This is a genomic window from Paenibacillus sp. J31R109, from assembly GCF_059692055.1.
Genome location: NZ_JCAUAR010000005.1, coordinates 173,015 through 288,357 on the forward strand (window position 1 = coordinate 173,015; position 115,343 = coordinate 288,357).

General features: G+C 45.1%; 95 protein-coding genes and 1 pseudogene (2 of these 96 running past the window's edge). 75 read left to right on the top strand and 21 right to left on the bottom strand.

Annotation, left to right across the window (positions count from 1 at the left end):
• Window positions 1-388, bottom strand: partial view of a helix-turn-helix domain-containing protein gene (locus AC58QT_RS15965; RefSeq protein WP_497409857.1) — the start only. Its footprint begins 434 nt before the window's first position; only the first 388 of its 822 coding nucleotides appear in the window; the start codon lies at window positions 386-388; the stop codon falls past the left edge of the window.
• Between the two features lie 132 nt (window positions 389-520).
• Between AC58QT_RS15965 and AC58QT_RS15970 the strand changes: the two genes are divergently transcribed.
• The 5 genes from AC58QT_RS15970 (at window position 521) to AC58QT_RS15990 (ending at window position 6,076) form a co-directional block, all read left to right on the top strand.
• Window positions 521-1,351 (top strand): phytanoyl-CoA dioxygenase family protein, encoded by an 831-nt coding sequence (locus tag AC58QT_RS15970; RefSeq protein WP_497409858.1) that lies wholly within the window; start codon window positions 521-523, stop codon window positions 1,349-1,351.
• A 13-nt stretch (window positions 1,352-1,364) separates the two neighbouring features.
• Complete coding sequence (locus AC58QT_RS15975) at window positions 1,365-2,165, top strand: sugar phosphate isomerase/epimerase family protein (RefSeq protein WP_497409859.1); 801 nt, start codon at window positions 1,365-1,367, stop codon at window positions 2,163-2,165.
• A gap of 185 nt (window positions 2,166-2,350) precedes the next feature.
• On the top strand, window positions 2,351-3,445 hold the full coding sequence (locus AC58QT_RS15980) for a GerAB/ArcD/ProY family transporter (protein WP_497409860.1): 1,095 nt from the start codon (window positions 2,351-2,353) through the stop codon (window positions 3,443-3,445).
• Window positions 3,442-4,935, top strand: a complete 1,494-nt coding sequence (locus tag AC58QT_RS15985; protein ID WP_497409861.1) for a spore germination protein — start codon at window positions 3,442-3,444, stop codon at window positions 4,933-4,935. Before AC58QT_RS15980 ends, AC58QT_RS15985 begins: the two co-directional genes overlap by 4 nt.
• The gene (locus AC58QT_RS15990) at window positions 4,919-6,076 is read left to right on the top strand and encodes a Ger(x)C family spore germination protein (protein ID WP_497409862.1); all 1,158 of its coding nucleotides are present in this window, start codon (window positions 4,919-4,921) and stop codon (window positions 6,074-6,076) included. Before AC58QT_RS15985 ends, AC58QT_RS15990 begins: the two co-directional genes overlap by 17 nt.
• A 7-nt stretch (window positions 6,077-6,083) precedes the next feature.
• Here AC58QT_RS15990 and AC58QT_RS15995 read toward each other — a convergent pair whose 3' ends face one another.
• Complete coding sequence (locus AC58QT_RS15995) at window positions 6,084-6,698, bottom strand: TetR/AcrR family transcriptional regulator (RefSeq protein WP_497409863.1); 615 nt, start codon at window positions 6,696-6,698, stop codon at window positions 6,084-6,086.
• A 174-nt stretch (window positions 6,699-6,872) separates the two neighbouring features.
• Between AC58QT_RS15995 and AC58QT_RS16000 the strand changes: the two genes are divergently transcribed.
• The 5 genes from AC58QT_RS16000 (at window position 6,873) to AC58QT_RS16020 (ending at window position 10,134) form a co-directional block, all read left to right on the top strand.
• Window positions 6,873-7,466: a sterol desaturase family protein gene (locus tag AC58QT_RS16000; protein WP_497409864.1), complete on the top strand. Its 594-nt coding sequence runs from the start codon at window positions 6,873-6,875 to the stop codon at window positions 7,464-7,466.
• A gap of 175 nt (window positions 7,467-7,641) precedes the next feature.
• Window positions 7,642-7,839 carry a hypothetical protein gene (locus tag AC58QT_RS16005; protein WP_497409865.1) on the top strand — a complete coding sequence of 66 codons (198 nt, stop codon included), beginning with the start codon at window positions 7,642-7,644 and terminating at the stop codon, window positions 7,837-7,839.
• A 154-nt stretch (window positions 7,840-7,993) separates the two neighbouring features.
• The gene (locus AC58QT_RS16010; protein WP_497409866.1) at window positions 7,994-8,584 is read left to right on the top strand and encodes a DUF1989 domain-containing protein; all 591 of its coding nucleotides are present in this window, start codon (window positions 7,994-7,996) and stop codon (window positions 8,582-8,584) included.
• Between the two features lie 69 nt (window positions 8,585-8,653).
• Window positions 8,654-9,280: a LysE family translocator gene (locus AC58QT_RS16015; RefSeq protein ID WP_310225635.1), complete on the top strand. Its 627-nt coding sequence runs from the start codon at window positions 8,654-8,656 to the stop codon at window positions 9,278-9,280.
• An 80-nt stretch (window positions 9,281-9,360) separates the two neighbouring features.
• The gene (locus tag AC58QT_RS16020) at window positions 9,361-10,134 is read left to right on the top strand and encodes a YqcI/YcgG family protein (protein ID WP_497409867.1); all 774 of its coding nucleotides are present in this window, start codon (window positions 9,361-9,363) and stop codon (window positions 10,132-10,134) included.
• A gap of 7 nt (window positions 10,135-10,141) precedes the next feature.
• Here AC58QT_RS16020 and AC58QT_RS16025 read toward each other — a convergent pair whose 3' ends face one another.
• Entirely contained in the window at window positions 10,142-11,476 is a 1,335-nt protein-coding gene (locus AC58QT_RS16025) for an amino acid permease (RefSeq protein WP_497409868.1), read from the bottom strand.
• Window positions 11,477-11,561: 85 nt separating this feature from the next.
• Window positions 11,562-12,200, bottom strand: coding sequence for a spore coat protein (locus AC58QT_RS16030; protein ID WP_497409869.1), 639 nt, complete (start codon window positions 12,198-12,200; stop codon window positions 11,562-11,564).
• A gap of 170 nt (window positions 12,201-12,370) precedes the next feature.
• Here AC58QT_RS16030 and AC58QT_RS16035 point away from each other — a divergent pair, with 170 nt between their 5' ends.
• The gene (locus AC58QT_RS16035) at window positions 12,371-12,988 is read left to right on the top strand and encodes a uridine kinase family protein (protein WP_497409870.1); all 618 of its coding nucleotides are present in this window, start codon (window positions 12,371-12,373) and stop codon (window positions 12,986-12,988) included.
• Window positions 12,989-13,079: 91 nt separating this feature from the next.
• Here AC58QT_RS16035 and AC58QT_RS16040 read toward each other — a convergent pair whose 3' ends face one another.
• From AC58QT_RS16040 to AC58QT_RS16055, 4 genes are all read right to left on the bottom strand, one after another.
• Window positions 13,080-13,793 carry a hypothetical protein gene (locus AC58QT_RS16040; RefSeq protein ID WP_497409871.1) on the bottom strand — a complete coding sequence of 238 codons (714 nt, stop codon included), beginning with the start codon at window positions 13,791-13,793 and terminating at the stop codon, window positions 13,080-13,082.
• Window positions 13,753-14,280: an RNA polymerase sigma factor gene (locus tag AC58QT_RS16045; RefSeq protein ID WP_497409872.1), complete on the bottom strand. Its 528-nt coding sequence runs from the start codon at window positions 14,278-14,280 to the stop codon at window positions 13,753-13,755. Before AC58QT_RS16045 ends, AC58QT_RS16040 begins: the two co-directional genes overlap by 41 nt.
• A gap of 169 nt (window positions 14,281-14,449) precedes the next feature.
• Window positions 14,450-15,064: a hypothetical protein gene (locus AC58QT_RS16050; RefSeq protein WP_497409873.1), complete on the bottom strand. Its 615-nt coding sequence runs from the start codon at window positions 15,062-15,064 to the stop codon at window positions 14,450-14,452.
• 182 nt (window positions 15,065-15,246) lie between these two features.
• Complete coding sequence (locus AC58QT_RS16055) at window positions 15,247-15,750, bottom strand: RrF2 family transcriptional regulator (protein ID WP_497409874.1); 504 nt, start codon at window positions 15,748-15,750, stop codon at window positions 15,247-15,249.
• 286 nt (window positions 15,751-16,036) lie between these two features.
• Here AC58QT_RS16055 and AC58QT_RS16060 point away from each other — a divergent pair, with 286 nt between their 5' ends.
• From AC58QT_RS16060 to AC58QT_RS16075, 4 genes are all read left to right on the top strand, one after another.
• Complete coding sequence (locus tag AC58QT_RS16060; RefSeq protein WP_497410037.1) at window positions 16,037-16,297, top strand: cupin domain-containing protein; 261 nt, start codon at window positions 16,037-16,039, stop codon at window positions 16,295-16,297.
• Window positions 16,298-16,367: 70 nt separating this feature from the next.
• Window positions 16,368-17,021: an FMN-dependent NADH-azoreductase gene (locus AC58QT_RS16065; protein ID WP_497409875.1), complete on the top strand. Its 654-nt coding sequence runs from the start codon at window positions 16,368-16,370 to the stop codon at window positions 17,019-17,021.
• 78 nt (window positions 17,022-17,099) lie between these two features.
• Window positions 17,100-17,525 (top strand): GNAT family N-acetyltransferase, encoded by a 426-nt coding sequence (locus AC58QT_RS16070; protein ID WP_497409876.1) that lies wholly within the window; start codon window positions 17,100-17,102, stop codon window positions 17,523-17,525.
• Between the two features lie 161 nt (window positions 17,526-17,686).
• Window positions 17,687-18,115: an organic hydroperoxide resistance protein gene (locus tag AC58QT_RS16075; RefSeq protein ID WP_310225620.1), complete on the top strand. Its 429-nt coding sequence runs from the start codon at window positions 17,687-17,689 to the stop codon at window positions 18,113-18,115.
• A 62-nt stretch (window positions 18,116-18,177) separates the two neighbouring features.
• On the opposite strand, the gene AC58QT_RS16080 is transcribed toward AC58QT_RS16075, so the two are convergent.
• Entirely contained in the window at window positions 18,178-18,759 is a 582-nt protein-coding gene (locus AC58QT_RS16080) for a helix-turn-helix transcriptional regulator (RefSeq protein ID WP_497409877.1), read from the bottom strand.
• Window positions 18,760-19,157: 398 nt separating this feature from the next.
• Here AC58QT_RS16080 and AC58QT_RS16085 point away from each other — a divergent pair, with 398 nt between their 5' ends.
• The 12 genes from AC58QT_RS16085 to AC58QT_RS16140 all read left to right on the top strand — a co-directional run bounded on the left by AC58QT_RS16085 (window position 19,158) and on the right by AC58QT_RS16140 (window position 36,884).
• Entirely contained in the window at window positions 19,158-19,745 is a 588-nt protein-coding gene (locus AC58QT_RS16085; RefSeq protein WP_497409878.1) for a TetR/AcrR family transcriptional regulator, read from the top strand.
• Window positions 19,746-19,769: 24 nt separating this feature from the next.
• The gene (locus AC58QT_RS16090) at window positions 19,770-21,068 is read left to right on the top strand and encodes an ABC transporter substrate-binding protein (protein WP_497409879.1); all 1,299 of its coding nucleotides are present in this window, start codon (window positions 19,770-19,772) and stop codon (window positions 21,066-21,068) included.
• 23 nt (window positions 21,069-21,091) lie between these two features.
• Complete coding sequence (locus AC58QT_RS16095; RefSeq protein ID WP_497409880.1) at window positions 21,092-22,906, top strand: sensor histidine kinase; 1,815 nt, start codon at window positions 21,092-21,094, stop codon at window positions 22,904-22,906.
• Complete coding sequence (locus tag AC58QT_RS16100) at window positions 22,906-24,447, top strand: response regulator (RefSeq protein ID WP_497409881.1); 1,542 nt, start codon at window positions 22,906-22,908, stop codon at window positions 24,445-24,447. The genes AC58QT_RS16095 and AC58QT_RS16100 overlap by 1 nt, the downstream gene beginning before the upstream one ends.
• Before the next feature lie 246 nt (window positions 24,448-24,693).
• Window positions 24,694-27,483, top strand: coding sequence for a beta-galactosidase (locus AC58QT_RS16105; RefSeq protein ID WP_497409882.1), 2,790 nt, complete (start codon window positions 24,694-24,696; stop codon window positions 27,481-27,483).
• 123 nt (window positions 27,484-27,606) lie between these two features.
• Window positions 27,607-28,476 carry an ABC transporter permease gene (locus AC58QT_RS16110; protein ID WP_497410038.1) on the top strand — a complete coding sequence of 290 codons (870 nt, stop codon included), beginning with the start codon at window positions 27,607-27,609 and terminating at the stop codon, window positions 28,474-28,476.
• A 44-nt stretch (window positions 28,477-28,520) separates the two neighbouring features.
• Complete coding sequence (locus AC58QT_RS16115; protein WP_497409883.1) at window positions 28,521-29,426, top strand: carbohydrate ABC transporter permease; 906 nt, start codon at window positions 28,521-28,523, stop codon at window positions 29,424-29,426.
• A gap of 36 nt (window positions 29,427-29,462) precedes the next feature.
• Entirely contained in the window at window positions 29,463-31,076 is a 1,614-nt protein-coding gene (locus AC58QT_RS16120; RefSeq protein ID WP_497409884.1) for an ABC transporter substrate-binding protein, read from the top strand.
• Between the two features lie 82 nt (window positions 31,077-31,158).
• A complete protein-coding gene (locus AC58QT_RS16125; protein WP_497409885.1) occupies window positions 31,159-32,178 on the top strand; it encodes a LacI family DNA-binding transcriptional regulator in 1,020 nt (339 codons plus the stop codon).
• A gap of 48 nt (window positions 32,179-32,226) precedes the next feature.
• The gene (locus AC58QT_RS16130) at window positions 32,227-33,618 is read left to right on the top strand and encodes a glycoside hydrolase family 32 protein (protein WP_497409886.1); all 1,392 of its coding nucleotides are present in this window, start codon (window positions 32,227-32,229) and stop codon (window positions 33,616-33,618) included.
• 28 nt (window positions 33,619-33,646) lie between these two features.
• On the top strand, window positions 33,647-35,530 hold the full coding sequence (locus AC58QT_RS16135) for a glucosidase family protein (RefSeq protein ID WP_497409887.1): 1,884 nt from the start codon (window positions 33,647-33,649) through the stop codon (window positions 35,528-35,530).
• Between the two features lie 157 nt (window positions 35,531-35,687).
• A complete protein-coding gene (locus AC58QT_RS16140; protein ID WP_497409888.1) occupies window positions 35,688-36,884 on the top strand; it encodes an S-layer homology domain-containing protein in 1,197 nt (398 codons plus the stop codon).
• Between the two features lie 45 nt (window positions 36,885-36,929).
• On the opposite strand, the gene AC58QT_RS16145 is transcribed toward AC58QT_RS16140, so the two are convergent.
• Window positions 36,930-37,805 carry an AraC family transcriptional regulator gene (locus tag AC58QT_RS16145; protein WP_497409889.1) on the bottom strand — a complete coding sequence of 292 codons (876 nt, stop codon included), beginning with the start codon at window positions 37,803-37,805 and terminating at the stop codon, window positions 36,930-36,932.
• Window positions 37,806-37,954: 149 nt separating this feature from the next.
• On the opposite strand from AC58QT_RS16145, the gene AC58QT_RS16150 reads away from it, so the two are divergent.
• The 9 genes from AC58QT_RS16150 to AC58QT_RS16190 all read left to right on the top strand — a co-directional run bounded on the left by AC58QT_RS16150 (window position 37,955) and on the right by AC58QT_RS16190 (window position 54,094).
• Window positions 37,955-40,183: a GH92 family glycosyl hydrolase gene (locus AC58QT_RS16150; protein WP_497409890.1), complete on the top strand. Its 2,229-nt coding sequence runs from the start codon at window positions 37,955-37,957 to the stop codon at window positions 40,181-40,183.
• A gap of 3 nt (window positions 40,184-40,186) precedes the next feature.
• Window positions 40,187-40,891, top strand: a complete 705-nt coding sequence (locus AC58QT_RS16155; protein ID WP_497409891.1) for a GDSL-type esterase/lipase family protein — start codon at window positions 40,187-40,189, stop codon at window positions 40,889-40,891.
• 211 nt (window positions 40,892-41,102) lie between these two features.
• Window positions 41,103-45,737 (top strand): polysaccharide lyase family 8 super-sandwich domain-containing protein, encoded by a 4,635-nt coding sequence (locus AC58QT_RS16160; protein ID WP_497409892.1) that lies wholly within the window; start codon window positions 41,103-41,105, stop codon window positions 45,735-45,737.
• Between the two features lie 101 nt (window positions 45,738-45,838).
• Complete coding sequence (locus AC58QT_RS16165) at window positions 45,839-47,548, top strand: extracellular solute-binding protein (protein WP_497409893.1); 1,710 nt, start codon at window positions 45,839-45,841, stop codon at window positions 47,546-47,548.
• 103 nt (window positions 47,549-47,651) lie between these two features.
• Complete coding sequence (locus AC58QT_RS16170; RefSeq protein WP_497409894.1) at window positions 47,652-48,608, top strand: ABC transporter permease; 957 nt, start codon at window positions 47,652-47,654, stop codon at window positions 48,606-48,608.
• Window positions 48,609-48,620: 12 nt separating this feature from the next.
• On the top strand, window positions 48,621-49,499 hold the full coding sequence (locus AC58QT_RS16175) for a carbohydrate ABC transporter permease (protein ID WP_310225571.1): 879 nt from the start codon (window positions 48,621-48,623) through the stop codon (window positions 49,497-49,499).
• A gap of 117 nt (window positions 49,500-49,616) precedes the next feature.
• A complete protein-coding gene (locus AC58QT_RS16180) occupies window positions 49,617-51,344 on the top strand; it encodes a sensor histidine kinase (RefSeq protein WP_497409895.1) in 1,728 nt (575 codons plus the stop codon).
• A gap of 8 nt (window positions 51,345-51,352) precedes the next feature.
• Entirely contained in the window at window positions 51,353-52,960 is a 1,608-nt protein-coding gene (locus tag AC58QT_RS16185; protein WP_497409896.1) for a response regulator, read from the top strand.
• 21 nt (window positions 52,961-52,981) lie between these two features.
• Window positions 52,982-54,094: a glycoside hydrolase family 88 protein gene (locus AC58QT_RS16190; RefSeq protein ID WP_497409897.1), complete on the top strand. Its 1,113-nt coding sequence runs from the start codon at window positions 52,982-52,984 to the stop codon at window positions 54,092-54,094.
• A gap of 143 nt (window positions 54,095-54,237) precedes the next feature.
• Here AC58QT_RS16190 and AC58QT_RS16195 read toward each other — a convergent pair whose 3' ends face one another.
• Window positions 54,238-54,525 (bottom strand): epoxide hydrolase N-terminal domain-containing protein, encoded by a 288-nt coding sequence (locus tag AC58QT_RS16195; RefSeq protein WP_497410039.1) that lies wholly within the window; start codon window positions 54,523-54,525, stop codon window positions 54,238-54,240.
• A 97-nt stretch (window positions 54,526-54,622) separates the two neighbouring features.
• Here AC58QT_RS16195 and AC58QT_RS16200 point away from each other — a divergent pair, with 97 nt between their 5' ends.
• Window positions 54,623-55,603, top strand: coding sequence for a helix-turn-helix transcriptional regulator (locus tag AC58QT_RS16200; RefSeq protein WP_497409898.1), 981 nt, complete (start codon window positions 54,623-54,625; stop codon window positions 55,601-55,603).
• Window positions 55,604-55,610: 7 nt separating this feature from the next.
• Here AC58QT_RS16200 and blaOXA read toward each other — a convergent pair whose 3' ends face one another.
• Window positions 55,611-56,414: a class D beta-lactamase gene (gene blaOXA / locus AC58QT_RS16205; protein ID WP_497409899.1), complete on the bottom strand. Its 804-nt coding sequence runs from the start codon at window positions 56,412-56,414 to the stop codon at window positions 55,611-55,613.
• A gap of 141 nt (window positions 56,415-56,555) precedes the next feature.
• On the opposite strand from blaOXA, the gene AC58QT_RS16210 reads away from it, so the two are divergent.
• Window positions 56,556-57,941 (top strand): aminotransferase-like domain-containing protein, encoded by a 1,386-nt coding sequence (locus AC58QT_RS16210; protein ID WP_497409900.1) that lies wholly within the window; start codon window positions 56,556-56,558, stop codon window positions 57,939-57,941.
• A gap of 75 nt (window positions 57,942-58,016) precedes the next feature.
• On the opposite strand, the gene AC58QT_RS16215 is transcribed toward AC58QT_RS16210, so the two are convergent.
• Entirely contained in the window at window positions 58,017-59,465 is a 1,449-nt protein-coding gene (locus tag AC58QT_RS16215; protein WP_497409901.1) for a PAS domain S-box protein, read from the bottom strand.
• Between the two features lie 239 nt (window positions 59,466-59,704).
• Here AC58QT_RS16215 and AC58QT_RS16220 point away from each other — a divergent pair, with 239 nt between their 5' ends.
• The 5 genes from AC58QT_RS16220 to AC58QT_RS16240 are packed head-to-tail and all read left to right on the top strand — an operon-like array spanning window position 59,705 to window position 67,589.
• Entirely contained in the window at window positions 59,705-61,144 is a 1,440-nt protein-coding gene (locus AC58QT_RS16220) for an SWIM zinc finger family protein (RefSeq protein WP_497409902.1), read from the top strand.
• Window positions 61,145-61,168: 24 nt separating this feature from the next.
• Window positions 61,169-62,980, top strand: coding sequence for a HEAT repeat domain-containing protein (locus tag AC58QT_RS16225; RefSeq protein ID WP_497409903.1), 1,812 nt, complete (start codon window positions 61,169-61,171; stop codon window positions 62,978-62,980).
• Window positions 62,956-64,047 carry an ATP-binding protein gene (locus AC58QT_RS16230; protein ID WP_497410040.1) on the top strand — a complete coding sequence of 364 codons (1,092 nt, stop codon included), beginning with the start codon at window positions 62,956-62,958 and terminating at the stop codon, window positions 64,045-64,047. Before AC58QT_RS16225 ends, AC58QT_RS16230 begins: the two co-directional genes overlap by 25 nt.
• Window positions 64,005-66,374 carry a DUF5682 family protein gene (locus AC58QT_RS16235; RefSeq protein ID WP_497409904.1) on the top strand — a complete coding sequence of 790 codons (2,370 nt, stop codon included), beginning with the start codon at window positions 64,005-64,007 and terminating at the stop codon, window positions 66,372-66,374. Before AC58QT_RS16230 ends, AC58QT_RS16235 begins: the two co-directional genes overlap by 43 nt.
• 3 nt (window positions 66,375-66,377) lie before the next feature.
• Window positions 66,378-67,589 (top strand): VWA domain-containing protein, encoded by a 1,212-nt coding sequence (locus tag AC58QT_RS16240; protein WP_497409905.1) that lies wholly within the window; start codon window positions 66,378-66,380, stop codon window positions 67,587-67,589.
• A gap of 447 nt (window positions 67,590-68,036) precedes the next feature.
• On the opposite strand, the gene AC58QT_RS16245 is transcribed toward AC58QT_RS16240, so the two are convergent.
• From AC58QT_RS16245 to AC58QT_RS16255, 3 genes are all read right to left on the bottom strand, one after another.
• The gene (locus AC58QT_RS16245) at window positions 68,037-68,894 is read right to left on the bottom strand and encodes a carbohydrate ABC transporter permease (protein WP_497409906.1); all 858 of its coding nucleotides are present in this window, start codon (window positions 68,892-68,894) and stop codon (window positions 68,037-68,039) included.
• Window position 68,895: 1 nt separating this feature from the next.
• Window positions 68,896-69,846 (bottom strand): ABC transporter permease, encoded by a 951-nt coding sequence (locus AC58QT_RS16250; RefSeq protein WP_497409907.1) that lies wholly within the window; start codon window positions 69,844-69,846, stop codon window positions 68,896-68,898.
• A gap of 79 nt (window positions 69,847-69,925) precedes the next feature.
• Window positions 69,926-71,491, bottom strand: coding sequence for an extracellular solute-binding protein (locus AC58QT_RS16255; RefSeq protein WP_497409908.1), 1,566 nt, complete (start codon window positions 71,489-71,491; stop codon window positions 69,926-69,928).
• Window positions 71,492-71,781: 290 nt separating this feature from the next.
• Between AC58QT_RS16255 and AC58QT_RS16260 the strand changes: the two genes are divergently transcribed.
• From AC58QT_RS16260 to AC58QT_RS16410, 31 genes and pseudogenes are all read left to right on the top strand, one after another.
• A complete protein-coding gene (locus AC58QT_RS16260) occupies window positions 71,782-74,079 on the top strand; it encodes an AraC family transcriptional regulator (RefSeq protein ID WP_497410041.1) in 2,298 nt (765 codons plus the stop codon).
• 173 nt (window positions 74,080-74,252) lie between these two features.
• Window positions 74,253-77,231 carry a polysaccharide lyase family 8 super-sandwich domain-containing protein gene (locus AC58QT_RS16265; protein WP_497409909.1) on the top strand — a complete coding sequence of 993 codons (2,979 nt, stop codon included), beginning with the start codon at window positions 74,253-74,255 and terminating at the stop codon, window positions 77,229-77,231.
• Window positions 77,232-77,259: 28 nt separating this feature from the next.
• Window positions 77,260-78,315, top strand: a complete 1,056-nt coding sequence (locus AC58QT_RS16270; protein WP_497409910.1) for an SGNH/GDSL hydrolase family protein — start codon at window positions 77,260-77,262, stop codon at window positions 78,313-78,315.
• Between the two features lie 230 nt (window positions 78,316-78,545).
• Window positions 78,546-79,460, top strand: a complete 915-nt coding sequence (locus AC58QT_RS16275; RefSeq protein WP_497410042.1) for an ABC transporter permease — start codon at window positions 78,546-78,548, stop codon at window positions 79,458-79,460.
• A gap of 15 nt (window positions 79,461-79,475) precedes the next feature.
• Window positions 79,476-80,351, top strand: coding sequence for a carbohydrate ABC transporter permease (locus AC58QT_RS16280; RefSeq protein WP_497409911.1), 876 nt, complete (start codon window positions 79,476-79,478; stop codon window positions 80,349-80,351).
• Between the two features lie 59 nt (window positions 80,352-80,410).
• Window positions 80,411-82,045: an extracellular solute-binding protein gene (locus AC58QT_RS16285; protein ID WP_497409912.1), complete on the top strand. Its 1,635-nt coding sequence runs from the start codon at window positions 80,411-80,413 to the stop codon at window positions 82,043-82,045.
• Window positions 82,046-82,089: 44 nt separating this feature from the next.
• Window positions 82,090-84,414 (top strand): helix-turn-helix domain-containing protein, encoded by a 2,325-nt coding sequence (locus AC58QT_RS16290; RefSeq protein ID WP_497409913.1) that lies wholly within the window; start codon window positions 82,090-82,092, stop codon window positions 84,412-84,414.
• 45 nt (window positions 84,415-84,459) lie between these two features.
• Window positions 84,460-85,242 carry an alpha/beta hydrolase gene (locus AC58QT_RS16295; RefSeq protein ID WP_497409914.1) on the top strand — a complete coding sequence of 261 codons (783 nt, stop codon included), beginning with the start codon at window positions 84,460-84,462 and terminating at the stop codon, window positions 85,240-85,242.
• A gap of 1,088 nt (window positions 85,243-86,330) precedes the next feature.
• A complete protein-coding gene (locus AC58QT_RS16300) occupies window positions 86,331-88,319 on the top strand; it encodes a hypothetical protein (protein WP_497409915.1) in 1,989 nt (662 codons plus the stop codon).
• Window positions 88,320-88,372: 53 nt separating this feature from the next.
• Window positions 88,373-89,422 (top strand): hypothetical protein, encoded by a 1,050-nt coding sequence (locus AC58QT_RS16305; RefSeq protein ID WP_497409916.1) that lies wholly within the window; start codon window positions 88,373-88,375, stop codon window positions 89,420-89,422.
• A 43-nt stretch (window positions 89,423-89,465) separates the two neighbouring features.
• Window positions 89,466-91,181, top strand: a complete 1,716-nt coding sequence (locus tag AC58QT_RS16310) for a sialate O-acetylesterase (RefSeq protein WP_497409917.1) — start codon at window positions 89,466-89,468, stop codon at window positions 91,179-91,181.
• A gap of 178 nt (window positions 91,182-91,359) precedes the next feature.
• Window positions 91,360-92,370 carry a zinc-dependent alcohol dehydrogenase gene (locus AC58QT_RS16315; RefSeq protein WP_497409918.1) on the top strand — a complete coding sequence of 337 codons (1,011 nt, stop codon included), beginning with the start codon at window positions 91,360-91,362 and terminating at the stop codon, window positions 92,368-92,370.
• Window positions 92,371-92,506: 136 nt separating this feature from the next.
• Window positions 92,507-93,391 (top strand): helix-turn-helix domain-containing protein, encoded by an 885-nt coding sequence (locus tag AC58QT_RS16320; RefSeq protein WP_497409919.1) that lies wholly within the window; start codon window positions 92,507-92,509, stop codon window positions 93,389-93,391.
• A 146-nt stretch (window positions 93,392-93,537) separates the two neighbouring features.
• Window positions 93,538-94,632, top strand: a complete 1,095-nt coding sequence (locus tag AC58QT_RS16325; protein WP_497409920.1) for a response regulator transcription factor — start codon at window positions 93,538-93,540, stop codon at window positions 94,630-94,632.
• Window positions 94,629-96,407, top strand: a complete 1,779-nt coding sequence (locus AC58QT_RS16330; RefSeq protein WP_497409921.1) for a sensor histidine kinase — start codon at window positions 94,629-94,631, stop codon at window positions 96,405-96,407. Before AC58QT_RS16325 ends, AC58QT_RS16330 begins: the two co-directional genes overlap by 4 nt.
• Before the next feature lie 99 nt (window positions 96,408-96,506).
• The gene (locus AC58QT_RS16335) at window positions 96,507-97,475 is read left to right on the top strand and encodes an ABC transporter permease (protein WP_310225504.1); all 969 of its coding nucleotides are present in this window, start codon (window positions 96,507-96,509) and stop codon (window positions 97,473-97,475) included.
• A gap of 27 nt (window positions 97,476-97,502) precedes the next feature.
• Window positions 97,503-98,378 (top strand): carbohydrate ABC transporter permease, encoded by an 876-nt coding sequence (locus AC58QT_RS16340; RefSeq protein WP_497409922.1) that lies wholly within the window; start codon window positions 97,503-97,505, stop codon window positions 98,376-98,378.
• Window positions 98,379-98,406: 28 nt separating this feature from the next.
• Window positions 98,407-100,041: an extracellular solute-binding protein gene (locus tag AC58QT_RS16345; protein WP_497409923.1), complete on the top strand. Its 1,635-nt coding sequence runs from the start codon at window positions 98,407-98,409 to the stop codon at window positions 100,039-100,041.
• A gap of 161 nt (window positions 100,042-100,202) precedes the next feature.
• Complete coding sequence (gene eutS / locus AC58QT_RS16350; RefSeq protein WP_310225497.1) at window positions 100,203-100,544, top strand: ethanolamine utilization microcompartment protein EutS; 342 nt, start codon at window positions 100,203-100,205, stop codon at window positions 100,542-100,544.
• A gap of 15 nt (window positions 100,545-100,559) precedes the next feature.
• Complete coding sequence (locus AC58QT_RS16355) at window positions 100,560-101,066, top strand: EutP/PduV family microcompartment system protein (protein WP_497409924.1); 507 nt, start codon at window positions 100,560-100,562, stop codon at window positions 101,064-101,066.
• A 17-nt stretch (window positions 101,067-101,083) separates the two neighbouring features.
• The gene (locus tag AC58QT_RS16360) at window positions 101,084-102,448 is read left to right on the top strand and encodes an ethanolamine ammonia-lyase subunit EutB (protein ID WP_497409925.1); all 1,365 of its coding nucleotides are present in this window, start codon (window positions 101,084-101,086) and stop codon (window positions 102,446-102,448) included.
• A 52-nt stretch (window positions 102,449-102,500) separates the two neighbouring features.
• Window positions 102,501-103,436: an ethanolamine ammonia-lyase subunit EutC gene (gene eutC, locus AC58QT_RS16365; protein ID WP_497409926.1), complete on the top strand. Its 936-nt coding sequence runs from the start codon at window positions 102,501-102,503 to the stop codon at window positions 103,434-103,436.
• Window positions 103,420-104,070 carry an ethanolamine utilization microcompartment protein EutL gene (gene eutL / locus AC58QT_RS16370; RefSeq protein WP_497409927.1) on the top strand — a complete coding sequence of 217 codons (651 nt, stop codon included), beginning with the start codon at window positions 103,420-103,422 and terminating at the stop codon, window positions 104,068-104,070. The genes eutC and eutL overlap by 17 nt, the downstream gene beginning before the upstream one ends.
• A 42-nt stretch (window positions 104,071-104,112) precedes the next feature.
• Window positions 104,113-105,642, top strand: a complete 1,530-nt coding sequence (locus AC58QT_RS16375) for an acetaldehyde dehydrogenase (acetylating) (protein WP_497409928.1) — start codon at window positions 104,113-104,115, stop codon at window positions 105,640-105,642.
• Window positions 105,643-105,669: 27 nt separating this feature from the next.
• Window positions 105,670-105,963: a BMC domain-containing protein gene (locus AC58QT_RS16380; RefSeq protein WP_497409929.1), complete on the top strand. Its 294-nt coding sequence runs from the start codon at window positions 105,670-105,672 to the stop codon at window positions 105,961-105,963.
• Window positions 105,964-106,003: 40 nt separating this feature from the next.
• Window positions 106,004-106,633: pseudogene (locus AC58QT_RS16385) on the top strand (phosphate propanoyltransferase); the annotation flags it as partial.
• A gap of 303 nt (window positions 106,634-106,936) precedes the next feature.
• Window positions 106,937-107,209 (top strand): EutN/CcmL family microcompartment protein, encoded by a 273-nt coding sequence (locus tag AC58QT_RS16390; RefSeq protein ID WP_497409930.1) that lies wholly within the window; start codon window positions 106,937-106,939, stop codon window positions 107,207-107,209.
• Between the two features lie 4 nt (window positions 107,210-107,213).
• A complete protein-coding gene (locus AC58QT_RS16395; RefSeq protein ID WP_497409931.1) occupies window positions 107,214-107,498 on the top strand; it encodes a BMC domain-containing protein in 285 nt (94 codons plus the stop codon).
• A gap of 18 nt (window positions 107,499-107,516) precedes the next feature.
• On the top strand, window positions 107,517-108,458 hold the full coding sequence (gene mdh, locus AC58QT_RS16400) for a malate dehydrogenase (protein WP_497409932.1): 942 nt from the start codon (window positions 107,517-107,519) through the stop codon (window positions 108,456-108,458).
• Between the two features lie 133 nt (window positions 108,459-108,591).
• Window positions 108,592-108,834 carry a hypothetical protein gene (locus AC58QT_RS16405; protein WP_497409933.1) on the top strand — a complete coding sequence of 81 codons (243 nt, stop codon included), beginning with the start codon at window positions 108,592-108,594 and terminating at the stop codon, window positions 108,832-108,834.
• Window positions 108,835-108,908: 74 nt separating this feature from the next.
• Window positions 108,909-109,583, top strand: coding sequence for an MBL fold metallo-hydrolase (locus tag AC58QT_RS16410; RefSeq protein WP_497409934.1), 675 nt, complete (start codon window positions 108,909-108,911; stop codon window positions 109,581-109,583).
• Window positions 109,584-109,640: 57 nt separating this feature from the next.
• Here the strand turns inward: AC58QT_RS16410 and AC58QT_RS16415 are convergent, their stop codons facing one another.
• From AC58QT_RS16415 to AC58QT_RS16430, 4 genes are read right to left on the bottom strand one after another with little or no spacing between them, the layout of a single operon-like run.
• Window positions 109,641-110,192, bottom strand: coding sequence for a D-glycero-alpha-D-manno-heptose-1,7-bisphosphate 7-phosphatase (locus AC58QT_RS16415; protein WP_497409935.1), 552 nt, complete (start codon window positions 110,190-110,192; stop codon window positions 109,641-109,643).
• Window positions 110,189-110,893: a nucleotidyltransferase family protein gene (locus AC58QT_RS16420; RefSeq protein ID WP_497409936.1), complete on the bottom strand. Its 705-nt coding sequence runs from the start codon at window positions 110,891-110,893 to the stop codon at window positions 110,189-110,191. Before AC58QT_RS16420 ends, AC58QT_RS16415 begins: the two co-directional genes overlap by 4 nt.
• A 4-nt stretch (window positions 110,894-110,897) precedes the next feature.
• The gene (locus tag AC58QT_RS16425; RefSeq protein ID WP_497409937.1) at window positions 110,898-111,482 is read right to left on the bottom strand and encodes a D-sedoheptulose-7-phosphate isomerase; all 585 of its coding nucleotides are present in this window, start codon (window positions 111,480-111,482) and stop codon (window positions 110,898-110,900) included.
• A 2-nt stretch (window positions 111,483-111,484) separates the two neighbouring features.
• Window positions 111,485-112,510 (bottom strand): GHMP family kinase ATP-binding protein, encoded by a 1,026-nt coding sequence (locus AC58QT_RS16430; protein ID WP_497409938.1) that lies wholly within the window; start codon window positions 112,508-112,510, stop codon window positions 111,485-111,487.
• A 425-nt stretch (window positions 112,511-112,935) separates the two neighbouring features.
• Here AC58QT_RS16430 and AC58QT_RS16435 point away from each other — a divergent pair, with 425 nt between their 5' ends.
• Complete coding sequence (locus tag AC58QT_RS16435) at window positions 112,936-114,867, top strand: glycosyltransferase (RefSeq protein ID WP_497409939.1); 1,932 nt, start codon at window positions 112,936-112,938, stop codon at window positions 114,865-114,867.
• 70 nt (window positions 114,868-114,937) lie between these two features.
• Here AC58QT_RS16435 and AC58QT_RS16440 read toward each other — a convergent pair whose 3' ends face one another.
• Window positions 114,938-115,343, bottom strand: partial view of a glycosyltransferase family 2 protein gene (locus AC58QT_RS16440; protein ID WP_497409940.1) — the 3' end only. The gene runs 572 nt beyond the window's last position; the window shows 406 of its 978 coding nt (coding positions 573-978); the start codon falls outside the window, past its right edge — the gene reads right to left on this strand; the stop codon is at window positions 114,938-114,940.

Consider the following 115,343-nt stretch of genomic DNA (forward strand, 5'->3'; position numbering starts at 1 on the left):
AGCCGTCAATCATCCGTTCGCACAATTGCATGGCTTCTGCCATTTTGCCGGTAGAGATAACTTCCATTACTGGAAGCTGTAGATGACGGGTCATGTTTAGTTGGCTAAAATCTAGAAAATAAAACTTCCAATCGTTATCCAGACATTTGTACATGGTGGGGATGCCGTGTTCCACGAAGAAAAAGGTGTTTTTCTCCAACTCATACGTATGATTATGCAGTGTAATGATTCCTTTTCCATCATAAGTAAGGAATAGACCTGGAACAATAAAGCCCTCCCGCTTCGATACTTCATAGCTATTATCGGCTTGAACCTTCCAAATGGAGTGAAATAGAGGAAGAGGAACGTCTGACTTCTCTAACTTATGGGGAATGTCTATTAAGGTCATGGTTTACTCCTCTCATTCATTCTTTGCTATTGTACGATTATACATGAAATGATAACGCTAATCCATGGTTGAAATCATTGGTGCACCCTATACTTAGACTATAAGCAAGAAAGAAATCACTAAGGAGTGTGGATGAAGATGTTGTTAAAAGTCGGCAACCGTGAATTAGAGATGGATGGACAGCATTTAGAGGAACTTAGAAGCTCTAATGATATTTTTCATGATATTGCAGCATTGCGTGATCGAATGGAAGAGGATGGGTACTTACTCATTCGTGGATTTCATGATCGGGACAAGGTACTAACCGCTCGTACAAGCATTTTGGAAAAAATGGCGCAAATGGGCAAATTAGATCGCGATACGCAGCTAGAGGATGGTGTGATGGCTGATGGCAGCAGAACCATTTTCTTTGGGGGAACGAACGAAGATTTGCCTGCCCTCTTGAATGTCTTGAATGGCGATCATATCATGCGCTTCTTTGATGAATTTTTAGGTGACCAATCGTTAACTTACCATTACAAATGGCTGAGGGCTGTGGGGAAAGGTGATTTCACAGGGGCGCATTATGATATTGTTTACATGGGCAGAGGTACTCAAAATGTGTATACCGTATGGTCCCCGCTGGGAGATGTTTCTTATGAAATGGGAGGTCTAGCCATCTGCCTTGGTTCACACCGTTTCGAGAAATTGAAAGCGTCCTATGGTTCCAAGGATGCTGATCGTGATGGGGTTAACCACTATACGGATGATCCGCTGTTCATTACGGAGAAGTTTGGCGGTAAGTGGGCAACAACGGAATTTCAGGCAGGAGATGTGCTCATCTTCGGCATGTTCTTGATGCATTGTTCCCTTGAAAATACGACGAACCAATACCGGATTAGTGTAGATGCCAGGTATCAGTCCGCAAATGAGAAGGTAGATGAAAGATGGAGCGGCAAAAAACCGAAGGGCCATTCTAAATAAGGGGAATGCAGCAATGGAGGAGATTCGAGTAATAAAATCATTGTGGGGAATGGAATCTTTTACCTACAAGGATGCTTTAGCTGCAATCGATGCTGCCGGATATGACGGTGTGGAAGGTCCTGTTCCATCGGAGAAAGATCGTGAGGAATTTAAGGCGCTTTTGCAAGCACACAACCTATCGTATATCGCACTCATTTCGACTTCTGGTGAGCATGAGGCCGCTTTTACAGCTGGCGTAAAAGCGGCCGCTGCGCTTGCGCCGGAGTTAATTATTTCCCACAGTGCGCGGGATTGCATGGATATTGAAAGGCAATTGCAATTTTTCGAACATGCAGTAGAGGTTGAAAATAAATACGGGATCCCTGTCGGGCATGAAACACATCGGCATCGCGCGATGTTTACGCCGTGGACGACCGCAAAATTGTTGCGGGCCCTCCCAGATTTGAAACTGACAGCGGACTTTAGTCACTGGTGCTGCGTGTGTGAATCGTTGCTTGAAGATCAGAACGAGCATCTGCAACTGGCCATGGAGCGAACGATTCACATTCATGCCCGTGTCGGCTATGCCCAAGGACCTCAAGTTCCACATCCCGGAGCACCAGAGTATGCCAATGAACTGCGAACACATGAGTCGTGGTGGAAGCAAATTGTTGCAACACGTGTAAGGAAAGGATTCGCTTATACGACAATCACCCCAGAGTTCGGTCCACCGGGCTACATGCCGACAATCCCTTTTACGAATGAACCGGTGAGTGATTTATGGAAGACATGTCTGTGGATGGCTGATCGGCTGCGTGAAACATATAAGGAATGAGATCTTCTCCCTAAAAGAATGGCTGCTAGTATAAGCAGACCATTCTTTTTTGTAGGATTATTTCCGGGGAAATCGAATGCTTCAGTATCCTGAGTTCACCTAAAACATTCCAATAATGTATAAAATGTGATCTTCAAGGAAATATAATGATGTTTCCTAATGATTGTTTTGGATGGGTGATGGGAATGGATAAGGCGATTGGTAAAATCAGTATTTTACAAATATGCATGATTTTTATGCTAATGAATGGACTTGTGAGTCATGTTATTATCAACCCAATGCTCCTTGATGCAGCAGGAAGAGATGCCTGGATCTCTATATTATTAACGGGGGTATTGTATCTTCCTTGGTGTGCCATCCTCGTTATGTTTATGAAGAGAACAGGCCAGCAGAAGCTGCAGCCGTGGTTAGCTAGCAAAACCAATAACATCGTATCGTGGATAATCGTACTTCCAATCTGCTTGTACTTGTTCCTGATGGGATTGTCCACTGTCTTCTATACTGCAATATGGACGAATATTGATTACTTGCCTAGTACACCTAAATTTACATTGCTTATTGTGTTATGCCTAACTTGCCACTTCTACGCGACTTCAGGAATACGGATGATAGCTAGCAGTGCGGGGATCCTGCTTCCCATTGTGGTTGCACTGGGCTTTTTTGTCGCATTCTCGAATGCCCCGCAGAAAGATTTCTCACTGCTAAAGCCTGTATTGGAGCATGGATGGCAGCCCGTCTTGCATGGCATGGTTTATGTCGGAAGCGGGTTTATTGAATTCATGATGATTATAGCTGTCCAACATCGGCTGAATACAGGTGTTCGGGTTTGGAAAATCGGCATATTGGCAGTGCTTATGGTCTATATTTCGTTAGGTCCTATCATTGGTGCTGTGACCGAATTCGGTCCTGTTGAAGCTGCAAAACAGTCTGAGCCGCCTTATGAGCAGTGGCGCTTGGTTAAATTGGGCAGCAATATTGAACATGTCGATTTCCTATCTGTCTTCCAGTGGATGTCTGGTGCGATTATTCGAGTCGGTTTCTCGCAATTTTTATTGGCCGAAATGGTCCCTTTTATTCATGCGAAAAAACGTAGTTGGTTTATCCTTGGTGTGACGATCAGCTATTTGCTGCTATCAATGATCCCCCTTGAGAAATATACGGTTTATTTATGGATGTATCGATTCTATTTCCCAACCTCCTTAGTTGTGGCCTTGTTCGTATCGATAGTTTGTATAGTGATCTCGTTGTTTTCTAAGAAATTCAAGGAGGGAACGGCATGACTGCAACTGAACTTGAACCCGTAGAGGGTTGGGACAAGCAGAAAATCAAAGCGCAATTTCTTCACTCAGCAGACGTAGAAATACAGCCATATCGATTTGAAGAGGGTAGCTCTTCTGAAGTTATTCTGATCTATAGCGGAGGATTAAGTGATGCCTCACAGATTGCAAAAGTCATACTTCCAGAGCTCGATAACTTGTACCGGCAACAAAGATTATGGGAATTGCAACTGAAACATATTTCCATTCCGTTGCCGTTGACAGCGATAGAACCCACAGCCTCGAAAGAGCAAATATCAGAGTGGATCTTTCAAGGAGATCTCATTCTGCTGTTCACACCGACGAATCTGCTTTTCAGAATGTGTATTGCTAATCGTCCAGAGCGTACTCCTGAGGAATCAAGCACGGAAATTTCCATCAATGGACCCAAAGATGGATTTGTTGAAGATATCAATATTAACGTGGCCTTAATACGAAAACGCATTCGTAACCACTCTCTTTGCTATGAAAGTTTTACATTGGGAAGAAGAACAAGAACCAAGGTAGGTTTGCTCTATTTTTCAGATATTATTGCTCCAAATGTGCTGAACGAAGTTCGAAAAAGAATAAATAAAATTGATGTGGATGGACTTCAAAGTGTTAATCAACTAGAGCAGAAGATTGCTGATAAACCGTTTACGCTAATGCCTTTATTTGATTATACCGGCAGACCGGACAAGGCAGTCACCAGTTTACTAAACGGAAGATTTGTCATTATCGTAGATGGGAATCCAATGGTTCTCATTGGGCCGGGCACCTTCTTACTATTACTAAAATCTCCTGAAGATATCTATTTTAGTTTCCAGTATATTTCGTTTGCGCGAATGATTCGTGCAATCAGTTTTTTCTTATCGATTTTATTACCAAGCGCATGGGTAGCACTCACTTCGTTCCATCCGGATCAGATTCCCTTTCGGTTGATGGCAACCATTGCCACGGCTCGGATTGGATTACCGTTCTCTGGACAAGTTGAAATGTTGATATTACTGATGTTGTTGGAGATCTTTCGAGAGGCTGGCCTTCGCCTGCCAAGTAATATTGGCCAGACCTTGACCGTTGTAGGTGGGTTAATTATTGGGGATGCCGCCATTCGAGCAGGTTTCGTTTCTCCGAGTGTCATCGTTGTTGGGGCCATCGTGGGAGTGACCGGTTCAACTTTAGTTAGTCAAAATTTGATCGGGGCCGTTATCGTCCTCCGCTTTGCGTTTTTTTTCATTTCTGCCGTATTTGGCATGTTTGGCTTAATCGTTAGTGTTGTGTTGTTTATAGGCTATTTGTGCAAACTAAGCTCCTTTGGGGTTCCGTATATGACGCCCCTGTCACCGCCGGTGTTTAAAGAAATAGCACGATCTATCCTACGACTTCCTTGGAGTCAATATACAAAGAGACCTAATGACTTAAACACTGTTGATACTGATAAGCAAGGGGAAGATCCGCATGAAAATAATCATTAAAACGTATATCGTGTTTACTATACTTTTAGTGGTATCAGGGTGTTGGGATTCCAAAACGATTCAAAATATGACGTATGTTACAGCACTGGGGCTTGATTATGAGGAGGGACATTTTATTGCTTATATTCAGGTGCTTAACTTTTCGAATGTGGCAAAGAGCGATAAATTAGAACTTGGTAAAAATGTCCCCGTATGGATTGGCAAGGGAGAGGGGAAGACGGTCATAGAGGCCTTATCATCCATTTATGCAACATCTCAAATAAGGGTATTCTGGGGGCACATTAAAGCAATTGTCTTAAAAGAAGGCGTTTTGAATAACAAATTGGCGCTTAGGCAAATCTACGATGCGATAGATCGCTATCATGAGGTTCGATATAATATCTTACTTTATACTACGAAGGATAGCTTTTCTGACATCTTAACGCAGAAATCAGTGCTTAATCTTTCGCCGCTGGACACGATCATGGATTCACCGGAGGAAACCTTTGCACAAAGATCCTTCATTCAGCCACAGTATGGTTACAAACAAATTGCCGAACTTAACGAAAAGGGCAGAACGGTCATCCTTCCAACACTGTCTATCACGAAAAAAGAATGGCAGGAAGATCAAAAAGAGAAGCCTATGTTTAAAATAAATGGCGCCTACGCCATGCAATCACATTTATTGATGGGGTGGTTTTCAGAAGACGATCTCAAAGGCGTGAGATGGTTTGATAAGAAATCGAATCGCGTATTTGTTCAAATACCCGATAATAAAAAACCGGAAGGATCGTTAGTACTATCCAAACCTCATCCTAAGATAGAAACACTGATTGATCAAGATGAAGCTCGCTTTAATCTAACCATAAAGGTTCGTGCGGTAGTGGAGGAAATGACCAAAAACGTTTCTATTAAGACGATGGAAGAACAAGCTGCACAAGTAGTTCGAGAAGAGATTCTTTCGACGTATCGAAAGGGCTTGTCCACACAGACAGACCTGTTGAATTTATTTGGAGAAATTTATAGAAATAAGCCTCAAGCATGGCATCGGTTACACGACGGAGGCCACTTGGTTTTGAAAGAGGACTCCATCAATCAGATTGAAGTCAAAGTGAAAATTACGCAAACTGGAAAATATAAAGGCAGAGTGCTTCCTGAGTAGTCTAGTCTTATTTAAGGACGGGTTCGCCCTTTAGACCGAAGGTTTGTAAGGGACCGTAGGTGGTCATGCGGGTTATCAGCAAGGCCATCTCTCGGGGAGAAAGTTGCATACCGCTTTCCAACCAATGCTGAATGACACCCAAATTTGCGGATGCCAAATAAGCAATAATGAACTCTCGCGGCACCGGTACGTGCTCAGACTGATGCAAAGACAGTTTATCAAAAAGATGTTTTTGCATGATCTGTTTTACTTGGCTGGGATAAGCAGCATCGCCTTTGGGGCCTAAGAGAACTCTGAAAAATACCGCATGCATGGTGAAAAAAACGAACAACTCCGTGAAAATCGGATGAGGCTCGTTACGTGCGGCATACTGGGTTATTTGAATAGGGTCAATGTTCTTGACGATTTCTAGTATGTTTTTGAGCATATCCTCTTTGCTCTGATCTAGGAGATCGTATTTATCACGGTAATGCAAATAGAAGGTTCCCCGATTCAAGCCGGCCTTCTGCATCAAGTCCCGGATGGTTGTGCCTTCGAAGCCTTTTTCTACGATTAAGTCAATTAAGGCATTTCTTAGCAACAGTTTCGTTCGTATGATTCTAGGATCCGTCTTGTCCTGCATGTTCCTCAGCCTCTCCTGAAACTTATTTTGTGAACTAATGAACATCCATTATGCAGGAGTCGGATAAGCGACTTTTGCTTGTATGTTGATCATTGAATTAATCCTCCAACTTATTATAATAAGCTGTGTAAGCAATAATCAACACGAAGTTCATTAAGTAGGAGGAGATCCTTTATGAGATCGGAAACGTCTTTTATGCATTATGTAAAAGAATTTATGAGTCAGCGACTTATTTTGTTTCTATTCTCTGTTAGTTTTCTTAGCTGTTGCGGAGTCATTGCGACGTACGGTAGTATCCGGACGGTGGCAGCAATATGTGTAGGTCCCATTATTGTTGTCTTTATCGAATATACAGTTCACCGTTACATTCTTCATGAATTTCCACGGATTGCTCCCTTTGCATATAAGGGGCATGTAGCACATCATGAATCTCCTAATGACATGAAATACTTGTTTGGACCCGTCTCGTTTGACGTATGTGCATATTTGGTCATTTTTGGGACGGCGTTTATGGTGACGGGGTTGGATTGGCATCTGTCTTTAGCCGTCGTGTTCGGCGCATCTGGCTTTCAAATCTATTATCAATGGAAGCATTATGTTTCCCATCGACCAATCAAACCATTGACCCCTTGGGGCAGATGGATGAAGAAAAGGCATCTGCTGCATCATCATATGGATGAGAAGGCTTTGTACAGTGTAACTAGTCCTGTGTTGGATATCGTCATGAGAACAAATCTGCCCAAAGCATCCAAAACGCGGTCATCCTAGTATTTGCCTAGTCATTATAATCAATCCTAGTCATCATACATTTTGTATTTAGCAGCCAGAAAAAGAAGTAAGCGTTACCATGATGTCACATACCTACCTTTTATGTTTTTGAAACTTTCTTTATCGAAAATACTGACTTGATATGACAAAATTAATTTGATGGGGGATGTTGAGTATGAAAACAATAACAGGAATATGGCTTGGCTGGATCGGTATCATTTTAGCAATTATCGGATTTTTTTATGCACCTGTGTGGATGGGCAGCATTGCCGTTCTTCTCGGACTTATTTGCTTGGCTACGCCTAAAAAGGGACTGGCTTGGTGGTCAGTCGGTCTTGGTATCGTGGCATTTATCATTCCATACTTTAACTAAGTAAGCTTGGTATAGAGAGAACCGATTTTGTAAGGTAGGTATGTGACATTATGGTAACCCTTGCTTCGTTGCAAGGGTTCTTTACTTTTTATCATAAATCCACCAATGATAAGCCATACTGTAAGGTAACTTATTTACAATTAGGAGGACCTGAATGAGTAAGCAGCATTGGCAAATCCCAGCTACAGAGGGTCTCGGTTTCCGGGTCAAACGGGACCAAGTGATTCGAATTACGGATGTGGAGGGGGAACAAGTGGCCGACTTTGTGGCCTATCGTGCGAATGATTTCAGCGAGCGACTGGACCCTACGGTTACAATGGACGCATTACATGCGATGAAAGTGAAGCCTGGGGATATGATTTACTCCAATAAATATACGCCTATGCTCACGATTATTAGGGATACGGTAGGACAGCACGACTTTATTAACTCGGCCTGTCGGCCTGAAATGTACGAGTTGCTGTATAAGAAGCGGGGCCACACCAGCTGCTATATGAACTTAAATGAAGCACTGGCACCATTTGATATCCCCGCCCCAGATCAACATTATCCCTTTAATATTTTCATGAACACCATCATTCAGCCATCGGGGCAAATCCTTGTAGAAAAGCCTTTATCGAAAGCAGGGGATTATATCGAACTTCGTGCTGAAATGGACCTGGTTGTGGCGATATCTGCTTGTCCCTGCGAAGAAAGTCTCTGCAATGGGTACAAATGTACACCTATTCGTGTTGACATCATTTAATCTTCTAATGAACTAGCACCTCTCATACAATAACTTGTACAAGTTATTTGATATTCAGGGGGCGAACTTATGCATGCTTTTGTCACGTATGTCATTCTAGGAATTTCATTATCGGCTCCCATCGGTCCTATTAACGCCGCTCAACTCGACAAAGGAGCCAGATACGGTTTTACTGCCGCGTGGTTGATCGGACTAGGCGCGATGTGTGCCGATTTGCTGTATATGCTGCTGATTTATTTTGGTTTAGCCCATTTCTTGACCACCCCGTTTATGAAAACATTTCTGTGGTTGTTTGGCTGTTTTGTACTTATCTACACCGGCGTAGATACGCTAAGAAACGTGAAGACAACCAAGGAAGCTAGCCCCCGCGAGGCCCAATCCAGCGTAAGTTCCTTCCGTTCTGGATTTATTATGGCGCTTACGAATCCGCTCAATATCTTATTTTGGCTCGGTATTTATGGCTCTATTTTAGCCGAAAGTGTGCAGAATTATGGACTTACCCAGGTGCTTTGGCATACCTCCGGTATCTTTGCAGGCATTCTATTGTGGGATGTTGCTATGGCCACGCTCGCTAGTTCCTTTCATAAGTTCGGGAGTCGCACTACCTTGCAAATCATTTCTGTTATAGCTGGCCTTTCTCTCATTGGTTTCGGGTTCTATTTCGGTTATCAAGCCTATAAGCAGCTAACGGGTTAGCAGAGTTCTAACCGAGATACTCACCCATATGACCTCCTTCGCATAGTATGCTTCGTACTTACGAAGGAGGTTATTACGACATGGCTGATCTATACGCCAAAGACTGGCTTGATACACATATGAACACCCTGGCAGCATGGAAACAGGATGCTTTCCGTCAATTCGGCAATATGATTGCAGATACAGGCAATACGTACCCTTGTATACCAGGCCGTCAAGGCTTCCTGACCAACAACCTGCGCTTTGGTTTTGCTGCTGATCCAAGATCAGAGCAGGCAGCCCTTGATACCATGGAGCTCTTGCAAGCTTATGGTCGTTGCTCGCGGGAAACAGGGAAATTTGCCTCGCTGGTTATCTTTTTCGAAACACCTGCAGACATGCTGAAAAGCTTCTCAGTAGAAGACTATGAGCAGCTTTTTTGGTCTGTTCTTAGTGGGGTTAGTGCCAAAGATGAGGCGCCATGGCCTGCGCATATTTCAAAGGATCCTGCCCACCATTCTTGGGAATTCTGTTGCGATGGGGAGCCCTATTTCTCCTTTTGCGGGACACCTGCCCACATGCTTAGAAAGAGCCGAATGTTTCCACATTTCCTCATTGCTTTCCAACCGCGCTGGGTGTTTGAAGAAATCAACGATTCTACTCCTTTTGGACGTAATATGAAGAAACGCATTCGCCAAAAATTAGAAGCATACGACAGTATCCCCGCACATCCATCTCTGAAATGGTACGGACAAGAGGATAACCAAGAATGGAAGCAATACTTTTTGCGTGATGACGAAAGCGTCCCTTCTAAATGTCCTTACACGTTTATGAAAAATAAACTAAAAGCTGTTGGTGTGCTTTTTCATAAATAAAATATCGTTACGCTGGCTCAGTTCGTTCCGAATGATGCTTCATCCACCAAGTAATTAGGATAATTACCAGCACGATAAGAAGGCTAGTCCAAAACCCAGGTCTACCGGTTTGCTCCAGAAGTGGTCCCGTTACGGCTACCATAATAAGTAGGATAGCGCTCCAAGATTTCAGATGGCCGCTAAGTGTTGGCCGAAGTAGTTTCAGATAGGATACGACGATAAGCAGCCACGTATATAAGAGCACCAATCCCCCGGCAGTCGTGATATGTTCAAAAATTTTGCTTGGCATGACTAGTGCAAGAACGATAGAAACACTGAGCCCGATCGTATTCACGCCTAGTGCATACAGCGGTAATTGTTTCTTGCCTTTCTTATTGGCCAGCCATGGAGGGGCATCGCCACCTTCTGCTAAAGCAACTAGCATCGTGGATACACCATATAGCGAGGCAACGAGGATAGAAAATCCTGCTATAATGAGAACCCCATTCATGATGTGTACGAGAATGGGTAATTCCATGATGCCAAGTGCGAGCAGCAGGGGGCTTTTTTCAGGCGTTACATGCTCTTTGGTAATAAAAAGAAGCGCTAAACTAATAGCTGCTATGTAGAGCACTGTGATCGCAAGCAGCATAAGTCTCCCAGCTTTAGTAGCCTCTTTAGGGTTTCGCAAATGGATGGCCATAAAGCCCATGACTTCTATGCCGCTAAATGCATAAAACGCATACAAAAGTCCTTTCCATGCACCTGTCCAACCGGAACCAAACCAATGAGCTGTACTGCCCTGAATCGTGTTTATCCCATGAGTTCCCCTGATGAAAATAATGACTGCGATTGCGATGAATAGAAGCACTGCCCCCATTTTTACGATAGCGCATATATTCTCGGTTTTGTTAATGCCTTTGGAACCAAGAATGATAACAAAAATGGCAAGGATCGAGTAACCAGCAGTCAGCACCCAGAGTGGCAGATTAGGAAACCAAAATTGTGTAAAAATACCAATGGCCGTTAAGGAACTGCCAAGAATGAGCATTTCCGAGGACCAATATAGCCATCCTACGCCAAACCCTGCCCAGCGGCCATAGGCTTCCCTCACATAATTTCGAAAAGAACCCTTTTCAGGGTTAGCGGCTGTCATCTGAGCTAGGGCTTCATATACAAATAAGGTAGCTAGTGCTGCCAATAAAAATATGGCGACGACCAGGAATCCACTCTTCTGAATGGCGATGCTGGATCCAAGGAAGAACCCTGTTCCGATCGTGCAGCCAATACCGAATAGGGCTAACTGCCACCAAGTTAGCTTGTTCGCGTTTTTGTCGTTGTTCGTATGCCGCAAAGTTGCCATAAGTGATGAACCTCTTCCCTGGCTAAAATGTGAGAAAGCCCAAACAGGGCATTTTGGGCCAATGTTGGGCTTCTCATGCTGCTAGCTAATGCACAGACATTCCTGCTCTGTTATTCGGCGGCATTTGTGGGGCCCCGGTTGCAGGGACGAATGCTGTCAGCATGCTTTGCATATCGGAAGGGGCTAATTGTGGCACTTGGTAGTAGGCAAGTCTATTTTGATAAAGGAAGATTTCATAAGCCATTTCTATGAAATTTTGTACTTGAGAAGCTAATACACGCCGAACGACGGGGTTCGTCACTTCCACGGCGGTCATCGTTAGTAAGGAAGCATGCGTTTTGACCAGACCTAGCATATGCCCGCTGATTCCCGCATCCTTCACATCAGCGAGGGATTGGTTTGGCTTTTTCGGTTGGGTTGGCTTAATCCCATAGATCGGCTCGGATAATTGCCTAATCATGTAGGTGGACGTTTCTTGGCTTGGTTTTTGCCCGGTTGTGAAACACTCTGCGGTTACATTGTACTGGGCAAGTGTGAACTGGTATTGACGATCCAGAATGTCCAGCAGCTCGCTATCTTGTACAAACTGCCTAAACATCATAAATTGGTCAAGCACATTGATGGTACAGGCCAACACCTCATGTAAATCGAAAAGCTCATGACCCCCGTGGTTTGTGCTCGGCATAGCTTGCATTTGATTATTAGGTTGCATTTGCTGTTGCATAACGAAGTCTCCTTTGGTGTAGAGGTTAACGTAACTTCGTTAATGTTGGTATTAGGTCTTTGGTTTATGCATGGATTTGAAGATCTCGTATAACTATAACTGTTTTATCCGTTTTCTTAATAGGCAAGAGAAGATATGATTAGGTAAACAGTTTGGATGGAGGTGAAGTTGTGCAGAATAACCATACAACAACCCAATTTCAGCATGCATTACAGACGATTGTGGCTGCTATTCATCCTTATATGAGTGGACGAACTGTTCCTTTGGTCGTGTCACTGGATGGGGGAAGCGGGGCTGGAAAATCTACGTTGGCTGCTGAGCTGGCTTCAGAATGGGATGCCACAATCATCCAATGCGACGACTTTTTTGATGCTACGATAACTGACAAGGAGTGGGATTCATTCACAGTGGATCAAAAATGCTTTCGTTGCATAGATTGGCAGCGTATGCGGAATGAAGTATTGTTACCACTATTGGCAGGTAGGATTGCTCAATATCACCCTTTTTCTTTTTCATCAGAAAATGCTTTGGCATCGAAAATGGTTACGTTACAACCTTCCAACCTAATCATCCTCGATGGGATTTATAGTGCTCTCCCTGAGATGTTCGATGTTGAGCACCTTACGGTTCTCGTGGATGTATTACCCGAACTTCGCCGCTATAGGCATAATACAAGAGAGGGTACTGAAGATGTAGATTGGCATCGCAGATGGGACCCAGTTGAGGATTATTATTTTTCAGTCTTGAGGCCGCCAGCATTCTATCATGTAATTGTGTTTAACACGTAGTACATATTGTGCTAGAGGTAACGATAGTTGAACCACAACAAAAGGCTGCCTCGTGGCAGCCTTTCATTTTGCTACAAAGATAAGGTCACTTTTAGTTTGCTGGTGCCTGTATATAAGCATCACCTATAGTCAAGAGGTCAGCTTCATTAGTAGCCCCAATAATCTGTATATGCGAGATTGTGTTATTTTTCTCTTTTATCATAATCAGAAGGGTGTACATCTTGCCCTCTTTATCAGCAATCAGCTGCGAGTAGATCCCGTGTTCATTAAAGATGGTATTTGTCTGGTTGTGTGCGTCAAGGTTACCACTTTGAGTTACTGTGATTTGTTGCCCCAGGGCGTTTGAATAAACAGCGATATATTGATCAACACCTGATGTTTTGGAAGTCTCTATGACGTGTTTAAAAAGAATTCCTTTACTCTCATCACGTTTCCAGCCGCCGATTGTTTCCGGTTCACGAATTGGAAACGCCGATACGGCTCGCGCTTCAGATAAACGATAAGTCTTTTGTACATGATTCGTATCGTCGGAGAATTTCTTCAATTGATCGATTTTTGCAACGTGATGCGCAGGCACCGATACTGTTTGTTTGTGTACATTCAGCATAGTACTCGCGTAGGCGACACTAGGAACTAGGATTGCTGCAGCGACAAGAGATATGGCTTTCCATTTGAAAGATTTACGTTTGGGGCGATCTTCTTGAGCAAGCCTATGAAATAGACGAGCTTCAAATTTATCCATATCTACCTGTAGGTTATGATGTCTAAATTGTTTTGCTATCTGAAGCTTCTCTTCTAAATTCAATGTGGTGTTCCTCCTTAAGCAATTTTTGTAAGCGCGCACGTGCTCGATGAAGTCTTATTTTCACACTTGCTTTGGTAATTCCAATTAATTCGGCAATCTCTTGCACCTGTAAATCTTCAAAATAATATAAAACGATGGGGACCTTGTACTTCTCTGGTAGGGACAACACGATATTATAAATATCTCCTCTATGTTTTTTATCCAGATACATATTCTCCGCGCTTTTAGCTACTTGTTCAGGAAAAACAGAAGTTACGATTTCACGCAAACTTCTTTTTTGATAGGTTCTACACTCGTTACTAACAATTCTATAGAGCCATGGAAATGGATTTTCAGGGTCTTTTAACTGTTTCATGGAATGATACGCTTTAATAAAGGCATCTTGAACACGATCTTCTGCTGTTGATTGGTCTTTTACATACATATAAGCCACTCTAACTAACCGTTCTGTGTACAAAGCTACCCAATTTTTAAATCTTTGCTCCATGGATATTTCACCTCACTGTTATCTTAATGACTAATGGAAACCCTTTTTGGTTACACATGTGAGTAAACTATTTTTTGGGATTTATGGTTTTATATAAAAAAAAGACTGCCGAGGCAGCCTTTTTCACATCTCCATGTTCTATTTTTTTTCTATTACAGAAGAGATTACATTAGTTTGTAGGAGCTTTTATATAAGTATCACCTATAGCCATGAGATCAGCCTCACTAGCATCTCCGATAATCTGGATATGTGTGATTGTGTTATTTTTTTCTTTGATCATAATCATAAGGGTATTCATCTTTCCTTCTTTATCTACAAACAGTTGCGAGTAGATCCCATCTTCATTAAACTTGGGGTCTGTCTCATATTGCGCGTCATGGTTACCACTCTGAGTTACTGTGATTTGTTTCCCCTGAGAATTTGAATAAACATCCATATATTGATCAATACCTGATGTTTTGGAAGTCTCTATGACATGTTTAAATAAGGTTCCTTTACTCTCATCACGATGCCAGCCGTCGATCGTTTCTGGTTCACGAATTGGAAACTCCGATAGGGCTCGGGCTTCAGATAACGGATAAGTTTTTTGCACATGATTCGTATCATCGGAGAGTTTCTTCAATTCATTGATTTTTGTAACGTGATGCGCAGGCACCGTGATTGTTTCTTTGTGTGCATTCAGCATGCTACTCGCGTAGGCAGCACTTGGAATTAGCATAGCGGCCGCTACAATCGTTACGGCTTGCCATTTAAAGTTCTTACGATTTTTCTTCACAATAGACATGTGATAATCCTCCCAAAAGTTAATGAACAGACGCTTTACGTCTATTTCACGAGAATGACTATTTTTATTCAGTTTTGGTTACATTTTTTAAAAAAGTAGGCAAAAACACAGCAAAAACACAGCCTTATGGGCTGTGTTTTGTTGGTTTTACATCGGGATGACATCATAATCGCGAAAAGAGATTATTCATTGTTACTTAGAGCGAAAAAGTCACGCGTATCTTGGCGGGCTTTAGGCATTAACACGCGATCTAACTCTTCATTCAGCCAAAGCAACGATTTATTGTGGAGATGCTTACGCATACTTTCCTCGGCATCGCGCATCGTCAAGTTAATAATACAGGGAGTGGCTCGGGTGCATGCCGCGATCTCCTCATCTCGGCACAGATAGCTGTTATCTTTAATATTTTTGCATTGAAAAATAGGAGATGAGCCTTCAACGGCTTCTACAACATCCCAAAACGAGATTTCCGCAGGAGGCTTGGCTAATCGATAACCGCCTTTCACCCCAGGAACGGAGATAACAATACCTGCCTTCGTTAGTTTACCGAAAATTTTCGAGAGATAGGTCTCCGAGATGCCTTGGAACGTAGATAGTTCTTTAATCCCTATAGTCGACTTAGACGGAATGTCGATCAAATAAACCAAGCAATGCAGCGCATATTCAACACCGATACTGTACTGCATGCAAACACCTGCTTTCTGGACAACCAAACTTGATATTAAATATCTTAAGTGGATAAATGGTCCTTGTCAAATCAAGGTTTGGCGGATTTTGCAGTAATTACACATGATCGAAGATTGACAATCAGGAGGGAAAGAGGTATTGTAGACAATGTCAATAGACGATATACATTGTCGACGATTAACTTGTGAAAAGGTAGATTGCGAAGGAACCTAAATTCAACGGCGTCACAATGGCGAAGAAAAAGAATTAACGGAGGTTAGACTTCATGAACAATCATCAAGTGTCATTGTAGGAACAGCTCGATTCCACTTGGATGGAAAAGAATTCGATGCGAAAGCAGGCGATATCGTTGTCGTCCCAAAAGGTACGCATCATACTTTCGCTAATTTTGACACTGACACGCCTCTGCTTATGCAGATTACATTTACTCCCGCGGGAGATGAGCTTGCTTTTCAGGATTGTGTTGGAAAGACAATTGAAGAAATCGTGGATCTGTCTAGAACCAAATACGAAGTTATCTTCACGGGGCCACCACTTGAAAAATAAATCGAGACATAGACTTGCAGATCATGAATAATAGACAATTTGGATTTCATTCATTAGGAGGAATTATACAATGAATAAAATGTTAATTATTAATGCCCACCCGAAAGTAGATTCAACATCTTCTTTCAGTTCGAATGTGCTTCATCATTTTCTGAAGACATATAAGGAATTAAACCCAAATGAGGCCATAGAACAAATCAATCTATACAGCGAAGAAATACCAGCAATCGATCAAGTGGTACTAAGTGCATGGGATAAGTTAGCGAAGGGTGAACCAATCAACGCTGAAGAACAGAAAGTGACCTCGCGGATGGCTGAAGTACTGCAACAATTTAAGAGCGCTAATAAATATGTCATTGCTATGCCGCTGCATAACTTCAACATTCCATCCAAACTAAAGGACTATATGGATAACATCATGATTCCTCGCGAGACATTCAAATATACCGAGAATGGTTCGGTAGGGTTGCTGAAGGACGGTCGAAGCCTACTCGTTATCCAAGGAAGCGGTGGCGTCTACACTAATAATGATTGGTATACGGAAGTAGAATATTCGCATAAATATCTCAAATCTATGTTTAATTTCTTCGGGGTTGAAGATTATCAAATTATCAGAGCTCAAGGGACAGCTGTCTTCAATCGGGATGAAATATTGGAGAAAGCTTACAAAGAAGCTGAGGCAGCCGCTTCACATGTATCCAAAGTGACGGTTCAAACAACCTAATTAAAGACGTAAAAAGAGGATAACCTACTATGGAAAGGATGATCCAAAATCTTAAACGCACAAATTTCTATTGAAATTATGCCACTGAGAGCAGAAGACCGTAACCGTTGGATCTTCTTATCTCAAGGCTATAAGACTTTTTACGAGACGCATCTTCCTGAATCCATCTATGATGAGGTCTGGCACCGATTGTTACATGGCGATCATATATATGGTTTTGGCGCACACTTAGATGGAAATTTGGTCGGGATAGCTCATTATCTATTTCATCAAACGATCTGGATGGAAAATTCTTGCTACCTGCAAGATTTATTTGTCGATGAGGCTGCTCGAGGGCATGGGGTTGCTCGTGCACTTATTGAACGGGTAGCGCAATCAGCACGTGAACATAACGCTCTTCGATTTTACTGGTTAACTCATCATGACAATACGGCAGCTCGTTTACTCTATGACAAAGTTGCCATGAACGAGGGATTTATTCGATATGAGTATCTGCTTAAATAAAATAAATGCACGACTACGTTTCGTTTGATCTCTAGTTATGAATATGGACATCACAATTAAGAAAGTATAAACCAGAGTGGCAGAGGAAAGTGTTCGCTTATCTAGATTGCCCTCGTGACAATATCGATAAATAATCCAGTCATAAAAGGAGAATTTCAGAAATGGTAAAAGTGGAAAAGAAGTTGTATACAGCTACTGTAAACGTTAAAGGTGGAAGAGACGGCAAAGCTGTTTCCAGTGATGGTAATCTTGACTTGGACTTGAGATATCCCAAGGAATTAGGAGGCAACGGAGCTGGAACCAACCCAGAGCAGTTGTTCGCTGCAGGATTCGCCGCGTGCTTTGAAGGTGCGATGGGCACTGTCCTTAGAAAAAAGAGTATTAAAGCAGAGGGTATATCTATCGTTTCTAATGTTACCCTAGGCAAGGACGCGAGCGACGGCTATGTACTAGCTGTGAATATGGACATCACAATAAGCGGAGTAGAAACCAGCGTGGCTGAGGAAGTTGTCGCGGAAGCTCATTTGGTTTGCCCATATGCTAGAGCAACCCAAGGTAATATCGAAGTCATAACGAACGTAGTTGGTTAATCAGCGAATGAAAAGACCGCCAAATGGCGGTCTTTTTTTATGTGCAAAATTGTAGGTTTTGTTTAAGTTTGATGCTTCCGATAATCTCCCGGTGTGATGCCTATATGCTTTTTGAACGTTCGATTGAAATGGCTAATGTGATTATAACCAACACGTGCGGCAATTTCAGTCACATTTAAATCTGTTTCTTTGAGCAACGTCATGGCTGACAAAATGCGAATGTCCGTTAATAGCTCGATATAGGTTTTTCCTCTAACAAGCTTCAACATATGACTGAAATAAGAAGGGGCCATCAACGCTTTGGCTGCGACATCTTCCAAATGAAGGTCATCATGGTAATGCGACTCCATATAATCAATAGCTTCATAGAAGGCTTTTCTATGCAAAGCTACTCTATGGCTATCCTGTTGGCTCTGCAGATGGACAAACCGCTTATACTGTCTGACGGTGATGACGAGAAGTCGGAGCAGTTCGGCTTTTATCGCCAAGCGGTAACCTTCTTCTTGAGACTCCCATTCGGCGAGAATAACATGGAGCAGGCTTTCAACCACCGTTTGCGTAGAAGGAGGAAGTGTCATTTTGGGAAGCAAGTCCGCGTCGGTAATCAGAGGTCTAATATAGGCAAAATCAACAAAGGTCTCCATATGCGCCAAATCTCGAAGGCTGTCATTAAGTGCATGAGGCATAAAAACATGGGGCTTGCGGCGCCAGGTGTTAAACTTTCACCAGATGAGATTCTAGACAGCCACTTTGTTTTGTTTGAGGGAATGCTGCGGTTTCAACACTAATTTTAAGACTAATAAGGCCAGGACTCCATGTAATATCGTGGAGCCTGGCTTCTTTTGTGTTAATTGAAGTTGCAGCAAATTGGCTCTCCGCGTCATTTTTAACTATGGTCTAGTTGAATAGAAGTGTGTATAATCGTAAACAAGTAAAAGAAAACTGGGAAAACGAAATGAGTTTTTCTAGTTTATATGTTTTTAAGAGCGCTTTCATTTTAAGGTAAAAGGATAATCTGTTCCTAAGGAAGTGAAGGGGAAGAATGGATTTCAAATCACGTGTTATGAAAGCTGCTATTGAGGAATTTGATGAGAAAGGAATCCGCTTTACGATGGATGATCTTTCCGCCAAGCTGGGCGTTTCCAAAAGGACACTATATGAGCAAATAGGGAACAAAGAAGACATTATTCGCTTGTTCATTCGAGAAGCGTTCACGAGCATTAAGGAACAGGAACAGCGCATTATGTCTGATGAATCGCTGGACGTTGTTACTAAGTTAATGGCGATTATTCAAATTATGCCCAACTTTTCTGCTGTACTAGACTACCGGCGAATCTATGAAATTGAAAAGTCATTTCCAGAGCTCTTCATCGAAATAGAAAACAATTTGCAAGCGGATTGGGAAACGACATTATTATTAATTGAGGAAGGAATCAGGCTCAAACGTCTCAAACCGATCAATCCTCTCATTTTCAAAGAAGTTCTCTTATCCACAATGGATCGCATGCTGAAAGATCGATTTTTAATGGAAACCAATTTGACGTACGAAGAAGCGTTGAGAGGGGCAATTGAGATTGTTTTTAACGGCATCGTGCACAATAAAGACTTAGCGATAGCAAGCCAAGCGTAGCGTTCGAATAAAAGGAGGTTTATCTTGAAAATATGTGCTCGTTTACTCCCTATAGGGGTATCACTCCTTCTACTAACAGCCTGCGAATCTCAGATTTCGACGACCATTCCTAAGCCAACACCGAAAGAGCAGACATTAACGTGGGTTCATCATTTTGATGAGGAAGGCGCACGCAAATGGTTGGAAACGGGTACACAGTTGTTCGATAAAAAGTATCCAGCCTATTCGTTTGCTCTAACGGGAGTAGATGCTGGAAATTACATGAGCTTGTTGCGGACGAAAGCGGTCTCTAACACGATGCCTGATATCTATATGGTAGATTCCATCTCGGCTGCGAAAGATCTCATTCAAAGTGGATATGCCCTAGACCTAACTGGGCAGCCGTTTCTTTCACAGATTGATGAACGGTACCTTCAAGGCGTCAAGTCGTCTGACGGTAAAATATGGGCGCTTCCCATTGACGTAAACGGTGTGGGTGTCATTTATAATAAGGACGCCTTTGCTAAAGCAGGAATCCTTAACCCACCTTCAACTTGGTCCGAATTCTTGCTGGATTGCCGCAAGCTGGAGAAAGCAGGAATTACCCCTATCGCGGCAGGTTATAAGGATAGCTGGACGATACTCTGGGATGTCGCTGCGGATCTCTTGGTCAGCCAATATGCCTTTGAGCCGAACTGGATCACCGATGTGGAAGCAGGCAGAACGACGTTTAAGGAGGATCATATTCATTTCAAAAATGTCCTTAAGCGATATGCCGACCGACTGGCTTATATCAACAGTAAACCGTTCGAAACAGATTGGAATCAAGCGTTAGACATGCTAGCTGATGGTAAAGCGGGCATGATCATTAATGGGACATGGACAGTAGATGGCGTTAAGTCTAAGAATCCATCGAGTAATCTTGGCCTATTCGCTTTTCCATATTCGGAGCATCCAGAGGATGCAAAGTTCCCCTTAAAATCAACGGGTGGCATTGTGATTAACCCGAAATCGTCCCATAAAGAAGCGGCCTTACAAGCGTTAGACATATTTGCATCTAAAGAAATGGGGCTTAATTTTCAGACGAATAAAAAAGCATTATCTGTGATAAAAGGACTGCCGACTGACTTCGATCCGACGTATGTGGAACTGGACAAAGCTTATATTCAAACTTCCAAAGTCTATGACTGGTCGAAGATGACGACTGATTTCGTTAACCAAGATCTTCAAAAAATATATGTGGATGCGCTTACGAGATTCGCTCTGGATAAGAATCGCAACACGGATGTCTTCCTAAGTGAGCTTGATCAAGCTTTCGATCGGATTCGTAAGCCTGTAAAATGACGTGCGAATAAGGAGTAATGCGCATGAGTAGTTTCCCCTGGATTTTCAAGCCTATCAAAGATTATCGTATCCGTATGAAAATTTTCTTGTCAAATATGATTATTATCCTATTTATCTCATCAGCCATCGGTGGCGTCGCGATTTATGTCTCTACAAAGTTCATTGAATCGAATACAAGGGATCTTTCCATGCAAGTCATTCATCAAGTTGCGGATAATATTGAGAACAGAGCAAAGGAGGCTTTAAATTCATCGGTTTACGTGTTAAGTGACAGTGGTATTCGCCAAATTGTCGCAGAACAGGGGGAGAAAGTAACGTCAGACAATTATCCTACCTTCCGAAGCCGCATGGAATTTCTCCTGGCACAGTATGGAAATAGTATTCCCTATTTAAATTCGATCATGATCCAAACACGAACGGGGCAAGTATATTGGTGGGAAAATAGAAAAGGCATCACGCATTCCTATCAGCAAGGGGATATTTCAGCAGAGACGAATCAGGCATCCGCCTATTTGAGATTGCATGGCGTGAATCTAGGCTGGTCTCCTTCCTTACGTCAGCAAAAAGAAGTTCATCTAATTCGAGACTTTGTCGACGTTAGTCAGCTGGATCAAAGCTTAGGCACGCTTGTTTTTAATTTGGATACGGAATATTTCTTATCACTAGGTAATAGCAGCTCCATTATTAAACAAAACAATATGGTTATTATGAATCCCTTCAATGAATTATTGGCTGGTGGCGGGACACCAGGGACGAATGAACTCATTGCCAAGAGTTTGAGCTATCAGCTCAAAGAAGGTGATTACTCCATGGCAACGATGGAGACGGTTCAAACAGGAAGTCACTTATTTCTGCAAGAACAAACCGCTACGCTGGGGTGGCGAGTGCTTTGCTTCATTCCTTTGTCCGAACTCTTGTCGAATACGCGTATTCTCGTTCTGCTTATAGTTCTCGTTATATGTATAGCTGTTGTCATATCAACTGGGATTGCGATTCAACTCTCGAAGTCAACGACGAGGAATATCAAAGTATTAGAACAAACCATGCGTAAAGTAGAAGATGGGAATTTTGATGTCCGAATTGTCCCGCAGGGGAATGATGAAGTTGGCATTTTATCTGTGCGATTCAATTTCATGTTGTCCCGGATTAATGATTTGATAAATACGGTTTATAAAGAGCGCATTGCTAAGCAGCAAGCAGAATTTACAGTCTTGATAAGTCAAATTAATCCCCATTTCCTGTACAATACATTAGGCACGGTGAAATGGTATGCGCATATGAATCAACAGTCTGAGATTGTAGGGATGGTTAGCGCAGTAATCGACATGCTGAAGTCTTCGGTTAGGCGTGTTGGTGAATTCCATCGGCTAGAACTGGAAGTCAATCTACTGAACAATTATATCTTCATTCAAAAGATGGGATATGGTGACGCCTTCCAGCTGAGAAACGAAATCGATGATAGCTTACTGGATTGTGAGGTTCCCTATTTCATTCTTCAACCGCTTGTCGAGAATGCGATTCTTCATGGCATTGAAATGTCTAAAGGGATAGGCCTGATCACACTAGGTGCTTTCATTGAAGGGGAGCAGCTTGTATTGATTGTGGAAGACAATGGAATGGGGATGGACGCTCATCAAGTAGACAACTTACTTAGCGGGGTGAACCAGAAAGAGACCGTTCCAGGCTTGAATGGCATAGGTATCCGCAATGTACATGAACGGATGCAACTGTACTATGGTGAGAGTTATGGGCTGAGTTACGAAAGCGTTCCAGGGTTAGGTACGAAGGCTATATTGCGAATGCCCTATAAAAAGCTGCCAATAGAGGAGGCCATATGATGTTGAATGCGATGATCGTTGAAGATAATGCGATTTACCGATATGCCATCAAGTCGATCATTCGATGGGAGGATTATGGGTTTCATATTGTAGGCGAGGCGTTGAATGGCGTTCATGCGCTCGATTTACTTCAACATCATCATGTTGATTTAATTGTCACGGATATTTCGATGCCAGAGATGAGTGGCATTGACCTTATTCAAAAGGTGAAACAGTTAGATGCGTCTATTAAAATGGTAGCGCTGAGCTCTTTCGATGATTTTAGGTACGTAAAAGAAGCATTGAAATTAGGCGCAGAGGATTACTTGCTAAAACATGATTTGGAGCCAAGTACGCTTCAACAACTGCTAGAGCAAATGTCGAAGAAAATCATAGCCGATAATCAAAAAAGGAAACAAGATGCGCTTCGGACATCCAGCTTTGAGGAAATGAGAGGAATGCTCGGCCGCAAGCTGCTCTTAGGGGACGTTCAGGCAGAGGAAGTCAATGATCAAGCGAATGCGATGGAATTCCCCATCCATACAGAACCATCGATCGTCATACTTCTAGACGGGCATGGAGAATCTGGCGCTTATGTATCCAATGAGCTGCTGAGTTCGTATGCAATGATCATTCCAATCACGAAGCAAAGATCCGCCATCATCGCTTATTACCCTCACGAGAAGAGTGAGAGGAAGTGTGTGGAAATGGCGCAGCAATTGGCTTCTCAGCTGTATATGGACACGAAAGGGCATAGCGGCTCAGCAATAATTGGCATCAGCGGTGTTGGATTCGGTTTGAAAGATTTAGCGCTTCTCTATAAGCAAGCCGAGCGTGCTTTGGAGTTATTCGTCTATGAGGGAATCCAACAAATTTACCATTATTCTTCCATAGAGGTTCGGGAAGCAGCAGGACCAATAGCGAGTAATGTACAGTTGCAACCGCTTATTATGGCAATGAAGAGCGGCAACTTCCAAGACATACAGATACAAACGGAGAAGCTCTTTCAAACGCTAAATGTGCTTAGACCGCCCGTTAGTCAGGTAAAGACGATCTTAACGGAGTTGGTGCTCCTATTAAAAACAATTGCGATAGAGAAAAACAACTTCACGGTCGAAGTTGAACAAAGCTGTAAGGAAATGAGATCACTATTGGAGCAAAGCAACCAAGCTCTGAAGCAGTTGCAACAGCAGTTTCTGCATGTGAACCGACAACTGACGGGTGAACCGGCTGCAAGCCAAGTTATCCGTAAGGAAATTCAATTAGCGATGGCTTACATCGACGAACATTATTCGGAAGATATTACGGTAACTCAAATTGCTGAGATCCTTCATCTCAGTACGAATTACTTATCGAATTTATTCAAAAGTGAAACCGGCATGCGCATGATTGAATACATCAATCGCTGCCGAATTCGCAAAGCGAAGGAACTGCTTCGAGATTCAAATCTCAAAGTTTATGAAGTTGCAGAACGTACGGGCTTTCAAGAAACGTCTTATTTTTGCAAAGTATTTAAAGAGTTAGAGGATAAAACAGTCAAGGATTATCGACGACTTCCGTGAATTGTATAATAAATCAGTGATTGTTGGAATGTAATTGGCTTCGAATTGACATACAATTCGAGGCTTTTTTTGTTTTCTAGTCGTGTAAACATCCGTGAATTTTAATAAAACTTGAAGTTTTGTTTAATGTAAGCGCTTTTACACAGGGCTATAATAACTACATAGAGCAGCGACTAACAAACCGTTGGAAATGAAACGGGTTTCATAAACGAAATTGACGATTCGGTCGGGGGAGGTTCTACATACATGAATGTATTCAATACCCAAGAAGCTATTGTGCAATTATCACCTGATGCTTTACGAATCAATGGGAAACCAGAGATCGTAGTATGTGCTTCTTTATTTTATTTTCGTTTACCTCGCGCACTATGGAAGGAACGTCTTCAGAAAGTGAAAGCCTATGGATATAACGCCATTGATGTTTATTTTCCTTGGAACTATCACGAAAAAGAGGAAGGGAATTGGGACTTTAGCGAGGAGAAGGATGCAGCTCAGTTCTTGCAAGACGCTTCGCAAGCGGGATTATGGGTAATCGCGCGACCAGGACCTTATATTTGTTCGGAATGGGATGGCGGCGCGCTTCCTGCCTACTTGTTTGTCAAGGATAACTTGCACATCAGACAAAACGATCAACACTACTTACAGTATGTTGCACGCTGGTATGATCAAATTCTTCCTATCCTTAAGAAGTATCAAATGGGAGAAGGCGGAACGATCATCGCTGTTCAACTGGAAAACGAGCTTGATTTCTATCCTTGTGCTGACCCTAAGGGATATATATCTGCCTTGCGAGATATGGCGTTAGCACACGGAATTACAGTACCGCTTATTGCTTGTGCGGGACAGGGCGGCTTGGTTGAAGCATCTGGTCTGGCAGAAGGTGTTGTGCCAACCTGCAACTTTTATCCCAATGACCGGGACCCCGTTTTGGAAGAAAAGGTGCTGTACTACAAAAGCGAATTAGGCAGACGTAATCTCCCCTTGCTGGTGACAGAGACGAATCGTTCCCACTACCTGCTGCGTAGGTTATTATCTTGTGGCGTCAAATTGCTCGGCCCTTATCTGCAAGCGTCTGGCACTAACATTGGATTCACGAACGCCATTAACAATTGGGGGAATCCACTTTCGTTCTTAACATCCGATTACGACTTTCATGGCATGATTACACCCGAAGGACATGTGAGAGACGAGGCATTTGAGGGGAGACTGCTGTATCAAGTGATTCAAGCCTATGGCAGTTCGTTGGCAGAGGCGCAACCTGTTGCGAATGACAGCGGATCACACTACCAATTAGCCCTGAAGCAAGGCGGATATCTACTTTTCTTATGCAATGTCACTGATAATGATGAATGCGCTTACTTACCAACCGAACAAGCTAGCTTGCCAAGCTACACAACGCTAATTGCCAAGCCTGATCGCTGTCCGATACTCCCTATCGGAATTCCCCTGCACACGTGGGGGTTAGATGAAGGTACGCTGTTGTACGCAACTGCGGAGCTTGCCATGGTAAGGCATACGAATGATCGTACGCTATTTGTCTTCCATTCCGAGGGCGAAGGAGAACTCAGCTTCGAATTCCAATCTGAGCTTCACGTTGTTAAGAGTACGATGAAGCTGTGTGAGCAGAAGGGTTCGTCGTTGACTGTCAGCTTTCAGGCAGAGGAGCAAGCCAGTTCAATACTCATCCGTTTAGAGGGAGATCGTCTTATTGAGCTTGTGGGAATTAGCCGTTCCAAAGCTTTACTCCTAGCGTCCATAGATGAAAGTGGACAAATGTGTTATAGCACCAAAATCGATCGAGTTATCGAGCCATGTGAGGTTGATGTTGATTGGATGCTAAGCCAGTTGAGTCCAACGACTTCAATTGCTCAAGGAGTTATTTCGCTTGGTGATCAGGCGGACTACTTAGAGAAGCATGGCGTCTACCGAGGATATGCGTGGTACACATCAGAATTAGCTAAGCCATTAGCGCAGGAAACGTATAAAGGTGTCCTGATTCAACAAGCAAGCGATGTTGTTTCCGTCTATGCGGGAGCAACGTATCTAGGAACCGTTACACCAGGTGGTGGAAGTCACTATCTTCCTTTTACAGATGAAGTAGATTGGGAATATGACCTGCAGACGCGTGTTGAAATTTGGGGTCATACGAACTTCCATGATAAGCGTTTACCCGCACTTAGTTTGAATGGGCTCAAGGGTTTAACAGGCGTTGTAGGCGTGACGTCTACGATAGATTTGAGGCAGAATTGGCGCGTTAAGCATCTTCAATCAGACGCAGATAGAGACGTATTCGCAGACCCTGTGTACGATGATTCCTTATGGCCAATCGTAGGCTTGGGTGGTTGGCTTTCGGCGGATCAACCGTCTTATGAGTGTTACCGGAAACAAATTAAGCTAGATGATGGGGCTAATGCATGGGTTCTTCATGCGAATGGCATGGTTGCTAATGCTTTCATTTATGTGAACGGACATGCGCTCGGGCAATTAAATCCGCATAATCCATTCTTTGATCTGACTCCCTATGTAGAAGCGGGGGAGACAGCAACACTGACTGTGTATCTGGTGAAATCCTACGAGACATTAAGCGGTCAAATCGATCTCTATGAAGGAACGAAGGCAACGAAGTGGTCATTATCAGCTTGTGAGGAAGATGGCCTGTTGAAGCATGCTGAGCTTGCTAAGGCAAAAGCAACGCCCGTTGATGCAGCTATTACGCTCAAACCAGGCGACTTGGCCTGGCTTTACGGAACGATTAACCATACCAACGAGGGTAGAGGCTGGCGTGTATATGCTTCTGGCAGCGATATGAAGCTGACGGTTATCTTTAATGGTCTTGTGGTGGGCCGATTATGGACCAAAGGGGGAGCAAATCGTCCTGAGTTTCGTGGAGGAAACGAGGAATCCTTTTATTTGCCAGGACCATGGTTTAAGGAGGAGGGTTCGGGCAGTGAAATGGTTATCTTGCTTGAGGCTGTAGGAGCAAGCGAGCATGCATGGCTGGAGCCATTACGATTCGTGCCCATCGCAGAGGCTTAAAAAGGAAGGAGTAGAAAGATGAAAACAGATGCTAAATTACATGTGCTGAGTGGCGTTAACGTTGGCATACAAAGACGTACATCACGGTTTCGAAGATTGTGGAGTTTTCGGACATTAATTCTAATGTGTGTCCCGGCCATTCTATTTTTTCTACTTATGTCGTATCTCCCGATGCCGGGATTGTATCTAGCTTTTATTAATTACAACTACACCGATGGGATATTCGGCAGTCAATTTGTCGGGTTTGATAACTTCAAGTTTCTTGTGACATCCGGTGAACTTTGGAAACTAACATTCAATACGATCGCCTATAACTTGGCTTTTATTCTGATCGGTAATTCATTGCAAATAGGGATTGCCATTCTGCTCAATGAGCTGCGCAAAAAGTGGTTTAAGAAACTAACACAGTCATTGATGTTCCTACCTTTCTTCATATCTTTCGTACTGGTTGGTCTCATTGCCTACAATATTCTAAGTTATGATTACGGACTGCTGAACGGGGTACTCAAATCGATGGGTTGGGATCCTGTTAAAACGTACTCGAATCCATCCATTTGGCCGTTTATTATCGTCATTACCTATTTGTGGCAATCTACCGGTTATGGATCTATCGTCTATTTTGCCGCCATAATGGGCTTGGATTCCGAGATTGTTGAAGCTTCTGAAATTGACGGTGCGAATGCGCTGCAACGTATCCGTTATATCATTCTTCCATGGTTAAAACCGACCTTTATTATCTTGCTGTTATTCTCATTGGGAGGTATTCTCCGAGGTAACTTTGGACTGTTTTATAACTTGGTTGGAGCTAATAATACGGCCTTATTCGATACGACAGATATTATTGAAACGTTTGTCTTCCGTTCATTGCTAAATAACTTCAACTTCTCAATGGGAAGCGCTGTCAGTTTGTATCAGTCGGTTTTCGGTTTCTTCATTATCATGACATCCAATTGGTTTGTGAAGAAAGTCTCGCCAGAGAACACATTATTCTAAATCAATAGGCACGATATGTGCTAGGTAAGGAGGCGTATACAGTGATGCAGGCAATTACACGTGGACGGGGATCTGATATATCCTCAGTTGCGATTCGAGTATTCGGTTATGTTTTTATTGCTCTATTCGCTCTATGTTGTTTAGTACCTTTTCTTGTTGTACTGGGTACATCATTTACATCCGAGAAATCAATTACGTTGCATGGCTACAATCTTTGGCCAAGAATTTTTGATACATTTGCTTACAAAATTGTGTTTGAGAATCCCCAAGTTATTATTGGGTCTTACGTAGTGACATTGGCAATCACAGTTATTGGAACAAGCATCGGATTATTCATCGTTGCCATGACGGGTTATTCCCTGCAACGGCCTGATTTTCCATATCGCAATCGGATCTCGTTCTTCATCTATTTTACAACCCTGTTTCATGGGGGCGTTGTTCCTTTCTACCTGATTATGACGCAGTGGCTGCATTTAAAGGATAATTATTTGGCCGTATTGCTGCCAGGGCTTATGAGTCCATTTCTCATTATTATGATGAAAAGTTTCGTGAGATCTATTCCTCATGCGATTACCGAATCGGCCAAAATGGACGGCGCTGGCGACTTTAAAATCTTTACGAGGCTGATCCTGCCCATGACCACACCAGCTTTGGCTACGATTGGCTTGTTTATCGCACTTGGTTATTGGAACGAGTGGTATAATGCGCTGTTGTTCCTCTCACCTGATATGGATTACAGACCGTTGCAGCTCTTTTTGTACAACGTAGTAACAAGTGCTGATTTCATTAAAAATTCTTCCGTCTCCTCCAACATTCAACCGCGTGATATGCCGCTCGAGTCCATGAAAATGGCTACGGCTGTTATTGCCACAGGACCTGTCATTCTGTTTTATCCGATGGTGCAGAAATTTTTCATTAAAGGTATTACCGTTGGTGCTGTTAAAGGCTGACGTATTCATAATTAATAACAATGGGGAGGCAGTTCAATGGTGAAGAGAAAAGGGAAAGTGTTAAGTGTAGCGTTAGCCGCCACACTAGCTGTCAGCTTATCGGCATGCAGTAGTTCATCCAGCACGGAAACAAGCGCAACGGATAAGGGAACTGGCAAGACAGATACGGCAGCCGCTACTGCAGGTGCAAGTTCAGGTAAAATAGACACGTCCGAATTCCAAACCATCTCTTATGTCATGCTGGGGGATAAACCGAAGAATGGCCAATTTGAGAAAGTCATGGACAAAGTCAATGCCCTTTTAAAACAGAAAGTCAATGCAAAACTGGAAATTAAATGGGTGGAGTGGGCGGATTGGCAAACGAAATATAACCTCTTGCTCGCTTCCGGAGAACCTGTTGATCTCATTACCGGTGCGACAGATTGGCTTGATACTTGGCAAAACTCCCAAAAAGGAGCTTTTATGCCGATGGATAAGCTGCTTCCACAATATGCGCCAATTACATGGAAAGAAATACCTCCAGAAGATTGGGCAGAATCAAAATATAAGAATCAAATTATGATTATTCCAGAAAATCATTACACGCAATGGGTTAATCATGGCTTCTTCTATCGTGGTGATTGGGCGAAGGAATTCGGCATTACGAAGCCGATTACGGATTTCCAAGGACTGGGCACCTATCTGCAAGCAGTGAAAGATAAAAAACCTGGAGTAATTCCTTGGGACACCAACGGTTCAGGCTTAGGTATTGCCAATGGCTATGTCAATTCCGTAACCGATGCCATTGAGTTACCGATCGGTACAGGCATGATCAATGTTATTTTCGGTAAATCCTTTAATGATAAATATAAGGCTTACAGCCCAGTCTTCGATGATACCTTTGTTAACTTAGCGAAGATGACGAAGGAATGGGGGGACAAAGGCTTCTGGCGTGAAGATGTTCTCAACTATAAAGGAGATAATAGATCTCTAATGGAGGCAGGCAAATCCTCTATTGATCAACATCATACCCAAACGTATTTGGGTGAACGCAAGAAGATGGATCAACTGCAGCCAGGTTCTGATCTTCAGTTATTCCCGTTCTCAGCAACTCGTAACAATCTCGTATCGTTGTCTATTACGCATGGCGGTACTTCCTTAGGTTCTCACAGTAAACACCCAGAACGAGCAATGATGGTTTATGAGGTGCTTCGTCAAGATCCGGAAGTGTATCGTCTGATGAACTACGGTATGGAAGGCGTGCAATATGTTGTTAAAGACGGCAAGCGTTATCGTCCGGATGGCTATGATGTTCAAAGAGACGAATTCTACTCTAATTTCTGGGGTGGTCGTATCGACAAGAACGAAATTCCAGAAGGAGATACTTGGGCAGGTAAAGATAATCTATTTGCTTCCTATGACAAAATTAAAAAGCCATATCCTTACGGTCGCTTCGTTTTCGATAAAGCGAGTGTAAATAACGAATTGACAGCTGTTACCCAAGTGGTTAATCAAATGGCGCCTGCTCTTATTTATGGTAAAGCTGGTGATCCTGTCAAAGCTGTTGAAGATTTCCGCGCTAAATTAAAATCTGCTGGCTTCGACAAACTGCAAGCTGAGGTTCAAAAACAACTGGATGCATTCAAAACATTAGTAGAAAGCAGCAAATAAATGAAAGAAAGATCGAAGGTCTGTTCTAACAGGCCTTCGATCTTTATATCATGGTTACATTGATGAAATGGAAGTGTCTGTATTGGAATCTGTCACGGTCTATGATATTGCCCGCGAAGCGAATGTCTCTGTTGCAACGGTTTCACGTGTTCTGAACGATACAGCCCCTGTGCGGGCATCGACCAGACAGAAAATCATTGCCATTATCGAGAAGCATAAGTTTCAGCCCAATGCCCTCGCACGAAGTTTGGTGAATAAGAAAACAGGGATGATCGGCATGTTGATTCCGGACAGTACCAACATGTTTTTTCCAGAAGTGTTCGGAGGGGCTGAAATCGCTGCACAGAAATTGGGCTATACCCTCTTTCTCTGCAACACGTTCAGCAATTTCGATCGAGAGTCGGAATATTTGAGTCAACTCTGTGAAAGACAAGTGGAGGGGCTCATTTTCATGGGAGGGCGCGTCAATGCACGTCACTGTCCAGATGCCCTCGTGCAGGAAGTCGTGAATATTCAGAGGAAAATTCCGATTGTTTTGATCAACGGAAGCCTTCCAGGAAACCCTTGTTACCAAGTTAAAACAGACGAATATGCAGGTACGCAGCTTGTTGTGCAGCATCTTATTCATCAAGGGCACCGCCATATTGGCTTTCTTGGAGGAAATTCAGAAACGACGACAACGATGGAAAAGTTAAGAGCTTTCCGAGCTACGCTAGCCTTGAATAATCTTCATTTTCGCAAGGATCATGTGTTGTTTGGGGGATTCTCCATGCAAAATGGTCATCATTTGATGGATCGATTTATGACGATGACCAATCGGCCAACAGCTATTCTCTGTATCAATGATTACACGGCCATTGGCGCGATGAAGTCAGCTATTTCTCATGGTGTCAGAATACCAGAAGACCTAGCTATTGCCGGATTTGACGACACACAGCTTTCTTCGGCGATGAACCCTGAACTCACAACGGTGTCACAACATAGTGAACGTCTCGGGATTCGAGCTATGGAAATTTTATCGAGGTTGATCGAGAAGGAAAAGGTGAAGAAAGTGACGGTGTTGGAACCTAAGCTTATTATTAGGCAGAGTACGCAAAGTTAAGCAGGCAGCAAAATTATAGCCGCATCACATTAAAAGGGGAATGCCGAAATGAATCTATACCGACCGATTTATCATTTTCTTCCTGAGAACAATTGGATGAACGATCCGAATGGGTTGTTATATGTGAATCAAGAATATCATCTTTTCTATCAATACAACCCGTATGCGGATCATTGGGACACCATGCATTGGGGACACGCTAAAAGCAAGGATTTGGTACACTGGGAACATTTGCCGATAGCCTTGACTCCTTCGCACGAATTGGGGGAGCTTCATTGTTTTTCAGGCTGTGCCGTAGATAATGAAGGCGTGCCGACAATTCTCTATACAAGTATCGGAGCTGGTGAGCGGAATGCAACCGATGGACCTGAGCAATGGCTTGCGACCAGTCGTGACGGTATGCTGAGCTGGGAGAAATATCGTGGGAATCCTGTATTAAGTCTGAAAGCTCACGGTGACATGGAAATTAAAGAATGGCGGGATCCCTTTGTTTGGAAGGAAGGGGACGTATGGTACATGGTAGTTGGCGGGATCCACGAGGACAAGGGGTGTGCGCTAATTTACAGTTCTTCGGATTTAACAGAGTGGCAGTTTTTGAACACACTTCATGAAGGCACGGAGGGAATTTGGGAATGTCCGAATTTCTTTAAACTTGGAAATAAGTATGTATTGATATACTCGCCTGCGGGTCAAGTGAAGTATGCGATAGGGACATGGAACTCGGACTACTCCTTTACGCCTGAGATTCGTGGTGTGATGGATTGCAGTGGTTCGGATGGCTTCTATGCGCCCAACAGTATGATAGGTCCGGATAGCCGACGTCTGTTGTGGGGCTGGATACCTGAAGCTGCAAGAGGCGAATTCAAAGGAAATGCGGGTTGGGCAGGTATGCAATCCATACCTCGTGTATTAACTTTGGCACCTGATGAGACGTTGCGCATGGAGCCGGCAGTTGAATTGCAGATACTAAGAAGAAATGAGTATCGGCTGGACAATAAGCGAATTCTCTCCGGTAACGAGCCCCTTGAAATTCATGGACGGGCATTGGAAATGATCGCTCTTTTTCATATTGAATCAGACTCACAGCCATTCGGAATTAAACTGCTCCGATCACCTCAGGGTGAAGAGGAAACGGTTCTTATTTTCGAACCAGACAAAGGGGAAATTTCAATAGATAGGACGCGATCCAGCTTGTCAGAGCAGCCTGATAAATCAAGGGTAAGTGGTACTGTTGATTTCACTGCGAAGGATGAGGTTAAGGTGCATCTGTTCTTAGATCATTCCGTGTTAGAGGTATTTATCAACGATACGCAATGCCTAACCGCAAGGATATATCCAACTTTGGCGTCCAGCGATGGTGTAAGTCTCTTTGCTTTGGGTGATAAGGACGTCTTGTTGCAGAGGTTTTGTGTATGGGAGATGGCTTCCATCTGGTCTTGAGATACTACATACGAAATGAGTTGAGAAGATGACGATGTTTTCTGATTTAGATAGTAAGCACAAACTTCCGTTAGGCATTCTTCAATCTATGAAGGCGGAGTCAGTTCATGAAGAAGACTCAATTTGGAGAGTACGTGCAGAGGGAACTCAGACGATTGAGCTTTGTTTTGGCTTCGGGCCCTCATTTGTCCTGCAGAAATCCAAACAGTGGTATGTACTGCCGATGGATGAAGGAAGTATGGATCTTGAAGGAGATTCTTATGCTTGGGTATTGCCCAAGGATCCTGATTCAATCGATAACGCATGGCTAATTAGAGCAGAAGGAACAATTCGAATTCTAGCAGATCCTGAGCAGGAGATTCGGGTACATGTTGCTTCTAATCGTTGTGAGTTAATCCCATTTGAGTGCAGACCTTACGCAGATTGTTTTGGCAACCGATACCGATTTGACTTTGAGAATGGGGAACAACTAGGGAAAACGTTAGCCGCTTTTTATTGGGGAACCATGCTTCCTACTGTCATTGAAAAAACAAAAGCTGCTAGTTACCCGGAATCGGATGGATTTGTGTTGAGCACACTAATGAAGCTTGCATACGCAGGGACTTACCCGGATGTGGATCATGAATTTCAAATTAAAGGGAGAATGGCCTGGGGCAATGATCTGGATACTGCCATCATTCGTCGAATGATGGAGCTTCAATTCAAGCTCATGAGAGAAGATCCCCAAGAGCTGTGGAGGAATCCTTGCGCTGTTCAACCAGATGGAACTAGAGAGTATCATGTACGGCGAAATTCCCTGGATGGCAAGGCGAATGCGAACATGTTCCTCATTACAGGCAATGTTGAAGTATTGGAATCAGCTTGGCTCTATGTGGCTGTAACAAAAGATAGAGAGTGGCTCAGCAGACATATCGAAGATCTTGAAGGTGCTGCCAGCGGAATCGAGGCCTATATCGACCGCAAAGGGCGGTTGTGGTCCGATGTGTATTACGAAGATCAGGTGATGAAGGATGGACGGGAATCTTTGGCTACGGCACTTGCTGCCAATTCCTTTCAGTTGCTCAGCCAATTAGAACAGTACTTACAACGTGAAGATAAAGCGGAATGTTACGCTAAAATAGCATCACGTTTGTCAGAGGTTATGGTTGAGCCACTGCCAAACGGCTACTGGGATCCCGCTAATCGCCGATTTGTCGATTGGGTTGACCGCCATGGCGAAGTACATGATCATATTCATCTATTGGCAAATGAATTGCCGGTTTTGTTCAGCTATGCTACGGCAGAACAGGAAACGGCGGTTATGGCTCTGATGGATGCCAAACGCACAGCGTTTCAGCGTTTTCCTAGCTTCGTAGCTGCCGAAATCGACCAGTATACGGACACCGAGCTTGGCGATGGCGGACCTTACGACTTATGTGCAGCCGGACGCTATTGGTGCTGGGATGCAGCCTTCTGGTCCTGGCAAAAAGATCGGGACATGTTAGCTGGACAATTACTGCGTGTGTCGGAGCAGGCAGCCAAAGAAGGCTATATCATGGGGGAACGCTATGATATGGATTATGTTTACTATGTAGATGGGAAGGATTGGCATGGTGCGGCCCATTATTATGAATATCCTTGTGTCTACTCCTGGGTATTAATCCATGAGTATGTAGGTATACGGTTCTCTTTGGAGGCGGATTTGAGAATAGAACCCAAACTGCGAAGCTATGGGCGAGTTGAATTGCAGCAATCCCACTTTCAAATCGCTTATGAGTACACGTCATCAGGGTTTAGTTTGACCAATTTATCCAAGTCGGATCGAGTCTTTAAGGTTGATCTTTCAGCCTTATTTCCTGGTAATAGTTGCAGAACCTTCGTTGTTGCAGCTGGTGAAGAAATATTCGTGCCTTGTATATTGAAAGAGGGTTAAATGATTAGATGGTGTTTACTCCTGTAAACACCATCTTTTTTTTGCAAACATTCAGCTGTTTGATTCGATTTTTTTGTCATGCAACGGACATCCATATACAAGAATAGGGAATTAGTGGTAATCTAACTTAGTTCATTGTAAAAAGGAGGACGACAAATTGGTTCCAAAACATATTGTTTCTATGATTTGCGGAATAACACTCACGATGTTGATGGTGAACACGGTATCGTTGGCCACTTCAAATAATTCAAGTGAGATTGCTGAACAGGTGAAATTTAGATGGATTGATTTTCACTTAAACCCCTCTGACCTGAAGAATCATTGGGCGGAGCGTGTGTTTCAATGGGCAATCATCCACAGAATGATCGATGGTTACTCAGATGGAAGCTATCAGCCTGACCGTTCGATAAACGAGGCTGAATTTTTGAAAACCTTGTATAAAGCGTTTGGAGCAGCGCTTCCCGTGAGTAAAGGGGAAGATTGGATGGACGGTCCTTATCGACTTGCCTCCATGTGGAAACACCCTGTACAAGGTGCTAGCGATAAATCATTAAGGATTACACCAATTACAAGAGGGCACGCAGCTGAGATTATTGCTGCTGCACAGGGCGTCAATTATCAAGGCGATGAGGCCATTACCTATTTGCTTGGCATGGGGCTTGCGTCCGGTAAGACATCACCTACCCTAGAAGGTTTCTCTGGCAGCGATGTTCTAACGAGAGCAGAGGCTGTACAATGGATTCGAACAATGAAATTGAAGGGGATACGTAACATTAAACAAAGGCCAATGGCTCCCTCAGATCCTAAGCTCTTGCCGCCTCTGAACTTCGAAGACAAAGCAAATCTTGTAGACTTCGTAACGGTTCCCATGTTGAAAGAAGATTTGAATTTGATAGATAAACAAGAAAAAGCTGTGATTCCATTTGGAACCCCTAAATCATTTTTTGATACGAAATATGGGTTTTCTAAGGAACAAAATGTAGTCAACATGGAGATATACGGGCAGCTTTCTGTTCATTTTGATAAGAATGGCGGGATGGACGCTTGGTCGATTGATGATTCTTCCCTCCTACCGTCTCATTTCCAGACGAATCAACGGATTATACTTAATGAAAATACGTTGCTCGATGTGCTCCAAACGTATGGAACGGATGGATACGGCGGAGATGGAATAGCTGAATATTACTATGAAAAAGTCGGTGACGATTTAGTACCTCGGCCATCTCGCTCACAAATTGTAGATTTTAACAATGCGTATGTGATTTCATTTACATTTGATCAGACAACGCAGAGGGTCAGATTTATATTTGTATCCACGCATGCTTTTGCCTCAAATCCACGTAGTGAGGATTAAGGTGCTCTTTGTAAATGGTACGCTAGGGACTTGTGTAATCCTATGTTAGTTCGAACCATGACCATGATTGAGCTTGCGATAATCAGAAGGGGACATGGTAAGCCTCTCTCTAAATACGCGCGAGAAGGTGGAATAGGAAGTGAACCCGACCTCGAAACAGACAGAGGTCACGGGGATATTGCTAGAAATGAGCAAACTGCAAGCGTGCGATATGCGTATTTTTTCTAGAAAATTATGAAAGTTGTCGCCAATGATTGATTTAAAAGAAGTACTAATATGAGGGACGCTTAGATAAAAGCGTTCGGCCAACGTTTCCAGTTTAATGTCTTCTCGGAAATGTCGGTAGACAAAGAGAATAATCTCCCACATTTTCCCCTTTCTATGTTTAGGGGTTCTTTGTGTTGGTGTGTCTGGGTGAGCAAAGCAATTGCGTTCTAATAAGATGAAAGCTTCAGTTAGTTTCGTTTTAAACATGAGTTGGCTTAAAGGTTGATGGCTGAGAATTTCCTGATGCATGCTCTGGAAAATAGGAAGTAGCAGATTGGACAGTTCATCCTCCAACTGGTAGGAAGGCTCACCTTCCGTGCCTGCACGAAGCAGTATATCGCTAAAAGCTGCCATAGACTCATCAGAACTATAGATGGCTTGCAATCCGATGGCTCCAACATATAAATGCAGTTCCTGACCTCGCATTATTCGGATTTGATGCACTTGATGCGGAAGCAGCAGGGTGAAGGTACCAGGCCCGATAGGACGTTCGATGCCATTAATAATTTCTGTGCCGCTGCCGTAAAAAGCGTAGGTATATTCAAGAAAATTATGCGTATGCGGAGGAATATCGGCAGTTAGTTTATGAATTTTAAATGTATAGGGAAAGGCTTCGTGCAGTTCTTGGTCTCCAGGCAGGTTAAAAGGAATCACGGAAGGAATCACTCCCTTAGTAGAATTTCGATTACTTGTATCATAATCTAAAATCTTAAAAAATGAGATACTTTCCATAATATTGATAGGAAGTGATGGCAAGGAGTCATTAGAATGAAGAAAACACACTCAAAGGGAAGGTTGTTATAATGATGGATGTTTTGCACTATGTAAATCCTTTGCAGGGGACAGCTTCTACCTTTCGTTTCTCCAATGGGAATACACTTCCGCTAGTTGCACGACCTTTCGGCATGACGGCATGGAGTCCTCAAACCGATGAAGGAGGCGGAGGTTGGTTTTTTCATCCCTCACATCGTCATTTGGAAGGAATTCGACTGACGCATCAGCCAAGCCCATGGATTGGGGACTATGGACACCTAACGATTATGCCGCAAACCGGTCCACTTGCCTTGACGGCTGCCAAGCGATCGTCCTCTTTTCGAAGTGAAGAGATGACGGTTAAGCCCGATTATTTCCGTGTACGGCTCCAACGCTATAATTCGTTATTCGAACTGAGTCCAACAGAACGTTGTGCAAGTATGCGAATAACGTTTGAGGATTTGCAAGAGGCGAGGGTTATTGTTGCGCCATTTAAGGGAGAGTCATCCATCACCATAGACCCTAACGGCAGCAGGTTAACTGGGTATACCCGTGCGAATTCGGGTGGAGTTCCTGAGAATTTTGCGATGTATTATGTAATTGATTTGGATTGTGAGTTGGATGTGCAAGCGAGCGGTATTTGGGATGGGGATGGCGAAACATCCCTACGCTTACATGAAGTAGGAGATGGTACAGGTGCTTTTATTGGACTTAAACTCCCACATTCAGGCGAGGTTAATCTTCGAATGGGCACTTCCTTTATTAGTTTGGAGCAAGCGATAAGCAACCTTTCACAGGAAATTGGTTCAAAATCATTCGATTTGGTGCGTGAGGAGGCAGCCCGAGCGTGGGAAAAGACGCTGAATCGCATACAAGTGGAAGATCCAGATGAAGATAAATTAAGCACTTTTTATACGTGCTTATACCGCGTCTGCTTGTTTCCTAGGATGTGGCATGAGTTTACAGAGAAGGGGGAAAAGGTGCATTACAGTCCATACAACGGTCAAATCGTTCAGGGACCCATGTATTGTGACAATGGATTTTGGGATACGTATCGTACCTCTTATCCATTGTTCAGTCTGCTGTGTCCATCTCGTTTAGGTGAAATCTTAGAATCTTACGTTAACGCCTATAAGGAAGGCGGTTGGATGCCGAAGTGGTCTTCACCTGGCGAACGAAGTGCAATGCCGGGTACGTTAATTGATGCAGTCTTTGCAGATGCTACAGTCAAAGGGATAGCAGGGTATGACGCGCAATCGGCTTATGAAGGCTTGCTGAAGCATGCCTGTCAAGCGGCGGAAGATAGTCATTTCGGCAGGAAAGGTGTTCGTGCTTACCAAGAATATGGGTATTTGCCAGGGGATCAGTTTCACGAGAGTGTGAGCAATACATTGGATTATGTATATGGTGATTTTTGTATTGCGCAACTGGCGAAAAGTCTTGGAAAAGATGAGGACTACACGCTTCTAATGAATAGGGCAAGGAATTATGCCCAATTATTGGACCCTTCCGTAGGTTTTATGAGAGGGAGAAACGCAGATGGCAGTTGGGTGGAACCCTTCGACCCATTTGAATGGGGTGGTGCTTATTGTGAAGGCGGCGCTTGGCAGTGCAGCTGGGCTGTTCAACATGATATCGCTGGATTAGCAGAGTCAATGGGAGGAAAAGAAGTATTCTTAGCCCGAATAAGCGAGTTAATGACGACGGAACCCTCATTTAAAGTGGGCAGCTATGGTTTTGAAATCCATGAAATGTCGGAAATGGCCTCGATTAACTTCGGTCAATTCGCCATCAGTAATCAACCCAGCTTTCATATCCCTTACCTGTTTGCAGCGGCAGGGTCACCTGCTGAAACACAATACTGGGTTAGAAAAACGGCAGAAGAACTGTTTAGTTCTGCACCTGATGGCTTACCCGGTGATGAAGACAACGGGAGTTTGTGCGCTTGGTACATTTTTGCCTGCATGGGGATGTATCCATTATGTCCCGGTGTACCTGAGTATGTGATTGGGAGTCCGATGTTTGAGCGGATGACGCTTCACTTGGAGAACGGCAAACAGATTGTGATAGAAGCCGATCACATCGCGCAAAGTCACCGTTATGTAGAAAGTGTGCATGTCAACAATCAACGGCATCTTCCTTTATTTTTTTCGCATGATCAACTTATGAAGGGTGCTGTCATCCAGTTTGCCATGTCGGACACACCGACGCATACACAGGTAGAGAATAAGCATTTGCCCTACTCAATGTCACTCCAAATTCAATCAGAAGGGAAATGAAATATGACATTACAACGTGTGGACATAGTAAAACCAGGTTTCTTTGCAACGGCTGCTGCAGCGGATAGCCGCAGAGGAGAATTTGATTTAGGCAACGAGGTCTTAATCGCGCACAAAGTACCCGTTGATTTTGTATTTATTGGCGATTCAATTACGCATATGTGGGAGCTGAATGCCTATTTTGGACGTGGCAGTCGTTTTATTGTAAACCGAGGAATTGGTGGAGATATTAGCAGCCATGTGTTAAGAAGATTTGAAGCCGATGTCATTCAATTGAAGCCGAAGGTTGTGGTGATTAAAATTGGCGTGAACAATTTCTGGGCGTTGGATGGCGCGATAATCGAGCATAAGAGAACTGCGGAGCAAATCATACCAGCACTTGTTAATGATATTCAGGACATGATAGTAAAAGCGAAAGCACACGGGATCATCCCAGTGATCTGTTCTATTCTGCCAACGAATATGCCACAATCGGGAAATAATGCGCTACGAAACGAGAGCATTTGCCGTGTAAACGAGCAACTTCAAAAAGTAGCTATGAAACACGAAGCTATTTACGTCGATTACCATTCGCAAATGATCAGAGAAGAAGGCAACGAGTTGCGCGATGGGCTTGCAGACGATGGACTTCACCCGCATGTACTTGGCTATAACATTATGGCAGATGTTTTACGTGAAGAATTAGGACGTAAAGGCATAGAAATCTAAGTATACAAAACTATATTGATCGGTCCATGATGAAAAAAGAGGCGTTTCAATAAGTCTACATAGACTTTTGAGATAGCCTCTTTCTCATTTTCCATTAATGAAAGTTCATGATCTTTAGAAGTGATCATATCCAATAGCTAGCTGGTGTGTGGTGGAATAATGATGGGGAAACGAACCCGTTTCTATTCTAAGGAAAGATGGTGGTGGAGTAATGCTGGCAAGACAAAGTGGATTGAAGGTGTTCTTATTAGTGATGGCGGTTGTAATCTTTGCGTCTGTAGGACTGTTCAGTGCTACACAGGTGCATGCGGCAGATGATGATTATGATACGATGCGGATCAGGTGGAAGAATTATTTGACAGGAGGCGCCTCGTTAGACACATCAGATCCGGATATAGCGTCTAAGCTGAACAGTATAAGTCAAACCAGCTGGAGTACGATGCAAATTAATCCTAATCAGAATTACTTATGGAGCGATTTGAACAGCTTAGTCGATTCCTCCCATATTACTGGGAGCTACCTCCGAATAAAGGGAATGGCGCTTGCCTACAGCACGATTGGTTCCAGTTTATATGGAAATCAAGATCTGAAGGCTGATATTATTAATGCAATGGATTGGATGTATACCAATCGCTACAATGAAACGAAATCAGCTTATGGGAATTGGTGGGACTGGGAGATAGGTACACCGCTACATATTAATGATATTGTTGTACTCATGTATGATGATCTCATCAGTACACCGCAAAAAATAACCAACTACATGCAAGGGATTGAGAAGTTCTCCCCTGATCCGAACAAAGTGAACAACGCGCAATATGTACCTACAGGGGCAAATTTAGTTTGGAAATGCCAAGTTGTTGCTTTGCTAGGTGTGATTCTAAAATCCTCCACGAAGCTGACGTCAGCAAGAGATGCGTTAAATCCGGTGTTTGATTATGTGACATCTGGGGATGGTTTCTATACGGATGGATCTTTTATCCAACATAATGTTTACGCTTACACGGGAGGCTATGGCGTAAGTTTGCTGCAAGAACTAACGAATTTGCTGCTTTTACTGAATAGTTCGCCTTGGCAACCTACCTATACAGGTGGAGCAAATGTTTACAAATGGGTCTATGACTCGTATGAACCGCTCATTTATAACGGTGCCATGATGGATATGACGAGAGGGAGAGCCATCTCCAGAAATTATGAGCAAGATCATGTTGTTGGCCATAATGTAATAGCTTCGATTATCCGCTTAGCTCAGAGTGCCCCTACGGCTGATGCACAACGCATGAAAGCGATGGTGAAAGCGTGGATTGGTGCGGATACCCAATTTAATTTCTACAAGGATGCTAACTTAAGTACGACGGTTCTGGCCAAGGCGATCATGAGTGATAACAGCATTGTGCCTAGAGGAGAAAAGGTGCAAACCAAGGTCTATGCTGGCATGGATCAGGTGGTACATCTGCGTCCAGGGTTTGGATTCGGTGTCAGTATGTCATCGCATCGCATTGGCACATATGAAGCGACCAATGGTGAGAATTTGAAAGGCTGGTACACAGGTGCTGGCATGACGTATCTCTATAACAAGGATCCGCTTCAGTTTACCGACTACTGGCCGACTGTAAATAAGTACCGACTTCCGGGAACGACAGTGGATACGATGCCAAGAGCGGATGAGGAAGGCGCAGGGTATCTGAGTCCCAAAACATGGGCAGGAGGAACAGAATTACAGGGCCAATTTGCAACAGCTGGTATGGACTTGAAAGGATATGGAAGCACGTTAAAAGCCAAGAAATCCTGGTTTATGTTTGATGATGAAGTGGTTGCACTGGGGACAGGAATAACAAGCACCGACAACCGCACCATCGAGACAACCGTAGAAAATAGAATGCTCACGAAGACACAAGTTACACAAGGCATCGATCCCACTTCACCTCCATCCACACCTATTGGAAGCGAACCCTTGCGTCATAAAGTTTATGCGGTGACAGATAGTGTGAACGATGGCAATGTACCGGAAAATACGTTTGACAATAACTTTGGTTCGAGATGGTCCTCCAGTGGAGATGGCCAATGGATTCAATATGACCTTGGTAAAATACAATCCATTGGATATATCGGAATAAGCTTCATGCTTCAATCTGCAAGAACGACGAATTATGAAGTCTTAGTTTCCGAGGATGGTCAAGTTTGGGATCAAGTCTTTAACGGAACTTCTAGCATCGTGAGCGATGCACAGCTACAAATCGTTGATTTTCCGGATACCCAAGGCAGATATGTCAAAATTATCGGTCATCAGAACTCAACAGGGCCGTGGAACAGTATCACGGAAGTGCAAATCTATGCGCCATGTACTGCGGGCAATCTCCTTATCCTTCCTACTGTTGCGGCATTGAATGTGAATGGGGTGACGAGTAGCTTAGGTTCAAGCGATGTTCCACAAGTGAATGATAATGATATTCGTACGTTTTGGTCGGCGACTGGAGATGGTCAGTGGCTGCAAGTTGACTTAGGCAGCCCTACAGCAGTAGGACACGTAGGGATCAGCTTTGAGCAAGGTACGGAGAAGCATTACCCCTTTGAGATCCAAACATCCGTGGACGGCACGACATGGACACCTAGTTACAGCGGCCAAAACACAGTACTATCATCGGAGATTATAGCCTATGATATGGTGGATACAACGGCCAGATACATCAAATTCATTTTCCATGGAAATGACGCAGATCTAACCAATCATGTCTCCGAAATTCAAGTATATGCCCCTGATGCTTCAGGGCCTGTGTTGGATCCACTGCATGCCACGAAAAAAGTCAAAGGGGATGAGCAGCTCGTTGTGAATGGCGTAACGAAACCTGCTGGATTAGGATGGACAGAAACGATGAGTAATGTGTCTTATGCGTATCTGGAGGGAACTGGCGGTTACTACTTCCCGCAACCCACTTCCTTGAAAGGGTCGAGAAATGTCTCGCAAGGCAGCTGGTCACAGCTCAATAAAGGCGGCCCTACGACTGTATTAAGTAAAAATTATCTGACACTTTGGCTGCATCACGGGACGAATCCATTCTATCAGGATTATGCCTACGTCTTACTGCCGAATAAAACAGCTGCGGAAACCGCGAGTTACAGCACGAACCCTAATATTGAAATCCTAGTTAACAATACGAATGTGCAAGCCGTGAAGGAGAAAACACAGGGAATCCTGGGGGCTAATTTCTGGTCACCAAGCACTTTCAGCTATCTGACGGCATCGAATCCATCCTCCATCATGTTAAAGGATCAAGGCAGTGTCCTAGATATTGCTGTTTCAGACCCTACACACTTGCAAGCAAAGGTTACTTACGAAATTCATAAAGCTGGGCTATCTGTGATTGAAAAAGACTCAAGTATAACCGTCCTACAGCTTACACCTACCATAAAGTTCGAAGTTAATACCCAAGCTGGCGATGGTAAATCTCATCAAATAAAACTACAAGTTAACACGTCCGTTACGACGCCTTTGCCAACACCAACAGCACCTCCAACGCATACCGTTGATCCGGTTCCAGATACCATTGTGGATGTGTTGGATGACTTTACGCAAACCTTTGCACACAGTGCAAATTTAAGTTTTGATCGCGGGCAAGCCGAAGCATTTAATGGTGATACCTCACGGTTAATTAGAACCAAAAACACGAATGAATATATCATTTACAAAGCATTGCCGAATAAAGATATCACGGAATTTGCCGCAAAGGCATGGTTCTGGGCAAATGAAGCTATAACCGACTTTGCGTTTTACAGCTCGCCGGATAATGTCACCTATACAGCTTTCACTCCAGCTAAAGTAGCTGGCGCAAATGGCTGGAAAGAAGTGAACTACAGCGGGGTGCTGCCGACGGGAACGCAGTATCTTAAAATTGTTTACATGCACAATACGAGCAATGTATGGAACCCGCAGCTTGCTGAAGTCACATTGACGAGTAAATTGCCTCCTCCTACGAGCATTACGGTCGTTGACAATGTGTACGACTATACCAAGATGTTCGCACGAAGCGCGAACCTTAGTATCAGCGGATCTAATCCTCAAGCATTTGGCGATGATGCTACGCGATTAGTCAGACTTACGAACAGCGACGAGTATGTCGTATATAAAGCGGCAACGGACATGGAACTGCGGAATTTTAGTGCGGATACCTGGTTCTGGCCTTACGAGACCTCCACAGATTTTGAGTTTGCTGTATCGCCAGATAATGTGACTTATACGGTTTATATGCCGGCTAAAGCAACCGTCACAGGTACTTGGAATAAAGTGACCTACAGCGGTACCTTGCCTAGAGGGACGCAGTATTTGAAAATCATTTATAAACAGCACTCAGCAAATGCTTGGAATGCTCAGATTGGTAAAGTAACTCTGACGAGTAAAGTGCCGACGCCTACAAGTGCTACTGTGACGGATGATGTGTATAATTTCAGCAAGATGTACGATCATTCCAGTCATTTGTATTTTGACACCTCAAATGCCGTCGCATTTGGAGGAGATGGTTCCCGGTTAGCACGAAATACGAATACAGACGAATTTATTGTCTATAAGGCTGCACCAGAGATGGATATGAAATCCTACGCCATCGATACGTGGTTCTGGACCTATGATCCATCGGCGGATTTTGAATTGTATAGTTCATGGGATAATGTGACCTATACGCTGATTTCGCCTGTGAAAACCGATTTGTTGGTTAGATGGCTGAAGAGAACCTACAGCGGGAACTTACCGACAGGAACGCAATATTTAAAAATCGTTTACAAACAGCATACGGCCAACGTGTGGAATCCACAGATTGGCAAGGTCGAGTTTTTCAGTGAAGTGAATGATTAACGAAAGTTCATGATCTTAAATCTCGATCATTTCATTCCATTTGGCCGGATGCCATAATAAAAGTGTAAGATAGTTAGTTTACAAGGGGGCATACAAATAACATGAAGCGTAAGTTCACATCACCAAAAGCAGTAGTAAGCATCGTGCTTGGCATGAGTATTTTAGCAGGTTGTTCCAGCGCGGAGGATAGTCCAGCAACTTCACCTGCTGCAAGTCCGGCGGCGACGAAGAGCGTGACAACTGTAGCGAAGGAGAATGATCGAACGAAGTTTGATCCACCGGTTACGATCACAGCAGCGATTGCCCTAAAACCATCCGATAAGCTGCGCAATGGTGACACGCCTGAGAATAATCCAATCTCCCGTTGGTTTAAAGACACGCTAGGCATTGTAACGAAATATCAATGGGTGGTCACGGATGCGAGTGCGCTGGAAACGAAAGTTCGTTTAGCTCTAACAAGCGGCGAAGCATTGCCGGACGTTCTCAGTGCCTCTGGTACCGTGTTTGAAGATCTTGTTGCCTCCAAGAAAATTCAATCCATTGACGAGGCCTTCGAGAAGTATGCAACGCCAAGGGTGAAAGAATCCTATCAGAAAAATCCGGAAGTATGGAATTTGGTCAAACGAAACGGAAAACTGTATGGGTTGCCTACCCTGTCCAATGGGATTGTAGGGAACACCGTGATGTGGATCCGAGAGGATTGGCTCAAGAAGTTAAATCTCAAAGCACCAACGAATGTGCAAGAATATGAAGCGGTCATGGATGCGTTTACAAACAAGGATCCTGATGGCAATGGAAAAAAAGATACGTATGGTATGGCCTTTGGGGCAAACACCGGCTACCATAAACCAACGATGAACTTCATGTCGGATGCTTCGTTTATCTTTGGTCAAGATCAGCCGTACCAATGGTTGAAGGGGACAGATGGCAAGCTGCAATACGGCTCAACGAAGCCAAGTGTGAAGGATGCTTTAGGCAAGTTACAAGAATGGTTCAGTAAGGGGTATATCAGTCCTGACTTCGGTACGCAAGACGCAGCGAAAGCTATGGCAGACTTTACTTCAGGTAAAGCTGGAATCGCTTTTGCGCCAGGATGGGCTGGCGGCTGGCCAGTAGGTACGGCAGTGACAGAAGCCAAAACCAAAAATCTAGCCTTGGATTTCAAACCATATCCGATTCCAGCGGGAATTAAAGGCGAGGTGGGAAGACAGGCATCACCGCCATCCTATGGGAATTACGTTTTCCGTGAAGGATTTAAGAATATGGAAGCGATCTTTAAATATTGGGATACGATGTATGGCTGCTCGGTTGAGGATGCGCAGTGTCCATTTGCTAACGGTAAGGGAGAAGGCTATGACTTTGTGATGAAAGATGGAAAGCCGGATTGGAAGAACATTCCCGAAGGTACATTGAGCTTGAATGCCTATCTGCTGATGTCACCAGGATCCGGAACAGCTCCAACGAATGTCATGTCAGGACCTAACATTTACCAACGTGTTGCAGCAGGGAAGAAAGACAATATTTTTGAGCAAAAACTAGCTGCCGAGAATGGCCAATTAACGATTGACGGCTTTGCAGTTGCCTTTCAACAGCTAAATAAAGATGTGCAAAGCGGATTCTTTGGCGCAAATACACCGACCATGAAAGACAAGTGGGAGCAGCTGATTGCCTTGGAAGAGCAAGCCTTCCTGCAAATCATTTACGGTAAACAAAAACCGGACTATTTTGATACCTTTGTGAAGCAATGGAATGATCAAGGCGGCGCACAAATTACCAAAGAAGTGAATGAATATACGGCTAGCCTGAAGTAATTGTTCCATGAGGTGATAAGAAATGCGGAGTGCTGGTGTAACTGGGGTTCTCCGCATTTTCTTTTTATAGAGAAGTCCTAACGATCGATAGGAGACGAATCGGATGAAATCGGAAACGATACAATACGCTTTGCAAGAGCGGGCAATTCCCCTTAAAAAGAGAAAAGGCTTCCTCAATCTTAGACAAACATGGCCCCTACATGTGTTCTTGTTGCCTTCCGTTGTGTTATTGCTCATTTTCAGCTATACGCCGATGGTCGGATTTGCAATTGGCTTTCAAGACTTCAAACCATGGTTAGGCCTTTTTGGTTCACCTTTTGTGGGATGGAAGCATTTTACATTTATGTTTCACGATCCAACGGCCTTGCAAGTCATTTGGAATACGCTGATCATTGCGATTCTCAAAATTATTGCAGGCTCCTTAGCGCCTTTCATTTTCGCCTTACTGTTGAATGAAGTTCGTGCCATCATCTTCAAGCGAGTGATTCAATCGCTGGTCTACTTGCCTCATTTTATTAGCTGGGTCATTCTCGGTGGCATCCTTACGGATCTGTTGTCTACGAATGGGATGATCAATCAACTTCTCGTCGGGATAGGCTTGGATAAGATCTTCTTCCTGGGAAGCGGAAACTGGTATCGCTTTACCCTTGTCGTCAGTGATGTGTGGAAGGATTTTGGATTCGGTACGATCATCTATTTGGCTGCTATGGCAGGTATTAATCCGAATATGTATGAGGCTGCCGATATTGACGGTGCAAATAATTGGCAGAAAACGATTCACATTACCATTCCAGCTGTGATTCCTATAGCCATTGTTATTGTTACTTTATCGTTAGGCAACATTCTGAATGCTGGATTTGATCAAGTATTTAACACCTATAATCCACTTGTTTATCCAAAAGGCGATATTATAGACACCTATGTCTACCGGATTGGTTTACAACAAGGTTCGTACAGTTTCGCAACCGCAGTTGGATTTTTCAAGTCCATCATTGGATTTATTCTTATTGCTACGACGTACAAATTAGCATCTAAATATGCAAATTACAGGATTTTCTGAGGGGATATAGCTATGATTAAATTATCGTTCTCCACGAAAATGTTTCAATTCTCGAACTATATTTTTCTATCGATTGCCGCTTTTCTCTGCATTCTTCCTATGGTTCATGTCTTGGCTGTATCCTTTAGTTCAGACTATGCGACGACAGCTTACTTAGTTAAATTTTGGCCCGTCGGCTTTAATCTCACGGCATACGAGAAAGCTTTGAACAGTAATAACTTTCTGGTTGCCTTCAAAGTCAGTGTGTTCAGGACGGTGCTTGGAACAGCACTTACGATGTTTCTGACCATGCTGGCAGCGTATTCGATGTCGAAAGAGGATCTTTACTTTAAAGGAAGAACCTTCTATGCGTGGTTCTTTGTCTTTACGATGCTCTTCCACGGTGGACTTATTCCAACATATCTGGTGGTTCAGAAAATAGGGCTAACTAATTCTCTACTAGCCTTAATCTTGCCTTCGGCTGTCAATGTCTTCAACGTCGTCCTAATGATGAATTTTTTCCGAGGAATACCAAAGGAATTGCAAGAAGCAGCGATGATGGATGGAGCAGGACATTTCCGAATTCTATTCACGATATTCATGCCAATTTCTTTACCATCCATTGCCACATTGTCCTTATTTACGATGGTTTTTCATTGGAATGCTTGGTTTGACGGCATGATTTATATGAACAAAGCAGAGCTTTTTCCATTAGCTACCTTTCTGCAAGCATTAATTGCCAGCTTTGATTTTACGAAAATTGGTCTTAATCCAGAGGATTTGAATAAATTATCGGAGCGTTCTTTAAAATCAGCGCTGATCTTTATTGGTACAGTTCCGATCTTGCTTGTGTATCCTTTTCTGCAAAAGTACTTCGTACAAGGGATGACACTGGGGTCAGTAAAAGAATAAATCAAAGTGAAATGGCTGTTAGGGCAATCCTAGGAGCTGTTTTCACTGTATGATTTTTACAATCATAAGCTTTCAATTGGTATAATAGAGCAAACGGAAGATAGGGAGCACCGGCTAATGAATCTAATCAAGAGAGTAATCCTTCTTATCGTGATGAGTTTAATCGTCATTCTTGCCCTTTACGCCTATTCCTATAAACAAAGTGTACATGTCATTGAAAATCAAATTAATACACGGAATGAAGAAAAGTTATCGTACTTTCTCAACCGAATTGAAAGCTTATTGGATCAGAATATGATCTACGCCACGCTCGTCACCAAAGATCCAGAAATTAAAAAAGTCGCCTACGGTGAATTGCCCCCTGCCAGTTATGATCGCGTAAGTGTGGTTCAATCGATTGAAAGCAAGCTCAACCTATTTAGTATGACCAATCAAATTATGAACATTATTACGCTCTATTTTCCGAAAATCGACCTTGCTTTGTCTACAGTACCTTCAACAGGATTGAATCAAGTGGAGATCTTAAAGGATTACACAGCCAATTGGAAATTAACGAAAGTCGATATAAGTGGTGTCAAAACGGATGCGTTTTCACGGTTTTTCATATCGCCGTATCAGGCAGAAGCAACGGATATCATGAAATCAGATTTCATTATACGTGTTGATTTTTTTACGAAAAATATTGCGAATTTACTGGATGAGTTTAAAATCGCCGGCAACGGTGACGCCTTTTTCTACGGCAGTTCCGATCAAATTGTGTATAACAGTACCGCGAATATGACGCTCATTCAACAGTTGATGCAGAAGTCTCCCTTTCAGGATGGAAAAGGGTTGAAGAAGAGTTCAACGGTCGTCGAGTTGAGTGGAAAGAAATATATTCTCTATGTGCTTCCATCTAAGAAGTTAAACTGGAGCTTGGTTGATATTGAGCCCCTGGAGGAAATTCTCAACCCGGTGAATCATAGTCGCAATTTATTTTATCTCATTCTGTTTTTGTTGTTATTACTCGGTATGGTGGCTGCTTATTTCTTGTATTTTTATATCCAGGTACCGATTCGCATCTTAATCCGCAGCTCGGAGCATATCAAAAACAAAAATTTCTCGTATCGCATCCAAAGCTTGCGGAAAGATGAGTTTAAACAGTTGTTTGATTCCTTTAACGATATGGCGAAAGAAATAGATGAACTGATTAAACGCGTGTACGTAGAAGAGATTCGCTCTAGAGAAGCTGTGATGAAGCAGCTTCAATCGCAAATTAATCCTCATTTTCTGTATAATTGCCTAGCGTATATCGTAAATATGGCAAAAATGAACAAGCCTCAGTCGGTTATTGCGATGGCTCATAATTTGGGGGATTACTATAAATATACGACCCGGAATGAGACGTTGGAGACCACACTCGGCACTGAGCTGGAGCTGGCTGTTAATTATATGAATATTATGAATCAGCAACTGGATAAATTTCGGTATATTGTTTCCGTCCCAGAGACAATGAAAGCAATGAAAATTCCCAAACTAATCATTCAACCTATCATTGAAAATGCGATCGTACACGGACTCGAGGAAATTTCGATGAACGGCCTTATCACCATTGTTGGTCTTGATGACGGTCCGCTCTACCGGCTGATTATTGAGGATAACGGGCCAGGCTTGTCGGCCGAAGCTTTGACTAAGTTAAGGCTTAAGACGGAAGATGAGCACAATGATTCCCCGCAAAAAGGGGTTTGGAATGTCTATCACCGTTTCCACTATTATTTTGGACAGCGGTCCCGAATGCGTTTGGATAATTCGGCGCTAGGCGGATTGCGGATTGAGTTGATCTGGGAGAAAGCAGCAGGGGAGTGAGCTCAGAGATGTTTTCATTACTGATTGTAGATGATCATAAGCATCAAGTGGATACGTTAGCAGTTACATTACCCTGGGAAGAGCTAGGGATAACCACGATTCATAAAGCCTATGAAGGCCAAGGGGCGCTGGCTATTCTGGAGACACATCCCATTGATATTGTCATCACAGATATTCGTATGCCTGGCATGAGTGGTCTGGAGTTATTAGAACGCATTAACGAATCCAACCGGAAGATTGATGCCATTCTGTTGACAGGCTATGCCGAATTCGAGTATGCGAAGAAGGCGATCGAGCTGCATGCGCTGGAGTACCTGATTAAACCTGTGCGCGATCAATTGCTCATCGACGCTGTAAGCCGCATCATCAGCAAGCGTCAGAATGAGTTACAACATTCGCAAGCTTTTGAACAGGCCAATGCGATCCTGCATCAAAATTTACCACTTCTAAAAGAGAATTTATTACATGATCTTTTGCAAGGAGCAAAAATCTCTTCTAAGCAACTGACAGAGAAAGTGGAGATGTATCAAATTCCATTTGCCTGTGGCGATGAGATTCGATTCATGGTGATTCAATTCGATCCGCATTTCTATGAATCTTATAATCTCTCAGATATGCAATTATTAGAGTATGCGGTTTCGAATATAGCAGAGGAATTGCTCCAAAGTCATTTCAGTCTGTGGACAAGGAGAGCACCGCAAGAAAATATCACCCTGATGCTCAAGCCGGTACATGCCGAAGGTGCTGCTTGGCACGAGGAAGGGCTGCTGTCGATTGCCAACCTGTTGTTGGAGCAGGTAAATCGGTATCTCAAAGGCAAGGTGGCGATCTACCTCTCTACACCGGCTCAATTTCCTGAAGAAGTCCAGGCTTGCTATACTTCGGTTATCTCTTCTGCTATGAGTTCTTCAGAGCGACAGGGAGTTTTTATCTTAAGTAGGCAAAATGTCATTAGCCGCGGAGTGGAGCCTTTGCGAACTTTGTATCAAGCTCCGATGCTGATCCAACTGATGGATAGCAACAATCTCGATAAGTTAAATGAGAAATTGCATGCCATTTTTCAAGAATTAGAGCAGAAACAAGCGGATTCCCGCGCTCATCTGCGAGAAGCCTACTTGCATGTGTTGAGCTGCTTTACCTTTTTGGCCCATAAGAAAGGCAAAGTCTTGGAAGATATTATCGGGATTGGCTCCGTTCATAAAGAACACAGTGTAATTCATTCCGCGAAACAATTGAAAGCATGGTGTAGCCTCATTCTGGAAGCGCTCATAGAGCAAGATTCACCCGTTGATGATGAGAATCATCTCCAGCTCGTCAATAAAATTCATGCGTATATTGAGCAAAATCTATCCAAGGATGTTACCTTGCAATCGATTAGTGAACATGTCTATCTGCATGCCGTCTACTTATCAAAAATATATAAAGAGATTACCGGCTTAAATTTGAGTGAATACATTTTGCATGCACGGATGGAAGAAGCGAAGAGACTGCTTGAAAAGACCTCCTTTAAAATATATGAGATTACAGAAAAAGTCGGATATCAAAGCCCACAGCATTTTATTCGGCGATTTAAACATTATTACGGCGTGACGCCGGACAGCTTTCGGAAGCAATAATAAGCGCGAGGGGAGTGCCACATGGACAACACATGGGTAGAGAAGGCATGGGAACGGGTTGTTGATAAAATTGAAAAAACAAGTCACACCTTGGGTGCATCGTTTCCGAATGGAACCGAGAATGGCCGTTACGTCACTTCGCCAGCCCATGATTGGGTAGCCGGTTTTTGGCCGGGAATACTCTGGTTGGTTTATGGTGAAACGAACAATGAACGGTTAAAATCGTTGGCTGTAGACTGCGAAAGGCAAATTAGTCAAACCTTATGGGAATATGAGCATTTACATCATGACATGGGTTTTATGTTCGGTCTAAGCAGTATGAAGCAGTATGAGTTTTTGGCTGATGAGGATGCAAAACGACACGCCTTGATGGCGGCCAATCTGCTTGCCGGAAGATTTAATCCTGTCGGTTCCTTCATTCGCGCATGGCCAAATTGGGGTGGCGAAGATCACAGCGGTTGGGCAATCATCGATTGTATGATGAATTTGCCTCTCTTATATTGGGCTTCAGAAACGATTGCCGATCCACGTTATCGTCATATGGCAGAGCTGCACGCCGATATGGTGCTCAATCATTTTATGCAACAAGATGGATCGGTCCATCATATTGTGGCTTTCGACCCGGAGACAGGCGCACGTGTGGGAGCGTTGGCGGGTCAAGGCTATGCCGCAGATTCTGCCTGGTCAAGAGGAGCGGCTTGGGCACTTTATGGATTTGCACTCAGCTATAGATATACAGGCAAAGAGAAATATGTAGCTGCTGCAAAGCGTGTAGCGCACTTCTTCCTGGACCATTTGCCCGCGGATAAGGTGCCATATTGGGATTTTCGCCTGCCCGAGCAGCAGGGTCAAGATGCGCCACGCGATTCATCAGCTGCTGCTATTGCAGCTTCCGGACTACTTGAAATCGCCGCTCTCGGGATGGGTGATGAGAAATTACTTTATCAGCAAGCAGCGGAGGAGATACTGTATTCACTTGCACATCACTATGCGGATTGGCAGGATGAGCCCCAGGGATTACTGCTGCATGCGACGGGATATTTCATGCAAGATATATTTGTAGACACCTCGCTGATCTATGGGGATTATTATTTTGTTGAAGCGTTATTAAAGTTGAAGAAGCTAAAGGTGTAAGGGGAAAGGCTGCCGATTCGTTACGGCAGCCTTTTAATGGTTGATTTTACAGCAACCCACGGAAGAACGTGCGGATATCACTTATCATTAAATCCGTCGCGTCGATAGCAGCAAAATGTGTCGCCAATATAGCATTAGATTGGTTAAGAAACGGTCTCGATCAACAGCCCCCACCGCATCGCCAAATCCATAGAACAATTCAGCTGTCCAAGCGAGCAGTCCGATAAACCAAAGCCTGAAATCGATGGGATGACAAGGTGAAAGGCGTCTTCTGCATTGCCACCATAGGAGGTCGGATCGGTAAGGGGACCAATGAGATCAAGAAACTCGACAGGTGATCCTGGCCAACCGTCAAGGGTGGTCGTAAATTGCGGGAGCTCATTCAGACGAGCTTCCTGCTCACGCCAGTTGAAAGCTGTTCCCCAATTTATTGTAAGTCATTGTCCCTGACAACATTTTGTCAGGAACTTTTTGTTTTTTTCTGATACAATGGACTTAGTTAACGATTGCAAAGGGGAAGAGATCCTATTGAAAATTCAGCGCCTGCTCGGCATTACGATGATATTATTAAGTCAGCGGCGGGTTAACGCCCAAACATTTGCAGATAAGTTTGAGGTAACAGTTCGGACAATTTATCGTGATTTGGAGACGATCAATTCCGCTGGTATTCCCATCGTATCTTTCACGGGAAATGATGGCGGCTATGAGATCATGGAGCAATTCCGGATTGATCGGCAAATTGTGACGTTTGACGATTTGCAGTCGATTCTGGTAGCGCTAAAAGGCGTACAAGCCTCCCTTAACGATAACGAGATGGACGATTTATTAACTAAAGTTAAGGCGCTTGTGGCAAGGTCTGAACAACACCAAATGGAAGAGTCAGGCGAGACACTCCTGTTTGATACGAACCTTTGGCATGGGGGAGGGATTAAGGATAAATCCATGCTAGCCTCGCTGCGTCAAGCTTCCAAAATAAGGAAGGTTGTCTCATTTGTATATACGAATTCAGATGGTGCTGTGGAACAGAGGGAAGTCGAACCCATCGGGTTAGCCTGGAAAGGATACGCGTGGTACTTGTATGCCTATTGCAGGCTGCGCGGTGACTACCGAACTTTTCGACTCTCCAGAATAAGCAGCTTACGAATCCATTTGGAGCACTTTCCAAACAGAGGTGTTGGAATGAGCGAGCTTGACGCGCGATGGGGCAATCAGGAGACCGGGCCATCCGTTCCACTATTGCTCCATTTTCAGTCACGTTTGAGAGTGAGGGTGGAGGAGGCCTTCGGTCTGGACAATGTTGAGATTCAGGAAGATGAATCCTTGCTCGTCAGGGTCAGCTATCCCAATAATCATTGGATGTACGGTATGATCCTTAGTTATGGTTCAGATGTTCGTGTGCTTGAACCTGCTTTTGTAGCTGAACAAATTAAAAGCCAAGGGGAGCAGATCGCGAATAACTATAAGGATTCGAGCGAAATATGGACCACCAACTCTGATTCCTTACAGTAGTCGGTGCTCATAGAATGCCGAGGCGCTTCAAGGCTTCCATAGTAACTGTCTTGGCGGTCGTCCCACTGCTGTCTACGTTAGTTGCGAACACCCAGTCGGTCTTCCCGCGCTCGACATAACCCACATACCAGCCGAGTCCCATGTCAGACAGGCGTGTCCCCGTTTTGCCATGCACCGTGTAATCGTCCTGGTCGTTATCGATCATGATTCGCTTGACGGTCTTCATCGTCTGCTCCTGGAAAGGGAGTGTCTCTTCCACCAGATCTTCCATGAAGCCGACCTGCTCTTCTGCGGAGATCTTTAGCGAGCTGTTCAACCAAAAGGTATCGATCCCTCCGCTAATATCCATATTGCCATAATGTATACGATCGACATAACGCTTCATCCGCTCGGCGCCGATGTCCCGGGCCATCGCTTGGTAATACCAGATTGCAGATGCCCGCATGGCCGAAGCCAGAGAAAGGTCGCGGTTCCAAACCTCAAATGGTCTGACGACGCCGTCCCACCTCTTCACATCGTATTCATCCTGAACCGCAGCCACTTCGAGACCGATGAGCGCATTCGGTACCTTAAATGACGACTCTGGTGTGAACTGCTGTTGGCTACGCTCGGGATTGCAGACGAAGGTGCGGTCTGTCTTCAGGTTTTTAATGACGATTGTACCTTGCACATCATGGAACAGCTCTTGGCAAGAGAGCTTCGACTCTTTCGGTGCAGCGTGTACAGGAAGTGCGGCAAGGGCCGTTCCACCGGCGAATAGTAGGGTGGCGAGTGCCAGGCCGACTTTGTTTTTCTTTGTCCAAGTAAGCAAATTGAATTCCTCCTTCAGCTTCTTCATAATGAAATAGTAGAATGGCTCGTGTCGACAACACTGAGTATAGAGCAATTTACGGCTGGGCTGCACCGATGTTTGCGGTGATTGTACCCATACAGTTTGTTGGGAGGCGTACAAATGGAGATGCTGTATGAAGTGATTGTGGAACAACTTTTGCAAGAGATGAAGGCTGGGAAGCGGATGCCAGGGGACAAGCTGCCGTCCATTCGGGAAGGGGCGGATGCGTTCGCCTGTAGTCGCAATACGGTGATTCGGGCGTACAGAGAGCTCGAGCAAACTCACCGAATCTATGCCGTGCCACAGAGCGGTTATTATGTCGCGCATCGCCACCAAGGCGGGGAGGAGACAAGAAACTCAGCGGGGTCGCAGGGTATCATCGATTTCGAATGGGCGGGGCCGGACCGAAATGCGATGCCTTATCGGGATTTTCAGATCTGCATGAACGAGGCGATCGAGAGATACCGCGAAGATATGTTCACGTATTCGGAGGGACAGGGTCTCGCATCGCTGCGATTCCAGCTGGCACGGCATCTAAGGGATCTGCAAGTATTCACAGTTCCAGAGCGTATTTATGTGGTGACAGGCTCGCAGCAGGCATTGAATGTGGTGGTGGGGCTGCCTTTTCCGAACGGCAAGGGGAACATCGTTGTGGAACAGCCCGTACATCCTGGTATGATCGAATCGCTGCGGGGATATGAGGGAGAAGTGTACGGCATCACGTACGAAGAAGGTGGTATGGATCTGGAGCGGTTGGAGGCGTTCTTTCGGGAAGGGAACGTCAAGTTCTTTTACACCGTTTCGCGATTTCACAACCCGACCGGGTACAGCCACACGAACGAAGCCCGTAAGCGCATGGTTGAGCTCGCTCAGCGATATGATGTGTACATCATTGAGGATGATTACATGGGGGACTTGGATGGCGATGCGAGGAACGACCCCATGTTCGCGTATGATCCGTCCGGACGGATCATCTATGTAAAAAGCTTTTCCAAAGTCATGCTTCCCGGATTGCGTCTCGGGCTGGCTGTCTTACCTGATGGGCTGCGGGAGGCTTTCTTGCAGGCAAAGTCCGCAGCTGACGTGCATTCGCCCCTGCTGACGCAAGGGGCGCTGGAGGTGTACCTCGAGAGCGGTATGTTCACCGCCCACATCGGCCGGATGCGAGAGATTTACCGCCGGAAAGCGGTGCTGCTGCAAGAAGCCTACGGCAGGTATTTACCGCCAGAAACGGCTTATACCCGTTCATCCTCCGGCTTCTATACCACGATCGGACTGCCGGCATCGCTCCGGGCACAGGCTGCAGCTGACTACCTGCTGGAGCGCGGGGTCCGGGTTGATCCTGCCCAACGGATGTACCTGCCGGAGTTTCGACAGGAGGGTATCCTCCGGTTGAGCGTCTCGCAGGTGGAGGACAGACTTATTGAGCCCGGCATTCGGCGCATCGGAGACGGAATTCGAGAGCTGCTTCGACAGCGGTCGGAAGTCAGGTTTGTGTCACGATAATGTTTGGTAATTAAAAAGAGGCTGTTCCCCAAAAGTCTAGATCAACTTTTGAGACAGCCTCCTATCGTCATTCACTTAGGATTCAGAAAGAGTAACGATTGGCAATATCACTTCAACCATAGTCCCTTTCCCAACTTCACTTTCGATTCGTATAGTTCCCTTATGATTTTGGATAATCCGCATGGAAACCATTAAACCCAATCCTGTTCCTGTTTCTTTCGTAGTAAAAAAAGGACTTCCAATCTTGTTTATTTCACTTTGTGGGATGCCATAGCCGGAGTCTTGAATTCGAATGTGGATTTTACCGTTGATTTGCTTGGTTTGTATGACCACTTCCCCGCCTTTAGGCATGGATTCAATCGCATTCTTTAGAATATTGACAAATACTTGATTGATACTGCGCTGACACTGAAGGAGTGATAATTCGGTATCAAAATCTTTCTTTATTTGAACGTTATAAAGGTTGGCTTGTCCTTCGAATAATGTGATGACGTGAATTAATTCATGGACCACGTTCCTTAGCTCATAAGCTTCATTTGAAGGTTTAGCTAACACTAAAAGCTCACTTACTATTTCGTTGATTCGGTCAATTTCTGATAACATGACTTCATTACGTAAATGGTTTGTACCGTCAATATCCTCTTTGACATACAGTTGCATAAATCCTCGTAAACTAGTCAAGGGATTTCTAATTTCATGGGCAATGCCAGCTGCAAGTTCGCCAACCAAGGAAAGTTTCTCAGATCTGCGAATTAATTCTTCAGATTGCATCCGTTCTGTAATATCACGCCCCATACTGATTACGTGTTGAAGCTCTCCTGCTGCATTTCTTATTCTTTTAGAGTGTGCTTCTTGCCAAATATACTGACCGCTTTTATGCCGAACACGATAAACATATATTCGGCTATCCGCGTTATTAGCATAACCGTTCTTTAACAAGTTGGAGTTCAGATCATCTTGATGCCAATAATCATAGGCAGATGTTCCAATGAGTTCATCTGGCTCATATCCGAGCTGATTACGAACTGCTGGGGAGACGTACGAGATGATGCCGTCTGGCGTTAAACGCAAAATAACGTCCTGTGAATGTTCGGAAATAAGCTTGTGCAGTTCTTCAATCTTTTTATACTCTTCTTCATTGTTTTTTTGTTTGGTAATATCAACAATTTGACAGATGGATATGCCACTTTCAGTGAGTCCCTGCTGGTTTCTTACTAAAGTAACATTGAGAAGCCCCCACACAATGGCACCAGATTTATGTATATATCGTTTTTCTAATTGATAGCCATCAATTTCACCTTGTACCACTCTATACCACAATGCCAGATCTGCCTGTAAATCTTCAGGATGAGTGACGGCTGCGACACCGAGTTCTACTAATTCACTTTCACTATATCCCAACATTTGGCAAAAAGAGGAATTAACCTTAAAAAGGCTTCCATCTAAAGAAATAAACGCCACGCCAATTGGCGATTTTTCAAATGAACGTAAGAGAAGACTATGGTCGTTGAATTGAGATAACATCCGATCCTCCCTTTAACGTAGCTACATGAATAACCTGACAAGGGCATTATAACAGTAATTTTAATTCAAATGAATATATGTGACTAAAAAAAGTGGTGCGAAAAGTCAGAGGAGAAATCCTCTTTTTATCATTTCCCAATCCATAGTTCTATTTGAGGCAGGATTGCCATACCCATGAAAAAGGAAATTTAGGAAAGCTGTGGAAATGGTTTATATAACCAAGTTGTGAGGGGTACAAGATGAATTATTTAACGGAATCCTATGTAGATAGTTTGGCTCAGAACAGCAGTGCAATCAAGAACGGCAAGGATTTGGTGAAAAAAAATAGTTTTCCGCTGTTATGTCAATCGGAGGACAGCACGATTATTTTTGGAGAGTGTAAAGGGAGTGGAAAAGACCCGTATCAATGCTCGGTCGATATGGCAAAAGAGGGGAATCCCGTGTTTCGCTGTTCATGCCCGAGCCGCCAATTTCCATGCAAACACAATCTAGGTTTGATGTATGCCTATACGTCAGGCAAATCATTTACTACGGCATCTGTGCCTCAAGATATCGTGGATAAGCGGGAAAAGGCGGAGAAGCGGGAGGAGAAGAAGAAAGAACCCGTAGACCTGGATGCGCCGGTGGTTAAGCGAAAGACGAATAAGTCAGCTTTATTGAAGAAAATAGCGGCACAGTTAGAAGGAATCAGCATTGCAGAGAAGCTTATCTTGCAGCTTGTACAGTCAGGGCTGGGAAGCCTGGACAAAAAGGTACTGAAAACCGTTGAAGATCAGGCTAAACAGCTTGGTAACTATTATATTCCAGGGGTTCAAACGGCACTTCGTGATGTGAACCTTCAGTTTCATGCAGAGGCAGATCGGGAGACCGTCTACACAAATGTGATTGAGCAGCTTACCATCCTGCAAGCGTTGATTAAGAAAAGTAGAGAGTATCTCAACCGTAGATTGGAAAATCCAGATCTTCCTATGGATACGGAATCAACGTTGGAAGAGTGGCTTGGGCATGCCTGGCAAATCGCAGAACTGCGGGAGCTTGGTCGCGTTCGCAGCGATTCCTCAGAATTAGTGCAGTTATCGTTCCGATCCTACACAGATCATGCTAGAGGCGAGTACATAGATGAAGGATACTGGTCAGACTTACTAAGCGGACAGATTCATTTTACAAGAACGTATCGACCCTTCCGTGCAGCGAAATACATACGTGAAGATGACTCTGTCTTTGGAGTCGTCAAAGCGAAAGAACTAGCCCAATACCCAGGTGAGCTTAACACGAGGGTGCGTTGGGAAGAAGCAGCGTTCCGAGATGCTGACTCACAAGATTTTCAGACAATTCGTTCTTCAGCTCACAAGTCATTCCCGGAAATGATTAAAATCGTAAAGAACCAGATTAAAAATCCGCTTTCGGACAAGCGCCCAGTCGTATTGTTGCAATTTGCGGATATGAAAAAGAGTGAAACTTCCTATGTACTTATTGATGAACAAGGTAAGCAACTGCCACTACTAGATATTCCATATCTCAGTGAGCCTACGACACATTTGCTGCCTATGGTAAATAAAGCGTTCTTACAGAATCAGGTGATGCTGGTTATGTTCGAGCACAACTGGCAACATAACAGACTTGAAGCACAGCCATTAAGCATCGTAACGACGAATGAAGTCGTTCGCTTGCTCTATTGATGAATAAAATGAGGAGACGAACGCATGAGTATAGATCTATTGTTTGAACTGCAGCATGAGGTACGGCGGTTGTTTATAGCAGGTAGTGGCATGGCGGCAGGCGATTTGCGGTTACAGAAAATGCTTCCCAATCTTCAGAAGCTCGGGGAGTCAGCGCCGGTGTTTAATCGAGTGGCACAGGGAGTTAGCCAAGTTCTTGAAGCAGAGACAAGCAGCTCAGCGAGTAGACTTCTAGAGTTAGGAACACTCTTGAATTCCGTGCTGTATACGCAAGGGAAAACGGAGACGAAAGGGACACTCATACCTGTGGAAGGAACGGGAGCCAAGCTTTCGACGACCATAGCTTATCGTAAACTGTCTCCATTAATTGAGGCTTTGACGCAAAAAGGTCAGGGCCGAATGGAGCAGATCCGTCAAGGGTATGAGGATGGCTTATTTCACGATTTCCGCGTCATACCTGCTGCTGTATCGGGGTTAGACGATAGTTATGCCGAAATACCCGATTATCTTCATCGAACGGTGCTGCCTTCTCTCGGAATGGAGGCTCTCCCAGCACTTCAGCAGCAATTTAAGCTAGATGGCGGAAAAGGTGACGCACGTAGATTGGATCTTATCCACGATTTGCTTGACTTATCAGCCTTAGATCTCTTGCTTGAAGCTGCTGGGCAAGGTTCTACAGAGGTCCGATCCACAGCGATTGAGCTTCTAGGCGACTATCCAGAGCAGGAAGAATTTATTATAGAACAAGCAGATGATAAGAAAAAAGAGATACGCAGAGCCGCTCTCTTGGCCTTATCTCGTTTGGGAACGGAGCAAGCCGTTGCTCGCCTCTACAAGGCATTGGGATCGAAGGATCGAGATCTTGCGATAGAGCCGATTCAATTATGCAGGGCCAATGATCTAACGCTTCGTGTCATCGGGCATGCGGAAAGTGTATTGGAGCGATTTGTGCAACGGACAAATGATGAAGAGGCCGCACAGCAGTTGTTGACGGACATCCGCAGCTTACAAGGAAAAAGAGTACCGGAAGTTGTACATTTCCTAGAAAAATTGCTGACTACACCTCGTTTTATTGTTCCCCAAACGGAAGCTGTACAGGAGGCCGCAGCTGAACTTCTCCTGCAAGTTGATTTACCTGAGGCAGACCGTTTTGCTGTCACTTTGCATGAATTATACAATCGTAAATTTATATCATACAGCTTTAGAGCGGCCATCAAGATACTTCCTCCAGAAGATGTTTATGAACGCTTTTGCCATGATCTAAAAGATAAAAAGCAGACGGCGGCCAAGGACTTGTTACGCGTTCTGCGTACGATGTTTCCGTCTTTGGAACATCAAATGTACTATGCAACTGCCGAGTATGAGGCCGAGCATCAGGAGTGGGATCCTAGATGGGTGCATTTGTTTGTGAAATTGGATGAAACGGAGCTCGTTTGCCGACTTGCCCATGACAAGAATGCACAAATTGCTGCTTACTTGGTAGAAGCGTGCTGGAAGAAACCTGACTTTTTCAACCATACAACGAATCATTGTCTTATTGCCTTATTCCGTATGCCGTACAAGGAAGCTCCTGAGCTTCTCATGGAGATTTTGGAGAAAGGTAAGAAACAGATGTATTACTTCAATCATGCGCAACAGGTGCTTCTGAAATTATTACCGCGTACTTATTCGGAGAGACTGCAGCTTTTTGCGCAAAGTGTGTCCCATGAGTACTTGAGGAATCAACTGCTGGACATCGTTGAGACGATCGCTGCGAAGCCGGAACATACGGAACCAACAGATTATGAAGAGAAGGGACAGGGATTATGGGGATGGATCAAAAGCAAGATGTCGTAAGATTGCCCTCTGAACGTTTATACAGGGAAGAGTTGGAGGCTTTGAAAAAGATAGATCAAGATGCGAAGCCAGCAGGGTGGCAGCTTTCGCCGAAGGCGGTACTGACGTTTCTGACCGGTGGGAACGCCAAAGGGATCACGATTACGCCAAAATACATAGGCAACAAGCGGCTGGTAGAAATGGCTATAGCTACGCTGTTGACAGATCGAGCTCTCATGCTGATCGGGGAACCAGGAACGGCAAAGTCGTGGCTTTCGGAAAATTTGACAGCCGCCATCCACGGGGATTCTGGTAAAGTCATTCAAGGAACGGCAGGCACGAGCGAGGAGCATATTCGATATTCGTGGAATTATGCGATGCTGCTGGCACAAGGACCTTCCGATCAAGCGATTATAAAAAGTCCAATTTTCCGTGCTATGGAAACAGGGGGAATTGCCAGATTTGAAGAAATCTCACGCTGTGCTTCTGAAGTACAGGACGCTTTAATTTCCATCCTATCAGAGAAAACGATTTCGATCCCCGAGTTGGGGAGAGAAGTGTTCGCCGCACGAGGATTCTCCATTATTGCAACAGCGAACACGCGTGACCGTGGCGTAAATGAGATGTCAGCCGCTCTGAAGCGGCGCTTTAATATCATAGTGCTCCCATCCCCATCTGATATTGAGACGGAAGTCGAGATTGTTCGCAAACGTGTCAGAGAGATCTCGACGAGCTATGAGTTAAGAGCTTCGCTTCCCGAGGAGGAAGCTGTGCGGAAGGTTGTGACCATTTTTCGCGAGCTGCGCAGCGGCATGACACTAGATGGCAAAGAGAAAGTGAAAGGGCCGAGCGGTGTGATCTCAACTGCTGAAGCGATTTCGCTTTTGACTGGCAGTATGGCGTTGGCTGGAAGCTTTGGGAGCGGTCAGATAAGAGAAGAAGATATTGCCGCAGGGCTGCAGGGTGCTATTGTGAAAGACGAAGAGAAGGACCGCCTCGTGTGGAAGGAATATTTAGAAAATGTGATGAAAAAGCGGGGATCGACATGGAGAAATCTGTACTTCGCGTGCTCGGAGATGAACAACTAGATCGCAGTCAGGGGTTTCATGTTTTTGGTATACGACACTTATCTCCTACAGGTGCTTTCCACCTTCTTGCTTTCTTAGATGAAGTGAAGCCGACGGCCGTGCTCGTTGAAGGCCCTAGCGACGCAAGCGGTTTAATTGCAGAGCTAACCTCTCATGGCGTGGTCCCGCCCATTGCTATTTTAGCCTATACGGATCAACTGCCTGTCAGGACGTTATTGTACCCGTATGCGAGTTATTCGCCGGAGTATCAGGCATTTCAATGGGCTTCTCAGAACGGGGCACAGGCTGCATTTATCGATCTGCCCACTGAACATGCCTTGGCGCTATACGAACAAAGGAAACCTAGGTCACCTTCTGCTGCGGGTGAGATCAGTCAGGCGGATGATGATTTTCAGACGTATGTCCAAGGACAGCGGAGACTGTATGAACAGCTTGCTGAATTATCGGCAGAGCCGGATTACGAAGCGTACTGGGAGCGTCATTTTGAACATAATTTGCAAAAGGATGCTTATCGCCTTGGCATTTATCAATTCTCGGCTCAGATGCGGGAGTTGACCTCGCAGCAGGAGTGGCAATTCGCACCGCAAGAAGCGGCTTACAATGAGATTCGGGAAGCCTACATGCGGCGCAAAATTCAGGATACCATCGAAGCTGGGCACGCTCCGGAGAAAATTGTTGTCGTAACAGGTGCGCATCATGCCTCCGCATTAGATTTTCGCTTTCCGCGGATGACGGACGAACAGTTGAAGGGACTGCCTAAGACAAGAACGAAACTTACGTTGATGCCTTATTCTTTCTACAAGTTGTCGACCCACTCCGGCTATGGGGCTGGGAATCAGGCACCGGCTTACTTTGAATTGTTGTGGCAGTGCCTGCAAAAGGGTGACTTGAACAGGCTTCCATCTTTGTATTTCTCACAGGTAGCTGCCTACCTTAGGGAACATGGTACGTATAGATCCACAGCTTCGCTCATTGAAAGTGTGAGGCTGGCAGAGGCTCTTGCTGCGTTACATGATGGTACTCAACCTACATGGAAAGACCTTCGAGACGCAGCAATCGTATGTCTTGGACATGGTGAGCTTTCGACAATCGTGGAAGCTCTGACGAGGACGGATGTGGGCACGGCCATCGGCAGATTGCCAGAAGGCGTCAGCCAGACACCGATTCAAGATGATTTGAACAGAGAGCTTAAGCGGCTCAAATTGGAGAAATTCAAATCTACGGTTGCTGCGACCTTAGAGCTGGATTTGCGTGAAAATCGCAGAGTGAAGTCGGAGGAAGCGGCATTTCTAGATTTGAAGCGGTCCGTTCTCTTGCACCGGCTAGAACTGCTTGGCATTAACTTCGCCAAGAAGGAAAGCGTGCATCAAGACTCCGCATCATGGGCGGAGAACTGGGTGCTTCAGTGGACGCCAGAAGCTGAGATTCAAGCAGTGGAGTCGACCCTGAAGGGGGAGACAATTGAGCTGGCTGCAGCTTTTGTGCTGAAGGAACGGCTCGACATTTGCGTTGATATCGCGGAAGCTTCGCGAATCATTCGGGCCGCCTGCGACTGCGCGTTAACCGCCTTGATGGAGCAGGGCCAATCTGCGCTGCAAGGGCTTGCGGTGGATGCGGGCAACTTCGAGCAGATCGCGGGGGCGGCCTATGAGCTGTCGGTGTTGATCCGTTATGGATCGCTTCGGCGAATTGATACGGCTACCCTTGTTCCGCTGCTCCAACAGTTGTTCCTTCGCGGAACACTGCTTCTTGTAGATAGCGCGGGATGCAACGATGACGCTGCTCAGGGGATGGTTCGAGCGATTCAATCGCTGCACACCATTGCCCAGGACCATTTTGAAGAGGTAGACGATGGTTTATGGTTGAGTCAACTACAAGAGCTAGCATCGCGTGATGATCGAAATGCCAAACTGTCAGGCTTTGCTTTCGCTATTTTACTGGAACGCAATGAAATACCGAATGAGCGTGTTGCGACGGAAGTTTCACGCAGGTTGTCCCCAGGTATCCCCGTTGATTTGGGAGCGGGATGGTTTGAAGGCATGTCAATGCGCAATCGTTATGCACTGCTATCACGGATATCGTTGTGGCAGCAGCTTGATCTGTATATCGGATCGCTGGATAAAGCAGCATTTAGGCGTTCCCTTGTGTTTTTGCGCAGAGCTTTTGGTTCATTTGAACCGAGGGAGAAGGCATCTGTGGCCGAGATGATGGGCGATATTTGGGGAGTTGGCGCAGATCAAGGTGGAGCTGCTTTACAGCAGCCATTAAGTGAGGAAGAGAAGGAGAAGCTGGATGAGCTGGGTGACTTTGATTTTGGGGATTTATAGCCTATGACAATCATGGATCAGGAACAATTAAAGCGTTGGCGATTAATACTAGGTGCGGCATCTGAAGAGAAGCTGCAGTCTTTCGGCTCTGGAGACGGCATGCTCGACGAAGAGTCCAGACTCATGGACGAAGCGCTTGCCGCGATCTATGATGAGACCTCTAGCACGAGTGTTGATGATGGTTCGCATACCGGCGGCTCCCGCAAAGCAGGGCTTGGCCCTTCATCCCCGAAGCTAGCCAAATGGTTGGGCGATATCCGCACCTTTTTCCCGGCAGACGTGGTCTCGGTCATTCAGTCCGATGCGATTGAGCGCAAAGGTTTGAAACAGCTGCTCTTCGAACCGGAGCTTCTCTCCCAAGTGAAGCCGGACATTCAAATGGTCGCTACGTTAATGGCGCTTAAAGGGAAAATACCCGAGAAAACGAAAGAAACGGCTAGACAATTAGTAAAGGCCGTTGTAGATGACATCGTCCAGCGGCTTGCGCAGGATTTGCGCCGAGCGGTTACAGGTGCCCTGAATCGCAGGCAGCATTCACCGTTGCCATCGGCAACAGGACTGGACTGGAACACGACCATTCGCAAAAATCTTAAGCACTACGACAAAGAGCGTGGGCTTCTGCTGCCTGAGAAAGTCTACTTCTTTGACCGCGCACGGCGCAGCAAAGAGTGGACGGTTATCTTAGATATTGATCAAAGCGGATCGATGGCGGGTTCGGTCATTTATGCTTCCATTATTGGTTCTATTTTTGCCAGCATGCCAGCGCTGGACACGCGAGTGGTTGCTTTTGACACTGAGGTCGTAGATTTAAGTGAGCAGTGTGCAGAAGATCCCGTTGATATGCTATTTGGGATTCAGCTTGGTGGAGGAACCGATATTAACAAATCGATAACTTACTGCGAATCTTTTATCACGGAGCCGAAGAAAACGCTGTTTATCTTGGTCTCCGATTTGTATGAAGGCGGCAATCGGACAGAGATGATTAGGCGGCTTGTCGACATGCATCAGGCTGGCGTAAAGACGATCTGTCTGCTCGCATTATCTGATCAGGGGGTGCCTTCGTATGATGATGCTGTTGCCAAAAAGCTGGCTACATACGGTATCCCCTGCTTTGGATGCTCGCCTGAGAAGCTCCCGGAATTGATGGAGGGGGCATTAAAAGGGCATGATTTGGCCTTGCTTGCGGAGCGGGTAAAGCAGGGGAAGGAAATGTAGCTTTGTCGAAAGACCTTTATTCAAATAGACCTTGAACGTCTGCCTATCCTGCAGATTCGTTCAAGGTTTTTTGTTCGGGCATGTGATTTGAATCACTGCTCATTCATGTATAAAGAGTTACACTATGGAGAGAGTAGGTAAGAGATTTTCAAACAAGCAGATACGTAGAGAGAGAAAGGGAGGATTACTATGTTCTACTACTGGTCAACGGGGATCATATGTTTGATTTCTTTGGTTGCGACGTTATACGTAGGATTTTCGAGGAGAAATCAAGAAACAAACGATAATTATACCAAAAGCACGGCAAAGAACTTAAACGGATTACTTGTGTTGAATGTCCTGTTTGTTATCGTGTTTAGTTTGTTTTTGGTCTATTGGATTTGGTTCAAATAGTTGTTTGCCAAAAAAGGAAGTCAAGGATAATCCCATATCCTTGACTTCCTTTTTTTATTCCTTAACAGCCCCAAGCGTGGCGCCTTGAACAAAATATTTTTGTATAAACGGATACACCAGAAGAATCGGCAGCGTCACGAAAATAATCGTAGCAGCCTGCAAGGTTTGCGAATTATAGGCCATCGCATTCAAGTTAGCGGCTAGATCCGTGTTCACCATCGTTTCCCGCAGTTTGAGCTGCAGCGGATATAGGTTGGGATTACGGATAAATAATATGGCATGATAGAACATGTTCCAATAAATGACGGCGTAGAATAATCCCATTGTGGCCAAAGCCGGTTTGGAGAGGGGGATGACCACTCGGAATAAGATGCCGTAATCCGTACAACCATCGATGCGGGCAGATTCCTCCAACTCATAGGGCAGCTGCTGAAAAAAGGTGCGCAGAATGATCAGATTGAATGCGCTGATTGTAGAGGGAAGGATCAATACCCAAATGCTGTCAAGCAGGCCGAGAGACTTGATCGTCAAGAAGTAGGGGATCATTGGTGCCTGAAAAATCATCGTAAAAACAATGCCCATCATAATGGTATGGCGAATGCGGAAGTCTTTGCGCGCCAGCGGGTAAGCCAATAAGGATGTAAATAGCAGGCTAAGCAGCGTGCCAACCACGGTAACGAATATATTGACACCTAACGAGCGCCACAGATCCACTTTTGCTAGAATATGCGTCCAAGCGGAGCTGGTTATTTCAACGGGTAGAAACTGTACCTGATGGGCATCTACGGCTGCTGGATCGCTTAGTGAAATCGCAAACACGTGGATAATAGGTAGAATCATCGTGACGGACAGGAGGAGCAGCACGATATAATTCATCATGCGAAAGCTAGTTTCTCCAAGACTTGACTTCATATTAGAACAACCCCTGTTGTGTTGTTTTTTTGGAAATGATATTACAGCCATAGAGCAGAACGAAGCCCACAATGGATTTAAACAATCCTACCGCCGTAGTGAAACTATATTGCCCTTCCAATATGCCTGTTCGGTATACATACGTATCGATAATATCTCCAACAGCTGTGGTAGACGGTGTTAGAAGCACATAAATGTGATCAAACCCAAGCTCGAGGAAATTCCCTATTTTCAGCAGCAATAAAATAATAATCGTCGGCAGCAGCGAAGGTAATGTAATGTACCAGATTTGCAAGAATCGATTGGCCCCGTCAACTCTGGCCGCTTCATATAAACTCGGGTTGATGCCAGCGATAGCCGCCAAATAAATAATAGCTCCCCAACCAATCTCCTTCCAAATCGAAGACAGGACAACAATGGTACGGAAAAAGCTCTCGCGCTGCATATATAAGACAGGCTCGGCTCCAAACCAGGTTCGAAGCGAATTGATGAATCCGCCTAAGGAGAGTAATTCAAAGATTAAACCGCCCACAATAACCCAGGATAAAAAGTGAGGTAAATAGAAGAACGTTTGAATCGTCTTTTTCAGGAACATCATGCGTACCTCATTTAATAAGAGGGCTAGAATGATAGGCGCAGGAAATCCGAACACGAGCTGGTACGTGCCGAGCACTAACGTATTTTTGAGCACAACAACAATGTTGGGATACGTAAACATAAATTCAAAATGCTTGAGGCCGACCCACGGACTTTTTAATATGCCATTTAAAATTTGAAAGTCCTGAAAAGCGATAACCGATCCGAGGAGTGGAACATATTTGAATACTATAAAAAAGAGCAGTCCAGGTAAAACCATCGTATACAACATCCATTGGGCTCGAAATGTACGAAAGGCTTTCTGAGATAGGGTTCTTCGTTGGCTTACTCTTACTTCCATCTGGTTCTCGTACATGGTGCCTCCTTCTCATTCGCTAATCACATGGCTTGAAAGGAAGGGGAGGGCTCCTGCTGGAGACCTCTCCCGCGCTATGTTACTTCTTGTTTACTTTCTGATACCACTCATTGGCGCGTTTGGTTACTTCTGTTCCGCCGGATTCATTCCATTTTTTAACCAATTCGTCGAACTTCTCAATCGGCCATTCACCGATAATAATGTTGGCCATGTACTGCTGGAACAACTTATGCGTTTTAATATCCGCAAAACCGTCGTATACGCTGATTGGCATGCCATCACCTGCGAGTACTTTGGTCGTTTTGTTAATCCGATCGTACATCTCGATCATGTCTTTATAGCGGGTTGGATATTTAATCGTTAGCTCGGCTACTTTGGACTTGTAATCAAATGTACTGACGGATGCGGAGAAAATCGTTTTACGCTGTGTCCAATTTTCCGTCGTATCTTTGTCCGGTAAATATTTCTTTTTCCCGTTTTCCATCACGAAGCTGTCGTTCTCAAGTCCGTAGGAGTTAAAATCAACACCTTCCGGTGTGTAATAAAAGTCGAGATATTTCAATACGGAAGCGGCTTTAGCCTCCGCTTTTTTGGGAATGACCCATTCCACGAATCCGAACCTTTTCAGCGAGTAGAAGCCGTTATAGCCAGTAACTTTAGGAACGGGCACCATGGTGAAATCCGCGTTCGGATTTTTCTTCCTTAAGCCCTCATAGCCCCCGACTGTGATAGTACTATCTACGATATGATAGAAAGCACCTACGGTATCATTCAGAATTTTACCTGTCCAAACCTCTTGTTTATTGAGGAAAGTTTCGTTATCCAGTAGCTTTTCCTTGTACAGATCACGAGCGAACTTAATCGCTTCCTTCATATTAGGCTGAATTCCTGAATACTGAAGCTTACCATCGATTAAATCCCATTCTGGATAACCTTCCCACATCGCCACCCCGTACATGGCAAAAATATGATCCATCCACCGGCCTTGCTCGCGTCCGCTTGTTGGAATTTCATCCTTTTTCCCGTTGCCGTTAGGATCTTTATCCCGGAAAGCTCGAAGCATCTCGACAAATTGATCCTGTGTCTCAGGGAGACCCAGTCCGACGTTCTTCAACCAGTCCGTTCGTAAAATCAAACCACGGTTATTCGTATTTTGCAGGGAAGGAATGTAATAAATCTTGCCGTCTGGGGAGGTAGAGCGAACGATATCCCAGATCTCCTTCGGAAAGTACTTCCATAAGTTTGGCGCATATTTGGGCAGCAAATCATCGAGCGCTAGAGCTCCACCTTGCGTAATCAGCGTCTGCTCGACGCCATTCATCGGCCTGATAATGTCTGGCAGATCGCCGGATGCAATCATCGTCTGCAGCTTCTGGGCATAATCCGCTCCGCCGCCCCAAGGTGCGGTTTCATAAACAGGCTCGATCCCAAGCTGCTTGATGAAATACTGTGTGTACTTATTGTTAGTATCAGGCAGAGGAGGATCAATGGGTCCTCGGAATACTCTTATTTTTTCTACCTTTTTGGCATCGGCAGCGCCATTAGTTGGTGCGGGAGCATTATTGCTGCAGCCTATAACTAGCGATGTTGCTATTACAACTAATGCTCCGGAACTTGCCAAATTTCTCCAACGTAATTGTTTCATACGTCAACCCCTCTTCTGTTCTTTTGCTCGATACACCTGTATCATAAGATGCTTGGAACGATGCTATCAATAGTTGAAAACGCTTAAATATAGGCCAATTCGCCAAAACTGACGCCAATTATTGTATATGCATATCCGCTGTTGGAATGGAATATTGCTCACAGGCCTCTTGACGGCTGTATATTTAATGAAGAATACTTATAATGTAACTAAAGGTTTGAAGTAACGAAAACTGTTGATTTGACGATAAGTTGAGGCATCTAGAAAGGGGGAACCGCCTGTTGAAGACGATGAAAAGCTGGTATGACTACTTTCATTCTAACCGAAGTTCACGACTCATACTTCTCTTAACGATAGGCATGTTCATTATTATTACGACAGCAGGTTCGACTTCCTATGTGAGCAGCAAGTCCGTGCTGCAGGGGGAAGTCAGCGAGCCACAGATTCACCTGCTCCGCCTCGGAATGGAAGCCGTCAATAACTCGATCAACACAGCAGATCAAATCGGCGTTAATATTTTACTATCAAAGTTGACCTATCAGTTTCTGAATCCCGTATCGGACATGCAGCAAACGGAAATTGCCCACTTGGTCGAGTATCTAGACAATCTTACCGTTTCTCCAGCGGTCGAAGCCGTCATGATTTATGATCTTGTACGTCAACGAATTGTCGGCAGTACCCCTTATGGCTATAGCTCGCAGCTGTCGAATCTGTTTGACACGGGATGGCAAAGTTATATTGCTGATTTAAATCCCAATCGCTTCACGATCGTGGATCGGACCAAAAGCAGTCAATTCGGCACGGAGCAAAAAATAGAAACCATTACCTTGTTCAGACCCGTGGTACGTGAGGATGCCATTGTTGGAGTAATCATGGTCAATATTAATAAGAAGAAGCTTTTTGATAAAATATTTGAAAATTACACTTCACAAACGGACGCATCCCGATTTGTTATTGATAGCAACAATCATATTATTTATGAGACCAACAATCGAATTCTATCACAAGCTGGGATCGCCTCAGCTATTTCGCAAAATAATAAGACGTATTTTGATTTCTCCGATGACAAGGAAACCTATCTGATTTCCCAGGTGTCTTCGGATATAACCGGATGGAAATTCGTATCCATTATTACCCAGCAGCGATTATTGCAAAAGGTTAGCACAATTCGAAATGCGGTGTTCGGATTATCGATCATTTCCATTATTGCGGGTATTATCGGCATCATTATTACGCACTATATTACATTCAAACCGGTCCGCAGAATCAGGCATTTGCTATTGGGGGGTCAAACACACCCTACGAATCTGGAAAATCGTGATCTGGAGGATTACTTGGTGAAGTTGACGACAGATCTGTCCAATGCGTCCAGCCTAGTCAAGCACAATCGCAGCGAGCTGCACGCCAAATATATGCATGATTTGATTGCTGGACGAATGAGCTCATGGGAAATGAAGGATCGTTGGCATCGCCATTTTACAGATTGGACGGATCAATCGCTATTCACCGTTCTCTTATCAATCGATAAGTATTATCAATGGACTAGCTCTTACAATGAGGAAGATCAGAACTTGCTCTGGTTTGCTATTAAAAATGTAACAGAGGAAATAATGGGCAGCCATTGGCGGATTGCCCTCGTTGAGCGCGATTTGAACTTGCTCTTGATTGTGCAGAAAACAGATGAGAGGCAACATATTCAACTGCTGAGGGAGGACTTGTCCTATTTAGCGGATACGATTCATAAGCTGATCCATGTTGAAGTCTCGGCAGCAGTGGGGAATGAATTTGGCGATTATGTAAACTTGCGCAATAGTTGTTTGCAAGCGGAGTTGGCGTTGACCTACCGGCTTTATAGCGGGTATTCGAGTATAACCCTCTTCAGTGAATTGGAAGAACCTGCGGACAACAAAACGATGGACCCCCTATGGAAAAAGGATTTGTTAACCTGCCTAGAAGGGGGGAACGAAGAAATTGCCTTCAAGCTGCTAGATGCATTAAAACAATTTATGAAAGAATCGCTCGTTTCACCAGCTGAAGCTATTTCTTTTTTTCAGCAATTGATGGATGGTCTCGTTTCGCATTTCGGCGAACAAGGTATTGCTAAACTCAGTATCCTGCGTAGATATAATAGTTTTTGGTTTAAGACGATGCATCTCGATGATATTATCCAAGTGTTTGTTCAAGTGTATCAGGAATCCTCACAGCTATCTGAGCAGCGCTCGAACAGCCGGGATTATCTGGTTGTCCAGCAAATGGTTCATTATATGAAGCAGCATCTTCATGAAAATATCGGTGTATCCGAAATTGCCGATTCTGTCGGGTTGAGCAAGTCTTCCGTCAACAGCATTTTCAAACAGGAAATGAACAGGACTTTATATGATTATTTGACCGAACTGCGTATGCATGAGATCGAGGCACAATTGGAAGGGACTGATCTGAAAATAGCGGATATAGCCGTAAAAGTCGGATACCAGAATGAGAACAGTCTGATTCGTGCTTTCAGGAAGCATCGCAGCATTACACCAGGACAATTCAGAGAAATGGCTAGAAAACAGCAATCCTCCGATTCATCAACGTATATACAATAAAGCCGATTGATAGAGATTGGACGATTAGAGGATTCATTCGTGGATCCGACTATTGTTTCTACAGTCTCTTTTTTTTATCTTAGGAGTGGTACCTCTATTGTAAGGGAGTTGATTTCCGATTAAGCGGGTTCACTACGAGATTACTTTTAAGTAAACGAAGAGGAGGCTTGTTCATGCCATTCAACATGCATGAGATTGTATCCAAAAGAACAATTAGTCTTATGGTAGGGGCCGTCATGCTACTAAGTGTTGGCAGCGCTTTCACGGATTCGCGTACAGCTTTCGCCGCAGCCATCAATGAGAACTTTAATGCTGGCACGACGGGTGCCGCACCATCTGGCTGGACCCTTACAGGAACTGGCGGCACTGCGCTTGTTGCCAACATACCGGACAGTGTGAATAAAAGCCTGAAATTAACGGATACCAGCACGTCGCAGAAAATTGAAGCTTCCAAGTCTTTTTCCGTATCGGGCGATAGCTACACCGTCGAATTCGATGTCATGTCAGCGCAAACGAATATGCTCAGCGCATTCTACCTGAGCGGCAATTCCGGGCTGCAGGCGGTGACGGTTGCATTTGATGAAACCGGCAATGTGTACACGTATTATGGCGCTACCAAGACGACCATTCAAGCGTACTCTGCCAACACCTGGTACCATGTCAAAATTGTAGCCCGTACCAGTAACGATACCTTTGACTTATACATCGATGGCGTATTGAAAAGCAGTAACCAAAGCTTGAGAAATGCGGTAAGCACTCTGACGGACGTTAAAGTTTCCACGTCCACCGCACAAACTGGCACTGTCTATTGGGATAATATTTCCGCAGACGCCATAACTGCACCTTCTAGTGAGTACGAGGACTTAAGAAACAAATGGCGGAGCTTTTTGACAGGCGGGGTTTATTCGACAACGGATTCGGATATCGCTGCGCAATTGACCGCTTTGACGACAACGGCATCCGATTATCAAACCACGATGAACACGTCATCAGGCCGCACCTATTTGTGGCCCGATCTAGATGATGGAACGACTTCGGTAGCCAATACGAAATCCAGTTATATGACGTTATCCTATGAGCGCTTAGAAGCTATGGCCTTGGCCTATGCCTCAATCGGCTCTAGTCTTTACCACAATACCGGCTTATTAGCGGATATCATCGGAGGTCTCGATTGGCTGTATGCCAACAAATACAATGAAACCAAGACCAAAACAGGGAATTGGTTCGATTGGGAGATCGGAACGCCGTTGACACTTAACAACACGACGACGCTTCTGTATGATCAACTCAGTTCCACGCAAATTACGAACTATATGAATGCGGTGAATCAGTTTTCGCCAAGTGCGACAACGGCTAACGGAGGGACGGCCACTGGGGCTAATCGGGTCTGGAAAGCCAAGGTTGTTGGTATTCGGGGCATCCTTGTCGATAGCAGCACCAAAATCGCGGCGGGACGCGATGCGCTCACACAAGTGTTCGACTATGTAACGAGTGGTGACGGCTTTTATACAGATGGTTCGTTCATTCAGCATACAGGATTTGCCTATACAGGAGGCTATGGCAATTCACTATTGCGGGAAATCGTTCCCTTCATGTATGTCCTGGATGGCTCGACATGGGCCGTAACCAGCACCAATTCACAGAACTTGTACAAATGGGTATACGATTCGTTTGAGCCTATTATTTATAAAGGCGCTATGATGGATATGTCCAGAGGGCGTGGCATTTCGCGGCGTGAAACTCAGGATCATGTTGTAGGTAATGAAGCGATTAGCGCTATTTTGCAGCTGTCTCAATTTGCTCCATCCCTTGATGCGGCTAAGTATAAAAGCATGGTGAAGTATTGGATACAGCAAGATACATTCCACAATTATTATGCCAATGCTGGCTCCATTTATCATATTAGCAAAGCCAAGGAAATTGTAGGTGACACCAGTGTCACTGCTAGAGCGGAGCTGATTACGACCAAGATCTTCGCCTCCATGGACCGTGCCATACATGTGCGGCCTGGATTTGGATTTGCTTTAGCCATGTCCTCAAGTCGGATTAAAAACTACGAATCCATTAATAACGAGAACCTTAAAGGATGGTACACCGGGGACGGCATGACCTATCTATATAATCAAGACCTCGGACAGTACAGTGATGAATACTGGGGGCTTGTGAACAAATACAGACTTCCAGGAACAACGGTAGATACACAGACCAGAGGAAATTCCTCCGGGCAGGGATACACCAGCAGTAAAAATTGGGTCGGCGGCACGACAAACGGTTCGTATGGTGTATCGGGTATGGAACTGGATAGTTATAACAATACACTGACAGCCAAAAAATCATGGTTTATGTTTGATGATGAGATCATCTCGTTGGGAGCCGGGATCACGAGTACAGACAACAGGACGATAGAAACAACGATTGAAAATCGTAAGATTAACAGCTCGGGAAATAACGCTTTGACCGTCAATAATACAGCGAAATCTACTTCGCTATCTTGGTCCGAAACGATGACTGGGGTCAATTGGATGCATCTTGCCGGCAATGGTTCTAATTCGGATATCGGTTATTATTTTCCAGGTTCAGCAACGGTCAAAGGTTTACGGGAAGCGCGAACTGGCACGTGGGCAAGCATGAATACGTATGCCAAAAGCATTGACAATACTTCTCTGACCCGCAATTTCCTAACGATGTGGCTGGATCACGGCTCTAATCCTTCCAACGCCAACTATGCTTATGTGCTGCTCCCGAACAAAACCAGCACACAGGTGAGCAACTACGCCGCAAGTCCTGACATTGCGGTGCTAGAAAATTCAACTAGCGCTCAAGCGGTTAAGGAAACGAGCCTTAATGTGGTAGGTGCTAACTTCTGGACGGATACGGCTGCAACGATCAACGTCGGTGGTGTTGCATTTTTAACCAGCAACAAGAAAGCATCCGTTCTGACCCTAGAATCGGCGAACGATATTGAGCTTACGGTCTCTGACCCGACACAAGCGAATACAGGAACCATTCAGCTCGAAATCAACCGCAGTGCTAGCAGTCTCGTCTCCAGTGATCCTGCAGTTACCGTCACTCAGTTAAGTCCGACGATTAAAGTCACAGTGAATGTCAGCGGGGCCAAAGGAAAAACGTTCAAAGCCTTATTTGATAAATAGAAAAATGGAGAAGAGGGAGAGAGACGATATGGTGATATTTGAACAAATCCAATTTCATAATGTAGAAGAGCTGGAACCGTCCACTACCTTCTCAGGGCACATTTTGCAGCGTTATCCGAAGGAAGTACGCCACCGGCTTGGTCGTTCTGGCGACCAAAGAGGCCGTTTCATCGCAGCCATGTCAACAGGCTGCGAAATCCGGTTTGTCACCGAAGCACCAGTTATTCGGATTACGTTATCCGCACCTATTACAGGAGGAGATATCGTCGTGTACAACGGCGATTATGTCAACTCGGTGCATCAGCTTGAGCCTGGTGTACCGAAAACGCTCCATCTGGAAGTACCCGCAGATTTTGCTGGTGTGCGCCCCGAAGCGCTGCGTCAAGATGGGCGCTTCTCGCCAGATGTGTGGCGGATATTCGTCAGCCGCAGCTATCTAGGCGGGCCTGGATTCCAGGTCGCGTTTCATGAACTGGATACATTTGGGCATGGACACCGTCCGCCGCTTACTCATGAAATTCCGGCACGTCGATGGCTTGCCTACGGGTCTTCCATTACGCAAGGATCAGGTGCTACGCTGCACCATCAGGCTTACATTCAACAGGCGGCTAGAAGGCTGGGCCTTGATGTACTGAATAAAGGATTAGGCGGAGCCTGTCTATGTGAGCCGGAAGCGGCCGATTTCCTAGCGGCTCATAATGGTTGGGAAATAGCGACGCTGGAATTAGGCGTGAACATGAGGGGACATTTTACGGTCGAGGAATTTACGGGGAGAGCGCGTTATCTTGTCGAACAAATAGCGGTCAATCATCCTGGTAAACCGATTTTCCTCCTAAATATGTTTCCAAACAGCTCAGACTTTTTACGTGATGGTTCTCATCCGCTGACAGTCGCTAATCGCGAGTTCCGAGAGGCGCTCCGAAGCATTCATCAGCAGCTTGATCTGCCGAATCTACATCTGCTAGAAGGGGAAACGATATTGACGGATTTCTCCGCATTGGCAGGAGATCTCATTCATCCATCGGATTATGGTCATATTCTGATGGGTCAACGATTAGCGGAGGAAATGCAAAGTCGCTTGTAGATGGCGAAGTAGACCGATAGACAAAGCACCTTTATCCCACAGCATACTGTGCGATAAAGGTGCTTTTCTTTTTTGCTAATCACGTTTTTTTGCGCCGTACAGCCCTCGATCTGCTATGCAAAAAAACAAAACCACGAAAATATCGAAGATTTACATCCTTTTCGGCAACCCGCTATGATAGGGCTATCCGATCGGGGAGTGACCAACGAATGATAAAAAGGAATAAGGAGATAGTGGGGATGAAGCTGGTCTTCCGTACGATCAACCGGGATCGCGTGCTATATATCATGATGATTCCTGGGCTGCTGTTTTATTTGATATTCAAGTATGTGCCGATGTATGGCTTGTTGATGGCTTTCCAAAACTACTCCATCTCTAAAGGGGTATGGGGAAGCAAATGGGTAGGGTTTGAGCATTTTCGAGCGTTCTTCGATTCCCCGGATGCAGCGGTGCTCATTCGCAATACACTCGTTTTGAATGCGCTAGAGCTGCTGGTTGTCTTTCCGGCGCCTATCCTGTTGGCAGTTCTGTTCCATGAGCTTCGCTTCGCGCTATTTAAAAGGCTGGCACAAACGATAAGCTATTTACCGCATTTTATTTCAACTGTCGTCATCTGCGGTATTATCGTTAATTTCTTGTCACCGTCGACTGGTATCGTGAATCATCTGCTTCAGGCGATCGGAATCAAGCCGATTATGTTTCTCGGGGAATCGCAATGGTTCCGACCCATCTATATCGCGTCCGAGTTATGGCAAAAGGCCGGTTGGGACACGATTATTTATTTGGCTGCTATCGCTGGAGTCAATCCTACCCTGTACGAAGCGGCTAAGATTGACGGAGCGAACCGTTGGCAGCAAATTCGCCATGTGACGCTTGTCGGGATGATTCCGGTCATGATTATTTTGTTCATTATTAAAATTGGGCACATTCTCGAACTAGGCGTTCAGAAAATTATTCTGCTCTACAACCCTCTCGTCTACGATAAAGCAGATGTCATCAGCACTTTTGTGTACCGAAGAGGGCTGCTAGATGCCGATTATAGCTTCGCATCGGCAGTCAGCCTGTTTCAATCGGTCATTGGGCTGATTCTGGTGGTTGCTTTTAACCGGCTGGCTCGGAAGTATTCGGAGACAAGCTTATGGTAGCGGAGGGATGAATCAATGAAAATGAAGACGAGCTTTGGCTCTAAGCTTTTTGATGTATGTAATGTGCTCGTAATGCTCGCACTTATGATGCTGATGGTATACCCGTTTCTTTATGTGCTCTCGGCTTCCATCAGCAATCCAAGTTTAGTCGTCAAAGGGGAAGTCATCATGTTCCCCAAGCAAATCACGCTGGAAGCCTATCGGCTCGTCGCGAAGGATCCCTATATCTGGATCAGCTATTACAACACGATTAAATATACGGTATTGCAGACGCTGCTTACGCTTATCTTCACGGCCATGCTAGCTTATCCACTAGCTAAAAAGAGGCTGCTTGGCCGGCGCACGATTATGCTGCTGATCGCCTTCACGATGCTGTTCAACGGAGGACTCATTCCCACGTTCCTTGTGGTAAAGCAACTCAGTCTGATCAACACAACATGGGCTTTAATAATTCCATCCTTAATTAGTACGTGGTACTTATTTCTGATGCGAACGTTCTTCGAAGGAATTCCAGAAGAGCTGGAGGATGCGGCTACAATGGACGGCTGCAGTGCGCTGGGTGTGTTGTTCCGGGTTGTCCTTCCTTTGTCTGCACCAATTATGGCGACTGTTGCCTTATTCACGGCAGTTGGTCAGTGGAACTCATTCTTCGAAGCGCTTATCTATTTGTCCGATAAACAAATGTATCCCTTGCAGATTCATCTGCGCAATATCGTCATTTCCAGCTCCGCAGCTTCGCAGGTGTCAAGTAACCAGGATGCCGATGTGTACATTTTGGAGACCGTAAAGTACTCCACGATCATTTTTGCGACGTTGCCGATTTTACTTGTGTATCCTTTTATCCAGAAATATTTCGTACAAGGAAGCATGATTGGCGGCATTAAAGGGTAGAAACTACTGAAGCGGGGCTTAAATTAGCATATAATTGATTATGGGAGGTCTATGTAAAAATGGGCAAAGCAATCAAATGGCTGGCAGGCGTCACCGCCGTTGCCGCAACCGTTACACTGATCGCAGGTTGTACTGACACAAAGGAAGCGACACCGAAGAAAGATGCTGCTGCGACGCCAAGTGCACAGAGCAATCCCCGTACTGGGGGGCTGAATTTACCGTTTAGCGCTTCGCCGGTGACGTACAAATTTCTAATTCGTGAGGTGGCGGATATTCCCGTCAAGAATGACTGGCTCGTTCTCAAGGAGCTAGCTAAGAAAACAAACGTAAACATTCAGTTCGAACCGGTCCCATCGACGGGCTACGAAGAGAAGAAGAAACTGCTTATCGCGACGAATAACGTGCCTGACTTCTCCTTAGTGAACGAGACGGATGCGCTTAAAGCAGGTCCTGATAAAGTGTTTCTAAATTTGAAGCCGTATATCGACAAAGGGTTGATGCCCAATGTGAAAAAGCTGATGTCTGAAATTCCGGATATTACAGCTGTGGCGACGGCAGGGGACGGAGGTATTTATTCGCTGCCAGGCTTGAGTGAACCGAATTGGCTGAGTTATTCCTGGATGATACGGGACGATATAATGAAGGAACTTGGTCTGCAGGCGCCGAAGGATACGGACGAACTGTATCGCATGCTGAAGGCGATGAAGGAGAAATATCCGAAATCATCCCCCCTTATTACACAGAATGCGGCGGCAGCTGGCTCCAACGTCCCAAGTTTGTTTAACGTTTTTACAACGATGTTTACAGAAACGACGTCTGCGCTGGGCTATAATCCGTTTAATAAGAAATACGAATTCGCTCCAAGCCATCCACAGTACAAAAGCATGCTGACGTACTTAAACAAGCTGTATACAGAAGGGCTGCTCGATCAGGAATTTGCCATTATGAAAACGCAGAACTGGGAGCAACGGGTGCAATCAGGCACTTCCTTCATGACCTATTACAATAAAGGCCGCATCGATATCTTTACTGATGCAGCCGTGAAAGCAGATCCGAACGCAAAATATAACATGGTTGGTATGACGCCTGTGGCGGCACCTGGCATGAGACCCTTCCAACTGATCAAAGCGAAAGTGAACGCTCCCGTATCTGTTGCGTTATCCGCTAATATTAAGAATCCGGAAATTGCTGTACAGTTCTTCGATTATCTCTACAGTGATGAAGGATCGGATATTTACATGCTGGGTGCAGAGGGCGTTACTTACCAGAAGGTGAATGGTAAAGCACAGTATATGCCGGCATTTGGAACGATTCCGACAGCCATTCAATCCAAATTAAAAACGGAATTTGGGGTTCGCTATAACAACTTTCCGATGATGAATTATGTGAACAAAGGTAGAGATGCTGAGCCTCCGATGACCAAGAAGCTACAAGAACTCGAAGCAATGAACGCCAAGTCAGCGGTTGACCCTGCTCCTTCAGTTGTAGCGACAGAAGCTGAACTGAGTCTTGAAAAGTCGAAGCTTCCGAGTCTCGAAAAATATATCGAGCAGAAGTTAACAGAGTTCGTCATGGGGAAAACACCGATAACGGACGCCGCTTTAACTGATTTTATCGCGCAGTGCAAAAAGCTCGGAAGCGATGATCTGATCAAGATGTATAACGAGCAGCTGCAAAGAGCATTGAAGAAATAGGCACTTTATTCAAATTGTGTCTAGGAATGAAAGGAACCCGGAACATGTGGAAAATGAGAAAAGGCCGGATATTCTGGAAATATTTCTCGAGCTACATCATTTTGATCTTACTGCCTGCCATTTCCGCGTGTTTCCTGATCTATACGTACATGGTAAGCATGATGGACAGTGAGGTTGAGAAGTCGGACCTCCTTATGCTGCAAAGCTTCTCGCAGAGCACGGACAAAATGCTGTTCAATCTGCGAGAAGATATGGTTCAGATGGCAGGCTCCTACTTCGTCAGCAAGTTCAGCGAATACGGAGCAAGTCCGCAAGCGGTTGATCAGGTGGAGCGGGTGGATACGATCAAAGAAATCTACCGGGAGCTGGCTACAATCGAGAACGCCTATCAGCTCAGCCATGCTTTTCTATATTTTCCAGAACAACAGCTTGTCATTGATAAGAACGGCGTGTCTCCTAAGGACACGTTTTTCACTTATCGCCATGTGTACAAGGGGTTGTCCGCAGCGGAGCTGACCAAGTTGTTCACCGGTAAACACCGGATGACGTTCACCCCTAAGCTGAATATTCAGCGGTATGATATTTTGAACAGAGAGGTGGCAGCCTCGTCTCCGGGCGTCAGTCTGCTGATGAGCTATCCGATCGCTTCCGACACGCCGGAGGTGTATTTGGTCGCAGATCTTCAAGGACAGTCGCTGCAGTCCGACATTACGCTGGAGGCTGATCTCGGCAAAGAAACGGCCATTCTGGATGTGGCCAATCATTCCGTTATCGCGATGACACCAGGTTATTCGGAGATGAGCGTCTTGCAAGTAGAGAGTTTGGTCGCTGCGAGCGGACGCGGTTCAGGCATTGTCGAGCTGGATGGAACGAAGGTTCACGTATCTTACGTCAGCTCACGGTTGAACAATTGGTACTACGTGACGCTAACGAAGCTATCCGAGCTGCGAAAGTCCGCGAATCTGATGCGGACGGCCTCGATCTGGTTTTTGCTTGGCTTCACGGTCATCGGGTTGGTGGTCTCCGGGTTTTTAAGCCGCCGGATGGCGTCGCCGATTTACCGCATCAAATCGAAGTTCGAACTCATGCCTGAATACAAGCAGGACGCGCCGGACGGAGCGCAAGATGAGCTGCATATGATCTCGAAATGGTCCAATCATCTACTGAATCGAAGTAGTGAGATGGAGGTCACGCTGCGGGCGGTCGAGCCGATTATTCACGAACATTTTGTCGGGAAAATTGTGACCGGAGAGTGGCGAAATCCCTATCTTGTTCAACAGTACGCGAAAGAGATTGGCTTTAATTTGTACGAAAACGTACCTAAATGCGTGCTGATTATCGAGCTGCTCTATGATGTGAATACGCATCGGACGACGAGCGTCAGTGAGAAGACGCTGCATAGCACAGAACTGCGAAGCAAAATCGCAGCCGCTTTGTCCGGGCGTATCTGGTTCACACAGCCGACGGAAACCCAGCTTGTCTGCGTTATTCGGCTGATGCCGGAAGGGGGAAGCGGCGCAGAGGATGCATTGCTCATCCAGGAGATCTTGCAGCCGTTCGCGGTCTATTTCCGCAGCGTCATCTCGCTTGGCGCTGTCGCGCACCAGCCTCAGCAGTTGTACGAATCGTACTGCCAAGCGGCAGATCTGTTAGAGAATAAGCCGGTATCGCAACTGGAACATATCTTGACGGGTGAAGGCTTGAAGCATGAGCGAAGCTCATTTGACGGCTGTCTAACCCAACAAGAGCTAAGTCGAATCACGAATCTGGTCAAGACGATGGATCGACCTGGACTTGTCCGATATAGCTGTGAACTGCTGGACGAAAGCGTACGGAAGCAATATACACTGAAGGAGACGAAGGAGCTCGCACGGGATATGCTCAACGCTTTTATCCGAGAAGGGAGCATGGCAGCTGGCGTCGAAGTCAATTTGGAGACGTATCCTGCGCTGCTGGAACAGTTGTCCATGTGTGTGGAATTGGAGGAGTTCAAGCTCGTCTTCTCCGAAGCTTGCGGAACGATGCTGGCTGAAGCGGAGAGCAAGGAAGAACGATCGTTGCAGCTGGAGCAGGTCATCTCGTATATCCACGAGCACTACGCAGAAAATCTCGGACTTGAGCAGTTCGCGCGACAACTCGGCATGTCTATGGGCCATTTCAGCCGCATCTTCAAGGACTACACGTCGGAGAAATTTGTCGATTATGTCGCCAGGGTCAGGCTGAATAAAGCCAAGGAGCTGTTGAAGGAAACCGAGCTGAACATGGAGGAGGTTGCGGGGCGAGTCGGATTTATTTCCGCAACCTCGTTCATTACGACGTTCAAGAAATACGAAGGGATTACGCCGGGAAAATTTCGAATGCTTGTTTAGTTGGTAGGTCGTTACAAGAAAAAAAGTTGATCGAGGTGAACAATATTGCCAGTACACTATGATGTTAGTTATTGCACAGAGATGCCAGAGACGCGTGTCTTGGATTTATTCTTACCGGATGGGGTCAAGAATGGCGCCGCTATTCTCTTCATTCATGGCGGCGGATGGGCCAAGGGAGACAAGCAGCAGTTCCGCGATGTCGCAGCTTGGTTTGCGGAGCACGGCTTTGTATGCGCATCGATGAAATACCGACTGAGCACAGAAAAGCCGTATCCCGCCGCCTTGGAGGACGCGAGGCTGGCGATGCAGTATATGCGCGTCCACGCAGACGAATTAGGCTTCAATCCGGCGAAGATAGCGTCAGCTGGATCATCGGCTGGCGGCTACTTGGCCGCGATGTTGGCACTGATTCAGCCAGATGACGAGCTGGGAAGAACGGCTGAGTTGGTTATGACGGATACACGTGCGAATGCGGTAGCCCTCTATTGTCCGGTGACGACGCTCCATGTCGACAAGGAGTTTGTCTTAAAGTTTATGGCTGTCCCCGAATCGGACGCACCAGAGCGGTATCGCGAAGGCTCTCCGATTGATCGGATATCGGGAGGGGAACCTTCATTCCTCATCCTGAATGGGGATGAAGATAACACGACGCCTCTGGTGGAAGTACGCACTTTTGCCGAGAAGCTGATTGAGGCAGGATCACGCGCAGAAGTAATCGCTCTGCCGGGCGTGAAGCACGGCTTCAGCTATGGTATTACTTCAGATGCGCAGCAGCAGTCCATTCAGTCGATTCTAGCTTTCCTTCAGCAAGAGTTTGCGCTAGGCTGAGGGACTGGTAGTGTGGTTAATTAATAAGTCAGAGTAAACTTTTAGAGGCTGTATCCAAAGTCACTTTTGACTTTGGATACAGCCTCTATTTTCGTTAATGACATGTGAGTAATCAACCTACTTACCGCAATCTAACTGGATTTTCTCCATCTATTTGATGAGAAATCCTTGAATTCGAAAGGTTAACTGTATTTTCGAGACTGTCGATTAACTGTTTATCCTGAATATCCTATAAACATTTGAAATTTAGAAAACAACCGGAAACTTCTGCAACTCGAGATAACTTATCGCTTCCATGACATAGAGATGAACCTCGTTTGCAAAATAGCGTTATGAAAACATCTTAATTATTAGTTTAGTAGAGAATACGGGAGAATAACGTTATAGAATAGCGTTATTTCACTCTAAATGGATAAATTCCACTCCATTTGGTCGAAATAGCGTTATTTCGTAATGCTATATATTCACAGAACATATGTATGTAGCAAATAACGTTATGCCACACCTTTATTTGAAATCGCATGTAACTTTACCTTTGTAAGGAGAGACAACCTCCTCAGAAACTAACAATTTTTATAAAAATTCACTAAGTTGCATGTTTATTAAGCCTCGATTCATTAATCGACAGTCTCTTTTCTGTAGTTAATTTACTTCGATTTGCTCGGTAATTCCAATTTCATGCAAATTAAATGTATTTTTTCCATTTAATTGTGAAAACACGTCAGATTCGAGGAAATTAGCTGTAGTTTATACATCTATTCACGAAATCGTAGTCTCTAAGCGTTCGCAAGTCTCAAACCGCCGCGTCTCTCTATTTTTGAACGGCTTTGTAAATTTGCACGGAAGCGGCTGCAGCAACGTTTGCAAGAAAACAATGCCGCCAAAAAATTGAAGATTTACATAAGAATCCAGCTATCGCTATGATGGGGCTAACCGGGTGCATGCGATAAAAAGTGGGGCATAACACGCTGCAGTCTCCCGGATGTTAAAGGAGGGTGGTGGATCGCGTTTCGTTTTGATAGCGCTATCATTTCATGGGTAGATGGAGCAAGATGGCTTTAATAATCGCTAGAGGAGGTTATTTGTTCATGTTCAAACACCGTTTATGGACGCATGTGGTACTCACCCTATCCCTATCTTTCGTTTCACTGGCAGGCGCTTTATCCATCCCGAATACTGCCGAAGCGGCGGGCACGACCTTTTATGTAGATGCATCGATGCCCGATGACAGCGGGAATGGCACAAGCACGGCAACGGCTTGGAAATCACTAACCAAAGTCAACAGCGTCACTTTCCAGCCAGGCGATAAAATTTTGTTCAAAGCTGGCGGCATCTGGACGGGGCAACTGCATCCAGGGGGATCAGGAAGCTCAGCTGGCGGCGCGATTGCGATTGACATGTACGGTACAGGGAACAAGCCAATTATCGACGGCAATGGAATGACGGGGCAGGGGGTCGTCTTTTTTTCCAATCAGCAATACTGGGAAATTAATAATCTCGAAATTACCAATGACGCGTTGACAGAGGGAGATCGGAGAGGGATTGAAATCATCGCGGATACCCCTGGGACGATTAACCATTTTTATATCCGAAATAATCTCATTCACGACATTGAGGGTTCAGTCGGAGGCACACTGACCAACAAGAAGACAGCTGCCATCTATTTCGAGGGCCAGTCGGAGATGACGCAGTTTAATGATATCGTGATTGAGAATAATGTCATCCACGACGTAAAGAATCAAGGCATCGTGACGAATAACTCGGCTATCGATTTTAGCGCAGACGAGTATTACCCGGGCGAATCCGGCTGGAATAATGTCAAATATTCGAATCTGGCGATCCGCAGTAATACGATCTACAATATTTCCAAGAATGCGATGATTGTTCGGCTTGCAGATGGGGGTGTCGTCGAGTACAACGTCGCTCACGATACAGCGACAGGGACGACGGGGAATACGATGTTTACAAGGAGCTCCAGAAATACAGTGCTTCAATACAATGAAGGCTACTTGAATAGGAGTCCGGGAGTTGACGGTAACATGTACGACCCCGACCTGAGAAGTCCGGGAACGGTGTGGCAGTACAGCTATAGTCATGATAATAGTCATGGATTAATCTGGTTTTGCACGGATCCGGAGGATAGCGGGCTGATCGTCCGGTACAACATCAGCCAGAATGACAAAGGCAATCTGGTGTATATCAACTATGCGTTCACAGGAGCTTCTATTTATAACAACACGTTCTTTATCGGCTCGGGGCTCTCTCCTAAGATAATTAGAGAAAATCCAGCTAACGCGCACACGTATTCTTTTGACAATAACATCATTTACAACAATAGCTCCACGGCTGGCTATGTATTTGCATCCAGCGGGACGACGCGCTCACTGGACTCCAATACGTTCTATGGACAGCATCCGACGAGTGAACCTTCATCAGCGGTGGATACGCATAAGCTCACTTCCGATCCGATGTTAGTAGGGCCTGGTACGGGAGGTATTGGTCGCAATGGGGTGGACGGTTATAAACTGCTTGCTGGATCGCCTGCGATTGGCAGCGGGAAAGTGATTGCCAGCAACGGAGGCAAAGATTACTGGGGCAATACCGTATCGCCGACAGCTGCACCTAATCGCGGAGCTTACGGCGGAGCTGGGGTGACGTACACCGGTTTTACACGCCAGACGGAAGATTTACTGGTGACCGGTAGTACAGGTGATAGACATATTTCGTTTGCGGATACAGCTTGCAGCGGAGGGCGGTGTACCAAATTTTCGTCTGACGGGGTTGGCGACAATGTTATCTATGGCATCAATATCCCGCAGCCCGGCACCTATAACGTGAAGGTAGGCGTGAAGAAGCTGAACGATCGCGGTAAATTTCAATTGTCAGGTGCGGGGAGCCCCATCGGTACGGAACAAGATTTGTATTCGGCGACCTCTTCCGTAGTTGAGCTGAATATCGGTAACGTAACCTATAATCAAGCTGGGGATAAGGGGCTGAAGTTTACGGTAACTGGGAAAAATGCGGCCAGCGCCGACTATATTCTATCGTTTGACTATGTTGTGCTTACTAAGCAGTGATAATTGATTTTGGACGATAGGACGATATGCGGTTAAAGAGGGAGAAGAACGCGATGAAAGGTAAACAACTGGTAAAAAAGCAGCTTGCAGGCTGGCTCTTGGCCATTGCACTGCTTACGGGAGGAACGGTGACAGTGGCTGTGTTGACTGGTTTTCAGGACGATAGTCTGGGCCGCATCAACGATTCGCTGATAGACCGCAGAGAGTTTGCCTTACTTCTCTCCCAGCAGCGATCGCAGACCGTCCAAACCTACAAGAAGAAGTACAACGCAGCCGTTAACGATACATTTTGGACGACCGCCTATGAGGGCGTGACACCCGCGGATTATGCCAAGCAAGCAGCGCTGGACCAACTGATTAAATATCGGGTTGAGCAGCTCCTTGCACAAAGCAATGGACTGGACATACCAGCAGATTACGGACAATTTCTGCAGCGCCTGCGGGAGGAGAACGAGCGACGTAAGTCACTGCTGCAAACCGGAAGTCCAATCTACGGTCCTACCCAGTATAGCGAATGGGGCTTTTATGATTATGTACATTCCAACATGGTGATCAAGCTAAAGGAAAAGCTGCTGGAAGGCGGCACGATTGCCACGGCTGAAGAGCTGCACAAGGCATATGAGGCGCAAAAAGATGACGCTTACCGGATACCAGACGAAGTTACGGTGAATGTGATGTCTTTTTCGATTGGTGACGGGAATCGAGCTGAGGATGCGGTGTCTAAGCTAGCCAGCGGCGTTCTGTTCGCCCAAGTGAGAAGCGAGCTATCGCCGTTTGTGATGAACCGTCGTGCGGATGGGGAGGGCATCCTCTTGGGAGGAACCGGATCGGAGGATCGGGCCGAAGCGGAGGAGCGCCTCTTGCAGGCGGCATTGTTGCTGCAAGAAGGGGAAGCGATTCGTGTTGATTTTGCCAAGTATACCTCTGTTATTCAGCTAATTAGTAAAACGAGTAATCAATATTTTCCATTCGATGAGGTTAAAGAAGCCATGCTTCGCCAATGGGCCGACCAAGGGTTTAAACAGCAGATCGAGCAGTTGAAAAAGCAAGCGAAGGTCGAGCTGAATCAAAGGAACTATCAGCGTATTAACGTTGCAGAATGACTGGTTAAGGAAGTGAATGTACCACTTCGGAACGGAGGGACGAATGATCAGAAAGCTTTTACGTGCTGCATGGATTGTTATCTTAGGTTTGGGGATTTTCCCGCTCGCTCCAGGATTATCAGGGAACGCGCAAGCGGCGGGGGTGAATCTGGCAATAGGCAAATCCGTCACGATCAACCAAGGCGGCACACTGGGCAGTACGACAGCCAGCATGATGACCGATGGAGACTCCGCCACGATGTGGAGATCCTATGACGTTGCTACGCCAGCCACGCTTGCAGCACAAGTGACGTTGGATCTTGGCAGTGTACAGTCGTTTAACGAGATTGTGCTGACTGAGTACAAGCAAAAAGCCGTACAACTGACGGTTGACGTATCAATGGACAATACGCAGTGGACGCAGGTATATACGAATTCGTTCACCGCGACGGGTTCGACCAACCGAGTCACCGATATGCAGCTGACTAATCAATCGGCGAGGTACGTCCGAATTACAGCACCAAATGCCGTTTATGCTTTCGGTATTTATGAGCTTGAGGTCTATGGTGGCAATCTTGCGCTGGGTAAAACGGTCACGATTAATCAGGGAGGCACTTTCAGCACCAATGTGGCTGCCAACATAACGGATGGCGATGCCGCCACGATGTGGAGAACCTATGCAGATGGCAGCCCAGCCACTTTATCGGCGCAAGTTACGCTGGATCTGGGCAGCCAACAGCTGTTCAATTCGATCGTGTTGACCGAATATAAGCAAAAAGCGGTCCAGATGATCGTAGACATCTCAGATAATCAAACGGATTGGAATCCAGTTTATACACATACGTTTACTAATACAGGAACGACCAACCGTGTGACGACGTTTGCGGTAGATAATTTGACTGCTCGTTATATTCGGATTACAGTTCCGAATGCGGTCTATGCGTTCGGTCTTTATGGACTGGATGTATACAACGCTGCGAGTCCGCCATCTAGTCCAAACGGCAGCATGATTGTGCATACAGGATTGTATGGAGGAGCGGCTCAAACCATCACAGCGGCCAAAGCGGACTTCCACCTGTACCTGTTCATTGGACAATCCAATATGTCCGGTCGGGCGCCGGTGGAATCACAGGATTTTCCAGCGATCAGCAGAGCCTACTTGTTTAATGGTTTGAATCAATGGGAGGAAGCGAAGCCAGGTCTCGTGACGAATCGCACGTCTCTGACGACTACGCAAGGGTTTAATCGTTATTCTTCTGTTGAAGAGAGCACGAAGGTGAATGGTTTGAATGTCGCTAGCAGCTTTGCTAAAGCGATTACACTGAGCAGCCCCCAGCTAACGGTTGGTATTATTTCTAATGCAAGAGGCGGGACTAGTATCGCAGAATGGCAAAAAGGAGCGGGAACGGGTCTGTACGAAGAAGCAGTTAGAAGGACGAAAGAAGCGATGAAGACAGGAACCTTGAAAGGAATTATTTGGCATCAGGGGGAGTCGGATCAGTCCAAGGCGAACACCACCTACATCAGCAGTCTACAGCAGCTAGTTAATGATTTGAGGACGGATTTGGTCAGTCCTTCCATTCCTTTTGTCGCGGGCCAACTGCTGCCGACCAAAAGCGCGGATTTTAATCAAATGATTACGACGATACCGCAGTACATTGCGGGTTCATCTTGGGTTTCCAATGCGGGCACTGTCTCGATCGGTGATGGATCGCACTTTAATACAGCGAGCCAAAGGCTGCTTGGCCAGCGGTATGCGGATGAAATTTTGAATCCGTAGCGGTTGTTAAAAGCTTTTTGAAAAAAATCGGCCCCCCTTGGGTAAGAGGGGGGCCATTTTTTTTGATCTCAACTCACATCGTTGTTTTCGATAAAAAATCATTCTTTCTGTCAAAGACGCTCTCCTATAAAACATTTATATTGAAAATGAAATGAAAATGAAGGAGTGTTTCGGCGCGATGATCAACAAAAAAATCGTATTTCTACATCCATGGCAAGTTGACATGGTAGAAGAGAACTTCTCGTGTCCAATTGGGTACGGAGAAGTCCTGGTTAAGAAGCTGTACACCTTAATCAGTCCAGGAACTGAATTAGCGATGTTATCGGGGAGCGAAAATTGGTTCCAGATGCCTGGCGTTCCTGGTTATGCAGCTGTAAGTGAGATCTTGGAAGTTGGCGAAGGTGTGACCGGTTTTATAGCCGGTGATATCGTTTTTCATTATGGGAGTCACGCGAAGTATGAGGTTGTTTCCACGAGGGGGGCATTTCTAAAAGTACCGGAGAACTTGGAGTTGAAGTGGGTGCCATTCGCCCGGATGGCTACGGTGGCATCAACAGCAATTCGCGTCTCGCACATCGAGTTTGGCGATTATGTCAGCGTTACAGGGCTTGGACTCATCGGGAATATGGCTGCTCAACTGGCTCATACCCAAGGTGCGACTGTGATTGGCATCGATTTATCGGAAGAACGAATCCGAATGGCTAAGCAATGCGGCTTATTGCATAGCCTTCATGGTGGAAGGGGCAGCGTACAGGAACAAATTGCCGAGATTACCTATGGAAGAGGTGTTTCTACCCATATTGAGGCAACGGGTGTCCCGCAAGCAGCGATCCAGAGTCTTCCCTATATCGCGAAATTAGGTGAACTCATTTTGTTAGGCAGTCCGCGTGGTGAATACAACACAGATGTGACGGATATTCTGAATTACTGCCATCTCTATGGCAGGGGCTGCATTACGTTCAAGGGAGCGCATGAATGGCGTTATCCGGTCGAACCTAATGAATTTATCAAGCATTCGTTAGTAAGAAACACGAGCATCGCTTTTGAACTGATGAAGCAGAGACGGTTGTTGGTTGAACCTCTCATCAGCCATGTGCTGAAGCCGGAACAAGCGAAGGAAGCTTATGAGGGGCTTCGGGTGAATAAGGATCAGTACAGCGGTGTATTATTTGATTGGAGCCTGACATGAGTACCTAAAGAAATGTTCCTATCGGCATGATCAGAAACTTCTCTTCGTTTGGTTATAGAAAATAGGAATATGCTTCAGTTATACTTGGTAAATGATCGTTGTATTCATCGTCATTGATTCCGCAGGAGGGAAGAACATGGAGACATGGATGAATAACATATCGCCTTTTGTCAGAGTAGTCAAAATTCATAAATCCTTCTCTCTGGCGGGTGAATGGATGGATTATGACCATGTGTATACCTATATTGAACAAGGGGAAGCCGAGTTTTTTTTGGACGGGGTCAAGTATCAGGTGAAGGAAGGCGACATTCTTCTCATGCCTCCCTTCATGGCGCATATAATTCGCTCTACGTCAGAGGTGCCACTGATTCAATATATCATTCATTTTGATTTGTATTATGACGAACAACGAAGCACTTGGGAGGACCAAGCGATTACAGAAGAGCGTAAAGCCATCACCGATAAAGAGATGCAGTTTGCTTCTACAAGCCCCATTTCCCATTTGCAATTGCCGGACCAGATCGAATTAAAGAAAAGATTTTTGATCATGCAGAAGGAGTTTCTGGATCGGAGATCAGGTTATTCGTTGATCCTCAAAGGGATTTGTTTAGAGTTATTAGTCCTATTTATGAAGGGACAAGTGGGTCATAACAGTAGAGAAGGAAAGCTGACGAAGGGCTGGGTGTTCATTGAAAACACCATTACATTTATTAATGAAAGATATGGGGACCCCGATCTGGATAATCATACGATAAGTGAGCATGTTGGCATATCGACTAATCATTTATCGTTTTTATTTAAAGATCAGCTTGGCATTACGATTCATAAATATTTGACCCATATTCGAATTGAGCAATCGAAAATACGCATGATTGAAGGAACTCAAACCTTAACCGCTATTGCTGAGCTAGTGGGCTTTTCAAGTATTTATTTATTCAGCCGATCTTTCAAGGCTATGGTTGGGATTATGCCCAGCCAGTTTATGGCGATGAATTCCAAAATTGTCATGAAAATCGAATAGTCTGTCCACACTTCGGGAGATTGGTTCTATTACACCAATTCTCCCGAATCTTTTATTTTATGCAAAGGAGCATTGATTGAGCAAATCTAGGGGAGTAAGATACAAGTAAGTGAACGCGCTCAATTTGCCAAGGGGGGTCTCTGCTAATGTATACCATGATGCTTGTTGATGACGATTATATTTCAAGGGAAGGCTTGCGGGATCTCATCGACTGGGATCGTCTGGGTATCGAGATTACTGGTGAAGCCGAGGATGGCGCAGAGGCGATACTAGTTGCTAGAGATCTTAGACCGGATATTCTTATTACGGATGTTGTCATGCCAGTCATGGATGGTATCAAGCTCGTTGAGCAGTTAAAGAACGAACAGCCCGACGTGATGGTCATCATGATCAGTGCTCATCAAGACATTCACTATGTGAAGGCCTCCATTAAATTGGATGCGATTGATTACATATTAAAGCCCTTCAATCGGGAGGAATTAAAGCAAGTTGTAGGCAAAGTTGTCGCTAAGCTGGATAAAGAAAGAGCAGAGAAGCGATTAAAGGACGACGTGAGCCAATACTATTCAGGCAGTATTTCCTCAACAGGTTTGCCGGTGATTGTGGAGTCTGTGGAGAAGATCATAGGATTATGCAGCACAGGGCAAACAGAAGCATTGACAACTGAGGTTCAGCAGTTATTCCTTACGATTCGGCGATTGAAAATGGAAAGTATGCTGTTCCTAACGACGATCTGCAGTGAGCTGCTTATAAAAGCAATTCGAAGCGCAGCCACCCATATCGATTCTGCCATTGCCCAAGAGGTGAAAGAATCCTTGCATCAATTCAGAACGATGCAAAGTCCTCAGCAAATCGAAATGTTTGTAATCGAGAAGATGACCTACTTAGAAATGGCCTCAAATGAATTGAGAAACAGTAAATCCCGCAGAATTATTAGGGAAGTAGAGGACATTATTCGTAGGATGTACGACCAGAATTTAACAATTGGGCAGCTGGCGGGGGAAGTATTCATGTCTCCAGGGCATCTTCAGACGTTATTTAAGAAAGAGATGGGGCAAACGATTAACGATTATATTACCCAAGTACGGTTAGAAAAGGCGCAGCTGCTGCTTAAGGACGCCTCGATCAAAATATATGAAGTAGCCAATCAGGTCGGATACCAGGACACGTACTATTTTACAAAAATATTTAAAAAAGTGGTGGGAGTTAATCCCATGGAGTACCGGGAGAATACGCGATGAGGATAGTGATGAATAAGCTCAGCAGCCTGTATTACAATATCAATTTGCGGACCAAGCTGGTTATGTCATATTTAATATTAATCATTATTCCGGTCGTTGTTCTAGTCTATTTCTCCTATGTGACGATTCATAAATCGGTGGTGGAACAGACGGGGAAAGCTTATTTGGAAACCTTAAAGCAGGCGGAGAAAAACATCACTTTTGGAATTGAATCCGCTTACAGTATCGCTGATCTGACGCAAAGCAATTACGAAATTCAGCAAATATTAAGAACGATAGCTGAGCGTCCGCTAACATCGGCTGAGGTTATTGACTTTTTCAATCTGCTAAATAAGAACGTGAGCAATCACGTAGGGAAGAACAATGTACTTAAGGTTAACTATTACATGAAAGGGAATCCGGCTTTTGTTTCTGCTAATCCCAATTTTTTTGCGGTCGATCAGCTGGGACAAGAAGCAAGCCTTCAATCGCTTTTGAACGGTGAAAGGAGGGAAACGTGGCTCTATGGCGGTGATGTCGAGCATCTAAGCTTGGTTCAATCCGATGAAGTTATTTTCATTAAGGAAATCAAGGACATTAACAAATTCCAGCAGGTGTTAGGTTATATCATGGTGGAGCTTGATGCTAAATTTATATGGAATATTCTTGGGGATATCAAGCTTCCAACGGGTGCAGAAAAGGTTGTGATGACCCCTCATAAGCGGATCGGCTTAAATCAGTTAGCCTCCGGTGATGGCGGTTTAAGCAATGTGTACATGCGTGATCTACCAATCGAAGATGAGGGCATTGCTAGTTTCGGAAAACAGGATAGAGCTAACTATGCCGTCTTTAGCAAGGCGACAGCGTTGGATTGGAACATCGCGCTGCTGATGACAGAGAATCATCTTGGCATGAACAGCAGGTGGATCCAGAACTTCATGTTGGCTTTGGCAGGTATAGTCTCGATTATCGCCATTATTACTGCTTTTTTTATTTCGGGTAGCATCACGAAGAGGTTGAAGAAACTTGTACAATTGATTAAGCACGCTGAGAAGGGGAACTTTGAAACCGAAGACAATATTCGAGGAAATGATGAGTATGCGCGACTTCAGCGCTCTTTCAACAAGATGAGTACGCGAATCAAAACGCTAATCGAAGAAGTGTATCAGGCGCAAATCAGTAAGCAAGAAGCAGAAATGAAGCTGCTCTACGCGCAAATTAATCCTCACTTTGTATATAATACCCTGGACATTATTCAGTGGAGTGCTTTACGCATTGATGCGAAGGAAATCGCTGAACTGACGGAATCGCTTGCTAAATTTTTGCGTCTGAGTCTAAACGAAGGCAAGGAGCATATTAGCGTGGCGGAAGAGGTTCTAGAAGTCAGTAAATATATGCACATTATCAATTATCGCTACCGTGGTGCGATTCAGTTTATTACGGACATTGAAGCAGGCATGAATGAGCGGGTGATGATCAAAATGATCCTTCAACCACTCGTTGAAAATGCCGTTGTGCATGGTATTCGACATAAAAAAGGCAAATCCGGAACGATTATCGTCCGGGCTTATCGGGAAGATGCGTATATGTATCTTGAGGTCATCGATGATGGTGTGGGTATGTCATCAGAGAGAATTCAGCACATGTTCGAAATGGAAAGCAGAGGGTATGGCGTTAAAAACGTACATCAGCGCATTCAAGTTTACTATGGTGCAGAATGTGGGTTGGCGTTCTACAGCGAGCCAGGCAGTGGTTGCCGTGCGGTTGCAAAGTTGAAAACGTCAGCTGCCCTATAATACATGTTTTTGTCAGAGATATCTTACTTCTGTCCTGTTGTGATCGATCGGTACATTTACGTAAAATATAAGTAAATAACAAGGAGTTGAGGTGATGAAATGGCCAAGATTACACCGTCCCACGCGCTCAAGTCACAGGATGCAGGTGTGATCCCCAAGAGTAAAAATCGCCTAAAGGCAAGAATCGTACATAATCTGGATATCTATTTGATTATCTCGATACCTTTACTGGTGCTTTTGATTTACAGTTATGTCCCGATGCTGGGGATCGTCATTGCATTTAAGAACTATCGGGTATTCGATGGCATTTTGGCTAGTAAATGGGTTGGGTTAGCACACTTTCAAACGTTGATCATGGATCCTAAATTTTTGAGTGTTTTAGGTAATACCTTGCTGATCAATCTCTTCAAATTTGTGTTTCAATTTCCATTGCCCATTATACTAGCGTTGCTTCTCAATGAAGTCAGACACAGCATTGTAAAGCGCATGACGCAAACGCTTACGTATCTTCCGCATTTTCTTTCTTGGGTCGTTATTGCCGGCATTTTTGTCGACATTCTGTCGCCTAGCACGGGCATTATCAATGCAATGCTGAAAACTTTCGGGATATCGCCAATTGCCTTTCTTGGAGACGACAGCTACTTCCGAAGCGTTCTCGTTGCATCAACGGCGTGGAAGGAAACAGGGTGGAGCGCAATCATTTATCTCGCTGCTTTAACCGCCGTAGATCCCGATCTCTATGCGGCAGCGAGTGTCGACGGAGCGGGTAAACTCAAACAAACGTGGCATATTACCTTGCCTGGGATATCCAGCACGATTGTATTCATTATTATTCTGAGGGTGTCAACCTTATTGGGCAGTGATACGGAACAAGTACTATTGCTATACAATCCGCTCGTGTATGGCGTTGGGGATATTATTGGCACCTACGTGTATCGCGAAGGGATTCAGAACGGGAGTTACAGCTATACAACCGCGGTCGGTCTGTTTATCTCTACGATCGGATTTACCTTGATGATCATCGCGAATAAAGTGAGTCGAAGATATTCAGATAGGGGCATCTGGTAACTAAACAGTGGAGAGGAGCAAACAGCTTTGTTCGACAAACGAATGACAACCGGGGAGAAATGGTTTACCGTTTTTAATTACACCTTGTTAATAATAATAGGTCTCATTTGCGTCCTGCCGTTTATCACACTGTTAGCCAAATCGGTTAGCGAAGAAGCCTATGTCGTAAGTGGTCAGGTCAGTTTATGGCCGAAGGGCTTTCAGCTGAAAGCCTATGAAGTACTGCTCTCAGGCGCTGATTTTCGCAACGCATTCAAGAACAGTATCGTCGTTGCTGTAGTGGGAACTGCCATTCAAGTGTTTTTTACCGCATGTGTGGGGTATGCCATTGCTAAGCGGGATTTGCCCGGTCGAAAAGCGATTAATATTCTTTATGTGTTCACGATGCTGTTCAATGGCGGCATGATTCCAACCTATCTGGTTATCAAAGAGACAGGTTTAATCAATCATTTATGGGTGCTCGTTATTCCTGGGATGGTAAGCGCATTCAATCTAATTCTGGTTCGAAATTACTTCGAATCGCTGCCTCACAGCCTGGAGGAATCTGCAAGAATTGATGGAGCTAGCAATCTCACCGTTTTATTTCGTATTATGCTTCCGATTTCCAAGCCTCTATTGGCGACAATCGCGATTTTTAGTGCGGTAGGCATTTGGAACAACTATATGGAACCCCTTTTATATTTAACGAAAAAAGGGGTTCAAGTATTGCCCCTGTTCTTGCAAAGTGTTGTAGCCGCAGCGAATAAGAATGGGCTGGAAAATCCCGAGGAATTGGCTAATATCGCTTCCGAGACTTTCCGGGCAGCAGCTATCTTCGTATCCGCACTTCCGATTCTGCTTGTGTATCCGTTTTTGCAAAAGTACTTTGTTACAGGATTGACGCTTGGCGCTGTTAAACAATAGATGTACATAAAGGAAGGGGACAAGAACAATGCAAATTAGAGTAAGAAAATGGTCGACGAAGTCAATGTTGGTAGCGCTTTCAGCTGGATTAGTTCTGACTGGTTGTAGTAAGCAAGAGGAAAAACCGACGCAAGAAAGTAAAGGAACGACAGCGGCAGCCCAGACACAGACGCCTGCACAAGGTCCTAAGCTGAATAAATCGGCTAAAATCCGAATCGCCGTACCTGATAATGCAGGAGTCAAGGGCTACGAGCAAGGAGCAAGCGCGAATGATAACCAATTTCTGAACGCTATTAAAGAGAAAACAGGGTACACCAATATAGAATGGAATGTCATTCCAACTGCGAATCAATTAGAGACGTACAACTTAATGTTCGCATCCGGTGATGTCTATGACCTTATTTACACGTCAGATTTGAACATCTACAAACGTTTTAGTGCACAAGGGGCACTCCTGCCGTTGGAAGAACCCATTAAGCAATTTGGCAGTGAAATTGGTAAATTAGTGACGGACAACGCTTGGACGGCAGTTACACTGGAAGGGAAAAAATATGCGATACCAGTACCACCTTACCAAAAGTTTGAAAATGTAGATTTGGGCTCCGGATTCTTGGCTAGACAGGACTGGATGGATAAGCTGGGACTTACAGCTCCCAAAAATCTCGACGAACTCTATACATTTTTAAAAACCATCAAGGATAAAGATCCGAGTGGCAAAGGAACGATTCCTTACGTTGCTGCAGCTGGTAACAATGGCAATCCGCTAGACGGTCTAGATGTGATTACATCTGCATTCGGGTTATCCGGCATCAGTAACCTTGCTGTACCTTTCATCGTCAAAGATGGCAAGTTAGTTGACGCACAAGATGTTTATTTTAAAGATATGCTGACCTATTTGAATAAGCTGTTTAAAGAAGGTTTGATTGATAACGAGTACTTATTTAACAAAACACAACAGGTATCCGAAAAAATGTCCTCGGGGAAAGCTGCAGCTGCATTCGCGGGGTATTGGGATCCAGCTAGTTACTTGGCAGGGTTAACGAAAACAGATGCTAACGCAAAGCTAAGCTTCCTGCCAACGGTTGAAGGAAAAGACGGAGTGAAGGGATATCCAATGCCTGCTCCAGTGTCCAACTTTTATATCATTCCTAAGAATGCCAAAAATGCGAATGAAGCGGTTGATTTACTAAATTCGTACCTAAAAGATAAGGATTTACAGAAGTATGTGAATTTCGGTAAAGAAGGCGTTCACTACGATATGGTTGATAATAAGCTCACTCCGAAGAAACCTGCTTACGATCAGATCATCTATAAGCTCTATTACAGAATGTGGAATACACCTGAGATCTGGCTTCCGAACGCCCTGCTTGGCGGTTATGAACAGGCTATGAAAAGCTTTGCCCAAGCCGGTCCTCAGCTAACTGCGTTCAATATTAACCAATATAGACCTCAGACGGATGCCGAACTTGCAAAAGGAAGAGCGTTAATCGATCTTAGAAATGAGTATGTTGCCAAAATCATCAATGGTGCGTTGCCGATTACTGCTTTGGATGACTATTTCAAGAAAGCAGATGCAGCTGGGCGACAAGATGTGATCAAGGCATCGCAGGATTGGTTTACGAAAGAAGGCAAAGGTATTTATGATAAGTTGAGTAAGAAATAGAATCATTATCATAGAATCCGGACGGTTACTTAGTAACCGATCCGGATTTTTCTATCTATAAGCATGGAAATGTTATCCGTTATGATTTGGAGGCAGGCGGCATAAACATAACAGTAGACATGCTTCTCCAAATCGTAATCTACTGAATGGAGTCTGACATCATGCAAGAAGAAAAGAAAAGATTTATTCAAGAGTTTGTACCAGGCAAACAGGTCACGCTAAGTCATCTTATTGCGAATCCGGATCTGGCATTGTTCCAGAAATTAGGCATGATAGAGTCGGGAGCTATTGGTATCTTGACACTGACCCCTAGTGAAACGGTCATTATCGCTGCCGATTTGGCAACAAAAGCTGCCAATGTCTCTATCGGATTTCTGGATCGGTTTACAGGAAGTCTTGTATTAGTAGGGAGTGTCTCGGAAATTGACGTGGCGATGGGTCACATTAATACCTTCCTATCTGAACAACTAGGTTACACGACATCCCGCATCACCAAATCCTAAAAGGAAGTGCTTGCATTGAACGCCAATTATCGAGCGATGCTGATCGGATCTATCGGTGCAGGAAAATCTACGCTGCTCGATGCTTTGCTTGGCCGTCAGGCCAAGACGCTCAAAACGCAAGCGTTAATCTTTGAGGATTGGCTTGTGGATACACCGGGTGAATATACGGAAAATCCGTTCTTTTACAAAAGTATTCTGGCAACCGCACAGGAGGTCACTCACGTCCTGTTTGTTCAAGATGCCACCCATGCAAAGACTATTTTCCCTCCCAACTTTGCCAGTGGATTTAACAAATTGCCGATTGGCGTTGTATCCAAAGCGGATGCTCCAATAGCGCAAGTTGATCACGCTGTGAAATTAGTAAGACAAGCCATCCCTAGAGGCGCTATTGTCATTTCCTCTTCTTTTACAGGGCAAGGCATGCAGGAGATTAAAGATTTGGTACAACAATGTGCAACATTGGAGGAAATGAAGACATATTGTACGCGAACGGCAGTGCGTCATTTAATCTTTCATCCGTAGCGAAAGGAGGCCAGACAATGAAATTGAAAGCAATGCTCATGGGGCACATGTATACGTTCAAGACTTTGAAGGAAGTGTTTGCGAAAGCAAACGAGGAAAAATCCGGTGATCGACTTGCGGGGCTTGCCGCTGAAACAGTGCAGGAGCGAATTGCAGCGAAACAAGTGCTTGGCGCACTGTTACTTCGTGATATTCGCGACAATCCCTTGCTTCCCGCAGAAGAAGACGAAGTTTCCCGCATCATTGAGGAGCAAGTCAATGAACCTATTTATAAGCGCATAGAAGGGTGGTCTGTCTCTGAATTGCGCGAGTACATTCTGGATGATCGCACATCAGGCGAGGATTTAAAGCGGATCAGCAGAGGACTTACCAGTGAGATGATTGCGGCTGTGGCGAAGTTGATGTCCAATCTAGATTTGATACATAGCGCGAATAAAATGGAAATTATTACTAAATGCAATATTGCGATTGGGCAAAAAGGTGTTCTGGCTTCCCGGCTTCAACCTAATCATCCTACGGATGATGTGGAGGGCATGCTCGCTTCCTTGAAAGAAGGTCTATCCTATGGAATGGGTGATGCCGTTATAGGCATCAATCCCGTTGAGGATTCGGTTGAGAGCGTCAAGCGGCTGTTGCACGCGTCGCATGATTTCATGGACGTCTGGGGAATTCCTACGCAGAACTGTGTATTGGCACATGTGATTACACAAATGAAGGCCATCGAACAAGGTGCGCCTGCGGATATGATCTTTCAGAGTATCGCGGGCACGGAGGCTGCGAATCGATCGTTCGGCATAACAGCAGCTTTGCTGGATGAAGCGAATGATATGGCGCGGACGCTAGGGACGGGGACAGGCCCAGAGCGATTATATTTTGAGACGGGACAAGGATCGGAATTGTCGGCAGAAGCTCATTATGGCATCGATCAACTAACGATGGAGGCGAGGAATTATGGCTTCGCCCGTCGGTATAATCCGTATATTTTGAACACAGTAGTCGGATTTATCGGCCCTGAGTATTTGTATGACAGTAAGCAAGTGAAACGGGCGGGACTTGAAGATCATTTTATGGGCAAAATGCATGGCATTTCGATGGGTGTGGACATTTGCTACACCAATCATATTAAAGCGGATCAAAATGATATGGAAGATTTAGGTGTTCTGCTTACAGCCGCAGGCGTCAATTTTATTATCGCTACGCCAATGGGGGACGACTGTATGCTCAATTACCAATCAATGAGTTATCACGATGTGGCCACATTGCGCCAAACAATGAATAGGAAGCCATCCCCTCTGTTTGAAACCTGGCTAGAGAAGATGGGGATTATGGAAGACGGCAAATTAAGCCGCAGGGCAGGAGATCCCTCTATTTTTTCTCGTTAGGCATGATTTCTGAGAAGTGGTTCATGCAGGTTGCGGAGGAGGTGAACAAAGGATGAATCATGAGCTCATTGAATCTATTACCAGATTGGTACTGGATAAAATGACGAATACCCACCAGACGGACGGTATGGTGAAGGTGTGGGATCATTTGCCTAAGGAGGCGGTATCCTTTGAAATAGGTTCTGTTCGTATAACTGATCAGTTGGATGACGTTTTGCAGGAACTACAGACACGAGTGGGTATCGACGATGCTCATAGTAAGGATGAGTTGTCAGCACTTACCCGTACAACCCCTGCCAGAATTGGTGTGGGAAGAGCGGGTTTGCGACCCAAAACGGAAGCATGGTTAAAGTTTCGACTGGATCATGCGGCAGCTGTGGATGCTGTATACGGGGAAGTTTCACCAGAATGGCTGAAGCGTCTCCACTTATTTGCGGTACAGACGCAAGTTTCGGATAAAGAAGCATATATCCGTCGTCCGGATTTGGGAAGGCGGCTGTCCTCTGAGGCCATTCAGATCATTTCCGAACGATGTGTTCATGGACCCAAAGTACAAATGATTGTATCCGATGGACTCAGCTCGCAAGCCATTGAGCGAAATGCGGCCGATGTGCTGTTATCACTTCAGCAGTCATTAAACAAATTAGGGATTGCCTATGGCACGTCTTTTTACATTGAAAAGGGTCGGGTAGCGGTCATGGATGAAGTCGGAGAAGTGTTGCAGCCGGAAGTGATCGTCCTCCTTATCGGGGAACGTCCTGGCTTGCTAAGTGCCGAATCTTTAAGTGCTTACCTGTGCTATCGACCTCGAAGAGGCATGATTGAGGCGGAACGGATGGTTGTTTCCAACATTCATTCAGGTGGTATTCCTCCTGTCGAGGCAGGGGCTTACTTGGGGGATGTCATCGCCAAAATTCTTGCCTATCAAGCGAGTGGGATATCGTTGGTACAGAAGGAGGCGTCAGCCCGTCATGCTGGAAAAGATTAGGGCTGAAATATTGGCGGTTCGTATCATTCCAAACGTAGACGAGTCGTTAGCGATCGAATATCAGTTAAAACCGGGTTATCGCAGCTTGGGTATGCTGACAATGACAATTGATGATGTCGGCTATACAGCATTGGATGAAGCAACGAAACAAGCGGATGTTGAGGTTGTGTATGCACGCTCCTGTTATGCAGGCGCCAGCCATGCCTCTGGGCCGTTATCGGGCGAATTCATCGGAGTTATTGCGGGCTCGAATCCAGATGAGGTTAGAAGCGGGCTTGAAGCGATTGCACATACGATTCGCTATGAGGCTTTTTTTGAATCGCTAAATGAGAATCAGAGTCATGCTTTGTATGCACACGTGGTAGCAAGAACGGGGAGTTATCTCTCCAAGTTGGCTGGCATTAACGAGGGAGAGCCCATCGCGTATTTAATTGCTCCGCCACTCGAAGCGATGGTTGGTCTGGACGCGGCTTTGAAAGCCGCTGATGTGCGGCTCATGAAGTTTTTTGGCCCGCCTTCGGAGACGAACTTTGGCGGTGGATTGTTGACAGGCAAGCAAGCTGCTTGCCAGGCTGCAGCGGATGCATTTAGGGCGAGTATTATTGAAATTGCCAATAAGCCGCTACTCTACTAATTTGCCCGAGGAAAAGAATGAATAGAAAGGAGAAGGGGAACGATGCAGCTGGACAAAGATTTGCAAGCCATGCAAGAAATGAGAGATGCCGTTAAGCGGGCGAAGGCAGCACAATGGCAGTTTCAAGCTTTCTCGCAACAAGACGTAAATCGCATCGTCAAAGCTATGGCAGATGCAGCATTTGAGAAAGCTTTCGAGTTAGCTTCACTAGCCGTTGAGGAAACGGGACTTGGCGTTGTTGCGCACAAAGCGATTAAGAACCAAGTAGCTTCCCGAGACGTGTACGAGTCTATTCGCGATCAGAAGACGGTCGGCGTCATTAACGAATTTCGAGACAAGAAAATCATCGAGATGGCTGCACCCTTCGGTGTCATTGCAGGTATTGTTCCAACAACGAACCCAACGTCCACGGCTATTTTTAAAAGCTTGATTGCATTGAAAGCGCGGAATGCCATTGTATTTAGTCCCCATCCTTCTGCGGCAAAGTGCACGGTTGAAGCTGCCCGGATTTGTTCGCAAGCAGCCGTAGCAGCGGGTGCGCCGGAAGGCATTATCGGGTGGATCACACAGCCGACGATGGAAGCCACAGAAGGCTTAATGAAGCATCGAGATATTCAGCTGATTTTGGCGACAGGCGGAAGTGCTTTGGTCAAGGCAGCTTATAGCTCAGGTAAACCAGCGTACGGCGTAGGCCCTGGCAACGTACCGGTTTATATTGAGAAATCCGCTGATATATCCAAAGCTGTGCAGCGCATTGTCGATAGCAAAACATTTGATCATGGAACGATTTGTGCTTCAGAACAAGCGGTCGTAGTCGATCGGGTTATTCGTGAGATGGTCATGCGCGAATTTAAGAACCAAGGTGCGTATTTCTTGAATGAAGAAGAGAAGAAGAGACTAGAACCCATCATTTCCCTAGCTCCTGGCAAGCTCAATCCCAAGATTGTTGGCCGTAGCGCCAAAGCGATCGCCGATATGGCAGGTGTGCAGGTTCCATCTGAGACGAGGTTGTTGATCGCAGAAGAATCGCAAATAGGAAGGGATGTTCCATTTTCCATCGAAAAATTGGCGCCGGTTTTTGCTTTTTACACGGCAGCTGGTTGGGAGGAGGCAGCTGTGATCTGCGAGCAGCTGTTGGATTTAGGAGGAAGAGGGCATACGTTAGCTCTGCATACGACGGATGATGAAATCGCACGAACCTTCGCTTTACGAATGCCGGTGTCACGCATTGTGGTGAATACCCCTTCGGCACTTGGTGCGGTTGGCGGAACGACGGGACTCCAGCCTTCTTTTACACTAGGTTGTGGTTCATTTGGAGGCAATATAACATCCGATAATCTGACGGCCCATCATCTTATGACTGTGAAACGTCTGGCTTATGGGATCAAACAAGTAGATATTCCTAAGCCGGCAATCCAAACTTACCCTGTCTCAAAGTCTACCGGACAGCCTAACCAAGAAGAGCAGATCGCAGAAGTCGTGAATCTTGTGTTAGATAAGGTTGGAGCTACAGGACATGTAGATAAAGCCACCGTGATCAAATTAGTACAACAAGTGATGGCTCACATATAATCCCAATAAACTTAGGAGGAATTTCATATGTCCAGAGAACTGACAGCGTTAGGTATGATTGAAACAAAAGGGTTGGTTGCGTCCATTGAAGCGGCAGATGCGATGGTCAAAGCAGCCAATGTGCATATCGTCGGTAAGGTACATGTTGGAGGCGGCCTTGTAACGGTGCTTGTTCGCGGAGATGTTGGTGCTGTCAAAGCGGCAACGGATGCTGGAGCAGCAGCGGCACAACGTGTAGGTGAGCTGCTATCCGTCCATGTCATTGCGCGTCCGCACAATGAACTAGACAGCATTTTGCCTAAATTTGAGCAAGAAAAATAAGTGTTTGCACATCATGCAGAGGAAGCTGAGGTGATTCATCATGGATCCGCAAATCGTCCAGTCCATTGTAGAAGAAGTCGTACTTCGGCTCAATCGGGCTGGCCAAACAACACCAGGGATACCTATTGGCGTCTCAGCACGGCATGTGCATGTATCCATAGAACATCTGGAGACCTTATTTGGTGCTAGATACGAGTTAACCAAAAAGAAAGATCTATTTCAACCGGGTCAATTTGCCGCTAACGAAACTGTGCTAATTGTCGGACCGAAAGGCATTATAGAAAATGTTAGAATTCTTGGACCTGCACGTGGAGCGACCCAAGTAGAAATAAGCAGGACCGATGCTATGAAGCTCGGTTATCAGCCGCCTCTTCGAGAATCAGGAGATGTTCAAGGGTCTTCACCCGTTACGATCGTAGGCCCGAAGGGCAGCTTATATCTGACTGAGGGCCTCATTATCGCGCAACGTCATATTCATATGTCGCCTCAAGATGTGAAGATGTATGGCGTCAAGCAGGGTGAAGATGTTTTAGTCCAGATCGCTGGGCCAAGATCCATTGTGTATGACAACGTGCGAATTCGGGTGTCGGAGCGATACAAACTAGAAATGCACATTGATACAGATGAGGCGAATGCCGCATGGCTTGCAACGGGAGATACGGGAATAATCCTACACCCATCCGATTGTAAGTGGATGCTCCAAACTACTGAATTGGATGAGCAACTGGCCGAAGCAGCTAGACGTAATCGCGGCCACAACGGGGTGAAATTTGCCAAGCGGGATGAACGGGAAGGCTACCAGGAGAATGTGCAGCTTATCGAGCAAAAATTACTCACACAGCGCGATATACAGGAGTTGGATGTATCGACGATTACGTTATCCAAGCATACCATCATTACCCCGCTAGCGCGTGATACAGCCAAAGATAAAGGGATTACGATTCTATTCAAACAGTCATGAGGCGGTGAACTTATGCAAGTGGGTACAGTCATCGGAAATGTATGGGCGACTCGAAAAGAGGATGAACTTACGGGGTTAAAGTTTCTGTTCGTTCAGCCGGAAGGGCCGAATGGGTCACCCATTGATACGCCATTGGTCGCTTTAGATCGTATTGGCGCAGGCGTTGGAGATCGCGTCATGGTGACCAAAGGCAGTGCGGCCCGACTTGTCATCAAGGATAAAGACTTGCCGATTGATGCTGTCATTATCGGAATCATAGATTCAATCGATGTAGAAAGCAGGTGAGGGGATGTCACAAGCATTGGGTATGATTGAGACGAGAGGCTACATCGCTTCCGTCGTCGCTGCCGACGCTATGATTAAATCAGCGAATGTCACATTGATTAGGCAGGAGAGTGTAGACGCGGGACTGATGACGATCTTGGTGGCAGGTGATGTTGGCGCTGTTCAAGCTGCACTAGATGCAGGGAAAGAAGCAGCTAAGCGAGTCGGCGTCTTGATTGCTGCGCACATGATTGCACGCCCAGACGATGGAGTCAATCACATTCTTACGAAAAGGGATGTACTTGAATAGGCTGTAGAGGTGAGGACAGTGGTGTTTAAACGAAAAAAAATCGCCGTGATCGGAGCTGGCTTTACCGGTGCTACGACTGCACTAATGCTGGCGCAAAAAGAGCTGGGCGATATCGTGTTACTGGATATTCCGGATCTAGAAAATGCGACGAAAGGCAAAGCGCTGGATATGCTGGAAGCAGGGCCTGTGCAAGCTTTTAACAGTTATATTATGGGTACATCTTGTTATGAAGATATGCATGACGCCGACATGGTGATCATAACGGCAGGGATGGCTCGAAAGCCTGGCATGAGTCGGGATGATTTAGTACATACCAATGCAGCCATTATGAAGTCCGTCGCTGAAAATGTAGCCAACTATGCGCCAACCAGTTACATTCTCGTTCTGAGTAATCCGGTAGATGTCATGACGTATGTCTGTTACCAAACGACCGGCTTTCCTAAAAATCGTGTCATTGGTCAATCTGGTGTGTTGGACACAGCTAGGTTCAATGCGTTTGTTGCCATGGAATTGCAAGTATCCGTAGAGGACATTACAGGATTTGTACTTGGTGGTCATGGTGATGATATGGTTCCGTTAATTCGGTATTCAAGTGTTGGCGGTATTCCGATCGATAAACTTATTCCTCCAGATCGCTTGGAGGTTATTGTTGAAAGAACCCGTAAAGGCGGCGGTGAAATCGTAAGTCTGCTAGGGAATGGAAGTGCTTATTATGCGCCAGCCGCCGCTTTGGTGCACATGGCAGAAGCCATTCTGAAGGATAAGAAGCGTGTGCTCCCATCCGTTGCTTATTTAGAAGGGGAGTATGGTTATCGAGACATCTATCTTGGTGTTCCAACAGTTATCGGTGGAGACGGTGTTGAGAAGATACTGGAAGTGCAACTAACGGAACAAGAAAAGCGCGATCTAGATAGATCTGCCAATTCCGTTCGTCAGGTGTTAGCTCATATGAAGAAGTGAATGATACCCATAACCAAACGCGAAGCCTTATCTATTAGGGCTTTTTTTGCTTCGGCTTCCTATAGGACGTAACCATCGTTTCATGGTAAAATAGTGAAAATATGCTAATTCCACTGTCTGCTAAGGGGGACTCATGAAATTATACTTTCCATTATTTTTCGCTGCGATCTGTTTGCTGTCTATTCTTGCAGATAAAATCTTGATTAGTTGGGTATCCAATCTATATTTGAAAGCTATCATCTTTGCTTTGAGTGTCGGCATTGCGAATTACCTTATTGGAAAAAGCGGACTCTCAGCTAAACGTATAGCGACACCGTTAGGAATACTGATATTTGCAGTGGGTCTCACTACTGTAATCGTCAGCAATCACATCTAGTGCAAAAATTGCTCTTGCCTACACCAACCCTTACAATATAAATATAGGCATATTAACTTTTTGGAGGTGTCATCATGGCCAATCAAGCAGGAATTCAACCCTTAATTTTGGATATGAATGTCAACGGGAATTCATTCCTCGTACACGCGGCATTACTTTGGGACGAGCAGGAAGTCATTCTTGTGGATACGGGTATCCCAGGTCAGTTAGGACTTATACGCGAGCAACTTGCTGCTGCTTCTTTTCCTTTTGACAAGTTGACCAAAATCATAATCACTCACCATGACATGGATCATATTGGCAGCTTACCAGAGCTAGTCAAGGCTTCAGAAGGACGGATCGAAGTGTTGGCGCACGAACTAGGCAAGCCTTATATTCAAGGCGAAGTGCCTACTGTGAAACGCCAGATATTGGCTCCCCCGACCAAAGTGGATGTAACACTGCAAGATGGCGATATTCTCCCGTATTGTGGAGGCATTCAAGTCATTTTCACGCCAGGACATACACCAGATCATATCAGTTTGTATCACATCAACAGCCGAACATTAATTACCGGAGATGCGCTAACGTCGCTTGACGGCATGCTGATGCCTCCAAATCCGCAATTCACGCCGGACATGCCGTTAGCGCTGGAATCGGTAGCCAAGCTGTTGAATTATGATATTGAAACGGTCATTACGTTTCATGGCGGCGTATGTACAGCTAATATTAAAGAACGTCTCGCTGAAATTGCGAAGGGTCAAGGGTAACAGGCACAAACAAAAAATTCCGAGGATGCCAATGATCCTCGGAATTTTTATTGACTATTAATTCCCCAAATAAAGCTCAACGGCCTCACTCACATGTCTTACAGTAAAAGTAGCCGCAGAGGCAGCACTTGCCTCACTGTCACTGTCGCTTAGTAAGATCGTGGTCCCGATTCCCGCTCGCAAACCGGCTTCAATATCACTCTCGTGATCCCCAATGATAACCGATGAGGCGGGATCTAGCTGGAACTCTTCTATGGCTTGCAAAATCATACCTGGATTTGGTTTTCGGCACGAGGCCTCTCGTTTGTATGGACCAATGCCGTGTACAGGGTGATAGGGGCAATAATACACTTTGTCTATATGGATACCATGATTTTTGAACTGCCTCACCATCCATGCTGTTAATGCCCAAAAGTCAATTTCCGTATAGTATCCCCGTCCGATACCGGCTTGATTGGTCACGATGATGAGTAAAAAACCTGCTTGCTGAAATCGCAGTAAACTCTCGAAGATCCCCTCGCTGAACTCGAAATCCTCCACTTTGTACACATACGATTTATCTAGGTTGATGACGCCGTCCCTGTCTAGCAAAAGCGCTTTTGGTCTCATTTGTCGCCACCTCTGGCGCCAAGCTTGTTTTTCGCTAGTTCATAATCATCTGGAATGCCAATATCGATAAAATAACTTTCGCTAGGGAAGCCATACATGTTAAGCGCCTGCACGCCAGGATTTTGTAGGAATTGCTCAAACGAAAAAGGAGCAGTCACCTTAAATGGACGCCATATGTCGGCACGTGCGACGTAGACACCACCATTAATAAAACCAGATTCGCACATCTGTTTCTCCTGGAAGCTTGTGACTCGGTTGTCTGAGCTTAGCGTAACGGTACCGTATCGGTCAAATTGCTTCATCGGTTTGAGTGCAAGCGTTAAGTCGGCAGCACAGTCTTGATGATATTGAACCAACTGAGGGATATCGACGTGGAACATCGTGTCTCCATTTAGTAACAATACTTGCTTGTCGGAGATGTGATCCATCGCCTTTTTGCAAGCACCCCCAGTTCCTAGTGGTTCTTCTTCTATTGAATAAACGATTTGTAAGGCTCCCCAGTGGTGTCCGAAATAGGAGCGTATGACTTCATGTTTGTACCCTACCGCAAGTACAACCCTGCGAACACCATGTAGCTCCAAGCGTTCAAGAATGTAACTTAGGAAAGGTCTGCCCTGAATAGGAGCCATCGGTTTCGGTACATCCCATATAACCTTGCGCAATCGTGTCCCAAGTCCGCCAGCTAAAATAATAGCTTCCATAGGCTTAAAATCCTTTCCCAAATAGGGATTCTTCAACAATCGCGCACAAAATATGACCAACTAAGATATGCGCTTCTTGAATTCTCGGGGTTTCGTGGGAGGGGATACAAATGCACATATCACATAATGCAGCCATACGTCCGCCCGTTTCGCCAGTGAAACCGATGGTAGTAATCCCCATGGCACGGCACACTTCTAATCCTTTTATCACATTGGGGGAGTTTCCAGAAGTTGAAATGGCTATAAATAAATCCCCAGAACGGCCGCACGCTTGAATTTGCCGAGCAAATAACTGTTCATATCCGTAGTCGTTTCCAATTGCCGTAAGCACAGAGGTATCCGTGGTAAGTGCAAGGCAAGGCAAGCCAGGGCGATCGAAATTAAACCGACTGACGAATTCCCCCGCAATATGCTGAGCATCTGCTGCACTCCCGCCATTGCCGCCAATCATAATTTTATTCCCGTTGCGGTATACCTCGATCATTTTTCTAGCTGAGCGTTCGATGACATTAAGTATAGCTCGATCTGACGTCATCACCCGTTTAATTTCCATTGCTCGCAATATTTCGCTGGTAATATAGGCCTTCACACTTATATCCTCCATCCAAGCGTACCGTTTTTTGTGAAATGAACTTGATATACCTTGCCTCCTAATTCGTTCAAACGATGGGTGACCTGTATGCGTTTGACGGGGTCTACAATGAACATCATGAACCCGCCGCCACCTGCGCCAGATACCTTGCCTGCTAAGGCACCTGCTTGGATCGCCGTTTCATAGATGAAGTCGATTCGGTTGTTCGTGATCGAGGCTGCCATCTTCTTTTTGGCCATCCATGATTTCCCCAAATGCTCTGCGAACTTCGTAATGTCTCCCTTCAAAATACATTCCTTGATGGCAAAAGCCTCGGCTTTCACCATATGGGTCGCTGTCAGGGCTGCCTGGTTTTGGTCTATGGTATTGCGAACTTGTTCGTCAATAATTCGGGAAGATTCCCTAGATGCTCCCGTGTAATATACAATCATAGAACTTTCCAATTCGCTGATAATCCAGTTTTTCACTCGAAGCGGGTTCACAATAACACGATTGTTTTCGTAAAACTCAATGAAGTTAAACCCGCCGAAAGTGGCTGCATATTGATCCTGCCTTCCACCGCCCCAGCCGACATCGACGCGCTCGATTTCATAAGCAAGTTGAGCAATTTCATACTCGCCGAGCGGTAAATTAAGCCATTCTACGAAAGCTTTCAGCATCGCGACCACCATGGTGGAAGAGGAACCGAGTCCAGAACCGGCGGGAGCGTCAGAATAGGTGGTCATCCGAAAAGAGAGCGGTTGATTGGGCATAAACTGCCGGATAATCCGGTTATACACGCCTTTATGCAAGCTCAAACAGCCGTCCAACACAAGCTCTGGAAGAGCGTTAGAATGGAAGTTCTCATTAAGATCCGCAGCGACAAAGGTAAGGGTACCGTCATCGACGACCTCAATCGTACAATAAGCGTACAAATCAATCGTCGCATTGAGTACGCATCCTCCATATAGGTCGCAGTAGGGCGACACATCCGTACCGCCTCCGGCTAGTCCCAACCGTAAAGGGGCTTTTGATCGAATGATCATGTGCTTCCTCCGTTCATTTGATGTCCAAAATATGCGTAACCAATTCAGCATATGTGCGTGTAGGACGACTTGTATGGACGGATTGTACACCGTGAAAAATTCCATGATCGTATGCTTTTTGAAAATAAACGATTGTCCCATTCATCCCTTTTGCCAAAGGAATAGTATAGCTATGTGAAATTGATTTCCGGCACGGGGGTGTAAGGGTGAAGCTGAAGGCTCGGAGTAAGAAGGAAAGAAAAGTCGTGTCTATACATGTTCGCAAGCTTCGAAAGCGGAGACGAACAACTGCAAGACGGCGACTCATACTTAAACGTGGAAAAAACGTACATGCAAGTTGGAAGAGGCGGAATAAACGGTCTCTTTCGAAGGTAATGAAACGCAGACGTTCGCTAGGATTGAGACGACGACGGATTCACAGAGGAGTGCCCCCCATTGGTAAGCTGACGGTACCGGTTTGGGAACATCCGCTAGTCAGCATTATTATCCCGGTTTACAACAAATGGGATTATACCTATCGTTGTTTGGTATCCATTGTGGAACACACCCATGACATCCCTTATGAAATCATTGTGGTGGATGATCTTTCTAATGATCTAACTGCCCGAATTGGACAGTTCGTTAAGCCTATCACAATTATCCGCAATCAGGTGAAGAAGGGGTTTCTGCGGAACTGCAATCATGGGGCAGCTGTGTCCAAAGGAAAGTATGTCTTGTTTTTAAATAACGATACACAAGTAACACCTGGTTGGTTGGCGCATTTAGTCGTATCGGCAGAAAAAGACTCAACCATTGGGATCATTGGCTCTAAATTGATCTATCCCGACGGAAAACTCCAGGAAGCCGGTGGCATTGTCTTTAATAGCGGCTATGCATGGAATTACGGTCGATTAGATAGCCCGGACAAACATGAATACAACTATGTCAAAGAAGTGGATTATATCTCTGGGGCATCGCTCATGATTCGTAAAGATATCTGGCAGCATGTAGGCGGCTTTGATGAACGGTTTGCACCCGCATACTCGGAGGATGTAGATATAGCATTCAAAGTAAGACAACTTGGATTTAAAGTCGTTTATCAACCCAAATCGGTTGTCGTGCACTACGAGGGTGTATCCCATGGGACAGACGTCAAAACTGGCGTTAAGCAGTATCAGGTCATTAATCACCAGAAATTCAAAGAGAAATGGGCAGAAGTTCTCCAACGGCATCATCTTCCTGTCGGTGAACATCTTTATTGGTCAAGGGAACGCTCCAAGGATAAAAAGACCATTGTCATTATTGATTACGGCGTTCCAAGTTATGACAAAGATGCGGGTAGTCGAACAACCTATATGTATTTGAAACTATTTGTGGACATGGGCTTTAATGTAAAGTTTATGCCAGATGACCATGCTAAACCGGAACCCTACAGCTCCGAACTTGAACAACTCGGTATCGAAATCATACACGGACCGCAGAATCCCAACTATTACGAACAATGGATTCTTCAGCACAAGGATTACTTGGATTATGTTCTGTTGAACCGGCCAAACATTTCTCATAAGTACATCAATCTTATCAAAGCGCATACTCGTGCTAAAATTTTGTATTATGGCCACGACTTGCATTACGTCCGTGAGTTGAAACGGTTCGGATTGGAGAACAATCGCGAGCTACTTCTTGCTTCCGAGAATATTAAAAGGCTGGAGTTCGACATGTTTGCCAAAGCGGATGTCGTCTTAACCTGCAGCGAATCCGAGAAACGCATTATCGATGGACATTTTCCCCATAAAAAAGCGATATTGCTCCCAGCTTATTTCTTTGAGCGAACGATACCAAGAGATAAAACATGGGAACAACGCAGTGGTCTGCTCTTTGTTGGCGGTTTCAGCCACAGTCCCAATACCGATGGGATCGTATGGTTCTGTCGAGAAATCTTGCCTATTGTGCAGCAAGCTATTCCTGGCATACAGCTGTTCATCGCTGGCTCTAATCCTCCGCCAGAGGTGCTTGGTTTACAATCCGATCGGATTATTGTAAAAGGTTTTGTCTCCGATCAGGAGCTTCGGGAGCTGTATTGTACGACGAAGATGGCTGTCATCCCGTTACGTTACGGCGCAGGTGTGAAAGGCAAAACGGTGGAAGCCATGTGCCATCAGATGCCGTTGGTTGCGACCAGTACAGGAATCGAAGGATTGCAAAATATAAGGCCAACGATTGAACCTAAGAATACACCTCAGGCATTCGCTGCGGAAATCATTCGGTTATATCATGATAACCGTCTACTAGACCAGAAGGCGGAGCAAAGTAAGCAGTATGTGGAAACGTACTTTTCCAAATCAAAAGCTTTAGCGAGTATCCAATCAGCTTTATAGCGGTATAGATGAGAAAAAGTGACTGAAAGTTTCAACTTTCAGTCACTTTTTTAGTTGCGAAGGTTGACGTTTAACCATTCACGTTTCGTTTTTTCCATCGTTCAGCCAAGTATCTGTCCATAACAGACGGATGTTTCCCTGTAAAAACTTTCGTCAACACACCAGGTTCAAGTCGTAATTTGGATTGGGAACTGAAGGCGTCCGTGTATTGAAAGACTGAAATAGGCTCAACACGACTGGGAAGTTCCCACATGTAGCGTCCATACAGCTGGAGTTTATTATCCGTCTTAGCGTCGTCGTAACGTATGCCAATGTGATTGCGCCACATGAGGTATCTATCGCCAGACGCGTGGCTGTCATTTGCTGCACGTATTCGAATCGTATCGGGATTCGTCCAGAATTGTACCCTCGGGAATGCGACGGTATCTGCATCTTTCTGGGCCATAAGCGCAGGCAATGCCTCATGGAAGCCATCG

What these genes read in the sequence shown, in the direction of transcription:
- AC58QT_RS15970 (WP_497409858.1), top strand. Translation starts at nt 521, where the DNA reads ATGAAGATGTTGTTAAAAGTCGGCAACCGTGAATTAGAGATGGATGGA.
- AC58QT_RS15975 (WP_497409859.1), top strand. Translation starts at nt 1,365, where the DNA reads ATGGAGGAGATTCGAGTAATAAAATCATTGTGGGGAATGGAATCTTTT.
- AC58QT_RS15980 (WP_497409860.1), top strand. Translation starts at nt 2,351, where the DNA reads ATGGATAAGGCGATTGGTAAAATCAGTATTTTACAAATATGCATGATT.
- AC58QT_RS15985 (WP_497409861.1), top strand. Translation starts at nt 3,442, where the DNA reads ATGACTGCAACTGAACTTGAACCCGTAGAGGGTTGGGACAAGCAGAAA.
- AC58QT_RS15990 (WP_497409862.1), top strand. Translation starts at nt 4,919, where the DNA reads ATGAAAATAATCATTAAAACGTATATCGTGTTTACTATACTTTTAGTG.
- AC58QT_RS15995 (WP_497409863.1), bottom strand. Translation starts at nt 6,698, where the DNA reads ATGCAGGACAAGACGGATCCTAGAATCATACGAACGAAACTGTTGCTA.
- AC58QT_RS16000 (WP_497409864.1), top strand. Translation starts at nt 6,873, where the DNA reads ATGAGATCGGAAACGTCTTTTATGCATTATGTAAAAGAATTTATGAGT.
- AC58QT_RS16005 (WP_497409865.1), top strand. Translation starts at nt 7,642, where the DNA reads ATGAAAACAATAACAGGAATATGGCTTGGCTGGATCGGTATCATTTTA.
- AC58QT_RS16010 (WP_497409866.1), top strand. Translation starts at nt 7,994, where the DNA reads ATGAGTAAGCAGCATTGGCAAATCCCAGCTACAGAGGGTCTCGGTTTC.
- AC58QT_RS16015 (WP_310225635.1), top strand. Translation starts at nt 8,654, where the DNA reads ATGCATGCTTTTGTCACGTATGTCATTCTAGGAATTTCATTATCGGCT.
- AC58QT_RS16020 (WP_497409867.1), top strand. Translation starts at nt 9,361, where the DNA reads ATGGCTGATCTATACGCCAAAGACTGGCTTGATACACATATGAACACC.
- AC58QT_RS16025 (WP_497409868.1), bottom strand. Translation starts at nt 11,476, where the DNA reads ATGGCAACTTTGCGGCATACGAACAACGACAAAAACGCGAACAAGCTA.
- AC58QT_RS16030 (WP_497409869.1), bottom strand. Translation starts at nt 12,200, where the DNA reads ATGCAACAGCAAATGCAACCTAATAATCAAATGCAAGCTATGCCGAGC.
- AC58QT_RS16045 (WP_497409872.1), bottom strand. Translation starts at nt 14,280, where the DNA reads ATGGAGCAAAGATTTAAAAATTGGGTAGCTTTGTACACAGAACGGTTA.
- AC58QT_RS16050 (WP_497409873.1), bottom strand. Translation starts at nt 15,064, where the DNA reads ATGTCTATTGTGAAGAAAAATCGTAAGAACTTTAAATGGCAAGCCGTA.
- AC58QT_RS16055 (WP_497409874.1), bottom strand. Translation starts at nt 15,750, where the DNA reads ATGCAGTACAGTATCGGTGTTGAATATGCGCTGCATTGCTTGGTTTAT.
- AC58QT_RS16065 (WP_497409875.1), top strand. Translation starts at nt 16,368, where the DNA reads ATGAATAAAATGTTAATTATTAATGCCCACCCGAAAGTAGATTCAACA.
- AC58QT_RS16070 (WP_497409876.1), top strand. Translation starts at nt 17,100, where the DNA reads ATGCCACTGAGAGCAGAAGACCGTAACCGTTGGATCTTCTTATCTCAA.
- AC58QT_RS16075 (WP_310225620.1), top strand. Translation starts at nt 17,687, where the DNA reads ATGGTAAAAGTGGAAAAGAAGTTGTATACAGCTACTGTAAACGTTAAA.
- AC58QT_RS16080 (WP_497409877.1), bottom strand. Translation starts at nt 18,759, where the DNA reads ATGGAGACCTTTGTTGATTTTGCCTATATTAGACCTCTGATTACCGAC.
- AC58QT_RS16085 (WP_497409878.1), top strand. Translation starts at nt 19,158, where the DNA reads ATGGATTTCAAATCACGTGTTATGAAAGCTGCTATTGAGGAATTTGAT.
- AC58QT_RS16095 (WP_497409880.1), top strand. Translation starts at nt 21,092, where the DNA reads ATGAGTAGTTTCCCCTGGATTTTCAAGCCTATCAAAGATTATCGTATC.
- AC58QT_RS16100 (WP_497409881.1), top strand. Translation starts at nt 22,906, where the DNA reads ATGTTGAATGCGATGATCGTTGAAGATAATGCGATTTACCGATATGCC.
- AC58QT_RS16105 (WP_497409882.1), top strand. Translation starts at nt 24,694, where the DNA reads ATGAATGTATTCAATACCCAAGAAGCTATTGTGCAATTATCACCTGAT.
- AC58QT_RS16110 (WP_497410038.1), top strand. Translation starts at nt 27,607, where the DNA reads ATGTGTGTCCCGGCCATTCTATTTTTTCTACTTATGTCGTATCTCCCG.
- AC58QT_RS16115 (WP_497409883.1), top strand. Translation starts at nt 28,521, where the DNA reads ATGCAGGCAATTACACGTGGACGGGGATCTGATATATCCTCAGTTGCG.
- AC58QT_RS16120 (WP_497409884.1), top strand. Translation starts at nt 29,463, where the DNA reads ATGGTGAAGAGAAAAGGGAAAGTGTTAAGTGTAGCGTTAGCCGCCACA.
- AC58QT_RS16130 (WP_497409886.1), top strand. Translation starts at nt 32,227, where the DNA reads ATGAATCTATACCGACCGATTTATCATTTTCTTCCTGAGAACAATTGG.
- AC58QT_RS16135 (WP_497409887.1), top strand. Translation starts at nt 33,647, where the DNA reads ATGACGATGTTTTCTGATTTAGATAGTAAGCACAAACTTCCGTTAGGC.
- AC58QT_RS16150 (WP_497409890.1), top strand. Translation starts at nt 37,955, where the DNA reads ATGATGGATGTTTTGCACTATGTAAATCCTTTGCAGGGGACAGCTTCT.
- AC58QT_RS16155 (WP_497409891.1), top strand. Translation starts at nt 40,187, where the DNA reads ATGACATTACAACGTGTGGACATAGTAAAACCAGGTTTCTTTGCAACG.
- AC58QT_RS16160 (WP_497409892.1), top strand. Translation starts at nt 41,103, where the DNA reads ATGCTGGCAAGACAAAGTGGATTGAAGGTGTTCTTATTAGTGATGGCG.
- AC58QT_RS16165 (WP_497409893.1), top strand. Translation starts at nt 45,839, where the DNA reads ATGAAGCGTAAGTTCACATCACCAAAAGCAGTAGTAAGCATCGTGCTT.
- AC58QT_RS16170 (WP_497409894.1), top strand. Translation starts at nt 47,652, where the DNA reads ATGAAATCGGAAACGATACAATACGCTTTGCAAGAGCGGGCAATTCCC.
- AC58QT_RS16175 (WP_310225571.1), top strand. Translation starts at nt 48,621, where the DNA reads ATGATTAAATTATCGTTCTCCACGAAAATGTTTCAATTCTCGAACTAT.
- AC58QT_RS16180 (WP_497409895.1), top strand. Translation starts at nt 49,617, where the DNA reads ATGAATCTAATCAAGAGAGTAATCCTTCTTATCGTGATGAGTTTAATC.
- AC58QT_RS16185 (WP_497409896.1), top strand. Translation starts at nt 51,353, where the DNA reads ATGTTTTCATTACTGATTGTAGATGATCATAAGCATCAAGTGGATACG.
- AC58QT_RS16190 (WP_497409897.1), top strand. Translation starts at nt 52,982, where the DNA reads ATGGACAACACATGGGTAGAGAAGGCATGGGAACGGGTTGTTGATAAA.
- AC58QT_RS16210 (WP_497409900.1), top strand. Translation starts at nt 56,556, where the DNA reads ATGGAGATGCTGTATGAAGTGATTGTGGAACAACTTTTGCAAGAGATG.
- AC58QT_RS16215 (WP_497409901.1), bottom strand. Translation starts at nt 59,465, where the DNA reads ATGTTATCTCAATTCAACGACCATAGTCTTCTCTTACGTTCATTTGAA.
- AC58QT_RS16220 (WP_497409902.1), top strand. Translation starts at nt 59,705, where the DNA reads ATGAATTATTTAACGGAATCCTATGTAGATAGTTTGGCTCAGAACAGC.
- AC58QT_RS16225 (WP_497409903.1), top strand. Translation starts at nt 61,169, where the DNA reads ATGAGTATAGATCTATTGTTTGAACTGCAGCATGAGGTACGGCGGTTG.
- AC58QT_RS16230 (WP_497410040.1), top strand. Translation starts at nt 62,956, where the DNA reads ATGGATCAAAAGCAAGATGTCGTAAGATTGCCCTCTGAACGTTTATAC.
- AC58QT_RS16235 (WP_497409904.1), top strand. Translation starts at nt 64,005, where the DNA reads ATGGAGAAATCTGTACTTCGCGTGCTCGGAGATGAACAACTAGATCGC.
- AC58QT_RS16240 (WP_497409905.1), top strand. Translation starts at nt 66,378, where the DNA reads ATGACAATCATGGATCAGGAACAATTAAAGCGTTGGCGATTAATACTA.
- AC58QT_RS16245 (WP_497409906.1), bottom strand. Translation starts at nt 68,894, where the DNA reads ATGAAGTCAAGTCTTGGAGAAACTAGCTTTCGCATGATGAATTATATC.
- AC58QT_RS16250 (WP_497409907.1), bottom strand. Translation starts at nt 69,846, where the DNA reads ATGTACGAGAACCAGATGGAAGTAAGAGTAAGCCAACGAAGAACCCTA.
- AC58QT_RS16255 (WP_497409908.1), bottom strand. Translation starts at nt 71,491, where the DNA reads ATGAAACAATTACGTTGGAGAAATTTGGCAAGTTCCGGAGCATTAGTT.
- AC58QT_RS16260 (WP_497410041.1), top strand. Translation starts at nt 71,782, where the DNA reads ATGAAAAGCTGGTATGACTACTTTCATTCTAACCGAAGTTCACGACTC.
- AC58QT_RS16265 (WP_497409909.1), top strand. Translation starts at nt 74,253, where the DNA reads ATGCCATTCAACATGCATGAGATTGTATCCAAAAGAACAATTAGTCTT.
- AC58QT_RS16270 (WP_497409910.1), top strand. Translation starts at nt 77,260, where the DNA reads ATGGTGATATTTGAACAAATCCAATTTCATAATGTAGAAGAGCTGGAA.
- AC58QT_RS16280 (WP_497409911.1), top strand. Translation starts at nt 79,476, where the DNA reads ATGAAAATGAAGACGAGCTTTGGCTCTAAGCTTTTTGATGTATGTAAT.
- AC58QT_RS16285 (WP_497409912.1), top strand. Translation starts at nt 80,411, where the DNA reads ATGGGCAAAGCAATCAAATGGCTGGCAGGCGTCACCGCCGTTGCCGCA.
- AC58QT_RS16290 (WP_497409913.1), top strand. Translation starts at nt 82,090, where the DNA reads ATGTGGAAAATGAGAAAAGGCCGGATATTCTGGAAATATTTCTCGAGC.
- AC58QT_RS16300 (WP_497409915.1), top strand. Translation starts at nt 86,331, where the DNA reads ATGTTCAAACACCGTTTATGGACGCATGTGGTACTCACCCTATCCCTA.
- AC58QT_RS16305 (WP_497409916.1), top strand. Translation starts at nt 88,373, where the DNA reads ATGAAAGGTAAACAACTGGTAAAAAAGCAGCTTGCAGGCTGGCTCTTG.
- AC58QT_RS16310 (WP_497409917.1), top strand. Translation starts at nt 89,466, where the DNA reads ATGATCAGAAAGCTTTTACGTGCTGCATGGATTGTTATCTTAGGTTTG.
- AC58QT_RS16315 (WP_497409918.1), top strand. Translation starts at nt 91,360, where the DNA reads ATGATCAACAAAAAAATCGTATTTCTACATCCATGGCAAGTTGACATG.
- AC58QT_RS16320 (WP_497409919.1), top strand. Translation starts at nt 92,507, where the DNA reads ATGGAGACATGGATGAATAACATATCGCCTTTTGTCAGAGTAGTCAAA.
- AC58QT_RS16325 (WP_497409920.1), top strand. Translation starts at nt 93,538, where the DNA reads ATGTATACCATGATGCTTGTTGATGACGATTATATTTCAAGGGAAGGC.
- AC58QT_RS16330 (WP_497409921.1), top strand. Translation starts at nt 94,629, where the DNA reads ATGAGGATAGTGATGAATAAGCTCAGCAGCCTGTATTACAATATCAAT.
- AC58QT_RS16335 (WP_310225504.1), top strand. Translation starts at nt 96,507, where the DNA reads ATGGCCAAGATTACACCGTCCCACGCGCTCAAGTCACAGGATGCAGGT.
- AC58QT_RS16345 (WP_497409923.1), top strand. Translation starts at nt 98,407, where the DNA reads ATGCAAATTAGAGTAAGAAAATGGTCGACGAAGTCAATGTTGGTAGCG.
- eutS (WP_310225497.1), top strand. Translation starts at nt 100,203, where the DNA reads ATGCAAGAAGAAAAGAAAAGATTTATTCAAGAGTTTGTACCAGGCAAA.
- AC58QT_RS16360 (WP_497409925.1), top strand. Translation starts at nt 101,084, where the DNA reads ATGAAATTGAAAGCAATGCTCATGGGGCACATGTATACGTTCAAGACT.
- eutC (WP_497409926.1), top strand. Translation starts at nt 102,501, where the DNA reads ATGAATCATGAGCTCATTGAATCTATTACCAGATTGGTACTGGATAAA.
- eutL (WP_497409927.1), top strand. Translation starts at nt 103,420, where the DNA reads ATGCTGGAAAAGATTAGGGCTGAAATATTGGCGGTTCGTATCATTCCA.
- AC58QT_RS16375 (WP_497409928.1), top strand. Translation starts at nt 104,113, where the DNA reads ATGCAGCTGGACAAAGATTTGCAAGCCATGCAAGAAATGAGAGATGCC.
- AC58QT_RS16380 (WP_497409929.1), top strand. Translation starts at nt 105,670, where the DNA reads ATGTCCAGAGAACTGACAGCGTTAGGTATGATTGAAACAAAAGGGTTG.
- AC58QT_RS16390 (WP_497409930.1), top strand. Translation starts at nt 106,937, where the DNA reads ATGCAAGTGGGTACAGTCATCGGAAATGTATGGGCGACTCGAAAAGAG.
- AC58QT_RS16395 (WP_497409931.1), top strand. Translation starts at nt 107,214, where the DNA reads ATGTCACAAGCATTGGGTATGATTGAGACGAGAGGCTACATCGCTTCC.
- AC58QT_RS16405 (WP_497409933.1), top strand. Translation starts at nt 108,592, where the DNA reads ATGAAATTATACTTTCCATTATTTTTCGCTGCGATCTGTTTGCTGTCT.
- AC58QT_RS16410 (WP_497409934.1), top strand. Translation starts at nt 108,909, where the DNA reads ATGGCCAATCAAGCAGGAATTCAACCCTTAATTTTGGATATGAATGTC.
- AC58QT_RS16415 (WP_497409935.1), bottom strand. Translation starts at nt 110,192, where the DNA reads ATGAGACCAAAAGCGCTTTTGCTAGACAGGGACGGCGTCATCAACCTA.
- AC58QT_RS16420 (WP_497409936.1), bottom strand. Translation starts at nt 110,893, where the DNA reads ATGGAAGCTATTATTTTAGCTGGCGGACTTGGGACACGATTGCGCAAG.
- AC58QT_RS16430 (WP_497409938.1), bottom strand. Translation starts at nt 112,510, where the DNA reads ATGATCATTCGATCAAAAGCCCCTTTACGGTTGGGACTAGCCGGAGGC.